Raw genomic sequence first — 115,343 nt, forward strand, 5'->3', positions numbered from 1 at the left:
CGCAACGGGGAAAGCCGAGCGGTCGGACGACAGTAACGATCGGCAACGATCGGCCTCGCCAAGATTTTCAAAGGTGCTCGACCACACCAGGAGGCATTGTGAGTAGCGATCGGGACGAGATCCGCGCGGGCGGAACCACACCCGGCGATGATCGGTCCGACGCGGAGACCGAGCACACGGGCGAATTCACCATTGATTACACCCCGCCTGCCTGGTACACGCAGAACGCTTCCTCGTCGTCGTCGACGGCGGCGGCGGGCGGTACGGCCTACGGCGGCGGTGCGGGCGCCGAGAGCGGTAGAGGCGCGGCAACGCCGCCCGCGCCCCCGACGGGCAGCCCGGTGGCCGCGCCCGGGGTCCCGGAGCCGAACGGCTACGCGCCCGCGTGGCCGGCGGGTGCCCCCTCCGCCGGAGCTCCCGCGGAGGAGGGCGCGCAGGGCGCGGCCCCGCAGGCTGCCGCCCCGCAAGGTACGGCTGCTCAGGCAGAGACCGCGCGCGAGCTTGGTACCGAGCGCCCCGAAGGGTCGGGCACACCGTCAGGTTTGCCGGATTCATCCGACTACACGCTCCAGCCGAGCGTGCCCGCCCCCGTGGCTGACGCCCCGGCAGCTGACGCGGCGTCGCCGCTCGGGGCTGCCGGGGACGGCTCACCTGGGGGCGGCAACCCGGCGGGCCAGGCCCCGGGCACGGCCGACGCCCCCGGGGACCGGGAGCCCGCGGCTCCCCAGGCCGCTGCCGGCGCCGAGGCCCCCGCGGCCGTGGACGCCACCACGGGCGCCGCCGGTCCCGGTGAGGTCCGGGACGACGCGGCACCGCAGGCCGGCGGTTCCGGCTCCGGCGATCTGGGCGCCCACGCCACCATGCGGTTCTCCCCCGCCGCCCTGCACCGTGAGATCGCGGAGCGGGCGGGCGACGGGTCCGGTGCGGCCGGTGGCCCCGGCGGTGTCGGTGCGGCCGGTGGGGCCGAACCGTCCGGCGCCGCTCCCGCCGACGCGCCTCCCACGCCTCCCGCACCCGCCGACGCCGCCCCGCCCGCCGATGCGCCCCAGAGCGGCGATGTGCGCAGCGAGGGCACTCTGCGGTTCTCCACAGCCTCCCTGCGCCGCGACATCGCCGAGCGCAGGGCCAAGAGCGCCGAAGGGGCGGACGCCGTGCCCCCGGAGGGCCCCAGCGCCGAGGCCGGGCCTCAGGACGCGCCGCCCGCCGGGCAGCCGCCGCAGTCCCCCCAACAGCCCGCCGCGTGGGCCCCGCCGGCCGCCCCGCAGGCCGGACTGCCCCCGCTGCCCCCGGACTTCCAGCCCGCCGCGCCGCAGAGCGCGGGCGGCCCTACGGGCACGCCGGGCGCGGCCGAAGCGCCGGGTGGCGGCGCACAGCCCGCGCCGGGCGCGCCGTGGGCGGCCCAGGGCGCCGGTGCCGCGGGTCCGGGCGGACCGCTTCCGCAGCAGCGTACGGACGCCCCGCAGCAGGCGCCCGGCGCGGTCGGTGGGCCCGGTGCGGACGGCTCATTCGCTCAGCAGGCCGCCGCGTGGCCGCCTCCGGCACCGGGCACCGAGGGGCAGCCCGCCCCCGGCACCCCGACCGGCCCCCAGGCCTCCCCGGCGGCCCCCGGCCAGGCCTCGGCGCCGCCGCAGCAGGGCGGTTACGGCTTCCCGGGTCCGGCCGCCGGACCCGGGAACCCGCAACAGCAGCCGCCGCAGGGACAGGGACCGGCCGCACCGGCCGCACCCGGCCCGCAGGGCGGCTACGGCTTCCCGCGCCCCGTTGACAGCACCCCTGTTGACGGCACTCCCATCGCCGGGCAGGCCGCACCTCACCAGGCCATGAACGCGCCTGGCCCGCACGGCGGCTTCCCGCAGGGCGGTCCCGCCCCGGCCGGCCCGGGCGGTCCCGGCGGCCCGGCTGGTCCCGGCGGTCAGGCCGGCCCGGGCGGTCCGGGGCAGCCCGGCCCTGACAACCGTGGTTACGGATATCCGCAGCCCGGAGCCCCCGGTCCGAATCCGGGACAGCCCATGCCCGCCGCCGGCCAGGCCCCGGCGGCCCCGCAGCAGGGCGGCTACGGCTTCCCCGGCCCCGCAGCCGGGCCTGGGCACCCGCAGCAGCCGCAGAGCCAAGCACCGGCCGCACCGGCCGCACCCGGCCCGCAGGGCGGCTACGGCTTCCCACGCCCCGCCGACGCCACCCCCACCGGTGGCACCCCCGCCGCCGCGCAGAGCGGGCAGCCCGGCCCCGCCGCACCCGGCCCACAGGCCGGTTACGGCTACCCGCAGCAGACCCCGCAGGACGGCTACGGCTACCCGCGCCCCGGCGACGGCACGAGCGCGCCGGGCGGCGGCAACGACTCCCCCCTCGACCCGCGCACCGGCGGCTGGCCCGTCATCAGCCCTGAGCAGCGGCAGCGCCCGGCGGGCCAGGGCGCGGGGGCCCCACTCGGCTACACCGCCGCGGTCGAGCTGTCCTCGGACCGTCTGATCCGCGGCAAGCAGAAGCCCAAGAAGAACAACAACAGCGGGCCCTCGCGGTTCAAGATCGGTGGCCGGAAGGAGGAGGCCGAGCGGCAGCGCAAGCTCGAGCTCATCCGTACGCCCGTCCTGTCCTGCTACCGCATCGCGGTGATCAGCCTCAAGGGCGGCGTCGGCAAGACCACCACGACCACCGCCCTCGGCTCCACCCTCGCCAGCGAGCGGCAGGACAAGGTCATCGCGATCGACGCCAACCCGGACGCGGGCACGCTCGGCCGCCGGGTGCGCCGCGAGACGGGGGCGACCATCCGCGATCTGGTGACCGCGATCCCTTATCTCAACAGCTACATGGACATCCGGCGGTTCACCTCGCAGGCGGCCTCCGGCCTGGAGATCCTCGCCAACGACGTGGACCCGGCGGTCTCGACGACCTTCAACGACGAGGACTACCGCCGCGTCATCGACGTGCTGGGCAAGCAGTACCCGATCATCCTCACCGACTCGGGCACCGGCCTGCTCTACAGCGCCATGCGCGGGGTCCTCGACCTCGCCGACCAGCTGATCATCATCTCCACCCCCTCCGTGGACGGCGCCAGCAGCGCCAGCACCACCCTCGACTGGCTCTCCGCCCACGGCTACGCCGATCTGGTCTCGCGCGGCATCACGGTCATCTCCGGGGTCCGGGAGACCGGCAAGACGATCAAGGTCGAGGACATCGTGTCGCACTTCGAGACCCGGTGCCGGGGCGTGATCGTCGTGCCGTTCGACGAGCATCTGGCGGCGGGTGCGGAGGTGGACCTGGACATGATGCGTCCCAAGACCCGGGAGGCGTACTTCAACCTCTCCGCCATGGTCGCCGAGGACTTCACCCGCGCCCAGCAGGCGCAGGGGCTGTGGACGGCGGACGGCGCCCAGCAGCCGCCCCAGATGGCGCCGCCGCTGCCGGGGCAGCAGCACGGCGAGGCGTACGGGCAGCAGCCTCAGCAGCCGCAGCCGTACCCGCAGCAGCAACAGCCCCCGTACCCGGGGCAGCCGGGGTATCCGCAGCCTGGCCAGCCGGGACAGCCGGGGTATCCGCAGCCCGGGCAGCCGGGACAGCCCGGGTATCCGGGTGCGCAGCAGCAGGGATGGCAGCAGCAGCCTCAGCCGCACCAGCAGCCCTATCCGGGCGCGGCACAGCCGGGACAGCAGGGCCAGGCGGGCCAGCAGGGCCAGCCCGGACAGCCTGCTCAGCCGGGACAGCCGGGACAGCCGGGACAGCAGGCGGGCCAGCCCGGACAGCCGTGGCAGGCCTGGCAGCAGCCGGGCGGGTCCCAGGGCTGAGCGCGGCGCCGGGGCTCCGCCCCGGACCAGCGGGCCAGGTACGAAGACGCCGGACGGGCTGGATCCAGCCCGTCCGGCGTCTTCGTCGTTCGGTCGCGGCCTCGGCCGCCGCCGCAGGGGGCGTCAGCGGGTGTCGCCCACCTGGAAGGCGGTCTCGGGGGAACCGGCCGCCTCGACCAGCTCACGGGCCCGCTTCACATCGGCCGCCATGCGCTCCAGCAGGGCCTCGATGGACGAGAACGTCTCCTGGCCGCGCAGATAGGCGAGGAAGTCCACCTCGACGTGCAGGCCGTACAGGTCCAGGCCCACACGGTCGATCGCGTACGCCTCGACCGTGCGCTCGGTGCCGTCGAACTGCGGGTTCGTACCGACCGAGATCGCCGCCGGCATGGCCTCGCCCTGGACGGTCAGCCAGCCCGCGTACACCCCGTCGGCCGGGATCGCGGTGTGCGGCAGGGTCTCCAGGTTGGCCGTCGGGAAGCCCAGCTCGCGGCCGCGCTGGGCGCCGCGCACCACCACGCCCTCGACGCGGTGCGGCCGCCCGAGGACCTCCATGGCGCCCGCGACGTCCCCCTCGGCGACCAGTCTGCGCACCAGGGTGGAGGAGAACGGCTCGCCGCCGCCCGCCGCCCCGCGCTGGTACAGGTCGACGACCTCGACCTCGTAGTCATAGGTGGTGCCGAGCTCCTGAAGGAACGCGACGTTCCCGGCGGCCTTGTGGCCGAAACGGAAGTTCGGGCCCTCCACCACGGCCCGTGCGTGCAACTTGTCGACCAGCACCTTCACCACGAAATCGCCGGGCGACAGCCGGGAGAACTCCGCCGTGAACGGCAGGATCAGCACCGCGTCCACGCCCAGCCCGGCCATCACCTCGGCCCGCCGGTGGTGCGGGGCGAGCAGCGGCGGGTGGCTGCCGGGCCGCACGACCTCGCTGGGGTGCGGGTCGAAGGTCACCGCGACCGCCGGTACGCCCAGCTCACGAGCGAGCGCCACCGTACGGCTGATGATCACCTGGTGACCCCGGTGCACCCCGTCATAGGAGCCGATGGTGACGACGCTGCGTCCCCAGTCCTCGGGGATGTCCTCCAAACCACGCCAGCGCTGCACTGTGCCCGCTCCTCGCCCGAACTCTTGTGTGTCCACTTCGCAGGTCTAAGACTGCCATGTCGTCGGCGTGCGCTTCGCATCGGTCGGCACGACGGGCCGCCCCTACCGGCGTCCCCGCAGGTGGCGGCGGTGCCCACACACCGGAACGCGCCCCCTTCCGCTCCCGCGAACCCTCCTGAGCGCCCACCTGATGGGGTGAATTCGGGCGTGCGGGTGGACAGAGACCCTAGGGGGGTAAAGGGGGCGCGACGCACCGCGGGACGGCGAAGGCCGCCCCGCGGTGCGGAGCGGCCTGATGGGGACCACAGAAGGTCTCAGGGAGGGAGCCTCAGGCGAACACGGCCAGGCTCTTCGCCTTGCCCTTGTGCTCCTCCACCAGGGCCAGGAAGCCCCCCTCCGGGCCGAAGACCGCCACGGGCCCGGTCTCCTCGCGCGCCGACATGTCGATCCGTACGCCGTTGCCCAGCAGTCGGGCCCGGTCCGCGTCGACGTCCCAGCGCGGGAAGGCGGCGGCCGCGGCCTCCGCGATGGGCATGATCTGGAGGGACTCCTCCAGCTGCGGCAGCGTCCTGGCGGCGGACAGCCCGTACGGTCCGACCCTGGTGCGCCGCAGCGCGGTCAGGTGGCCGCCGACACTCAGCCCGGCGCCCAGGTCGCGGGCCAGCGCCCGGATGTAGGTGCCCGAGGAGCACACCACGGTGACGTCCAGGTCGAGGACGGGAGTGCCGTCCTCCGCCTTGGCCTCGCGGTGCGCGTGGAGGGTGAAGGAGGACACGGTCACCGGCCGAGCCGGGATCTCGAAGTCCTCGCCCTCCCGCGCCCGCGCGTAGGAGCGCTTGCCGTCGATCTTGATCGCGCTGACCTTGGAGGGCACCTGCATGATGTCCCCGGTCAGCTCGGCGATTCCGGCCTCGGCGGCGTCGAGGGCCGTCCCGGTGACGCCGGCGGAGGTGGTGACCTCCCCCTCCGCGTCGTCCGTGACGGTCGTCTGGCCGAGCCGGATCGTCGCCTCGTACTCCTTCTCGGTCAGCGCCAGGTGCCCGAGCAGCCGGGTGGCCTTCTCCACGCCGATCACGAGCACGCCCGTGGCCATGGGGTCCAGCGTCCCGGCGTGGCCGACCCGCCGGGTCCCGGCGAAGCGGCGCATCTTGGCCACGATGTCGTGTGAGGTGAAGCCGGCCGGCTTGTCGACGATCACCAGGCCGTCCGGGGCCGTGGAGCCGGCCCGTCCCTTGCGCGTCATGCGTCCGCGGAGCCCTTGCCGTCGCCGCTGTCGCTCCCGGTGGCACCGGGGCCCCCAGCGGCCTCCTCGGCCTCCTCGGCCTCCTCCCCGGGCTTCCGGTACGGGTCGGCGTCACCTGCGTACGTCGCGTCCGAGGACGCCTGGCGCACCTGGGCGTCCGCCGCCTTGGCCTTGGCCAGCAGGTCGTCGATCGTCCGGGCGTTGTCCGGCAGCGCGTCCGGGACGAACGTCAGGGACGGAGTGAAGCGCACCCCGGTCTGCCGGCCGACCTCGGACCGCAGCACGCCCTTGGCGCTCTCCAGGGCCGCCGCGGAGGCCACCCGCTCCTCGTCGTCGCCGAGGACCGTGTAGAAGACGGTCGCCTCCCGCAGGTCACCGGTGACCCGGGTATCGGTGATCGTGACGTAGCCGAGCCGCGGGTCCTTGATCCGCCGCTGCAGGGTCTCCGCGACCACGACCCGGATGCGGTCGGCCAGCTTGCGTGCCCGCGCGGTGTCGGTCATACGTCTATCTTCTCTCTTCTTCGGTTCAACAATCGGTGGTCGGGGACGCTCAGGCTGTCGGGCGGCCCTGCGGTCAGGCAGTCACGCGGTCATGCAGTCACGTCATTCGTCGTGGTCGCCGTGGAACCGGCGCCGCACCGACAGCAGCTCCACCTCAGGACGTGCCGCGACCCAGCGCTCGCACTGGTCGAGTACGTCCGTGAGATGGTTCGCGTCCCCGGAGACCGCCGCGAGGCCGATCTCGGCCCTGCGGTGGAGGTCCTGGTCGCCGACCTCCGCCACGCTCACCGCGTAGCGGCGGTGCAGCTCGGCGACGATCGGGCGGACGACAGAGCGTTTCTCCTTGAGCGACCGTACGTCGCCGAGGAGCAGGTCGAAGGACAGCGTCCCTACATACATGCGGTCCGGGTCAAGCCACCCGTGGGGCCTTAGGTGTGCAAGCTTTTCGAAACCGTACACGCAATGGCCGGGGCCGATCGACGGAATTACTTCCGCCGACCGGCCCCGGATGAGCAGCAGCGCGTCAGCCGCGCGGCTTCTCGCGCATCTCGTAGGTGGCGATGACGTCGTCGATCTTGATGTCGTTGTAGCTGCCGAGGTTGATACCGCCCTCGAAGCCCTCGCGAATCTCGGTGACGTCGTCCTTGAAGCGGCGCAGGCCCTCGATGTTGAGGCTCTCCGCGATGACCTTGCCGTCGCGGATGAGGCGCGCCTTGGTGTTCCGCTTGACCTCGCCGGAGCGGATGAGCACACCCGCGATGTTGCCCAGCTTGGACGAGCGGAAGACCTCGCGGATCTCCGCCGTGCCGAGCTCGACCTCTTCGTACTCCGGCTTCAGCATGCCCTTCAGGGCCGCCTCGATCTCCTCGATCACCTGGTAGATGACCGAGTAGTAGCGGACGTCCACACCCTCGCGCTCGGCCATCTGCGTGGCACGCCCCTCGGCGCGCACGTTGAAGCCGATGACGATGGCGTCGGATCCCGTCGCCAGGTCGATGTCGGTCTCGGTGACCGCACCGACACCGCGGTGCAGCACCCGGAGGTCCACCTCGTCGCCCACGTTGAGCTGGAGCAGCGAGGACTCCAGGGCCTCCACCGAACCGGACGCGTCGCCCTTGATGATGAGGTTGAGCTGCTGCACCTCGCCGGCCTTGAGCACCTTGTCCAGGTCCTCCAGCGACACCCGGCGGGTCCGCTTGGCGAAGGCGGCGTTGCGCTCACGCGCGGCGCGCTTCTCGGCGATCTGGCGGGCGGTGCGGTCCTCGTCGACGACGAGGAAGTTGTCGCCCGCGCCGGGGACGTTGGTGAGACCGAGCACCAGGACCGGGGTCGAGGGGCCCGCCTCGTCCAGCGCGTTGCCGTTGTCGTCGAGCATCGCCCGGACGCGGCCGTACGCGTCGCCGGCCACCATCGTGTCGCCGACCCGCAGGGTGCCGCGCTGGACCAGCACGGTGGCCACGGCGCCGCGGCCACGGTCGAGGTGCGCCTCGATCGCGATGCCCTGCGCGTCCTGGACCGGGTTGGCCCGCAGGTCGAGCGAGGCGTCGGCGGTGAGGACGACGGCCTCGAGAAGGTCGTCGATGTGCAGACCCTGCTTGGCGGAGATGTCGACGAACATGGTGTCGCCGCCGTACTCCTCGGCCACCAGGCCGTACTCGGTCAGCTGACCGCGCACCTTGGTCGGGTCCGCGCCCTCGACGTCGATCTTGTTGACCGCGACCACGATCGGCACATCGGCCGCCTTGGCGTGGTTCAGCGCCTCGACCGTCTGGGGCATCACACCGTCGTTGGCCGCCACCACGAGGATCGCGATGTCGGTCGACTTGGCACCGCGGGCACGCATGGCGGTGAACGCCTCGTGACCCGGGGTGTCAATGAAGGTGATCTTCCGGTCCTCGCCGTTGACCACGGTGGCGGCCTGGTACGCACCGATGTGCTGGGTGATGCCGCCGGCCTCGCCCGCGATGACGTTCGTCTTGCGGATCGCGTCCAGCAGCCGGGTCTTACCGTGGTCGACGTGACCCATGACGGTCACGACCGGCGGACGGGAGACGAGCGCTTCCTCGCCGCCCTCGTTCTCGCCGAACTCGATGTCGAAGGACTCGAGAAGCTCGCGGTCCTCCTCCTCCGGGCTGACGATCTCGATGTTGTAGTTCATCTCGTCGGCCAGGAGCTGCAGCGTCTCGTCGGAGACGGACTGCGTCGCGGTGACCATCTCGCCCAGGTTGAACATCACCTGGACCAGGGACGCCGGGTTGGCGCTGATCTTCTCCGCGAAGTCGGTGAGCGAGGCACCACGCGACAGCCGGACCGTCTGGCCGTTGCCGCGCGGCAGCATCACGCCGCCGATGGACGGGGCCTGCATGGCCTCGTACTCCTGGCGCCGCTGCCGCTTCGACTTACGGCCACGACGCGCCGGACCGCCGGGACGGCCGAAGGCACCCTGCGTGCCACCACGGCCACCGGGACCACCCGGACGGCCGCCGAAGCCGGGACGGCCACCGCCGCCACCGAAGCCGCCGCCACCACCGCCGCCGGGACCACCCGGACGGCCGGCGAAGCCGGGACGGCCGGCGCCGCCGCCACCACCGCCGGGACGGCCGGCGAAGCCGCCGCCGCCGCCCGGACGACCGCCGCCGCCACCGGGGCGACCGGCACCGCCGGGACCGCGACCGCCGCCGCCACCACCGGGACCCGGACGCGGGCCCGCGGCAGGACGCTGCGGCATCATGCCGGGGTTCGGACGGGGACCGCCGGGGCCACCGCCCGGACGGGGGCCGCCACCTTGCGCGCCCTGCGGACGCGGCATCCCACCCGGGGTCGGCCGGGGGCCGCCGCCGGGACCGCCACCGGGACCGCCGGCAGAACGGTGTCCGCCGCCCTGTCCGCCCTGCGGACGCGGGCCGCCGCCGCCCTGGCCACCGGGGCGCGGGGCGCCGCCGGGACGGGGCGCCTGGGGGCGCGCCATGCCGGTGGAGCCACCGGAGGTGAAGGGGTTGTTACCCGGACGCGGACCGGCCGGACGGGGACCGCCCGGACGCGGAGCCCGCTCGCCGCCGGGACGCGGCGCGCCGCCGGGACGGCCGCCCTGACCCTGGTCACGGCCCTGTCCCGGACCACCGGGACGGGCGCCGGGGCGCGGGCCGGGGGCGCCGCCGGGCTTGCCCGGGCCGCCCGGCTTGGCGCCGGTGGGCCGCGGGGCCGCCGACGCCGACGCCGGCGCGGGCGACGGCGGGGCGGTGAACTCGGGCTGGGCCGGAGCCGCGGGCTGGGCCGGAGCCGGCTTGGGGCCGGGGGTCGGCCGTGCGCCAGGGGCGCCGGGGGTGGGCCGCGGGCCCGGGGCGGGCGCCGACGGCATGCTCTTGGGGCCCTCGGCCACGACCGGCTTGGGGCCGGGGGTCGGGGGCTTGGGGGCAGCGGGACGTGCCGCCGACGCCGGGCTGGGCGCGGACGGCTTGACGGGCGCCGCCTTGCGCGGCCCCGAGGGCTTGCCAGCGGCCCGGCCGGAGCCGCCCTGCTGGAAAGCGTCAGTCAACTTGCGAACAACCGGCGCTTCGATCGTCGAAGACGCCGAACGGACGAATTCGCCAAGTTCTTGGAGCTTGGCCATGACGACCTTGCTCTCAACTCCGAACTCCTTGGCGAGTTCGTATACCCGGACCTTAGCCACTTCGCTCCTTCTGGTCCGGGGTGATCGTCCGCCGGACCGTCGCTACTTCATGGGCGTACTCATCGCGTACTCATCGAGTGCTCATCGCAATCTCGACCTACTTCCGACTCGCGAGGTACCTGACCGCACGGTGACCCGTGCCGTTCTTTTCTTTCATTTCTTACTGCGCCGCTGCCTGCTCGGCGTGCTCGACGTAGCGGCGCAGTGCCGTGGTGTCGAGCGGCCCCGGCCCTCTGAAGGCCCGGGGAAAAGCCCGGCGGCGGACCGCCAGGTCGAGGCAGACCCGTGCGGGATGCACATAAGCACCCCGGCCGGGCAGCGTACCGCGCCGATCGGGGACACAAACGCCCTCGGCCGTCACGATCCGCAACAGATCGTCCTTGGCCGCCCGCTCCCGGCACCCCACACAGGTTCTCTCAGGGCAGGCGCGAGCACGCGTGCGGCCAGACACTGCTTAAGTCTACCTCCCTGAGCCGACCTCACCCCTTGGGGGATGCGATCGAGCGGTCAGATGTTCTCGGCTGGATCCCGGAGGGCCGTCCCGCCGAATCAGCCTTGCTCGGCGGGCTGTTCCGTGTCGGGCCTGATGTCGATCCGCCAGCCCGTCAACCGGGCCGCCAGCCGGGCGTTCTGCCCTTCCTTCCCGATCGCGAGGGAGAGCTGGTAGTCCGGCACGGTGACGCGCGCGGAGCGCGCCGCCAGGTCCACCACCTCGACCTTGCTCACCCGGGCCGGCGACAGCGCGTGCGCCACCAGCTCCGCCGGGTCGTCGGACCAGTCCACGATGTCGATCTTCTCGCCGTGCAGCTCGGCCATCACGCTGCGGACCCGGCCGCCCATCGGGCCGATGCACGCGCCCTTGGCGTTCAGACCCGAACGGGTGGAGCGAACGGCGATCTTGGTGCGGTGGCCCGCCTCGCGCGCGATCGCCGCGATCTCCACGGAGCCGTCCGCGATCTCCGGCACCTCGAGCGCGAAGAGCTTCTTCACCAGGTTCGGGTGGGTGCGCGACAGGGTGACGGACGGGCCGCGCACGCCCTTGACCACGCGCACGACATACGAGCGCAGCCGGGTGCCGTGTGCGTAGTCCTCGCCCGGGACCTGCTCCTGCACCGGCAGGATCGCCTCGAGCCTGCCGATGTCCACCAGGACGTTCTTCGGGTCCTTGCCCTGCTGGACGACGCCCGTGACGACATCGCCCTCCCGCCCCGCGTACTCGCCGAAGGTGATCTCCTCCTCGGCGTCCCGCAGCCGCTGAAGGATGACCTGCTTGGCGGTCATCGCGGCGATCCGGCCGAAGCCGGAGGGGGTGTCGTCGAACTCCCTGGGCTCCTCGCCCTCCGCCAGGTCCTCGGCGTCCTCCTTGGCCCACACCGTCACATGGCCGGTGGCCCGGTCCAGCTCCACGCGGGCCCGGCGGCGGCTCCCCTCGGTGCGGTGGTACGCGATGAGGAGGGCCGACTCGATCGCCTCGACCAGCAGGTCGAACGAGATCTCCTTCTCCCGAACCAGACCCCGCAGGGCACTCATGTCGATGTCCACGGCTACGCCTCCTCCTTGCTCTCGTCGCTCGCGCCCACGGCCTTCTCGGCGGGCTCGGCGGGCTTGCGGTTGAACTCGATCTCCACACGCGCCTTGGAGATCTCCTTGAAGGCCAGCCGTCGGGCAGTGGGTCTGCGCCCCTTCACGCCCGGCACCTCCACGTCGAGCCCGTCGTCGTCCACCGCGGTGATCCGCGCGACCAGCTCGCCGCCCTCCGCCAGCCGCGCCTTGATCAGGCGGCCGGCGGCCCGGCGGTAGTGGCGCGGCTCGGTCAGGGGCCGGTCGGCGCCGGGAGAGGTGACTTCCAGGACGTAAGGGTGCTGACCCATCGCGTCGGTGTCGTCGAGCGTCTGCGAGATCGCCCGGCTCAGCTCCGCACACGCGTCCAGCTGCACGCCGTCGTCGGAGTCCACCACGATACGGAGCACGCGCCGCTTCCCGGCCGGTGTCACCTCGACCTCTTCCAGATCCAGGTCCCGCGCGCTGACCAGCGGTTCCAGCAGTCCGCGCAGCCTCTCGCTCTGGGTGGTGCTCATCCGGGTGACTCCTCGGCCGCGTGTGCTGTTGTGGGAAGGTCGCGTGTCAGGTCAAAGCCTATCCGTTCCGGCGGCCGACTGACGATTCGGTGGCTGGTGCCCGGCGGTCGCCCCGCGCGAGGGTACGCTCGCCTGCTGTGATCACCAACGGCGGCCGGGAGCGGTCGCAGCCCGGAAAGAGGAACGTGCCGATCACGACTCCCTCACCGCCCCCGCGCCCACCGTCCCCGGGTCGGCGGAATCTTCTGCTGGCCGGCGGTGCGACGGGGGCCGCCGCGCTGCTGGCCGGCTGTTCCGACGGCTCCGGGGCCCGGCCCGACGCGGCCGGAGCCCGGGCGGGCGAGGAGCGGCTGCGCGCCCGGGGCGCGCGCGACTCCGCCGCGCTCTTGGCGCGCTACGACGCGACCGCCGACGCGCATCCGAGGCTGACGGACCGGCTGCGGCCACTGCGCGAGGAGACGGCCCGCCACCTGGAAGCCTTCCGCACGCCCGACCGTCCCGGTACGTCCTCGGGCTCCCCTTCCGGGTCGTCCCCGGCGTCCGCCTCCGCCGCCTCCCCTTCCGGTTCGCCGTCCGCCTCCGCGGGCGCGGCGCGGGTGCCGGACGTGCCGAAGGACGAGAAGAAGGCCCTGGCCGCCCTCGCCCGCGCCGAGCGCCACACCGCCGACACCCGCACCGCCGCGCTCCGCGACGCCTCACCCGAGCTCGCCCGTCTCCTGGCCTCGATCGCCGCCTGCGGCGCCGCACACGCGTACCTGCTCACGTCGGGGGGCTCATGACCCCGCCGGCCGAGCCCGCGTACCCGGCACCCCCGGGAACGGGCGCCGGGCCGCGCCCGCACGCCGCCGCCACGGTGCGCGTCACCACCGCGGTGGGGCGGCGCGGCGGCCTCCGCGAGGCGCGGCCCGATGCCCGGGCCCGGAAGCGGACCACCCGCGGCGGCGCCCGCGCCGCCGCGGAGGCACATTGCGCCGTGAGCGCGACGGAGGCTCGCGGGCCCAGGCCGCACGACGCGGCGGGCGGGCCCGGGTGGATGGGTTGGCGGTGCCCGCGCCGCCCTGGCGCCGCACGCACACCGCGGGCACAGGCCGCGCGTGGCGGCGGCGTCCGCGCCGCCACCTGCGCGGGCGCCCGGCCTCGGCTCTCGCCGCAACCACGGGCCCGAGCCGCGCGATGCGCGCCGCCAGGGAAACGCGTGCGGGCTGGGCGCCGGGCGGACGCCGGGCACACCGCAGACGCCGCGGCGCCCGGACAGCGCACGGCAACGGTGCCCGCGCCGCCACAGGCACCCGGCCCGCCCCGGTCGCTCGGCGCGCACCGCGGCCACAGGCACGCGCGGGGCAAAGGCACCCCCGGCGCCGGGCGCCCCACGCGTACCGCGAACAGCTCGCCCCGGACAGCGCGGGGCGACGGCGCCCGGGGCGGCCCGGGCAGGCGGCGCGCACCGCGCCGCGGCGCCGCCGCCTGCGCGGGGCCCCGCCCGGGCGCCGCTCCGCACACCACAGGGCCGCGCCGCGTGCCGCGGCGGTGCCCGTGTTCGTACCGGCTACCGATCGGCGGAGCCGACCGCCGCGGAAGGGGACTGACATGACCGCCTCGACGGCCCGCGCGCGCCGCGGGGGGCGCGCCATGGCGCTCAAGGCCACGCAGGCGGCGCTCGCCGCCGAGCATGCCGCCGTCTACGGGTACGGCGTGGTCGGTGGGCGGATCGGTGACGACCGGCTGCGAGAGGCCCGGGACGGGTACGCCGCGCATCGCGCGCGGCGGGACGCGCTCGCGCGTACGGTGCGCGATCTGGGCGGGACGCCGGAGGGCGCGGCGCCCGCTTACGCGCTGCCGTTCGCGGTGCCGGACGCCGCGGCCGCGGTACGGCTTGCCGCGGAGCTGGAGAGCCGGGTGGCCGCCGTCTACGCCGATCTGGTCCGGGCCGCCGACGGTGCCCTGCGCCGTGAGGCGGCCGGGGCGCTGCGCGAGGCGGCGGTCCGGGCGGTGCGCTGGCGAGGCAGCGGCGTAGCCTTCCCTGGGCTCACCGAACGCGCCGCCGCGGCAAGTCCGTCGCCGTCGGCGAGCGCGTCCGCGGGCGAGTTGTGACGGTCGGCCGCGACTGTTGGATCATGGTGTGCCGACGGCCTCGGCTGAGCCCGGGCGGAAGCCGGTGAGCAACAGACGTGACAGCACACGAAGCAGATGAACGACGTTTAAAACGGTAAAGACAACAGAGACAGCAAAAGGGGACAGCTCGGCGATGGCATCGGCACCGCAGCCCGGAGGCCCTGAGACGGCCCCCATCACCCTGCCGCAGCGGCTGCTGGACTCGCTGAGCAACGACCCCGAGAGCCCGGCCCGTGTCTGGCTGGCCAAGCTGCCCGAGCTGGTCGCGCACCAGCTGCGCGCCTGGGAGCTGACGCTCGAGCGGGTGCCGAGCCCGGGCGGCCGGAGCAGCCTGATCGTGCTCGTACGGCAGGCCGACGGCACGCCCGCGACGCTGAAGTTCCCCACGCCGGGCCCGGCCGCGGGGCATGAGCCGGCGGCGCTCGCGCACTGGAACGGCTGGGGCGCGGTGCGCCTGCTGCGCGACGACCCCGAGAGCGGGGCACTGCTGCTGGAGCGGCTGCACAGCGCGGTGTCGCTGCGCTCACTGCCCGAGGCCAAGGCGCTGCTGGAGGCGGCGGGCACGGTGCGCCGGCTGTGGGTGCCGCCTGTTGAGGGGCACTCTTTCCGCTCGGTCGCGGCTCGGACCGGCGAGGGGGTCGAGACGCTGCGGCTGATCGCCGCGGGGCCCTGGGCGGCGGACGCACGGCCGCTCGTCGACGAGGCGCTGGAGCGGCGCGAGGAGCTGTCCGGGCAGGCGCCGGAACACCTCCTGCTGCACGGCGACTTCCGGCAGGGGAAGGTGCTGGCCGGAGAGCGCGCGCCGTGGCTGGCCGTGGGGCCCGCGCCGCTCGTCGGCGAGCGGGCGTACGACCTGGCGCAGCTGGTGCTCGACCGCTGCGAGGACCTGGCCGCCGGGTCGGGACCGGCCGCGGCCGCGCGCCGCCGCGTCGCGAAGCTGGCGGACTCGCTGGAGATCGACCGGGACCGGCTGCGGGGGTGGACGCTGTTCCGGGCGGTCGAGGCCGGGCTGCGGCACGCCGCGGTCGGAGACCGGCGGCGCGGCGAGCTGCTGCTGGAGTTCGCGGGCTGGTTGTAGGCCCCGGCTGGTCCGCACGGCCTGTTGGCCGGTCGCAGGCCACTGGCCGATTGCAGGCCACTGGCCGGTCACAGCCCGCTTCCGGCCGGCCCTGTAGGCCCGGCGTTCGCGGCCACGCCTCGCGCGCACGCCGCGCCCCTCCCAGCGCCCCGGTCGCTCTCCAGGAGCGATCGGGTCACGGAAGGGGCGGCCGGGCCGTCGGGGCCGTCAGGCGGTGAAGCGGGACACGACCTCGTCGACGGGGAGCTCCTCGCGCTCGCCCGTGCGGCGGTCCTTGAGCTCGACCACGCCGTCCTTCGCGCCGCGGCCGACGACCAGGATCGCGGGCACGCCGATCAGCTCGGCGTCGGTGAACTTCACGCCCGGCGAGACGCCGGCGCGGTCGTCGACCATGACGCGGACGCCCGCCGCCGCCAGCTTGTCCGCGAGCTCCAGGGCCAGCTCGGTCTGGAGCGCCTTGCCCGCGGCGACGATGTGGACGTCGGCCGGGGCGACCTCGCGCGGCCAGCACAGCCCGGACTCGTCGTGGGTCTGCTCGGCGAGCGCGGCCACGGCGCGCGAGACGCCGATGCCGTACGAGCCCATGGTGACCCGGACCGGCTTGCCGTTCTGGCCGAGCACATCGAGCTGGAAGGTGTCGGCGTACTTCCGGCCGAGCTGGAAGATGTGGCCGATCTCGATGGCCCGGTCGAGCGCGATGCCGGCGCCGCAGCGGGGGCAGGGGTCGCCGGGCTTGACCACCACGACGTCCAGGTACTGGTCGACCTCGAAGTCCCGCCCGCAGACGACATTGCGCGCGTGCTTGCCGGGCTTGTTGGCGCCGGTCACCCAGGCGGTGCCGGGCGCGACGCGCGGGTCGGCCAGGTAGCGGAAGGACTTCCCGGCCAGGCCCTGCGGGCCGATGTAGCCGCGGACCAGGTCGGGGCGGTCGGCGAAGTCCTCGGCGGTGACGACCTCGACCTCGGCCGGGGCGAGGTGCTCGGCGAGCTTGCCGAGGTCCACCTCGCGGTCACCGGGGACGCCCACCGCGGTGATCTCGCCGTCGACCTTGACCAGGAGGTTCTTCAGGGTGGCGGAGGCCGGGATGCCGAGGTGCTCGGCGAGGGTGTCGATGGTCGGGGTGTCGGGGGTGTCCAGCTCCTCGACCGGGCCGTACTCGGCCCCCTCGACGGGGGTGACGGCGAGGGTGACCGCTTCGGTGTTGGCCGCGTAGTCGCAGTTCGGGCAGTCCACGAAGGTGTCCTCGCCGGCCGCGGCCGGGGCCAGGAACTCCTCGGAGGCGGATCCGCCCATGGCGCCGGAGATCGCGGAGACGATGCGGTAGTCCAGGCCGAGGCGCTCGAAGATCCGCTGGTAGGCCTGGCGGTGCAGCCGGTAGGACTCGGCCAGGCCCTCGTCGGTGGTGTCGAAGGAGTACGAGTCCTTCATCTGGAACTCGCGGCCGCGCAGCACGCCGGAGCGCGGGCGGGCCTCGTCGCGGTACTTGGTCTGGATCTGGTAGAGGATCACGGGCAGGTCCTTGTAGGACGTGCACTGGTCCTTGACCGTCTGGGTGAAGATCTCCTCGTGGGTCGGGCCGAGGAGGTAGTCGGCGCCCTTGCGGTCCTTGATCCGGAACAGCAGGTCGCCGTACTCGTCCCAGCGGCCGCTGGCCTCGTACGGCTCGCGGGGCAGCAGGGCGGGCAGGAGGACCTCCTGGGCGCCGATGGCGTCCATCTCCTCGCGGACGATCCGCGCCACGTTCTCCAGGACCTTTTTGCCGATGGGCAGCCAGGTCCAGATGCCCGCGGAGGTGCGGCGGACATAGCCGGCGCGGACGAGCAGCTTGTGGCTGGCGGTCTCGGCATCGGCCGGGTCCTCGCGCAGCGTCTTCAACATCAACCTGGACATGCGCTGGACGTGGGCCATGGTTCTTCTCCTGCGTGCGAGATGGGATGCCCAGGAGATTAACCGTTGCTGGTCCGCACCGGGAAATGGCCCGGCATACGGAGAATCAGCGGCACAGCGGGAGCGGGGCGCCCATGACCGCGTAGGGGGTCGGCGCGCTCGGGAAGAGCACCGGGCGGGCGAGGTCGCGATAGCCGAGGGCGCGGTAGAGGTGGCGGGCCGGGCTCTCGACATCGATCGCGGAGAGGATGGAGCGTGGCTGGACCGCTCCGTCGGTGATGTTGGTGATCAGTGACCGGCCGATGCCGTGATGCTGGTAGTCGGGGTGGACATGCAGCTCGGTGATGACGAACGAATCGTCCAGCCAGTCCTCGTGGCCGGTGTCGCGCAGATACGGCTCGACGACGGTGGACCACCAGTGCGTACGGTCGTTGGGCATGCCGTAGACGAAGCCGACGAGCCGACCGGTGCGGGTGGTGGCGCCCAGCGCGTGGGCGCCCGGGCTGGTGAGGTGGCGCAGCACGATGTGGCGCCGTACGCCGGCCTCCTCGTCGGTGAGCCCGAAGGCGACCGCCTGCACGGCGAGGGCCTCGTCCACGCGCGCGGCGAGATCGAGCGGCCCCACGACGATGCCCTGCGGGTCCGGTGGCCCTTCGCCAGGTTGTTGCAGCATGGGCGGCACCCTACTGGGCCGTCGATCAGAACAGCACACTCATGAACGCGCCGACCTCCTGGAAGCCGACCCGGCGGTAGGCGGCGCGGGCGGCGGTGTTGAAGTCGTTGACGTAGAGGCTGACGACGGGCGCGACCTCGCTCAGCGCATAGCGCAGGACGGCGGCCATGCCGGTCTCGGACAGCCCGCGGCCGCGGTATTCGGGGGCGACCCAGACGCCCTGGATCTGGCAGGCGTGGCGGGTGGCGGCGCCGATCTCGGCCTTGAAGACCACCCGGCCGTTCTCGATGCGGGCGAAGGACCGCCCGGCGCTGACGAGTTCGGCGACCCGGGCCTGGTAGAGCAGCCCGCCGTCGCCGGCGAGCGGCGAGACCCCGACCTCTTCGGTGAACATGGCCACGCACGCGGGCATGATCACGTCCATTTCGTCCTTGTGGACGCGGCGGACGAGCGGGTCGGGCGCGATACCGGCGGGCATGACGGTGGTGGCCATGAGCGGCTGGTGGGCGCGGACCTCGCGGGCCGGTCCCCAGCTGCGCTCGAGCAGCGACCAGAGCTCGGCGGTGGTGTCGGCGGGGCCGACGATGGAGGAGCAGCGGCGGCCGGACCGGCGGGCGCGCTCGGCGAAGCCGCGTACGGCCTCGGGGGTGGCGCAGATGGGGACGAGGTTGGCTCCGGCGTAGCAGAGCGATTCGAGCCGACCACCGGTGTACCAGCCCCACATCTCGCCGCCGAGCCGCCAGGGGTCCAGGCCGGCGACCTGGACGCGGGCGGCGACGAAGGCGTTGGAGACCGGGTCTCGGTCGAGGACCGCGAGGGCCTCGTCGAGCTCGTGGGGCTCGAGCACCCTGGTGGTGGACGTCGTCAGCACGTGTCGGTATGCCTCACCGGTTGCGGCCGAGGGCCAGAAGATTCGATTCTCCGCACTGTACCTCGGGGGTCGCCTCAGCCACCGCCCGCGTTCACCGACCGGGCCGTGGTCCGGTCGGGCGCGGGCGGTGGGGACGAGCGGTGGGGCCGCGGTGGGGATGGGCAGCGCGGTAGGCGTCAGCCGGCGACGGAGACCTCGGGCTCCCCGGAGGCGACGCCGTCCTTCTCCATCTGCTCGGCGATCTTCATGGCCTCGTCGATCAGGGTCTCCACGATCTTCGACTCGGGCACGGTCTTGATCACCTCACCCTTCACAAAGATCTGCCCCTTCCCATTCCCCGAGGCCACCCCCAGATCCGCCTCACGCGCCTCACCAGGACCATTGACCACACACCCCATCACCGCGACCCGCAACGGGACCTCCATACCCTCCAGACCCGCCGTGACCTCATCCGCCAACTTGTACACATCCACCTGCGCCCGACCACACGACGGACACGACACGATCTCCAACCGCCGCTGCCGCAGATTCAACGACTCCAGAATCTGGATACCGACCTTCACCTCCTCCACCGGAGGCGCCGACAACGACACCCGGATCGTGTCCCCGATCCCCTCACTCAACAGCGCACCGAACGCCACCGCCGACTTGATCGTCCCCTGGAACGCCGGCCCCGCCTCCGTCACCCCCAGGTGCAGCGGATAGTCACACCGCTCCGCCAGCTGCTGATAAGCATTGATCATCACCACCGGATCGTTGTGCTTCACCGAGATCTTGATATCCCGGAACCCGTGCTCCTCGAACAGCGAGCACTCCCACAACGCCGACTCCACCAACGCCTCCGGCGTCGCCTTCCCGTACTTCGCCAGCAGCCGCTTGTCCAACGACCCCGCGTTCACCCCGATCCGGATCGGGGTCCCCGCATCCGACGCGGCCTTCGCGATCTCCTTCACCTTGTCGTCGAACTGCCGGATATTCCCCGGATTCACCCGCACCGCAGCACACCCGGCATCAATCGCCGCGAACACATACTTCGGCTGGAAATGAATATCCGCGATCACCGGAATCTGCGACTTCCTCGCGATCACCGGCAACGCGTCCGCATCATCCTGCGACGGACACGCCACCCGCACGATCTGACACCCCGACGCCGTCAGCTCCGCGATCTGCTGCAGCGTCGCACCCACATCCGCCGTCACCGTCGTCGTCATCGACTGCACCGACACCGGCGCGTCCCCGCCCACCGCCACCGACCCGACCTGGATCTTCCGGCTGACCCTGCGGTCGGCGAGCTTGATCGGAACGGAAGGCATTCCAAGCGAAATCGCTGTCATCTGGCGAGCAACCCCAAGGTCATGAATGAAGGTCCCGAGATCGGCGGGCTCCGGTGTCCGAGGTTACGGCACCGTACGAGGGCCGGGCACGCTGCGATTCCGAAATGCACCCAAAGGTGCACTTCGGGGCATTTCCCATCATCAGGAGATTTTCACCGGATTCACCACGTCAGCCACCAGCACCAGCAGGGTGAAGCAGATGAACACCCCGGCGATCACATAGGCGACCGGCATCATCTTGGCCACATCGAACGGCCCCGGGTCGGGGCGGCGGACCAGCCGGGCCGTGTGGCGCCGCACGCCCTCCCACACCGCGCCCGCGATATGCCCGCCGTCCAGCGGCAGCAGCGGCAGCATGTTGAACAGGAAGAGCGAGAGGTTGAAGCCGGCCACCAGGAAGAGCATGGTGGCGACCCGCTGCGAGGCCGGGATGTCGAGGTTGGCGACCTCTCCGCCGACTCGCGCCGCGCCGACGACGCCCATCGGGGAGTCAGCCTTGCGCTCGCCGTCGCCGAAGGCCGCGTTCCACAGGTCGGGGACCTTCGAGGGGAGGGCGACCAGCGAGTCGATGCCGTCCTGGACCATATTGCCCATCCGGTCCACCGACTGGCCGAAGGACTGCTTGACCACACCACTCGCCGGAGTGAAGCCGAGGAAGCCCGCGGTGACGTACTTCCCCTCCACATAGCCGCCCCGCCCGTCCGACTTGGCGACCTGGTTCTCGATGAGCACCGCGTGCAGATCCTTGCGGGCCCCGTCGCGCTCAACGGTGATCGTCGCGGGGCCGGTGGTGTTGCGGATGTGCTGCTGGAGGCTGCTCCAGTCCGAGGTCGGCTCGCCGTTGAAGGCGACGATCTTGTCGCGGGGCCGCAGCCCCGCCGCGTTGGCCGGGGAGTCCTTGGCGCCCTTGGGGCACTTGTCGGTCGAGGCCGAGGCCGCGACCACGCACTTCTGCACGGTGCCCACGGTGGTGGTCTGGGTGTTGAGACCGAAGGACATCATCACGCCGAGGAAGATCGCCACGGCGAGCACCAGATTCATGAACGGCCCGGCGAACATCACGATCACGCGCTTCCACGGCTTGCGCGTGTAGAACATCCGGGTCTCGTCGCCGGGCTGCAGCTCCTCGTAGGCAGCCGACCGGGCGTCCTCGATCATGCCGCGCCACGGCGAGGTGGAGCGGGCCGCTATTTTCCCGTCGTCCCCCGGCGGGAACATCCCGATCATGCGGATATAGCCGCCGAACGGGACCGCCTTGACGCCGTACTCCGTGTCCCCCTTCTTCCGGGAGAAGATCGTCGGGCCGAAGCCGACCATGTACTGCGGCACCCGGATACCGAAGAGCTTGGCCGTGGAGAGATGGCCGAGCTCGTGCCAGGCGATCGAGAAGAGCAGTCCGACGACGAATACGACTATGCCGAGGACCGTCATCATCAGTGTCGTCATGCGCGAGCCTCCGGAGTCGCGTTCGCCGCGCGGGCGGCCAGTTCACGGGCGCGGGCACGGGCCCAGGCCTCGGCCTGGAGGACGTCCTCGACCGTGAGCCGGGTTCCCGCGGTGGGGGTGCCGTGTTCGGCCACCACATGGGCGACCGTATCGACGATTCCGTTGAACGGCAGCTTCCGGTCCAGGAAGGCGTCCACACACTCCTCGTTCGCCGCGTTGAAGACAGCGGGCACGGTGCCGCCGAGCGCGCCGACGTGGCGGGAGAGGCCGATCGAGGGGAAGGCCTCGTCGTCCAGCGGGAAGAACTCCCAGGTGTGCGCCTTGGTCCAGTCGCAGCCCGGCGCGGCGTCCGGCACCCGGTCCGGCCAGCCGAGACCGAGCGCGATCGGCATCCGCATATCGGGCGGACTCGCCTGCGCCAGGGTGGAGCCGTCAATGAATTCGACCATCGAGTGGATATACGACTGCGGGTGGACCACAACCTCAATCCGGTCGAAGGGAATGTCGTAGAGCAGATGCGCCTCGATGACTTCCAGCCCCTTGTTGACCAAGGTCGCGGAGTTGATCGTGATCACCGGGCCCATGTCCCAGGTGGGGTGGGCCAGCGCCTGCTCGGGCGTGACCTCGGTCAGCTCCTGCTTCGTCCGCCCCCGGAACGGCCCGCCGGACGCGGTGACCACCAGCCTGCGGACCTCCTGCCGGGAGCCGCCGAGCAGCGCCTGGAAGAGGGCGGAGTGCTCGGAGTCCACCGGCACGATCTGCCCGGGCTTGGCCAGGGCCTTGACCAGCGGCCCGCCGACGATCAGCGACTCCTTGTTGGCCAGCGCGAGCACCCGGCCCGCCTCGAGCGCGGCGAGGGTGGGCGCCAGGCCGATGGAGCCGGTGATGCCGTTGAGCACGGTGTCGCACTCGGAGCGGGCCAGCTCGGTGGCCGCGTCCGGGCCCGCGACGATCTCCGGCAGCGGCTCCCCCGCCCCGTACCGCGCGGCCAGCGCCTCGCGGACCTCGGGCACGGCCTCCGGCCGGGCCACCGCGACCACCCGCACCCCGAGCCGGTGAGCCTGCTCGGCGAGCAGCCCGGCCCGTCCGCCGGCGGCGGACAGTCCGGTCACCCGGAAACGGTCGGGGTTGCGCAGCACCACGTCGATGGCCTGGGTGCCGATCGATCCGGTGGAGCCCAGGATCACGATGTCGCGCGGGCCTCCGGTGGCGGCGGTAGCCGCCGGAAAGCGGAGGTGCGGGTCAGCGAGGGAATCCGTCATTGCCCCATTGTTGCCCTTCGCACACCGCTCGGGTGACCGGGTCCGGCAGCGGCACGGTGAACTCGGGGCTCAACCCCGCCCCGAGTTCACCGCAACCATCAATTGAGGAACCCCCGCGGCGCCCAGCCACCTCCGCGAGAGCGGCGCCGGTTCAGGCGCAGAAGGGCGCTCAGGCGCAGGGCCTGATGGGCCTGTGGACGTTTTCCTTCGTGGCCGGGCCGGGCGTGGCGTCGGCGATCCAGGGGCCGTCGCCGCTGGGGTCGATCACGCCCTCCTCCAGCCAGGTGTACGAGCCCGCCAGGACGCCCGAGACGACCTTGCGGTCGAGCTCGTCGGTGTTGGTCCACAGCCTGGCGAAGAGCTCCTCGGCGCGGATCCGCGCCTGTCGGCAGAAGACGTCGGCCAGCTGGTACGCCTCGACGCCGTGGTCGCCCGTGGTGCGCAGCATCTCGGCCCGTACGCAGGCCGCGCTCATGGCGAACAGCTCCGCGCCGATGTCCACGATGCGGCCGAGGAAGCCCTGCTTGGTCTCCATCCGGCCCTGCCAGCGGGACATGGCGTAGAACGTGGTCCGGGCGAGCTTGCGCGCCGAGCGCTCGACGTAGCGCAGATGCGGGGAGAGGTCCCGGTGGCGCGGCGGGTTGAATTCGGCGTACGCGCGGGGGAGTTGGCCGGGGCCGGTGACCAGGCCCGGCAGCCAGCGGGCGTAGAAACCGCCGGCCTTGGCGGCCGCCTTGCCCTTGTCGGCCAGCGACTTGTCCGGGTCGATGAGGTCGCCCGCCACGGACAGATGGGCGTCCACGGCCTCGCGGGCGATCAGCAGGTGCATGATCTCCGTCGAGCCCTCGAAGATGCGGTTGATGCGCAGGTCGCGGAGCATCTGCTCGGCCGGGACGGCCCGCTCGCCGCGGGCTGCGAGCGAGGCGGCGGTCTCGAAGCCGCGGCCGCCGCGGATCTGGACCAGCTCGTCGGCCATCAGCCAGGCCATCTCGCTGCCGTACAGCTTGGCCAGCGCGGCCTCGATGCGGATGTCGTTGCGGTCCTCGTCGGCCATCTGGGAGGCCAGGTCGATCACGGCCTCCAGGGCGAAGGTGGTCGCCGCGATGAAGGAGAGCTTGGCGCCGATGGCCTCGTGCCGGGCGATCGACTTGCCCCACTGCTCGCGGGCCGCGGACCACTCGCGTGCGATCTTCAGGCACCACTTGCCGGAGCCCGCGCACATCGCGGGCAGCGAGAGCCGGCCGGTGTTGAGGGTGGTGAGGGCGATCTTGAGCCCGGCGCCCTCCGGGCCGATGCGGTGGGCGGCGGGGACCCGGACCCGGTGGAGGCGGGTCACTCCGTTCTCCAGGCCGCGCAGGCCCATGAAGGCGTTGCGGTTCTCGACGGTGACGCCCTCGGAGGCCGTCTCGACGATGAAGGCGGTGATGCCGCCCTTGTGGCCCTCGGACGCGGGGACGCGGGCCATGACCACGAGGAGGTCGGCGACCACGCCGTTGGTCGTCCACAGCTTCACTCCGTCGAGGATGTAGTCGTCCCCTTCGGGTACGGCGGTGGTGGCGAGCCGGGCCGGGTCGGAGCCCACGTCCGGCTCGGTGAGCAGAAAGGCCGAGATGTCGGTGCGGGCGCAGCGGGGCAGGAAGGTGTCCTTCTGCTCCTGGGTGCCGAACAGCTTGAGCGGCTGCGGCACGCCGATCGACTGGTGGGCGGAGAGCAGCGCGCCGATGGCCGGGCTCACCGAGCTGACGAGGGCCAGGGCCTTGTTGTAGTAGACCTGGGTGAGGCCGGCTCCGCCGTACTTGGGGTCGATCTTCATGCCGAGCGCGCCGAGCTCCTTGAGGCCCTCGACCGTCTCGTCGGGGATCTTGGCCTCGCGCTCGATGCGGGCGGCGTCGATGCGGGTCTCGCAGAACTCGCGCAGCTTGTCGAGGAACTTCTCACCGCGCCGTACGTCGTCCGGGGCGGGGGCGGGGTGGGGGTGGATCAGATCGAGCCGGAAGCGGCCGAGGAACAGTTCCTTGGCGAAGCTCGGCTTGTGCCATACCTGCTCGCGGGCTGCCTCGGCGACCCGGCGCGCTTCGCGCTCGGACACCGGCCTGACGGATGATGCGGTCATGGGTGCTCCCTTGCCGCGAAATTGGCGATCTCGTGACATTACCGGCACGTACGGTGCCAGTGTGCCTCCGGTCCGGCGGGGCGGCAAAGTGGGTGGCCCCAGGCGGTGGAAAAAGGCCAGTTGAAGCGCTTCGATTATCTGGACAGCGAACCCGGACAGGTTTACTGTCGATCCGCGCAGCCAGCCAGGAAGCACACGATATCCCAGTCGAAGCGCTTCACTGCGGCCCCCGTCGGACGGAGTCCCCCCGCATGGTCACCCTCGCCGAGGTCGCCCGGCACGCCGGCGTCTCCGCCAGCACGGTGAGTTACGTCCTCAGCGGCAAGCGCTCGATCTCGGCGCCCACCCGCGAGCGGGTCGAACAGAGCATCAAGGAGCTCGGCTACCACCCGAACGCCGGCGCCCGCGCCCTCGCCAGCAGCCGCTCCAACATCATCGCGCTGATGGTGCCGCTGCGGACCGATATGTATGTGCCCGTGATGATGGAGGTCGCCATCGCGGTGGCCACCACCGCCCGCACCCACGGCTATGACGTGCTGCTGCTGACCGGCGAGGAGGGCCCGGCGGCCATGCGCCGGGTCACCGGCAGCGGGCTCGCCGACGCCATGATCCTGATGGATGTGGAGCTGGAGGACGAGCGGCTGCCGCTGCTGCGGGACGCCCGCCAGCCCACCGTACTGATCGGGCTGCCCGCCGACACCGTCGGACTGACCTGCGTCGACCTCGACTTCACGGCGACCGGCGCACTGTGCGCCGAGCATCTTGCCGGGCTCGGCCACCGCGAGATCGCCGTGGTCGGCGAGGCGGCGGCGGTGTACGAGCGCCACACCGGCTTCGCCGTACGGACCCTGGAGGGGTTGCGCGGCCGCGCCCGCGAGCTGGGGCTGCGGCTGCTGCACCGCCCGTGCGAGGGCAGCTATGAGTCCATGGCCGGGGCGCTGGCCCGGATCTTCGACGAGCGCCCCGGCACCACCGGCTTCGTGGTGCAGAACGAGGCCGCCATCGACCCGCTGCTGAGCCTGCTGCGCCAGCAGGGCCGCGCGGTCCCCGAGGACGTCTCGGTGGTGGCGGTCTGCCCCGACCAGGTGGCCACCCAGGCCTCGGTGCGGCTGACCTCGGTCGCGATCCCCGCGCACGAGATGGGGCGGCGCGCGGTGGAGCTGGTGGTGGCCAAGCTGGAGGGGCGCGGCTCGGACGAGGTGGCCCTGCTGGCGCCCGAGTTGACCGTACGGGCGAGCTCGGGCCCGGCGCCGACCGCCGCGCCCTGACCCGGCCCCGGCCCCGGCCCGTAACGGCCGTCTGCCGCGCGCCACCGCGCCCTCCCTCTCGCCGAAGCCGCCGCCCGAAGCCCCCGCCCGAAGCCGCCGCCCGAAGTCCTGCCGAAGCCCCCCCCGGCAGTCCCGCTGAAGTCCCGCCCTCGAAGCGCCCTCGAGCCGTACGTCCCCGAAGCGATACGCCCGTAAAGCTCTCCCCGCCCGTACGTTCACCGCCGCACCCCGAGGAGCGTCATCGTGAACCAGTCCCCACCGGTCACCGAATCAGCGTCGCTCGCCCAGTCCTCCATCACCGTCGGCACCTTCAGCGAGCGCGACGGCGCGCTGGAGTGGACCGGGCGGCAGGAGACCGTACGTCTGGAGCCGTGGGGGCCCGACGCGATCCGGGTCCGCGCCCGGCTCGGCGGGCCGCTGCTGGAAGACCTGCCCGGCGCGCTCCTCGACGGCCCGCCGAAGGCGGCCGCCAGCGTGGCGATCGAGACCGGGGAGGCGTCGCTGACCTGCGGCGCGATCACCGCCCGGATCGCCGCGGACGGCATGATCCGGTTCGAGACCACCGAGGGCGGCCGGGAGCTGCTCGCCGAGCAGCGCGCGCACTTCTGGTGGCCGGGGCCGCGGCTGCGCACCGCCACGGGCAACGGCTACCACCGCATCGAGCAGCGCTTCAAGGCGTACGAGGGCGAGCGGCTGTACGGCCTCGGCCAGCACCAGCACGGTCTGCTGGACCAGAAGGGCGCCGTGATCGACCTGGTGCAGCGCAACTCCGAGGTGTCGATCCCGGTCCTCACCTCCAGCCGCGGCTACACCCTGCTGTGGAACAACCCGGCCATCGGGCGGGTCGAGCTGGCCGCGACCGGCACCCGCTGGGTCGCCGACAGCGCACGCCAGATCGACTACTGGATCACGGCCGGGGACCCGGCCGCCGCGCAGCGCCGCTACTCCGCGGTGACCGGCCGCGCGCCGATGCTGCCGGAGTGGGCGGCCGGCTTCTGGCAGTGCAAGCTGCGCTACCGCACCCAGGAGGAGCTGCTGACCGTGGCCCGCGAGCACAAGCGGCGCGGGCTGCCGATCGACGCGATCATCTGCGACTTCTTCCACTGGACGCACCTGGGCGACTGGAAGTTCGACCCGGCGGCCTGGCCCGACCCGGCGGCGATGACGCGGGAGCTGGACGAGCTGGGCATCAAGCTGGTGGTCTCGGTGTGGCCTTCGGTCTCCCCGCTGAGCGAGAACCACTCCACGATGGAGCAGCGGGGCTTCCTGGTCGGCACCGAGTACGGGCCCACGGCGCACGCCGACTGGCCCGATGTGCGCGAGGGCGAGCGGATCCACGTCGCCTTCTACGACGCGACTCATCCGCGGGCCCGGGAGTTCATGTGGTCGCGGGTGCGGGAGAACTACCTGGAGCCGTACGGGATCCGCGCCTTCTGGCTGGACGCCTGCGAACCGGAGCTCAAGCCCGGCTTCCCGGCGAATCTGCGCTACCACGCGGGGCCGGGCCTGGAGGTCGGCAACCTCTACCCGCGCGAGAACGCCCGCGCGATCCACGAGGGCATGCGCGCGGCGGGCGAGGAGGAGGTGGTGACCCTCAACCGCTCGGCGTGGGCGGGCAGCCAGCGCCACGGGGCCGCCCTGTGGTCCGGCGACATCGGCACGGACTTCGCGACGCTGCGCCGGCAGATCGCCGCCGGTCTGAACGTCGCCCTCTCCGGCATCCCGTGGTGGAACACCGACATCGGCGGCTTCCACGGCGGCGACCCGGACGACCCGGCGTACCGCGAGGTGCTGATCCGCTGGTTCCAGTTCGGCGCGCTGTCGCCGATCATGCGGCTGCACGGCTTCCGCGACCCGGGGCTGCCGCTGGGGCCTGGCATGACCGGCGGCCCGAACGAGGTGTGGTCGTACGGCGAGGAAGCCGAGGGCGTCCTCGGCGCGTATCTGCGGCTGCGCGAGCGGCTCAAGCCGTATGTGCTGGCGCAGATGCGCGCCGCCCATGAGGAGGGGCTGCCGCCCATGCGCCCGCTCTTCCTCGAGTTCCCCGGCGACGAGGCGGCCTGGGGCGTCGCGGACGCCTTTCTGCTGGGTCCCGACCTGCTGGTCGCCCCGGTCCTGGAGGCGGGCGCGACCGAGCGTGCGGCCTACCTCCCGGCGGGGGCGCGCTGGACGGACGCCTGGACGGGCGAGAGCTGGGAGGGCGGCACGACGGTGACCGTGCCCGCCCCGCTGGACCGGATCCCGCTGTTCCTGAGGGACGACGCGCGGCTGCCGGTGCGGGAGCCCTGACGGGCGGCCGCCCGCCCGGCGAGCGCCCTTGAGTTCCGCGTGCCGCCGCTTCCTGGGGGGAGCGGCGGCACGCGGTCGGGCCCTCCGGACGCGTCCGGCCGGTCCCGGCTGGCGCCCGTCTCAGCCGTCGGCCGGCCGCTCCAGCGCCACCTTCGGCAGCCGACGGGCGAGGGGGGCGGGCAGCCACCAGGCGTGCCTGCCGAGCAGCCGCATGACGGCCGGCACGATCAGGCAGCGGATCACCACCGCGTCCAGCAGGACAGCCGCCGCGAGTCCCAGGCCGAACTGCTGGAGCATGCGGCTCGGGCTGAGCACGAAGGCGGCGAACACCACGATCATGATGGCGGCGGCCGCCGTGATCACCTTGCCGGTGGCCGCCAGCCCCTCGCGGACCGCGTGGGAGTGGTCCTTGGTCCGCTCCCACTCCTCGTGGATGCGGGAGACCAGGAACACCTCGTAGTCCATGGAGAGGCCGAAGACGATCGCGAAGATCATCACGGGGATGAACGCCTCGATCGGGCCGGGCTGGGCCCCGAACCAGCCCTCCTGGAAGACCAGCGTGATCACACCCAGCGCGGCCGCGATGGACAGCAGGTTGAGCAGCGCGGCCTTCAGCGGGATCAGTACGGACCGGAAGACCACCATCAGGAGCAGCGCGGACAGGCCGACGACGACGGCGACGAACAGCGGCATCCGGTCCGCGACGGAGTCGGCGAAGTCCTGTGCGGCGGCGGTGGGCCCGCCCACCAGGTATTCGGCGCCGGTGCGCTCGCCGAGCCGCGGCAGGACGCGGTCGCGCAGCGTGTGTACGAGGTCGGCGGTGCCCTCGTCCTGCGGAGAGGTGGTGGGGAAGGCGAGGACCGTGGAGACGGCGCCGTCTTCCGAGGGCAGCGGCGGCGTGGTGGCGGCGATGCCGTCGGTGCGCGCGAGCGCGGTCCGCAGCGCCCGGGCGGCCGCCGCATCGCCCTCGCTCACCACGACCAGCGGGCCGTTGAACCCGGGCCCGAAGCCCTCGGCGAGCAGGTCGTAGGCGCGGCGGCTGGTGGACGTCGTGGGGTCGTTGCCCGCGTCGGCGAAGCCCAGGCGCAGGCCCAGCGCGGGGGCGGACAGCGCGAGCAGCGCCACAACGGCGGCCAGCAGCGCGGGCAGCGGGCGCCGCTGCACGGCGAGGGCCAGGGCCCGCCAGCGCCGGCCCTCCTCCTTCCCCTTGGACCGGGCCCGTTCGGCGCGCCGCAGCACCTGGCGCCGGACGCGCCCGCCGAGGACCGCCAGCAGCGCGGGCAGCAGGATCAAGGAGGCCGCCATGGTGACCAGCACGGTCAGCGCGACGGCGAGCGCCACGCCCCGCAGGGCGCCCAGGCCCAGGGCGACCAGGCCGAGCAGCGCGATGATGACGGTGCAGCCGGCGAAGAAGACCGTACGACCGGCGGCGTCCAGCGCGATACGGGTGGCGGCGTGCGGGTCGGCACCGCGGATGAGTTCGTGCCGGTAGCGGTAGAAGATCAGCAGCGCGTAGTCCACGCCCACCCCGAGCCCGACGAGCATCATGACGGGCGGGGTGAAGTCGGCGACCGTGAACACATGCGAGGCCAGGGCGATCAGACCGATCGCGCCACCCACCGCGAACACCGCGGTGACCAGCGGCAGCGCGGCCGCCACCAGCGAGCCGAACAGCAGGATGAGGATGACCAGCGCCGCGAGCATGCCCGCGCCCTCCGCGGCTCCGCCCGCTTCCTCCTCGGCACCGCGCACCGCCTCGCCGCCGAGCGCGACCGTGAAGCCGCCTCCCCCGGCGGCCTCGGCGGTGTCGATGATCCTGGCGATGTCCCCCTTCGCCACCTCCTCCGCCTTGCCGTCGAGGGTGACGGTCGCGTAGCCGACGGTGCCGTCCCGCGAGATCGCGGAGGCGTCCGCGTACGGACTGCGCACCTCGGTGACGGCGGGCAGGCCGCGGACCCGGTCGAGCGTCTTCTCGATGGCGCCGCGCTCCGCGCGCAGCCCGTCCTCGTCCCCGTCCTCGTCCTTGAAGACGATCTGCACGCTGTCTCCCGCCTGCCGGGAGCCGTGCTCGGTCAGCAGGTCGGTGGCGGTCTGCGAGTCGGTGCCGGGCAGGGCGAAGTCGTTGCGGTAGGCGCTGCCGGCCGCCTGCGATCCGGCGGTGATCGCCGCCACCACGAGGACCCACAGGAGCAGGGCGCCCCAGCGGTGGGTCTGGGACCAGGCGGCGAGGCGCCCGAAGGCGCCTGCCGGGTGGGGGGTTCGGCCCGCGGGGGGCTCGGTCGTCGCGGTGGTGTCACTCGTGTCGCTCATGGCCCGCAGCATCCGGGCCCGGATCGCCCCGCGGCGTCCGCCCGGGGCGGACACCTGCCGTACCCCACCGGTTGCCTGGTGCCGGGCCCGGGTACTCCCCCGGTCGTGTAAGGAGCCGCGCTACCCGGCCAGCCAGCCGGGGCTGACCATGCCGGACTCGTAGGCCAGCACCACCAGCTGGGAGCGGTCCCGGACGTCCAGCTTGGTCATGATGCGGCTGACGTGGGTCTTGGCGGTGGCCGGGCTGAGCACCAGCCGCGCGGCTATCTCGCCGTTCGTCAGCCCGGCGGCCACCAGCTCCATCACCTCGCGCTCGCGGTCGGTGAGGGCGCGCAGCCTCGGGCCCGGCTCGGGGGCTCTGACCCGCCCGGCGAACTCCGCGATCAGCCGACGGGTGACGGAGGGGCTGATCAGCGCGTCGCCGCGGTACGCCACCCGCACGGCGTGGATCAGCTCCTCCGGTTCGGTGTCCTTGACCAGAAAGCCGGTGGCTCCGGCGCGCAGCGCGCCGTACACATAGTCGTCCAGATCGAAGGTGGTCAGGATGACGACCTTGACGCCCTCCAGGCGGGGGTCGGCGGTGATCCGGCGGGCCGCCTCCAGGCCGTCGGTCCCGGGCATCCGGATGTCCAGCAGCGCCACGTCGGGGCGCAGCTCGCGGCAGGCCGAGACGGCCTCGTCGCCGTCACCCGCCTCGGCGACCACCGAGATGTCGTCCTCGTCCTCCAGGATCGAGCGGAATCCGGCGCGCACCAGCCGCTGGTCGTCCGCCAGCAAGACCTTGATCATGGTTGCCATGATGCCCCGTTCAGGTGCGGCAGCCGGGCCCGTACGGCGAAGCCACCGTCCGGCCCGGGTTCCCTGGGGCCGGCGGTCAGTTCGCCGCCCAGCGCGCGTGCGCGCTCGCGCATGCCGCTGATGCCGCTGCCAGGGGCGGTCCGGTCCGCGCCGCGCCCGTTGTCCGCGATCTCGATCCGGACCTCGCGGGGTGCGTGGCCCACGTGGACGGTGACGGCCGTGGCCCGGGAGTGACGGACCACATTGGTGAGCGCCTCCTGGACGATGCGGTACGCGGCCAGCTCCACTTCGGTGGGCAGCGACACCGGCTCGCCGCTGGTGTGCGCGCGCACCTCGAACCCGGCCGACCGCGCCGACTCGACGAGTTCGCCGATCCGGGCCAGGCCCGGCGGCGGCGCCGTGGGGGCCTCCTCGTCGACTTGCCGCAGCAGGTCGAGGGTCGTCCGCAGCTCACGCAGCGCCTCGCGGCTGGACTTCTTGATCGCCGCAAGGGCCGTCTCGGCCTGTGCCGGGTCCTTCTTGATGCGGTGCAGGGCGGCCGCGGACTGGACGCTGATGAGGGAGATGTGATGGCCGATGACATCGTGCAGCTCCCGGGCGATGCGCAGCCGCTCCTCGCCGGCCGCGCGCTGCTCCACCTCGCGGACGTAGGTCAGGCGGCTGTGGCGCACCCAGCCGAGCGCGACCACCGCGACCAGCCAACCGGTGAGCATGAAGAGGGCGACCCCGTTGACGTCGTCGTTGCCCGCCAGCGTCCCGACGCCGACGGCGACGACGCTCAGCGCGGCGATGGCAACGGCCGCCCGCAACTGTCCCTCGGCCGCGACCGCGTACAGCGCGACCACGACCGCGACCAGGAGCGGCCCGTCGTAGACGCTGGTGAGGTAGTAGGCAGCGGTGGCGGCCAGCACTCCGAGGGCGACGGCCACAGGACTGCGGCGGCAGAAGCAGAGCGCCCCGCAGGCGGCGACGATCATCGCCCAGCCGAAGACGGTGACCGGCCAGGGTTCCTCGCGCACGCCGATGAGCGGCCTCATGCCGCCCACGGCAGCCAGCACGAAGACCCCGCCGGCCAACGCCACGTCCGCCCACCGGCCGCGTGGCGGCCGCAGACGCGCCAGAGCGCCGTGAGAGACCATGCGCCCACCCTAGGACCGACGCGTGTACGTGTCGTTCCTCCGCGCGGTGGAACGGAGCGGGTCCATGCCGCAACTCGGGGAGTACGCGCGGCGCCGGGGCCGCAACCGGAGGGGTACCGCGGGTGTCGGCCGAGGGCCGATGTCCCATCGCGGGCCGTCCCCCACGATGCGGGTATGGACGCGTCCGACAAGCCGTCGTCGGTCTGAGTGACGCGTTGGGAAAACCGGCGACGCCCGTGCTGACCGGACGGCTGCAGGGTCCCCTCGCCCACCCGATCGCGATCGTCCCGCTCTTCGCCGTCAACGCCCTGTGGGGCGCCCTGTGCGGGGTGTGCGCGGTGGGCCTGCGCCGGATGCGCGGCCGGCGCCCCTGAGCGCCGTGTGCCGCCGCTGCCCGGGGGGGGAGCGGCGGCACACGGTCGGGCAGGCGGGATCAGCTGAAGGACACGCCGAAGCTGTTGGTCTTGAAGTCCAGCCCGCCGGACGAGGAGGTGATCTCGTAGCCGAACTGGACGTCGCCGATGGTGACGTCGCCGAACCAGCCCTTGGTGTTCTTGATCCAGTTCACGATGGCCTTGATGTCCACGGAGCCGGAGGTTGAGTTTGAGGTGCGGATGAAGGAGAAGACCTCGTTGGCGCCGTTGCTGCCCTTGTAGACGGTCCAGCTGTGGCCGCCGAGGGTGAGGCTGCCCTGGGAGGTGCCGAGGGGACCGACCGGGCCGGTCTTGTTCATCCAGAGCATGATCTCGTAGTCGTAGTTGGTGTCCCAGATGTCGTACGAGGTGTTGTACGCGCCCGAGGACGGCACGGTGACGTTGTAGCTGCTGTTCAGGCTGTTGATGGCGCTGACCTTCTTGCCGACGACCCGCTTGGCGTTGGGGTAGGACTTGATGCCGCCGGTGTTGGGGTGGTTGGCCCAGACGCCCCAGTCGCTGGACGAGTTGGCCCAGATGGTCTGCGATCCGGCGCCGGAGCCCCAGATGTTGTTGTAGAGCGTGTAGCCGCCGGTGGACCAGTTGCCCCACTGCTCCGAGGAGGACCAGGTGGCGGCGTGGGCGGGGGCGGCGGCGAAGCCGATGAGCGCGAGGAGCGCGAACAGCGGGGTCAGGAAGAGCTTTCGGGCGGCTCGGTGCACGGTGCTGCTCCCTTCGGGTGGGGGGAATCGAGCGGAGCCAGGACCACGGCCGCATAGCGGTCGAGATGGACCTGTGTGTCGTACACGCGGCCGGTGAGCAGGTCGGTCCGCGCGGACGGGAGGGGGACGGCCGCGGGGGCGCGGCCGTGATTGAGGAGGAAGAGGTGCTCGCCGCGGGACACGGCCTCCACGCCCTCGGGGAGGCCGGGCAGCGGTGGCCGCAGCCCCGCCTCGTCGGCGGCGCGGGCCAGCAGCGCGCGCAGCGCGGCGGGCTCGGGCAGGGTGGAGACGTACCAGGCGGTGCCGGCGCCGTGGCGGTTGCGGGTGATGGCGGGCCCGCCGTCGAGTTCGCCGCCCTTGATCCGGGCGACGGTCTCGGCGGTGGACGGCTCCAGGTCCTCGGACCAGAGGGTGGCGGTGAAGCCGGCCGGCCAGGCGGGGCCCTGGGCGGTGAGGGTCTCGCCCTCGTCCAGCGGCCACCACTCGTGGACCGTGCGGATGCCGAGGAGCTCGCGCAGCCGCTGGTCGACGCCGCCCGGGCGGACCCGGTCGTCCTCGTCGGCGACTCCGGTGAAGAAGCCGCACACGAGGGTGCCGCCGCCGCGTACATAGCCGGCGAGGTTGTCCAGCGCCTCGTCGGTGAGCAGATACAGGTGGGGGACGGCGACCAGGGCGTAGTCGGTGAGGTCGGCGTGCGGGTGGGCGAAGTCGGTGGTGAGGTTCTCCTCCCACAGAGCCTGGTGCCAGGCGCGCACCACCTGGGGGTAGTCGAGCCGGGCGGAGGGGCGGCCGTCCTGGACGGTCGCCCACCAGGCGTGCCAGTCGTGCAGGATCGCGGCGCGCGCGGGGACGCCGCGGCCGACGACGCCGCCGAGCCGGCGCAGCTCGGCGCCGAGCCCGCGGACCTGCTGGAAGGTGCGGCTGTGCTCACCCGCGTGCGGCACCATCCCGGAGTGGAACTTCTCGCTGCCCTGCCGCGACTGCCGCCACTGGAAGAAGCAGACGCCGTCCGCGCCGCGCGCCACGGCCTGTAGCGACCACAGGCGCATCAGCCCGGGCGGCTTGGGGTGGTTGACGCCGCGCCAGTTGACCGGGCCGGCCGCCTGCTCCATGAGGACCCAGGGGCCGCCGGCCTGGGAGCGGGTCAGGTCCTGGATCATCGCCCCGTACGCGGCGGCGTGCGGGTCCTTGGGGTCGGGGTAGACGTCGACGGACACCACGTCCTCCTCGGCCGCCCACGCCCAGCCGTCCTGGCCGATGAACAGCGGCATGAAGTTGGTGGTGACGGGGATGTGCGGGGTACGGGCGGCCAGGACGTCGCGCTCGGCGGTGAAGCACTCCAGCAGGGCGTCGCTGGTGAAGCGGCGGAAGTCCAGCGCCTGGGCGGGGTTGATCAGATACTGGGCGCGGCGCGGCGGAATGATCTCCTCCCACGAGTCGTAGCGCTGGCTCCAGAAGGCGGTGCCCCACGCCTCGTTGAGCGCGTCGAGACCGCCGTACCGGGTGCGCAGCCAGCGGCGGAAGTGGCCGGCGGTGGTGTCGCACCAGCAGTGGGTGCCGTATTCGTTGCCGACGTGCCACATGCGCACCGCCGGGTGGCCGCCGTAGCGGTCCGCCAGGTCTTCGGTGATGCGCAGCGCGTACTCGCGGTAGAGCGGGGAGGAGGCGCAGAACTGGTTGCGCGAGCCGTACCAGACGGTGGTGCCGTTCTCGTCGCGCGGCAGGGTCTCGGGGTGGCGGGCGCCCATCCACGGGGGCGGGGAGGCGGTCGGGGTGGCCAGGCACACCTCGATGCCGCCCTCGTGGAGCAGATCCAGGACCGTATCGAGCCAGCCGAACTCGCGGGCGCCGGGGCGCGGTTCCAGCCGGGCCCAGGAGAAGACCCCGACGGTGGCGGTGGTGACCTGGGCCTCGCGCATCAGCCGTACGTCCTCGCGCCAGACGCTCCGCGGCCACTGCTCGGGGTTGTAGTCGCCGCCGTAGAGGATCCGGCCGCGGGTGACATCGCTCAGCTCGGGCATCGCGCTCTCGCTTCGGGTCCGGGGGTACCGCTGGGCGGCGCCGGCTTGTGGGCTAGCCCTTGATGGCGCCGGTGAGCATGCCCTTGGTGAAGTGCTTCTGGACGAACGGGTAGAGGACCACGACCGGGATCAGGGCGAGCACCATGACGGCCATCTGCACCGCCAGGCCCGGGACCTGGCTGCTGGAGATCATCTGGGACATGCCCTGGGGCGCCTGCTGCTTGATGACCAGCTGGCGCAGGATCATCTGCAGCGGCCACATGTCCTGGTCGTTGAGGTAGAGCATCGCGTTGAACCACTGGCTCCAGTAGCCGACCGCGTAGAAGAGGGAGACGACCGCGATGACCGCCTTGGACAGCGGCATCACGATCTGCAGCAGGATCCGCCACTCCCCCGCGCCGTCGATCCGGGCGCTGTCGATCAGCTCGGGCGCGGTGGTCTGGAAGAAGGAGCGCAGCACCAGGATGTTGAAGACCGAGATGGCGCTGGGCAGGATCATCGACCAGTAGCTGCCCTCCAGCCCGACCCCGGTGACCAGCAGATAGGTCGGGATCAGGCCGGCGTTGAAGAACATGGTCACGAGCAGCACCATCAGGATCGGCCGGTGCAGAAAGGACCCCCGGCGCGACAGGCCGTACGCGCAGAGGATCGAGACCACCGTGCTGATCACCGTGCCCACGGCCGTCAGGGCGAGGCTGACGATCGCCGCGCGGGTGACCGTGCCGCCGCCGAGCAGCTCGGAGTAGGCCCGGAAGGTGATCGTCTTGGGCACGATGACCAGCCCGCCGGCCTCGGTGATGGCCTTCTGGTCGGAGAGGCTGGTGACCACCACCACCCACAGCGGCCCGAGGATCGCCAGGCACACCCCGAGCAGGGTGGCGCCCTTGACCCCCTGGCCGGCCTTGCCCGGCTCCTCCTCCCACACCGGGCGTCTGCTGTCGCGGCGCCGCGGCGCGGCCGGGGCGGGCGACGCGGCCGGCGCGGGCGCGCTCTGCGCGGTCACCGTCATTTCTGGTAAACCCCCTGCTCGCCGAGCATGTGGGCGACTTTGTTGGCGATCAGGACGAGCACCAGGCTGAAGACGCCCTTGATCAGGCCGCCAGCGGCGGCGATCCCGTAGTCGGTGTTGGCGATGCCGACCCACCACACATAGGTGTCGAAGACCTCGGAGGCGCCCGGCCCGACCGCGTCGCGCTGGAGCAGGATCTGCTCGAAGCCGACGGTGAGCGAGTCGCCGATGCGCAGCACCAGCAGCAGGGCGATCACCGGGCGCAGCGCGGGCAGCGTGACATGCCACATCCGCCGCCAGCGGTTCGCCCCGTCCACCGCCGCCGCCTCGTAGAGGTCCTGGCTGACGGCGGAGAGGGCGGCGAGGAAGACGATGACGCCCCAGCCGCCGTCCTTCCACACCAGCTGCGCGGAGACCAGGAACTTGAAGACGCCGGGGTCGGTCATCAGGTCGAAGCCCTCGTGCCCGTGGCGGCGCAGCTGCTGGGCGAGCAGCCCGGCCCCGCCCAGCATCTGCTGGAAGACCGTGATGACCAGCACCCAGGAGAAGAAGTGCGGCAGATACAGGATCGACTGCACCACGCCCCGGATCCGCTCGCTGAGCACGCTGTTGACCAGCAGCGCGAGCGCGATGGTGACGGGGAAGAAGAGCACCAGCTGGATGAAGGTGATGCCGAGGGTGTTGGCGAAGGCGTCCCAGAAGCGGTTGTCCTCGAAGAGGAGGGTGAAGTTGTCGAAGCCCACCCAGGGGCTGGTCCACAGCCCCTGGGTGAACGGGTCGTAGTCCTTGAAGGCGACCGTGGTCCAGATCAGCGGGACGTAGTTGAACAGGGCGAGCAGGCCGACGGCCGGCAACACCATCAGCAGCAGGGTGCGGTCCCGGCGCAGCCGCTGCCACCACCGGATGCCGCCGTCCGGCGCCGCGCGCGGCGGGGCGGGCGCGGCGGGACCGTCCGGGCCGCCGGGGCCGCCGCGCCGCGCGGATCTCGCGCGGCGCCGGGGCCGGCGCGGCCCGCCGGCCCGGCTGCCGGTGTCCGCAGGGGGCGCCTCCCAGCGGTAGCCGGGGGACATCAGGCGCCGCTGCCGTTCTTCTCCAGAATCTTGGCGTACCAGTCGCGGAGCTTGTCGCCGCCGCCGCTGCGCCAGTCGCTGACGGCGCTCTGGGCGTCACGGATGGACTTGCGGCCGCGGACGACGTCCTTGGCCAGGTCCTCGAAGGGGGTGTAGAGCGAGGCGTAGCGGTTGGGCTCCTGGATCTGCATGCCGTAGAAGAGGGGCTTCTTGGCGAACTTGCCCATGCGCTGCATCCAGCCGCAGTAGTCCTTCACCATCTGCGGGAAGTCCGGGTACGCGACGGTGGCCTCGGGCGAGACGATGAAGCGGTAGGTGTCCTGGACCTCGATGACGCCCTTGGAGTTCTTGACCGGGGCGCCGTGCTTCACGGTGTGGTGCACGCCCTCGACGCCGTAGTCGATCAGGCGCTGCTCCTTGGTGCCGTAGGGCGCGGCGATGTAGTCGGCGAGGGCCAGGATCTCCTCGATCTGCTCCTTGGACAGCCTCTTGTTGAGGAAGGACCAGATGTTGGCGGGCGGGCCCAGGAAGAGGGTGGGGTCGCCGCCATCGGCGCCGAAGTAGTCCATCCCCTGGATCTTGAAGTCGGGGTTGGGCTCGGCCTGTTCGAAGGTGGCGCCGTACCACTTGGCGTCGCCGTCGTTCATGATGAGCGACTGGCCCGAGGTGAAGCGGGTGAGTGAGTCGTTGGCCTTGCCCGCGACCGCGTCGGGGTGGACATAGCCGCTCTTGAAGAGCTTGCGGCACCACTCCAGCGCCTCGAGGTAGTTGTCCAGCTCGACCTTGTGGACGAGCTTGCCGTCCTTTTCCACCCAGTAGAACGGCTTCTCCCCCGGGCAGCCGAAGAAGATCTGCGCCGACCACCACATGTCCTCGCACGCCCACACCTTGCTCTTGGGCCGGGTGATCTCCTTGGCGAGGGCCAGGAATTCATCGGGGCTCTTCGGGACCTCGTAGCCCTCCTTCTTGAAGATGTCCTCACGGTAGAAGGGGATCACACCGCTGAGCGGGCGAGCGGGCATGGGCAGTCCGCGGAGCTTGCCGCCGAAGACCGACATCTGCCAGGCGGCGGTGGGGATGGCGGCGAGGTTCGGGTACTTCTTGGCCTTGTCACCGGACAGATACGGGCCGAGGTCGGCGAACTTGGCGCTGATCGCTCCCTGAAGCTTTCCGCCCATCTCCCACTGCGGGATCATCACGATGTCCGCGATGTCCCCGGAGGCCAGGACGGCGCTGAGCTTCTCGCCGTAGGTGTTGCCGTCCTGCGGCTGGAAGGTGATCTTCGTGCCGAGGGCCTCGTTGACGGCCTTGTAGTAGGCGCTGTTCTTGGGCGGCGGGGTGCCCCACAGCGGTTCGAAGACGGTGTAGCTGCCGCCGTGGCCCGGCTTGCCCTTGACGGAGGCGACCAGGTCGGCGGCGGGCTTGGCCTGGGTGAAGCCGGGGCTCGAGCCGTTCACGCTCGGGATGTCCGGCTTCACCACGTGGGAGGCCACATAGGTCGGCAGCAGCTTCTTCAGGTCCTTGCCGGATGTCGTACCGCCCTTGCCGGTGCTCTCCTCGGTGGAGCACGCGGACAGCAGCGGGACCCCTCCCGCGACGGCCACCGCGGCGACGGCCGCGGAGGACAGGACGGTTCTCCGGCTCGGAGTGGAAGTGGAGGCCGAAGCCTGGGAGTTCGGCATTGCGTCAACCCTTCGTGGCGTACCCGCCGTGCGACCGATGGTCGAAGCGCTTCGATATTGCGCTGAGGTTAAGTCGGGGGGTGAGGTCGCGCAAGAGCGGTATCCAAAAGATTCCTTGGGGACCCGTGGGCGGGTAAGGAGGCCTGTGCGGCGGTCTGTGCAGACCTGCTTCATCGGGACATTCCCGCAACATCATGACGTCGTGGGGTTGTTGTCACTTCGAGCCTTGACATCCAGGTGACGCGGGCCCAGCATCGAAGCGCTTCGAATGACGCGAACCACACCTCCGACCTCAATGACACCTCCGACCTCCGTGAGGGGATCCGCACGTGAGCGGCTGCCAGGCCAGCGAGTTGACGAGTCACCCCTTCGGCGACTTCCGCGATCCGCGGCTGCCGGTCGGCAAGCGGGTGGAGGACCTGTTGGCGCGGCTCACCCTCGACGAGCGGATCGCGATGCTGCATCAGTTCGCCCCCGGGGTGGAGCGGCTGGGCCTGGCGCCCTTCCGCACCGGGCAGGAGGCGCTGCACGGCGTGGCCTGGATGGGGCCGGCGACGGTCTACCCGCAGGCGGTGGGGCTCGGCGCGACCTGGCATCCCGAGTTGCTGCGGCGGATCGGCGAGGCGGTGGCCACCGAGGTACGGGCCATGCGCGCCCGCGACGAACGGGTGGGGCTCAATGTGTGGGCGCCGGTGGTGAATCTGCTGCGCGACCCGCGCTGGGGCCGCAACGAGGAGGGCTACGCCGAGGACCCGTACCTCACCTCCGCGCTGGCCGCCGCGTACACACACGGACTGCGCGGCGACGACCCGGCCCGCTGGCGCACCGCGCCCGTCCTCAAACACTGGCTGGCGCACAACAACGAGACCCGCCGGGACACCACCTCCTCCTCGGTGCGGCCGCGTGTGCTGCACGAGTACGACCTGGCGGCCTTCCGCGGGGCGGTGCGGGCGGGCGCGGTGGCGGGCGTGATGCCCGCGTACAACCTGGTCAACGGGCGGCCCAACCACGTCTCCCCGTATCTGCGGGAGCACTTGCGCACCTGGACCGAGCAGGAGCTGGTGGTGTGCTCCGACGCGGGTGCGCCCTCCAACCTGGTGGACTCCGAGCACTACTTCGACACCCACGAGGAGGCGGTGGCCGCGGCCCTGCTGGCCGGGGTGGACAGCTTCACCGACCACGACCAGGACGCGTCGAAGACCATCGAGCGGGTGCGGGGCGCGCTGCGGCGCGAGCTGATCGACGCGTCGGTCGTCGACACGGCGGTGCGGCGGCTGCTGGCCATGCGGTGCGCGCTGGGGGAGTTCGACCCGCCCGCCGACCCGGCGGAGACGGCCGGATTCGACACGCCGGGGCACCGGGCGCTCGCCCTGGAGGCCGCCGAGCAGGCCGTCGTCCTGCTCAAGAACGACGGGCTGCTGCCGCTGTCCGACGCCACGTCGGGCACCGTCGCGGTGGTCGGCCCGCTCGCGGACGAGTGCAAGCTCGACTGGTACAGCGGCAGCCTGATCCGCCGCAGCACGCCGCGCGAGGCGCTGGTGGAGCGGCTCGGCGCGGAGCGCGTGGTGTTCGTGGAGGGGACGGACACCGTGCGGCTGCGCACCGCGGCGGGGTGGGTGCGGGTGCCGGACGCGGCGGTCGAGGAACGAGCGCGGGAGGGCTCGTTCAACCCGGCGCACGCGGCCGGGCGCACCGATCTGCCGCCGGTGACCGTCGGTCCCGCGCCCACCGATCTGGCCCTGACCGACTGGGGCGGCGGCGTACTCACGCTGCGCGCGCCGTCGGGGCGCTGTCTGACCGTGGCCGAGGACGGGTTCGTACGGGCCGCGGCCGAGCAGCCCGGGGGCTGGGTGGTGCAGGAGACCTTCACGCTGGAGCGGCACGGCGACGGACATCTCCTCCGGCACGGGGGAACGGGCGGGTACGTCTGTGTCGCCGCCGAGGGCCTGAAGGTTGCCGTGCCGGACGGGTCGGCGGAAGTGGCGAAGGCGGAAGTGGCGGAAGTGGCCGAGGCGGCGGAGGCGGCGGAGGTCTTCACGCTGGAGGTCGTCGAACGCGGCGAGGACGCGGTCGCGCGGGCGGCCGCGGAAGCCACAACCGTGCTGGTCCTGGCGGGCAACGACCCGCACATCAACGGCCGCGAGACCGAGGACCGCACCACCCTCGCGCTGCCCGCCCAGCAGGACCGGCTGTGGCGCGCCGCCCACGCCGCCAATCCGCGCACCGCCCTGGTGCTGGTCTCCAGCTATCCGTACGCGGTGGGCGAGGCGGCCGACGCGCTGCCCGCGCTCCTGTGGACCGCGCACGGCGGCCAGGCGGCGGGGACCGGGCTCGCCCGGGTGCTGTTCGGCGATGTCTCACCGGCCGGCCGGCTCCCGCAGACCTGGTACGCCGGCGAGGAGGAGCTGCCGGACCTGCTCGACTACGACATCATCGCGTCCCGCGCCACCTATCTGTACTTCGACGGCGCGCCGCTGTTCCCGTTCGGGCACGGCCTGTCCTACACCCGCTTCGAGTACGGGGACCTGTCGGTGCAGCAGACCGCGGGCGAGGGTGAGGGTGCGGGTGAGGGTGCGGGGGCCGTGCTCGCGGTGGAGTGCGAGGTCACCAACGTCGGCCCGCGCGACGGCGACGAGGTGGTGCAGATCTATGTCAGCGCCCCGGGCGCGCGGGTCCCGCGCCCGCACCGCCAGCTCATCGCCCACCGCCGGGTGCCGCTGCGCCAGGGCGAGACGGCGCGGCTGTTCTTCACCGTCCCGGCCGAGGAGGCGCTGGGCTTCTGGGATGTGGCACACGGCCGCTGGACCGTCGACCCGGGCACGTACGAGATCCACGCCGGCGCGTCCAGCGCGGACATCCGGCGCACCGCCTCCGTCACTGTCGACGGCCCGCCGCCCGCCCCGCGCCCGGTGCTGGAGCGCGGCCTTACGGCCGCGGACTTCGACTCGGCCGACGGGGTCAGGCTGGTGGACCTGACCAAGGTGCGCGGCGACGCGGTGGCCAGCGGGGACGACGCGATCGGCCGGCTGCTCTTCCGCGCCTGCGACTTCGGAGCGGGCGCGCGGACGGTCACCGTCGAGGCGGCACGCGCGGAGAGTACGGAGAACGCGAAGAACACAGAGAACACAGAGAACGCAGAGAACGCAGAGAACACGGACGGCACCGGGGTGGGGGCGGGTCGGGCCGGTGCGGCGGCGGTCGAGCTGCACCTGTCCGACGGCACCACACTCGCCACGGTCGCCATTCCGCCGACCGGCGACCCGTACCGCTACACCACCGTGGGCGCCGCCCTGCCCACACCCCCGTCGGGCGTGCACGACCTGCACATCACGCTGCGCGGGGCACTGAGACTGGCCCGTCTCGGCTTCTCCGGTTGAGGGTCCGGAGCCGCCACAGGACGGGCCCGGCCCGATATCACGGGCCCGGCCCGGTATGACGGGCCACGCGCCCACGCGGAGGACCTACGTCACCCTCCGCGTGGGCGCTCTCCATGAGTCAGCCACGCCTCACAGGTCGAGGCCGGTGAGCACGAGGACCCGCTCGTAGGTGTAGTCCTCCATCGCGTAGCGCACGCCCTCGCGGCCCTCGCCGGACTTCTTGGTGCCGCCGTAGGGCATCTGGTCGGCGCGGTACGACGGCACGTCGCCCACGATCACGCCGCCGACCTCCAGCGCGCGGTGGGCGCGGAAGGCGGTCTGCAGATCGCGGGTGAAGACGCCCGCCTGCAGCCCGTACGGGGAGTCGTTGACCGCGGCGAAGGCCTCCTTCTCGCCCGCCGCCGCGCGCACGATGAGCACCGGCCCGAAGACCTCCCCACAGGAGACCGCGGCGCCGGCGGGCACATCGGCGAGCACCGTCGGGGCGTAGGCCGCGCCCTCGCGCTTGCCGCCCGTCAGCACCCGCGCCCCGCCCTGGACGGCCTCCTCCACCCAGGCCTCGACTCGCTTCGCGGCGTCCTCGCTGACCAGCGGGCCGACGTCGGTCGCGTCGTCGGAGGGGTCACCGGTGACCTGGGCATCGACGGCCGCGACGATCTTCGGTACGAGCCGCTCGTAGACGGACGCGTCCGCGATCACCCGCTGCACGGAGATGCAGGACTGCCCGGCCTGGTAGTTGGAAAAGGTCCCGATGCGGCTCGCCGCCCAGTCCAGGTCGGCCTCGGAGGCGTAGTCCCCCAGCACGACCGCCGCGCCGTTGCCGCCGAGTTCCAGCGTGCAGTGCTTCAGCGGCACGGACTCCTTGATGGCGTAGCCGACCTTGTCGGAGCCGGTAAAGGAGATCACCGGCAGCCGCTCGTCCTGGACGAGCGCGGGCATCCGGTCGTTGGGCACCGGCAGCACGCTCCAGGAGCCCGCGGGAAGGTCGGTCTCGGCCAGCAGTTCGCCGAGGACCAGCGCGGACAGCGGCGTCGCCGGGGCCGGCTTGAGGATGATCGGCGCGCCGACGGCCAGCGCCGGGGCGACCTTGTGCGCGCACAGGTTCAGCGGGAAGTTGAACGGTGCGATGCCCAGCACGGCCCCGCGCGGAAAGCGGCGGGTCAGCGCCAGCCGCCCGGTGCCGCCCGGGTCGGTGTCCAGCCGCTGCGCGTCCCCGCCGTTGAACCGGCGGGCCTCCTCTGCGGCGAACCGGAACACGGAGACGGCCCGGCCGACCTCACCGCGCGCCCACTTCATGGGCTTGCCGTTCTCGGCGGAGATGAGCCGCGCGATCTCCTCGCCGCGCTCGGCCAGCCGCCGCGAGACATGGTCCAGGGCGGCGGCCCTTACGTACGCGGGGGTGGCGGCGAACTCGTCCTGAACGGCGGCGGCGGCCGCGACGGCCTCCTCGACCTGGGCCTCGGTGGGAATGCTCACCGCGCCGACGAGGCGCCCGTCCCAGGGGGACGTGACCTCGACGGTGTTCTCGCCCGTGGCCTCGCGGCCGGCGAGCCAGAACGCGTGGGTGACGGCTTCGTTTGTGTCTGGCACAGCGGATCCCGACCCTTCCGGAAGTGGTGGGGTGATGGTGCGGAGGTGTCTCCACCTCCACCGTAGGCGCGGCCGTGCCGGATGCCGTTTGTCCGGCGCGTAGCAGTCGGCCCCCGCCTCGCGCCGCATTGGCGTGGCGGGGGCCTGACGGCGCCGTTGGGTGGTCAGCCGTGCTGCCTCTCAGCCGCGCTGGGCTCCTTATTGGGCTCCTTACGCGGTCGCCTTCAGGGCCAGCCACAGCTCCATGCGCACATCGGGGTCGTCCAGCGACCGCCCCAGGATCTCCTCGACGCGGCGCATCCGGTAACGGAGGGTGTGCCGGTGGACGCCGAGGTCGGCGGCCGCCGCGTCCCACTGGCCGTGCCGGGACAGCCAGGCCCGCAGCGAGGCCACCAGGTCGCCGCGGCCCGTCGCGTCGTGCTCCCGCAGCGCCCGCAGCATGCCGTCGGCGAAGGCCCGTACGGCGTCGTCGGCCAGCAGGGGCAGCACGGAGCCCGCGGCGACCTCCTCGTGCTCGACCAGCACCCGGCCGCGCCGCCTGGCCACCGAGAGCGCCTGCTCCGCCTGGCGGTAGGCGGCCGCGGCGGCCGTCGGCCCCGCCGGGGCGGACAACCCGATCACGAGGTCGTCGAGGTCGTCGCCCGGGAGTACGGCGCTGCGGTCACGCGGGCGGACCGCGGTGCCACGGAGGCTCTCGACCGCCTTGGCGTGCTCGGCGCAGACGGAGACCGCGGCGCCGCCGTCGGGGGCCAGCACGATGAGGCGCTCGCCGTCGGGCACCACGAGTACGGCCTCGCCGGTGCGGGCGGCGGCCGCCTCCATGGCGTCGGCGAGCGAGCCGAGGGGGTCGTCGGCGGGGGCCGCCTCGGCCGTGGCCGCGCCCGCGCCCCTGGTCGCTCCGGTTCCCTTACGGGTACGGGCTGTCGCACCGCCCGGGCCCGAACTGCCCGGGCTCGTACCGCCCGGGACGGCACCACTCGGCCCAGCACCGCCCGGGACGGCGTCTGCCGGGCTCTCCGCCGACGACTCCGCCCCGCCCCCGCCCCCGCCCCCGCCGGCGGCGGCGCCCGGCTGCTGCGGCCCGCCGCCGGGCGCGGCCTCGGCGACGAGCATCCGGAACGGCGCGTCGAGCAGACCGCCGTACAGCTGCCCGGCGACCGCCCGCGCGTGATCGGGCTCGCCCGCCAGCAGCATCCGCAGCACGGCGGCGCCGAGCCGCTGCTCGGCCTCCTGAAGGGCACGGGAACGCTCGGTGGTCAAGGTCAGCAGCGCCACCGCCGAATGCACGGCGTAGCGCTCGGCGGTGCCGAGGGGCGCGCCCGTGCCGACCGCCAGAACGCCACGGGTGCGGCGGCCGGTGCCCAGCGACTGCAGCTCCACCCGGTCCGCGGCCGCCTCATCGGCCGAATCCACACCCTCGGCACCGCCGCTCCCCTCGGCACCGCCGCTCCCCTCACCGTCCCCGTCCCCGGCGCCTTCTCCGCCGACGACAGCACTGGCGGGGGCCGGCCGGGCACGCAGCCGCTCCACGTCGGCGGTGAGCCGGGCGGCCCGGCGGGCCGCCCAGTCGGGGGCGGCGGCGACCACCGCGCCGGAGGCGTCGTACAGCGCCGCCCAGCCGTCGAGATGCGCCGCGAGCCGGGCGAGCAGCGCGGCAGGCCCCTCGGCGCCGATCGCGGCGCGAGTCAGCTCGCGCTGCGCCTCGAACCCGGCGGTCACCGCGCGGTACTGGTCGGCGGCGATGGCCGCGGACACGGCCTTGCTGATGGCGATGAAGGGCGTACGCCGCGGCACTTCCAGCAGCGGCAGGCCCTCCTCCTTCGCCGCGGCGACGAGCGCGGCGGGCACCTCGTCGTGGTTGACCCCGACCGCGAAGCCGAGCCCCACCACCCCGGCACCGGCCAGCCGCCGCACATAACGGCGCATCGCCTCCGGGTCCTCGGCGTCGAGCTTCATCGCGGTGGTCAGCAGCAGCTCACCGCCCTCCATATAGGGCACGGGGTCGGCGAGCTCGCTGACATGCGCCCAGCGCACGGGCGTCTCCAACCGGTCCTCACCCGCGAGCGCGGACAGCTTCAGCGCGGTGTGGTGGACCAGTGAGGCGAGGGTGGGAGGCATGGCACCTTCGGTGGACTTCGGCGCGAGGACTTCGCCGTCCCGTATGAACGGCTGCAATCGATTCTGCCTCAATGGACGAATCCGGGGAATCGAAGCACATCGATTTTCGGCTGCGCGCGGACGTCGGGCGACCGGGGACGGGGCCGAGCAATCGCGGACGTCAGCCGCGCAGATCCACCAGCACCGGCGGCCCGCTCTCGCCCCGGACGGAGGTCACCGACAGCACGGCGTGCCCCGCGGGAACCGCGTGCGCGAGCTCCGAGGCCGACCAGCGCTCGCGCTCGACCTTCCGCACGGTCACCGACTGGGTCGTCACGGCCTTGCCGGTGACCACCTTCCGGATGAAGTGCAACACCTTGGTGAAGGGCTCCTCGGCGATGATCTGGCGGTCGGTGACGTCCCGCGCCTCGACCCACTCCGTGCCCCACACCTCGGCAAACCGCGCCCCGTCCCAGGTCGTCACCCCGGCGTAGGCCATCCGGCAGCCGACCGCGCCGAGCAGCGCGCTGCGCAGCGCGTCGGGCACGTCGTCCAGGGTGCGCAGGGTCAGAACGACGCCCGCGTTGGCCGAGCGCAGCCGCTGGATACCGCGGAGCGCCTCGGGGGTGACGGTGTGCGAGGCGTCGTCGAGCACCAGACAGGCGAAGAGCGACCGGTCGGCGCGGCCCACGGCGCACTCGGTGAACTGCGCGAGGACCAGGCGGGCGAGCATCCGGGACGCCTCGACGTGGCCGCGCTCGGGCAGGTCGATCCGCACCCGCAACGGGTGCTCGAGGGCTCGCAGCGAGAAGGGGCGCCGGTCTCCGCTCGTGTTGAAGAACTCGGCGAACACCGGCCGGTCCAGCAGCGCGATCCGGTCGGCGAGCAGCGCCCCCACGTCGCCGGGCGCGGCGGCCTGCCGCACGCGTGCGTCCAGCTCACGCGCCTGCGCCGACTGCCCGGCGGCGTCCAGCGCCTCGCGGAGCGCACCGACCGCGACCTTCGAGCCGTCCAGCAGCTCGCGCAGCTCGGGCACGGACGGGAAACGGCCGTGGGCGGCGCGGTACGGACCGAGCAGCTGGGCGAGCGCGGTGGCCGCCCGGCGGCTGTCCCCGCCCGGCAGCGACGCGATCATGTCGCCGATCAGGGCCTCGGCGAGAACGCCCGCGGCCTCGTCGGGGTCGTTGGTGCCGCCGTAGAGGTCGAGGTCGTACGCGGAGTCGGGGCGGCCGATCTTCACCACGACGTCGAACGCCTCGTCGGCCCCGAGCCCCGACCCCGCCGCCCCCACGACCACCACGGCCACCTGCCGCGCGAGCGCCTGCAGACACAGCGCCTCCACCACCGGCCGCACCAGCCGCCCGGTCTTCCCCGCCCCCGCCGGCCCGACGGCCAGCAGGGAGGTGCCGAGCACGTCGGGGTCGAGGGCGAGCCCGACGCCGCGGTGCTGGTAGGGGTTGCGGAGGTCGTCGGCGGCGGTGCCGAGGCGGACCTGGCGGGCGACCAGGTCGTGCTCCGCCGTACGGGCGGGCAGATCGCGCGCGCCCGAGGGGTGCCCGTGTGCGGCGGCGCCGTGGCGCAGCACGGTGTCGGTGAAGGCGGCGAGCGAGTCCCGGCCGGCCCGCACGATCTGCCAGGCCCGCTGGATCCGCACGTGATCCACATCATTCATCCGCCCCGCCCGCGCCTCCTCAGCCAACCGATCCGCTGCACTGTGCGCCCCGGCGGCGCGCAGCTCGGGCCACTGGGCGGGGTCGGCCTGGGGGTTGGTCGGGGCGGGGGACGAGCCGGGGTCGTCCCATGCGCGGCGGAAGAGGGGGGCTGCGTATCGGAAGAGGGGGGCAACGTAGCGGCGCCAGACTTCACCCCAGTGGCCGACGGGGCTGAAAATCGCGGCGATGATCAGGAACCAAAGTCTCTGGTACCACCAGATGATCTCTTCGTTTATGTCGAGCCAATCTTGCGACTTGGCCAGGTCCAGCGGCAGTAGCCAGTAACCCCCCAGGTAGCCCCTTTTGTCGGTAAGGAGCGACCACAACAGCCAAGTGCACAGGAGAGCGATCAATGCGCCGGTGAGCAACCTGCGTGTTGGAATCCGATCCGGATCCTCCGGCCGCCGGGGCTTGTGCCCATACGTCCACACCCCCGGCGCCGCCTCAGGCCGCGGCGTACGGAGCCAGTCGGTCAGGGACGGCCGCTCGCCGGAGGGAGCCCCCGGCACGCTTTGCGGGCGCGGCGGCTCCGACGGCTGGGGCGGGGGCGGGGGTGCCTGGTGCGGATATGAGGGCGGTCCCGCGGCGGGCGGAGGGCCGGCGGGTGGGGCGGGGAACGGCGTGGGGAAAGGGGGTGGGGTGGTCGGGTGGGGGGGTGTGTTGCGGTGGGTGCCGCGTGAGTCGAACGTGCCCTCGGTGTCCATCTGCTGCCCCTTGCCCCCTGACCGGCTGTGCTCCGTGCTTCGCGTCACCGCGCTGACGCGCCGACGTCCAATCTAGTGTTCCCGGCCGAGGAGTTCAGCGACCCGGCTGTTCCCACGCCCCGCTCATCCCCTCCGCGCCATGTCCGCCGAGGACAACACAACACGCCCACTGCTCCCGAACGGAACATGCCACACCCGCCGCACCCCGCCTAGCCTGCGAGTAAAACCGCCGTTCTTCCCCCTGGACCCCCTGGAGCGCCCCATGACCGAACTGTCCGGAGGCCCCTCTCTCCCGCAGGAGCGTCGCGTCGTCACCGCGATCCCCGGCCCAAAGTCCCAGGAGCTGCTGGCGCGCAAGACCGCGGCGGTGGCCAATGGCGTGGGGACCGTTCTGCCGGTGTTCGTCGTGCGGGCGGGTGGCGGGGTGATCGAGGATGTGGACGGCAATTCCCTGATCGACTTCGGCTCGGGCATCGCCGTGACCTCCGTCGGCTCCAGCGCCGAGGCCGTGGTCCGCCGCGCCACCGCCCAGCTCGCCGACTTCACCCACACCTGCTTCATGGTCACCCCCTACGAGGGCTACGTACAGGTCTGCGAGGAACTCGCCGCCCTCACCCCCGGCGACCACCCCAAGAAGTCCGCCCTCTTCAACTCCGGCGCCGAAGCCGTCGAGAACGCCGTCAAGATCGCCCGCGCCTACACCAAGCGCCAGGCCGTCGTCGCCTTCGACCACGGTTACCACGGCCGCACCAACCTCACCATGGCGCTGACCGCGAAGAACATGCCGTACAAGCACGGCTTCGGCCCGTTCGCGCCCGAGATCTACCGCGTCCCGGTCGCCTACCCCTACCGCTGGCCCACCGGCCCCGACCACTGCGCCGACGAAGCCGCCGCCCAGGCCATCGACATGATCACCAAGCAGATCGGCCCCGACAACGTCGCCGCCATCATCATCGAACCCGTCCTCGGCGAAGGCGGCTTCATCGAACCCGCCCCCGGCTTCCTCCCCAAGATCGCCGCCTTCGCCAGGGACAACGGCATCGTCTTCGTCGCCGACGAGATCCAGTCCGGCTTCTGCCGCACCGGACAGTGGTTCGCCAGCGAACACGAAAACCTCGTCCCCGACCTCATCACCACCGCCAAAGGCATCGCCGGCGGCCTCCCCCTCGCCGCCGTCACCGGCCGCGCCGACATCATGGACGCCGCCCACACCGGCGGCCTCGGCGGCACCTACGGCGGCAACCCCGTCGCCTGCGCCGCCGCCCTCGGCGCCATCCAGACCATGCGCGACCTCGACCTCAACGCCAAAGCCCAGCGCATCGAACACCTCATGAAAACCCGCCTCACCGCACTCCAGAACAAACACGACATCATCGGCGACCTCCGCGGCCGCGGCGCCATGATCGCCATCGAGCTGGTGAAGTCCGGCACCAAGGATCCGAACCCGGAGGCGACGGCGGCGGTGGCCAAGGCCTGTCACGCCGCGGGCCTGCTGGTCCTGACCTGCGGTACGTACGGGAATGTGCTGCGCTTCCTGCCGCCCCTGGTCATCGGCGAGGAGCTGCTGAACGAGGGGCTGGACGTTCTCGAAGAGGCGTTCAGCCAGCTGTGACTGTGAGTGATCGATGGGCGGCGTGAAGAAGATGTGCGAGGGCGATGACAGCTGGGTGATCGGCCTGTCGGGCGCGGCTTCGCTGCCGTACGGTCGTGGCAGATGAGAGAAACACCCCGCTCGCAGGAGACTGCGAGCGACGCCGAGCCGGTGCTTCCCCAGCCCCGACCCGGCTGTGCCCTCGCGCACACCACTGGAGCCTCCGGCTCCGGATCTCCTCACCGATCGGATGGCCGCCCGCCCCAAACCCCCCGGGGCGCGCGGTACACCGGTCACCACGGCGGCCCCGGAACCACCCCCCCTGTTCCGGGGCCGCCGATCATTCTCACGCCGGTTCTCGCCCTGGTGGGCCTGGTGGCCCTGTTCGCGCTGTGCACCTGGCAGGTGGCCGCCCACGGCCCGCTCCGTTCGCTCGACGAGCGACTCGGGCGGGCGCTCACCGCGTCTTCGGGCCCCGGGCCCACGTTCCTTCCCTCCCCCGCCGCCGAGTTCTTCGCCGACCTCGGCAACATGACCGTGGCCCTGCCCGCACTCGCGGCCGTGCTCGGCTGGGTGGCGTGGCGGGGGCGGCGCGCGGGGGCGGCGCGCTGGTGGCTGCCTCCATTGGCCGCCGCCGCGGCGATGGCGGCGGTCCCGGCCCTCGTCGCCCCGGTCAAGGCCCTGCTCGACCGCCCCGGCCCGCCCGGTCCTCTCGCGGACGGCTCCGGCTTCTATCCCTCGGGCCATGCCGCCACCGCCGCGGTCGCCTACGGTGCGGCCGTCCTGCTGCTGTGCCCCTATCTGCGGCATCTGCCGGCGCGTCGCGCGCTGGTCGGGGCGCTGGGGCTGCTGAACCTCGCCGTGGGCGTGGGGCTCGTACGGCGCGGTTACCACTGGCCGCTGGACGTGGTCGGGAGCTGGTGTCTGTCCGGTTGCCTGCTGTGGGCACTGTGGTGGGGGCAGCGTGCGATGGCGTCCGGCGCGTCAACACGGACGGCCGAGTCAGCCGGGGGTGGACAGGGGTAGCCTCCGCACGTCCGTGAGGGGAAGCAGGGGAATACCTCCGGGCCGCTCCATGGCGTGCCACATCTGCCTGGCGGGCGGGTCGGTCGGGACCACGCCCTCGGTGTCGAGGAAATACCGCTCCACGAAATCCTGTATCGGACCGGGATGGACCTTGGCACCCGACCGCTCACCCAGGTCAGCGCTTCCCGACAGCATCACGAGGAGCATCCCGTAGACCCGGTCCATGCCGCTGCCCAGAGCCGGCTGGAAATACGGCACATCAAGGGCACGGCCACCGCACCGCGCGTAGAAACGCAGTCTCGCCACGGGATCGCCGTACACCTCATCGATCTCATGAGCCAGCGGATGTTCGAGTTCCGCGAGGGTCAGCCGGGGCCGAAGGCGACGTTGCCAACCACCGTTCACCTCCTCCACCAACATGCCGCCCAGTCCGCTGGAGCGGACCTCGGCACGGACGGCGAGGTACGCGAGCAGAAGTACCCCCGACTCGGGTGACCAGTCACCGACGGCGGCGGCCACCGGCTGAGAATCCGCGTTCACGATCGCGGTGACGAGCCTGAGGTCTTTCGCCAGCCCCGACCGCAGTTCGTCATACGGCTCGAGCTCGTTCGACGGGAAACACTCCAGCAGCAGATCCCGGTACACCTGCGTGAGCAGGAAGTCATCGCCATCGTGCACCTCGACCATACGCATCCCGGGCCGCACGCTACGAATCCCTTCTTCCGGCCGCTCGCCAGAACCAGCCGCCCACCAGAACCGCCAGAATCACGATCACCATGATGATCGCCAATGCACCAGAGGCCTGAACGTCATAGCCGGCCTGCAAAATCTGGCCGAGACCGGAGACACCCACGGCGGCGATGACGGCAAGCATGGTGTCAAGCTTGGCCCGCTGCCGCCGCTCGGTCCTGACTTCCTCACGGGATTCACGATCGGCACGCTGCTGCGACAGTTTTTCAATCGTCAGGCCAAGTTGCTCGTGCGCGACCTCCTCGATTTTCAGGACGATCTCCTTGACGCGCGCCTGATATCCGGACCGGTCGAGAAGCAATCCGAGCATGGCGGCGCACACGGGAGAGGAAACGAGTGAAGGTGAACGTATCAGGGCCATCGTTGAGCGGGCCTCGACGGCGAAATTATTGAGTCGCAACCGCTCCTCGTCCAGCTGGCTGGAGAGATCGCCGAGCGCGGCCTCCGGGAGATCGTCCACGGCCCCCGCCTCGGCCACCCGGCGCTGGAATTCCCTTGCCCGCGTGTAGTGGCTGGCCAACTCGTGAGACCACCCTGCGAACAGGCCGTCGAGGGAGGCCACGAACTCGGCGATGCTGCCGCGGGTTCTGGTGACCCATTCAGGCGTACCGGGAGCCACCAGGAGCACGGTGTTGCACGTCCGCACCGTCCAGTCCGTCGTCAGGCCCATCGCATCGACCACCGCGGGGTCATGGAACGGATAGCGGATCCACTCGGCCAGGGATCCCACGTCGGAGGCGACCGGACTGGTGAGGACCTGAGCTCCCACCGCTGAATTGAATTCTTCAACGGTGAGCACTTCACTTCTGTCGCCGTTCCCGGCCGGCCCCGATGCCTTCGAAGCCGCGTTCACCGAGACGACGACCTGAAACATTCCCGGTCTGGCGACGCTGCGGACCGGAATCCTCCCTGCGGAGTCCTGCAGCGCCACGCTCACATCGTCCACGAGCTGCATGGCGAAATCCGACAACCTGGGCCAGACCTGCCCGTCCGGCTCCGTGGCCTGAAATCCCACACGCACCACCCCGTGTTCCGGTGCGGCACGCATCAGCATCGCGTGGGTGTCCATGGGCGACGACTCAACGAGTTCCGCCTGGAATCTCACATAGTGATTTCCAAGGCGAGAGAACCGGATCTGCGCGGTGGCCGCTCCGAGCCGGACTCCGTCGATACCGCATATGTCGACATCGGGCAGTTCGAGAAAGGTGCCGTCATAGCCCCTTCCCAAAGGATCCGAACCGTCCCAGATGTCATCGAGGTCGAGTGCGTCATGCACGTCGACCGGCGTGACTCCGGCCAGCCGCCACCCGGCGGCCTCGCCGCCCGCCGCCACCACCTGCTCGGGAGTGAGTCCGCGGACGGCGAAGGGATACATGAACACCACGCTTCCATGGTCGATGCGCAACCATTCGGTGTTCTTGTTCTGGTTGAGTGCGAGGAGGCTGGCCCGATGGGCCCTCAACTCGCTGCGCAAGCGATGGCTGACCATCGCCCTCTCCGCTTCCGCGACAGCGGAGATCGCGTCGTCGAGCGACGCGCCCGTGTTCAAGAACGCCACAATCGCACGCGCGGCGCGGGCGACCGCTTCATGCAGGAGGCAGTACCGTCCGGCCACCTCCACGAGCCATGAGCTCAGTTCGGGGAGGCCGATGGCTGCCCGCAGGGCCAGATCCGCCGCTTCACGCCCCTTTTCCACTGCCAATTCGGCAGCGTCGGCACAGCCGGCCAGGCGCCCGCACATCAAGGCGTTTTCCGTCAGAATTTGCGCGTCCAGGCTCTCCATCAGCGCCAGAACCGCCCCCGCGGCTGCCTGGTCCCCCTCCGCAAGCCCCGGCAGCTGATCGCGTAACGCGTCCTGCGCGCCGCGCAAGGTGTCCCATAACGGGCGGTAGTGATAGGAGACTTCCCATGCCTCCTCGACTTCCAGGAGGATGTACACCAGCAACAGGGCCGGGCCGCCGGCGACTCGCGCCGCCTGCGGCAATTGGACGGACACTTCCTGCGCCGCGTCGACTCTTCTGCCCGGAGGTCTGCGGCTGGTGGGCACGCCGTCTCTCGGAGCCTCCGCGTCCCAGCGGGGCAACGCTCTCAGCATGCCGGTCCTGACGTCTTGCTGGGAGAGCCAGTCCCGCAAGGGCTCGGTACGTCCAGCCGTCAACGCCGCAAAGAGATCCGGATGCACCCGGTCACCTTACAAGCGCCGGGTCAAATCCCGCGCCGCCTCCCGCTGTTCTCGTCGACAGCTGTATGCGACGCCGTCGGCACACCGCCCCGTCACCGCGCGTCGCCGAGCGGCGGCTTCGGTCATCGGGGCGGCGCCGACGTCACCCGTTCCGGTTCCGTTGGACCGGGCTAGAAGATGGAGTCGAGTGCGGCGTCGAGCGCCATCAGGTAGATCATCGGGACGACCATGCCGATGATTCCGCAGACCAGGCCCGCGGTGGCCGAGCCGCCGTTGTTGGCCTCGCCGCGGCTCACCTTGCCCTTGCCGATCGCGCCGAAGATGATCGCGAGGATGCCCAGGATGATGGCCAGGACCCACAGGAAGTAGGTGATCCCGCACACCAGGCCGATGATGCCGCACACCAGCGCGGCGGTCCCCAGGCCGTTGCTCTGCTGCATGGGCATCCCGGTGGCCCCCGGGTAGACGGGGGGTGCGGCGGGGTAGCCGGGGGGTGCGGCGGGGTAGCCGGCGCCGGGGTACTGCGGGGGCTGGCCGGGCGGTTGGGGCGTGCCGTACTGGTTCGGGTCGTACGGGCCGGGCTGTGGGTTGGTAGCGGACATGGATTGTCTCCCCTCCTGATGAAGTGCCGTGCAATGTTATGGGCTGACCGATCTTCGGGCCCAGCCGTGGTGCCGGCTCACTTCGCGCTGTCAGTGGCGAATGCGAAAATCTGAGCATGGAGACGAACGGGGAGACTGTTTCGGTTTCGGCGGACGGCGGGCCGCGTTCGGTGGCGGAGCTGACCGAGTGGGCGGCGAGCGGCGAGCGCTTCAAGTACCTATGGTTCTGGGGCCACCGCCCGCCGCGCGGCGGGGGCGTGGGCCCAGGGTGCTTCAGCCAGTGGTGGCCCTCGGAGTTCGTCGTCGACGACGTCCGGTACGCGACGGCCGAGCACTGGATGATGGCGGGCAAGGCCCGGCTGTTCGGCGACGCGGACGCCGAGCGGCGGGCGCTGGAGGCGGCCCACCCCAAGCAGGCCAAGGACGCGGGCCGTTCGGTGCGCGGCTTCGACCAGGCGGAGTGGGAGCGGCACCGCTTCGAGCTGGTGGTCCAGGGCAGCGTCCACAAGTTCGGCGCGGATCCGCTGCTGCGCGACTATCTGCTGGGGACCGGGTCGCGGGTGTTGGTGGAGGCCAGTCCGGTGGACCGCATATGGGGCATCGGCCTGGCGGCGGACGACGAGCGGGCCCAGGTCCCGGCCCGCTGGCGCGGGCTGAATCTGCTGGGCTTCGCGCTGATGGAGGCCCGTCAGCGGCTGTCGTCCGGGGAGTGCGCGACGACGGCGGCGACGCTGGTGTAGCCGGGTCCGTGGGCGTACGGGTCGTACGGGTCGTCGTCGTTCTCCTCCGCGATATAGACGAAGATCATCACGACGCTCGCGACCACGGCGATCACCCCGAGGATGAGTCCGGCCAGGGCCTGTCCGCCGTTGTCGGCCTCGCCGCGCTCGGCCTTGGAGCGGCCGAGCACCCCGAAGATGATCGCGAGCACGCCGAGGATGACGCCGAAGACGACGCTGAAGAAGAGGACGGTGCCGACGATGCCCAGCACCAGGGCGGCGGTGCCGTTGCCGTTGTCCGGGGCGAACGCGCTGGGCCCGAAGGCCGGGCCCGGGTAGCCATAGCCCGGATACCCGGGATAGGCGGGCTGCGCTCCGTACGGGGGCTGGCCGTACCCGGACTGGCCGTACCCGGTCTGACCATAGCCGGGCTGACCGTAGCCGGTGGGTGCGTACGGCCCCACCCCGTACGGCCCGGGCGGGGGCTGATAGGCGCTCGGCGTGCCGGGGCCGGTCGGCGCCGGAGGCGGCGGGGGCACTGCGCCCGGCCCCATCAGCGAGCCAGGCCCGGGCACAGGGGGCGGCGGCGGGACGAAGGGCGCGCCCGGTATGGGCGGAGCGCCCATCGCCGGGGCGGCCGCCGGAGGGACAGCCGGCGGAGGAGCGGTCGGCGGCTCGGCCGCCGCGGGCCTCGCGGCCGGCTTGTCCAGCGGCACCCGCTGCTCCGGCGGGGCCCACGGATCGCTCTCGCGCGGCTCGGGCCGCTTCGGCTGGTCGGACTGCTCCGGCTGGTCGGCCATGCTCTCCCCCAGGTGATGTCCGCCCATGCTAAGGCCTGTACCCAACCCCTACTGACGGTCCGTGCCCGGCCCCGTCACAGCCCGTGCCGGCTCCTGCCCCACCCCCGATTACGATGACCGGAGCCCGTCGCAGCCGGCCGCCTCCCGGAGGATCCGTTGACCGATCTCACCACCTTCATCGCCGGCCTCCCCAAGGCGGAGCTGCATGTGCACCATGTCGGCTCGGCGTCCCCGCGCATCGTGGCCGAGCTCGCCGCCCGCCACCCCGACTCCAAGGTCCCCACCGACCCCGAGGCCCTCGCCGACTACTTCGTCTTCCGCGACTTCGCGCACTTCATCGAGGTCTACCTGTCCGTCGTCGACCTGGTCCGCGACGCCGACGACGTGCGGCTGCTCACCTACGAGATAGCCCGCGACATGGCCCGGCAGAACATCCGCTACGCCGAGCTGACCGTCACCCCGTACAGCTCCACGCGGCGCGGCATCCCCGATGTCGCCTTCGTCGAGGCGATCGAGGACGCCCGCAAGGCGGCCGAGGCCGAGCTGGGCACCGTGCTGCGCTGGTGCTTCGACATCCCCGGCGAGGCGGGTCTGGAGGCCGCCGAGGAGACCGCCCGCATCGCCTGTGACCTGGGCCCGGCGGGCCTGGTGAGCTTCGGTCTGGGCGGACCTGAGATCGGCGTGCCGCGCCCCCAGTTCAAGCCGTACTTCGACCGCGCCGTCGCGGCCGGGCTGCACAGCGTCCCGCACGCGGGCGAGACCACCGGCCCCGAGACCATCTGGGACGCGCTCACCGAGCTGCGCGCGGAGCGCATCGGCCACGGCACCAGCGCCACCCGCGACCCGAAGCTGCTCGCGCACCTCGCCGAGCACCGGATCCCGCTCGAGGTCTGCCCCACCTCCAACATCGCCACCCGCGCGGTCGCCACGCTGGACGAGCACCCGCTGAGGGAGATGGTCGAGGCCGGGGTGCTGGTGACCGTCAACAGCGACGACCCGCCGATGTTCGGCACGGACCTCAACACCGAGTACGCGGTGGCGGCCCGGCTGCTGGACCTGGACGCGGCGGGCGTCGCGGCCCTCGCGAAGAACGCGGTCGAGGCGTCCTTCCTGGATCCGGCGGGCAAGGCGCGGCTGGCGGCCGAGATCGACGCCTACTCGGCGGCCGCGGGCCGATGACCGCGCCGGCCATGGCGTGCACGGCGGTCGCCCACCGTGGCGACCCGTATGTGTGCCGCGAGAACACCCTGGCCTCGGTCCGTTCCGCGGTACTCGCGGGGGCCGGTGCCGTGGAGATCGATGTGCGGCTGACGGAGGACGGCGTCCCGATGCTGCTGCACGACGCGACCCTCAAGCGACTGTGGGGACACGACCGGCCCATCGCCGCGCTGACCGCCAACGAGGTGCGGCGGCTGACCGGCGGCGGTGTGCCCTTTCTGCGGGACGCCCTCGCCGCGACCGACTCGACCCGCATGATGATCGACCTCCCCGACGCCTCGGCCGCGCACTGCGCCGTCACCGAGGTCCATGAGTCCGGGGCGGCCGACCGCGCCTACTACAGCGGCGGTCCGGCGGCCATGTACGCCGTGCGCGGCGAGGACCCGGACGCCGAGATCGCCCTGACCTGGACCACGCTCACCCCGCCCCGCCCGACGCTGCTCGCCGACCTGCGCCCCCGCTGGCTCAACTACCGCTTCGGGCTGGTCTCCCCCGAGCTGGTCGCCCGCAACCACGCCGACGGTCTGCTGGTCTCCGCCTGGACCGCCGACACCCGGCGGTCGATGGCGCGGCTGCTGCGCGCCGGGGTCGACTCGATCACGACCAACCGGATCGGCGCGCTGTGCGCGCTGCTGGGGGTCAGTCGCGGGGGAATTTATCGGTCGAGATGACGAGGTCGACGACCGTACCGGTGAGGTCGATCGGTTCGCCGAAGTCGACGGTGCGCTGGCTGCGGTACTCGTCGCCCTTCGGCTCTGTGAAGACGTGACACTGCCGCTGGTAGGGATCAGCGATCAGGTAGACCGGGACGCCCGCCGTGGCATAGGTATCCCGCTTTGGACCGTAGTCGTTCCTGCCCGTCCCCCGGGAGACAACCTCCAGCACGAACTCGACGTCGCGATACGAGAAGTTCCCCTTCTCATCCGGCACCGCTCCCTCGGCAATTTTCGCCAAGTCGGGGCAGAAGCTGTTGAGGTAGCCGGGGAAGTCGATCCGCACATCCGAGGTGATCCGCGCGTCTTCGCCGAAGCGGTTCTCCAGCTGGCGCAGCACCCTGCGAATGATGTCCCAGTGCGTCGTACGCTGCGGCGTCATGCAGATGGCCCCCTCGACGATCTCAACCCTGTAGCCCTCGGGGGCAGGCATCCGCTCCAAGAGCTCGAACATCTCGTCCAAGCTCGGCTCGCTGCTCTCGGCCATCTCGATCCGTTCAATCAACTCGACGGTCATCGTGCCGCTTCTCCCCTGTCGCGCGTATGTACGCGCAGCCGCACAGTTCAACGATACGGACGGCCCCGGCCCACGGGGGGGGTAAGCCCCGGGGCCGTCCGCGGCGTCAGCCCAGCGAGGTCATCACATGCTTGATCCGCGTGTAGTCCTCGAAGCCGTACGCCGACAGGTCCTTGCCGTAGCCGGACTTCTTGAAGCCGCCGTGCGGCATCTCGGCGACCAGCGGGATGTGGGTGTTGATCCAGACGCAGCCGAAGTCCAGCACCTTGGACATCCGCATCGCGCGCGCGTGGTCCTTGGTCCACACCGACGACGCCAGCGCGTACTCCACGCCGTTGGCGTAGGAGACCGCCTGGGTCTCGTCCGTGAAGGACTGGACGGTGATGACCGGGCCGAAGACCTCCTTCTGGATGATCTCGTCCTCCTGCTTGAGCCCCGAGACGACGGTGGGGGCGTAGAAGAAGCCCTTCTCGCCGACGCGGTGGCCGCCCGCCTCGACCTTGGCGTGCGCGGGCAGCCGCTCGATGAAGCCGCTGACCTGCGCCAGCTGGTTGGCGTTGTTGAGCGGGCCGTAGAGCACGTCCTCGTCGTCGGGGGCGCCGGTCCTGGTGTCGGCGGCGGCCTTGGCCAGGGCGGTCACGAACTCGTCGTGGATCGACTCGTGGACCAGCACGCGGGTGGCCGCCGTACAGTCCTGGCCGGCGTTGAAGAAGCCCGCGACCGAGATGTCCTCGACGGCCTTGGCGATGTCGGTGTCCTCGAAGACCACGACCGGCGCCTTGCCGCCGAGCTCCAGGTGGACCCGCTTGATGTCCTTCGACGCGCTCTCGGCGACCTGCATGCCCGCCCGGACCGAGCCGGTGATGGAGGCCATGGCGGGCACGGAGTGCTCGACCATCAGCCGGCCGGTCTCGCGGTCCCCGCAGATGACGTTGAAGACGCCCCGGGGGTGGCCCAGCTCCGTCAGCACCTCGCCGATGATCTCGGCGATCAGCACGGTGGAGGCGGGGGTGGTGTCGGAGGGCTTGAGGACGACGGTGTTGCCCGCCGCCAGCGCCGGGGCGAACTTCCACACGGCCATCATCATCGGGTAGTTCCACGGCGCGACCTGCGCGCACACCCCGATCGGCTCACGCCGGACGATCGAGGTCAGCCCGTCCATGTACTCACCGGCCGAGCGCCCCTCCAGCATCCGGGCCGCGCCCGCGAAGAAGCGGATCTGGTCGATCATGGGCGGGATCTCCTCGCTCGCCGTGAGGGCGAGCGGCTTGCCGGTGTTCTCGGACTCGGTCGCGACCAGTTCCTCGGCCCGCGCCTCGAAAGCGTCGGCGATCTTGAGCAGCGCCTTCTGGCGCTCGCCCGGGACCAGGTCGCGCCAGGCCGGGAAGGCGGCCGCGGCGGCCGCCATGGCGGCGTCCACGTCGGCCGGGCCGGAGAGCGGCGCCGTGGCGTAGGCCTCGCCCGTGGCGGGGTTGACCACCTCCGTGGTCCGCCCGTCCGTGGCGTCCCGGAACTCCCCGTCGATGTAGTTGCGCAAACGACGCAGCTCGGTGGTCACGTGCCACCCCTCCTTGTCAGGTGTCCGATGGGTGAGACACCCACAGTAGTCGCCAGGACGACGCTTTCGACATACCCACCACACCATGACTACGGAATCAGCAGCATCCGGGCCTTGGAGCGACGGTTTTCGTCGATCGAAGCTTGCGGGACGGCTGAGCCTCGTGCACAGTGAGGCCCGTGGCCACAACCGACAAGAACGGCACGCCGTCGATCGACTCCGTATCACTGGCGATCATCGAGCAGCTCCAGGAGGACGGCCGCCGCCCGTACGCCGCGATCGGCAAGGCCGTGGGCCTGTCCGAGGCGGCCGTGCGGCAGCGCGTGCAGAAGCTGCTCGACCAGGGCGTCATGCAGATCGTCGCCGTCACCGACCCGCTCACCGTGGGATTCCGGCGGCAGGCGATGATCGGCGTCAATGTCGAGGGCGACCTCGACCCGGTCGCCGACGCGCTGACCGCCATGGACGAGGTCGAGTACGTGGTCGTCACCGCGGGCTCCTTCGACCTCCTCATCGAGATCGTCTGCGAGGACGACGACCACCTCCTCGAGGTGATCAACAAGCGGATCCGCACACTTCCCGGTGTGCGCTCCACCGAGAGCTTCGTCTACCTGAGGCTGAGGAAGCAGACCTATACGTGGGGAACGAGACAGCCATGAGCGCCGACCTCTCCGCCGCGGCGGACGACAGCAGGGCGGACAACACCACGGCGTACGACAGCAGGGCGTACGACAGCAGGGCGTACGACCATCTGTGGATGCACTTCACCCGCATGTCGTCGTACGAGAACGCCCCCGTACCCACCATTGTGCGCGGTGAGGGCGCCTACATCTACGACGACCGGGGCAAGCGCTACATCGACGGCCTCGCCGGACTCTTCGTCGTCAACGCGGGCCACGGGCGCGTCGAGCTCGCCGAGACCGCGTACCGGCAGGCCCAGGAGCTCGCCTACTTCCCGGTGTGGAGCTACGCCCACCCCAAGGCCGTCGAACTCGCCGAGCGGCTCGCGGGCTACGCCCCCGGCGACCTCAACAAGGTCTTCTTCACCACCGGCGGCGGCGAGGCGGTCGAGACCGCGTGGAAGCTGGCCAAGCAGTACTTCAAGCTCGTCGGCAAGCCCGCCAAGCACAAGGTCGTGTCCCGCGCGGTCGCCTACCACGGCACCCCGCAGGGCGCCCTGTCGATCACCGGACTGCCAGACCTGAAGGCCCCGTTCGAGCCGCTGGTGCCCGGCGCGTACAAGGTGCCCAACACCAACCTCTACCGCGCGCCCGTCCACGGCGACGACCCCGAGGCCTTCGGCCGCTGGTGCGCCGACCAGATCGAGCAGCAGATCCTCTTCGAGGGCCCGGACACGGTGGCCGCGGTCTTCCTGGAGCCCGTACAGAACGCGGGCGGCTGCTTCCCGCCGCCGCCCGGCTACTTCCAGCGGGTGCGCGAGATCTGCGACCGCCATGACGTGCTGCTCGTCTCGGACGAGGTGATCTGCGCCTTCGGGCGGCTGGGCACGATGTTCGGGTGCGACAAGTTCGGCTACGTCCCGGACATGATCACCTGCGCCAAGGGCATGACCTCGGGCTACTCCCCCATCGGCGCCTGCCTCGTCTCCGACCGGCTCGCCGAGCCCTTCTACCGCGGCGCCAACACCTTCCTGCACGGCTACACCTTCGGCGGCCACCCGGTCTCGGCGGCCGTGGCCCTGGCCAACCTCGACATCTTCGAGCGCGAGCGCCTCAACCAGCACGTCCTGGACACCGAGGGCGCCTTCCTCGCCACCCTGCGCAGGCTGCACGACCTGCCGATCGTCGGCGACATCCGCGGAAACGGCTTCTTCTACGGCATCGAGCTGGTGAAGGACAAGGCCACCAAGGAGACCTTCGACGCGGAGGAGACCGAGCGCGTCCTCTATGGCTTCCTTTCCAAAGCCCTGTACGACAACGGGCTGTACTGCCGCGCCGACGACCGCGGCGACCCGGTCGTCCAGCTCGCGCCCCCGCTCATCGCCGACCAGGCGCTCTTCGACGAGATCGAGCAGGTGCTGCGGGCGGTCCTGACCGAGGCGTGGACCAAGCTCTAGCTCCCTCGGCGCCGGTCGGATGGGGGCTGATCGGAGGAACTGGCAGCGTGCCCGCGCCGAGCCTGGGCGCGGGCACGGGGCGGAGTCCTTACCGTGCCAGTGACCCATTGGCTCTGCGCTCGTTCACCCAACCGGGGGAACGCACGGACGACCGCAGCTGAGGCGAGGTGCTTCGTATGGTGGCTCCGCCGGACAACGACGTGCTCTGGGCACGCACCCTGACGTACGCCTACGGCGGGTCGCCCGCCCTCGCCGGCGTCTCCATCGGCGCCCGCGAGGGCGAGATCCTGGCCGTGACCGGTCCGCGCGGCTGCGGGAAGACCACCCTGCTCAAGTGCCTGTCGGGCCTGCTCGTCCCGGACCGCGGGGAGGTGTGGTTCAACAGCGCCCCCGTGCACACCCTCCCCCCGCTCGGCCGCGAACAGCTGCGCCGCGACCGCTTCGCGTGGATCGACACCGAGCCCCAGCTCATCCCCGAGCTCACGGCCTGGGAGAACGCCGCGCTGCCGCTGCTGCTGCGCGGCACCGGGCGACGCGAGGCCAAGAACGCCGGACACGAGTGGCTCGACCGGCTCGACATCGGCGACTGCGCCCGCCGGCGCCCCGCCGCGCTGCTCCAGGCGCAGCGCCAGCGCGTCGCGATCGCCCGCGCGCTGGCCTCCGCGCCCGCCGTGCTGTTCGCGGACGAACCCACCGCCCCGCTGCACCGTGCCGATCGCGCCCAGGTGCTGCGCACCCTGACCACGGCCGCCCGCTCGCACGGCATCACGGTGCTCCTGGCCACCCATGACGAGGAGGTGGCCACCCTCGCGGACCGCACCGTCGCGCTGCTGGACGGGCGCCGCGTGGGACCGGCCCACTCCCCCGAGGCGGAGGGCAGGTCCGCGTGCTCAGTCTCCGCCTAGCCCGCGGCGCCCGGCCCCTGGCGCTGCTGCGGCGGTCGCTGGTCGCCACCGCGGCGGCGGGCACGGGCTTTCTGCTGCTGTGCGCCCTGGGGTACGCGGCCGGGCACCCCGAGCAGACCGACGGAGCGGTCGTACGGCTGCTGTGGTGCGCGGTGCCGCTGGCCGCCACGGCACAGCTCGCGATCGCGGTGGCGCGCGCCGACCCGAGCGTCCCGTTCGGCCCGGTCTTCGCGGCGGCCGGCGGCGGCCCGGCCAGGTCGGCCCTGCTCGCGGCCGCCTCGGCCGCCCTGTCGTGCGCGCTGGGCTGTGCGCTGGCGCTGCTCGCCTTCCTGGAGTTGCGGGGCGATCTGGGCGGCTCGTGGCTGCTGTGGGCCGGCGTGGCGAGCGGCCCGCTCGGCGCCGGGCGTCCGCTGCCCGCCGCCGCCACGGTCACGCTGCTCGCCGTCGTACCGGCGGTGGCGGCCGCGGCCTGCGCGGCCCGTCTGTGGCCTCGGGGAGCGCAGCGGACGCGGGGGGCACGGGGAGCGCGGACTGGCGGCCGGGCGCGGGCGCGGGCGCGGGGCGCCGAGCGGGTCCCGCGCGGCGCCGCGCCACCGGACCTCGCGGCCCGGGGGCTGCCCTGGGGGATCGCGCTGACCGCGGCGGGGATCGCGCTGGAGGCGTATACAAACAACATGGACAACATGGACAGCGGCCCGCCCCCTCCGCCCGACGCGCTGCTGCCGCTCCCCGGCGGGCTCGGGGGCAGCCCGCCCGGCGTGGTGGGTGGCTGGGCGCTGACGGCGGTCGGGCTGGTGCTGGCCGGGCCCGGACTCACGCATCTGTGCGGCAGATTGCTGGCCGCCTGGCGCCCGGGCACGCTGCGGCTGCTGGCCGGGCGGGTGTTGCAGCAGGAAGCGGGGCGCCTGGGTCACTCGGTCGGCGTGCTGTGCGCCGTCGCCACCGGCGCGTACGCCGCGGTCGAGCTGTACGGCACCGGCGCCGGCCCGTCCGGGAACCGCCCCTTCGGCCCGCTCACCGGCCTGGGCGCGGCCCTGATCATGATGTGTGCCACCGCCTCGGCGCTCACGGCGGCGCTCGAAGCGAAGAGCGCGCGGGGCAGGACGACGGACGCCCTGCTGCGCCTGGGCGCGCCCTCGCGTCTGCTGCGGGGCGCCGCGGCCCTGCGCGGGCTGGCGCTGCTGGTCCTGCTGACGCCGCTGACCTGGGCGGTCGCGGAGCTGAGCACGCTTCCGTTCGATCGCTGACCCGGGGGCCGCCTGCGGGCCGCCGTCCGGGCGCCGTCCGGGCGCCGTCCGGGCCGGCCAGCACGCGGGCCGACTGCGGGCCGTACGGGACGCGCGCCGCCCGCCGCGTACGCGCAAGGCCGCCCAACGAGGCCGCCACGACGACGGCACACGGCCGGTCCCTGCCCGGTCCCTGCCCGGCCCCCGCCCACTCCCCCGCGCCCACCTGCGCGACAAGACCGCACGCACCGCCGCCAGTAGCATGTCGCCGTGCTGACCGACGACGCTTCCACCGCCGCCCAAGACCCGTGCCCCGACCGGGAGATCGAGTCCCTGCGGGAGTTCGACGAGGTCGTGGCGCGCGGCACCCTGGCCGGTTACCGCGTCCAGTCCGTCGACCTGACGGACCGTACGCGGGCGCTGCTCGACACGGACACCGCCGAGGCGGTCTTCCTCGGCTGCCCTATGGCGCCGGACGCCGCCGCCAAGGTGCGGGCCGGCGGCGCGCTGGTCTTCCCACCGGTGCCGGGTCTGCCGTTCGACCCTTACCGCGGCACCCTCTACTCGCCGCAGGAACTGTTCGAGGGGCTGGCGGAGCGGGGCTACGCGGGGACGCCGGACGCGCTGGCGTATGCCTGGTTCCAGCGCACCAAGGCCGACGGCGACATCTTCTCCTCGATGCTGCGCTCCATCCACGACGACGCCGTCTCCGACGCCCTCGACGAACTCCTCACCGGGGCCCGGGTGGTGGGCGTGATGGGCGGCCACGCCCTGGAGCGCGGCTCCGAGGGCTACGCGGGCGCGGCCCGGCTCGGGCGGGCGCTGGCGCGGTCCGGGCTCACGGTGGCCACGGGCGGCGGGCCGGGCGCGATGGAGGCGGCCAACCTGGGCGCGTACGCGGCCCCGTTCGCCGACGAGATGCTCGACGAGTCCCTCGAACTGCTCGCCAAGGCCCCCTCCTTCCGGCCGTCCGTCGGCGAGTGGGCCGAGGCGGCCTTCGCGGTGCGCGAGCGGTGGCCGGACGGCGGCGCGTCGGTCGGCATCCCCACCTGGTTCTACGGGCACGAACCGCCCAGCGCGTTCGCCTCGCACATCGCGAAGTACTTCGCCAACGCCACGCGCGAGGACGGCCTGCTGGCGCGGTCGAACGCGGGGGTGGTGTTCCTGCCGGGCGCCGCCGGGACCGTGCAGGAGATCTTCGACAACGCGACGCCGAACTACTACGAGTCGCGCGGCGAGCCGACGCCGATGGTGCTCGTGGACCGCGACCACTGGACGCGCCGCCTGCCGACCTGGCCGCTGCTGGAGGCGCTTGCCGAGGGCAGGCCCATGAAGGCCCGTATCGCGCTCGTGGACTCGGTGGACGAGGCTCCGGGCGCGCTCATGTCCCTGGCGGGGTTCCGGGCGGGGCCCCCGGCAGGCTGAGCGGCCGGGCCGGCGTCCGGTACGAGGCGTCCCAGCCCCACGGCGCGATCAGCCGGCGGCCATGGCGCGGGTGGCACGGCCGTCGACGACACGTCCGGTCGCGCCGTCCCGGACGGCGTACGGCGGCGGCCTCCAGGAAGACGATGCTCAGGGCCTCGACCTCCAGGCCGCCTTTACGGGTGCGGCACGGCATCGCGAAGTAGGGCGGCCGCGCGCGAAGACCACGGCGTCCCTGACACGCTGACGCGGCCCGCCACCGCGGTACGAAGAATCGCGCCATGAGCACCTTCCACGGGCGGCGGCCGCGCGCCCGGGCCGACTCCCCCGCCCACCCCTGGGCCACCGGAGCGGTGCCGACCGGCTGTGCGGCCGCGGCGCCGATGCCTGTCCCGCGGCACTCGTGGATGATCTGCGGCGGCCGCTGGGCGTGTTGCGGACTCCTCCCGGCGACTCCGGCGCGCCGCCCGGCGAGTGGGCGCCCATGTCCCCGCAGCCGACCCTGGACCACCTCGACGGACTGCTCGAGCAGCACCGGGCGGTGGGTGGGGCGCCGACGAACCCCATGGCGACAAGCCCCATGGCCACGACCCCTGTGCGGCGCGGTGACGCCCCCCGCGCGGTTACGAGCCCGCGCCCAGCACCACCACGTCGCCCGCGTCGAACGCGACGCCGACCCGCTCCCCCTCCTTCGGCGCGTCCCGCAGCGCGCACGCCGCCTCCAGGCGCGGCGCTCCCTGGGGCTGCAGGACGAGGGCCACGCGGTCGCCGCGGAAGGTGCGCGCCGTCACCGTGCAGGGCAGGCCCTGTTCGGGAGAGGTGAGCCGCACCCCGGCCGGGCGGACCAGCAGCCGGCACGGCCCCGGCGGGGTGGTGTCGGGCACGGGCAGCTCGCCCCAGCGGGTGTCGGCGCTCCCGCCGCGCACGGTGGCGTCAACCACGTTGTCGAAGCCGAGGAAGCGCGCGACGAACTCGGTGGCGGGCCGCTGCCACACCTCCAGCGGGGTGCCGGTCTGTGCGATGCGCCCGCCGTCCATCACCACCACCCGGTCCGCGAGCGCGAAGGCCTCCCCCTGGTCGTGGGTGACCGCGAGGACCGTGGTGCCCAGCTCGCCGAAGAGCTGGCGCAGTTCGACCACCAGCCGCTCCCGCAGCCCGCGGTCGAGCTGGCCCAGCGGCTCGTCCAGCATCAGCAGCTTGGGCCGTGGGGCCAGGGCGCGGGCCAGCGCGACCCGCTGCTGCTCGCCGCCGGACAGCGAGGCGACCGCGCGCCGCTGCGCGCCGGGCAGGCCGACCAGCTCCAGCAGCTCGGCGACCCGGCGCTCCGCCTCGGCGCGCGCCACCTTGCGCATCCGCAGCCCGAAGGCGACGTTCCCGCCCACGTCCCGCTGCGGGAAGAGCTGGTGGTCCTGGAACATCAGGCCCACGCCGCGCCGGTGGGTGGGCACCCCCGCCTGGTCCCGCCCGGCCAGCCACACGCGGCCGGTGTGGGCCCGCTCCAGGCCCGCCACCACGCGCAGCAGCGTCGACTTGCCGCCGCCGCTCGGCCCCAGCACCGACACCGTCTCGTGCTCGGCGACCTCGAGGTCCACGGTGTCCAGGGCCGCGCGCTCGCCGTAGCGGACGGTGACCTCGTCCAGTCGCAGCAGCGTCATCAGAACTCCCCCGAACGGTCGGTGCGGATGCGCTCCAGTACCAGCAGGGAGCCCGCGCACACCAGCATCAGAATCGTGCTCAGGGCCATGGCCTGGCCGTAGTTGAGCTGCCCGGCCCGGCCGAGGAAGCGGGCGACGGCCACCGGGAGGGTCGGGTGATCGGGCCGGGCGATGAAGACCGTCGCCCCGAACTCGCCGAGCGAGACGGCGAAGGCGAAGCCCGCCGCGACCCCGAGGGCCCGTGCGACCAGCGGCAGGTCCACCTCCCGCCAGGCCCGCAGCGGGGACGCGCCGAGCACGGCCGCCGCCTCCCGCAGCCGGTGGTCCACCGCGCGCAGCACGGGCAGCATGGTCCGTACGACGAAGGGCACGCCCACCAGGGCCTGCGCGAGCGGTACGAGGATCCATGAGGCGCGCAGGTCCAGCGGCGGCTCGTCCAGGGCGATGAGAAAACCGAAGCCGACGGTGACGGCGGAGGTGCCCAGCGGCAGCATCAGCAGCGCGTCGAACCCCCGCACCAGTCTGCCCGCTTTTCTGGTCAGCGCCGCGGCCGCCAGGCCGCCCACGACGACCGCGAAGGCGGTCGCCACGGCGGCGTAGCGCAGGGAGTTCCAGAGGGCGTCCATAGGGGCGACGAAAAACGTGCCGCCGCTGTCCGCCGCCGACTGCAAGGCGCGGTAGTAGCCGAGTCCGTAGCCGCCGGGGGCGTCCAGGGACCGCTCGACCAGGACTCCGAGCGGCAGCAGGATCAGCAGCGCCACCACGGCGAGCACGCCCCACAGCAGCGCCCACTGGGCCGCGCCCCGGGGGCGGCGCGCGGTCTGTTCGGGGGCGACCAGCTTCAGGGCGCCCTCGCGGCGCCGTACGGTCCACGCGTGCAGGGCCAGGACCGCGGCCACCGCCGCGAACTGGACCAGGGTCAGCACGGCGGCGGTCGGCAGGTCGAGGAGCTGGGCGGTCTCCCGGTAGATCGCGACCTCCAGGGTGGCGTACCGGGGGCCGCCGAGGATCTGGACGACGCCGAAGGAGGTGAAGGTGAACAGGAAGACCATCAGGGCGGCGGCGGCCACGGCGGGCGCCAGCGCCGGCAGCGTCACCCGCCGCCACGCGGCCAGGCGGCTCGCGCCGAGCACTCGCGCGGCCTCCTCCTGCCGCGGGTCGAGCTGGGCCCACAGCCCGCCGACGGTCCGTACCACCACCGCGTAGTTGAAGAAGACATGCGCGAGGAGGATCGCCCAGACGGTGGTGTCGAGCCGCACCCCCCACAGGCTGTCCAGCAGCCCGCCGCGGCCGAGCAGGGCCAGGAACGCCGAGCCCGCGACGACGGTCGGCAGGACGAAGGGGACGGTCACCACGGCGCGCAGCAGCCGCTTGCCGGGGAAGGCGAAGCGGGCGAAGACATACGCGCCGGGCAGCGCGACCGCCAGGGTCAGGGCGGTGGAGGCGACCGCCTGCCAGCCGGTGAACCACAGGATGTCCAGGACCGCCGGGTCGGTGAGCACCTCGCCGATGCGGCCCAGCCGCCACTGGCCGCGGTCGCGCAGTCCGCGGGCGACGATGGCGGCCACCGGGTAGACGAAGAACAGCGCGAAGAAGGCGGCGGGCACGGCCATCAGGGCCAGCCGCAGCGCCGCCCCGCGACGCGGATGCGCGCGCCGCCGCCCGGGGCGCTCCTCGGCCGGCCCGCCCGCCGTCTTCGCGGAGGGCTCGCGGCGCTTTACAGGACGAGCGAGGACCATGCCTTGACCCACTGGTCACGGTTCTTGGCGATCTTCCGGGGGTCCAGGGTGGCCGAGTCGGCGACCTTCACGCCGTACTTCGTGAACAGCTCGGGCAGCTTCGCATCCGCGCGGGCCGGGTTGACGTACATGTTGAGCGGCACGTCCTCCTGGAACCGCTTCGTCAGCAGAAAGTCCAGCAGCGCCTTGCCGCCCTTGGTGTTCGACGCGCCCTTCAGGAGTCCGGCGAATTCCACCTGCCGGAAACAGGTTCCCGTCGCGACCCCTGTAGGGGCCTGCGCGGGCCGCGGCTTGGCATCGACGACCTCGGCGGGCGGGCTGGAGGCGTACGAGACGACCAGCGGCCGGTCGCCCTTGGCGCCGCCCGCCGAGCCGGAGAAGCGGTCGTAGTACGCCTGCTCCCAGCCGTCGACGACCTCGACGCCGTTGGCCCTGAGCTTCTTCCAGTAGCCCTGCCAGCCGTCGTCGCCGTACCGGGCGGCCGTGCCCAGGAGGAACGCCAGGCCGGGAGAGGAGGTGGCCGCGTTCTCGGTGACCAGAAGGTTCTTGTAGGCGGGCTTGGTCAGGTCGTCGAAGGTCTTCGGCGGGGCCAGCTTCTTGTCGGCGAAGTACTCGCGGTCGTAGTTGACGCAGATGTCGCCGAAGTCGACCGGGGTCACGCGGTGCTCGGCCGCGTCGAGCTGGAGGGCCGCCGGGACCTTGTCCAGGCCCTTGGCCCGGTAGGGGGTGAACAGGTCGTTGTCGAGCGCGCGGGAGAGCAGGGTGTTGTCGACGCCGAAGAAGACGTCGCCCTGGGGGTGCGACTTGGAGAGTATCGCCTGGTTGACGGCCGCCCCGGCGTCGCCGCCGGCCACCACCTGCACCTTGTAACCGGTCTGCCGGGTGAACTCGTTCAGCACGGCCTTCGACGCGGCGAACGAGTCGTGCGAGACCAGCTTCACGGTCTTGGAGCCGGAGCCGCCGGAGGAGCCGGAGGAGTCCTCGCCGCAGGCGACGAGCGTGGTGAGGCCGAGCGAGCCGAAGAGGGCGGCGACGACGGCATGCCGAAGACGGCTGTTCATATGAGGCTGACTCCCTACGCCGGTATGACCCGGATCAGGTCCGAGGGTCTGCGGCCGGGCCGCACTCTCAGCGCTGTTCGCGCTCCCCTGTCGGAATGTTCACTTGTACGAGATGTTCATGTGTGTACGAGGTGGTGCCAGGGCACCGTATCAGCCGGCCCTCAGCGCTCGGCCGCCGCCAGCTGCCCGCACGCCCCGTCGATCTCCTGCCCCCGGGTGTCCCGGACGGTCACGGGCACGCCGTGTGCCTCCAGGGCGGCCACGAACGCCTTCTCGTCCTCGGGCCTGGACGCGGTCCACTTGGAGCCGGGCGTCGGGTTGAGCGGGATCAGGTTGACGTGCACCCGGCGGCCCTTCAGCAGCCGGCCCAGCAGGTCGGCCCGCCACGCCTGGTCGTTGATGTCCCTGATCAGGGCGTACTCGATGGAGACGCGACGGCCCGACTTCTCCGCGTACTCCCACGCCGCGTCCAGAACCTCGCGGACCTTCCAGCGGGTGTTGACCGGGACGAGCGTGTCGCGCAGCTCGTCGTCGGGCGCGTGCAGCGACACCGCGAGACGGCACTTGAAGCCCTCGTCGGCGAAGCGCAGCATCGCCGGGACCAGCCCGACGGTCGAGACGGTGATGCCGCGCTGGGACAGGCCGAGGCCGTCCGGCTCCGGGTCCGTCAGCCTGCGGATGGCGCCGACGACCCGGTTGTAGTTGGCGAGCGGCTCGCCCATGCCCATGAAGACGATGTTGGACAGCCGCGCCGGACCGCCCGGGATCTCTCCATCCCGCAGCGCCCGCATCCCGTCGACGATCTGGTGCACGATCTCGGCGGTGGACAGATTGCGGTCCAGGCCCGCCTGGCCGGTGGCGCAGAACGGGCAGTTCATGCCGCAGCCCGCCTGGGAGCTAATGCACATGGTGACCCGGTCCGGGTAGCGCATCAGCACGGACTCCACGAGCGTGCCGTCGAAGAGCCGCCACAGGGTCTTACGGGTGGTGTCGTCGTCACAGCTGATGTGGCGCACCACGCTCATCAGGTCCGGCAGCAGCCCGGCCGCCAGCTTCTCGCGCGCGGCGGCCGGGATGTCGGTCCACTGAGCCGGGTCGTGGCTGTAGCGGGCGAAGTAGTGGCGCGATACCTGGCCGGCGCGGAAGGGCTTCTCGCCGAGGGCGGCGACGGCCTCGCGGCGCTCGGCGGGCGAGAGGTCGGCGAGATGCCGCGGGGGCTTCTTGGCTCCGCGCGGCGCGACGAATGTGAGTTCTCCGGGCTTGGGCATGGTTCAACCAGTGTCGCAGACGTGCGTACGGCCTCGTGCCACGCGTGGCACGAGGCCGTACGGCCGGGGCGACGGGGCCGGTCAGCCACCGCCCACGAAGATCACCATCAGCAGCCAGACCACGGGCGCGGTGGGCAGCAGGGAGTCCAGCCGGTCCATGATCCCGCCGTGGCCGGGCAGCAGCTTGCCCATGTCCTTGATGCCCAGGTCGCGCTTGATCATGGACTCGCCGAGGTCACCGAGGGTCGCGCTGACCGCGACGGCGAGCCCGAGCAGCAGCCCCTGCCACCACGCGCCGCCCTTGATCAGATACTGCATGCACAGCGCGCCCGCGACCATCGCGAAGACAATCGCGCCCAGCAGCCCCTCCCTGGTCTTGCCGGGGCTGATGCGCGGCGCGAGCCTGTGGCGGCCGAAGCGCCAGCCGACCGCGTACGCGCCGGTGTCGCTGACCACGGTCAGCAGCAGAAAGACGAGCACCCGCCGCGGCCCGTCGTCGGCCGCGAGCATGAGCGCGACGAAGCTGGCCAGGAACGGCACGTAGAAGGCCGCGAAGACGCCGGCCGTGACATCCCTGAGGTAGTCCTCGGGCGGCTCGGTCATCCGCCAGACGAGCACCGCCAGGGCGGTCAGCGACACCGCCACCCACGCGCCCTCCGCACCGCGCACGTAACCGGCGACCACCATGGCGACGCCGCCCACGGCGAGCGGCACCAGCGGGACGCGGATGTCCTTGCGCTCGGCCAGCCGCGAGGTCAGCTCCCACAGGCCGACGACCACCGCGACCGCTATGACGCCGATGAACACCGGCTTGTAGATGAACAGCGAGGCGACGATGATCACGCCGAGACCGACGCCCACGCCTATCGCGGCGGGCAGATTACGGCCCGCGCTCTTCTTCTTGGCGCCGCCCGTCTCGTCGGCCCTCTCCTTCTGGTCGGCGCTGTCCGTCCCGCCGGGCTGAGCGGCGCTGTCGGAGGGCGTGGCGCCGGGGTGGTCCGGGGGCGTCGGCGGGTGCGCGGCGGGCTGCCGCGGCCCGCGCTCCGGCTCCCGGTCGTCGCGGAACAGGGGACCGCTCGGCCGAGCGGCCCCCCGATCACGGTCGGCGGCATCCCAAGGGTCTCCGCCTGCGTGGGGCACGGTGGGCATGGGCCGAGTCTGCGCCGCCTCGCCCACGTCGTGCGCGGGACCCGCCGAGGGCGAGGGCACCTTGCCGCGAAGCGAGGGAGAGGGCCCTTGTTGGGCCGGTGGCCCCTGCTGGGCCGGTCCCCAGAGGCGGGCGCTCGGCGGAGCCCCCCAGGATGAGTCGTTCATCAGACCTCGAGCAGCTCGGCTTCCTTGTGCTTGAGCAGCTCATCCACCTGCGCGACATACTTCGCGGTGGTGTCGTCGAGCTCCTTCTCGGCACGGCGGCCCTCGTCCTCCCCGACCTCGCCGTCCTTGATCAGCTTGTCGATGGACTCCTTGGCCTTGCGGCGGACGCTGCGGATCGAGATCTTCGCGTCCTCGCCCTTGCTCTTGGCGACCTTGATGAACTCCTTGCGGCGCTGTTCGGTGAGCTCGGGGAACACCACTCGGATGATGTTGCCGTCATTGCTCGGGTTGACGCCCAGATCGGAGTCGCGGATCGCCTGCTCGATGTTGCGCAGCGCGGTCTTGTCGAACGGGGTCACCACGGCCATGCGCGGTTCCGGCACCGAGAACGACGCCAGCTGGTTGATCGGCGTCATCGCTCCGTAGTAGTCCGCCACGATCTTGTTGAACATCGCCGGGTGCGCACGCCCGGTGCGGATCGCGGCGAAGTCCTCCTTGGCGACCACAACGGCCTTCTCCATCTTCTCCTCGGCCTCGAGGAGGATCTCTTCGATCACCACTTGCTCCTGGTGTTATCAGTAAGCAGAGCCTCGCCCCTGCGTGCGTCTTCTCCTGCACGGTGTCCGACCGGCAGGCCGTTGTCCATCCCCCGTATGAGCCCTCAGACCCGGGAGCCCTGGTCGCTCACGAGCGTGCCGATCTTCTCACCCTTCACCGCGCGCGCGATGTTCCCTTCGGCGAGAAGCTCGAACACGAGGATCGGCAGTTTGTTGTCCCGGCACAGCGTGACGGCGGTGGCGTCGGCCACCTTGAGGTCGCGGGTGATCACCTCGCCGTACTCCAGGGCGTCGAACTTCACCGCGTCCGGGTTCCGGGCGGGGTCGGAGTCGTACACCCCGTCCACCCCGTTCTTACCCATGAGCAGGGCCTCGGCATGGATCTCCAGGGCGCGCTGGGCCGCGGTGGTGTCGGTGGAGAAGTACGGCATGCCCATGCCCGCGCCGAAGATGACCACGCGCCCCTTTTCCAGATGGCGTACCGCGCGCAGCGGAATGTAGGGCTCCGCGACCTGGCCCATGGTGATGGCGGTCTGGACGCGGGAGTCGATGCCCTCCTTCTCCAGGAAGTCCTGGAGGGCGAGGCAGTTCATGACCGTGCCGAGCATGCCCATGTAGTCCGAGCGGGCCCGGTCCATGCCGCGCTGCTGCAGTTCGGCGCCGCGGAAGAAGTTGCCGCCACCGATGACGATGGCGATCTCGGCGCCGTCCCGGACGACCGCGGCGACCTCACGGGCGATGGCGTGCACGACGTCGGGGTCGACCCCGAGTCCGCCGCCTCCGGCGAAAGCCTCGCCGGAGAGCTTCAGCAGGAACCGACGGCGTTTGACCCTGCCCTGAGCGTTCTTCTCGTCGGCGGCCTGTCCGGCGCCCGCGCCCTGATTCATTGGAGATCTCCTCGTGCACATACGAAGAAGGCCACTGCCGGACGGGTCCTTGATCGACCTCTGCGGCAATGGCCTCCTCGTCACATCTGCGGCCGACCGGTTGACGGTTGGCTGCTTACGACCCTATCGGGGTCGCCGGTCATTCGCTGCTCGGCTCGGATGCCGACGCTCAGACGCCGACGCGGAAGCGCGCGAAGCGCTTGAGCGTGACACCGGCCTCGTCCAGGATCTTCTGGACGGACTTCTTGTTGTCCTTGGCGAACGGCTGGTCCACCAGGACATTCTCCTTGAAGAAGCCGGTGACGCGACCCTCGACGATCTTCGGCAGGGCGCCCTCGGGCTTGCCCTCCTCGCGAGCGGTGGCCTCGGCCACGCGGCGCTCGTTCTCGACCGTCTCGGCCGAGATCTCGTCACGGGTCAGGAACTTCGGCGCGAACGCGGCGATGTGCTGCGCGACGTCCTTGGCGACCGTGGCGTCTTCCTTGTCCAGCTCGACCAGCACACCGACCTGCGGCGGCAGGTCCGGGCTGGTGCGGTGCATGTACGCGGCGACGTAGCCGCCGGAGAACTGCGCGAAGCGGTCCAGGACGATCTTCTCGCCGAGGGTCGCGTTGGCCTCGTCGACATACGCCTGGACGGTCTTGCCGGCCTCGATCTCAGAGGCGAGCAGGGCCTCCAGGTCGGCCGGGGAGGTCTTGGCGACGTGGGCGGCGATGGCCTCGGCGACGGCCACGAACTTGTCGCCCTTGGCGACGAAGTCGGTCTCGCACTTCAGCTCGACCAGCACGCCGGAGGACTTGTCGTCCGAGATGATGGAGACGACGGCGCCGTTCTCGGCGCTGCGGCCCTCGCGCTTGGCCACACCCTTCTGGCCCTTGACGCGCAGGACCTCGACGGCCTTGTCGACCTGGCCCTCGGCCTCGTCCAGCGCCTTCTTGCAGTCCATCATGCCGGCGCCGGTGAGCTCACGGAGCTTCTTGACGTCAGCGGCGGTGAAGTTCGCCATGATCTGTGAATCTCTTCTCGAAAGTCGAAAGCTCTACGGGGGAACGGCGGGGGTGGCGCCCCAGGCACCATCCCCCGCCGTCACGCGTGGTCCGAGCGGTCAGGCCTGCTCGGCGTCCGCGGCCGGGGCCTCGGCCGACTGCTCGACCTCGGCCGACTGCTCGGCCTCAGCCGGCTGCTCAACCTCGGCCGGCTGCTCGACCTCGGCGGGCTGCTCGACCTCGGCCGGCTTGGCCGCCTCGGGCTCGTCGGCCTTCTTCTCACCCTCCAGCAGGTCGCGCTCCCACTCGGCGAGCGGCTCACCGGCGGCCTTGTCGGCCTTCTCGTCACCGGTGGCGACACCGGAGCGGGCGATGAGGCCCTCGGCGACCGCGTCGGCGATCACGCGGGTGAGCAGGGTGACCGAGCGGATCGCGTCGTCGTTGCCCGGGATCTTGTAGTCGACCTCGTCCGGGTCGCAGTTGGTGTCGAGGATCGCGACGACCGGGATGCGGAGCTTGCGCGCCTCACCGACGGCGATGTGCTCCTTCTTGGTGTCGACGATCCAGACGGCGCTCGGCACCTTCTGCATCTCGCGGATACCGCCGAGGGTCTTCTCCAGCTTGGCCTTCTCGCGCGAGAGGACCAGCAGCTCCTTCTTGGTGAGGCCGGAGGCGGCCACGTCCTCGAAGTCGATCTGCTCGAGCTCCTTGAGGCGCTGGAGGCGCTTGTACACGGTCGAGAAGTTGGTGAGCATGCCGCCCAGCCAGCGCTGGTTGACATACGGCATGCCGACGCGGGTCGCCTGCTCGGCGATCGCCTCCTGCGCCTGCTTCTTCGTGCCGACGAACATGATGGAACCGCCGTGGGCGACGGTCTCCTTGACGAACTCGTAGGCGCGGTCGATGTACGACAGCGACTGGAGCAGGTCGATGATGTAGATGCCGTTGCGCTCGGTGAAGATGAAACGCTTCATCTTCGGGTTCCAGCGGCGGGTCTGGTGCCCGAAGTGGACACCGCTCTCCAGCAGCTCCCGAATCGTGACGACGGCCATGGCCGTACTCCTTGAAGTGCTCGGTTCCACGGCGGCCGGGCGGCCGCCGCGCCTGACGCCCCGGCGCGTCTGCCACGGGCGGAGCCCTTGCGGAGGGCTCGTCCGAGGACCGAGGGACGCGGCCGCCGTACTGTCCGAGTGGATCGATGGGCGAATCGATGCCGATCGGGGTTCCGGCGGCGGGGCGTGCGAAGTCGATCCGGTGACCCGGATCGCCACAAGAAGTGTACGGGACCCGTGCGGTGCCGGGTGACGGCGATATCCACAACCCGTGAGTAGTCCCCAGATCGTGGCCATGATCCACGCGAATCGGGCGAGTCGCGTCACCGTGTTCCCATGCGACCGCACACCACCGCCCCGACCCCTGGCCCGACGGCCCCCGGCCCGCCTCCGCTGACCTTTCCGACGTTACTGACCTCGCTGACCTTGCCGTTCGTGGTCTTACTCGGCCTGATCCCGCTGCTGTCAGCCTGGCCGGCCACGGCGTCGGCCGGGGTGTCGAGCCCGGCCGGGGTGTCGAGCCCGGCCCCGGGGGCCTCGGCCCGTGACGGGCGGGCCTGGCCGGTGGGGTCCGAGGCGGGTGCGGGCAGACCGACGGTGCTGCGGGGCTTTGAGCCTCCACCCACCCCTTGGGCGGCGGGCCACCGCGGCGTGGATCTGGCGGCCCGCACCGGCCGGCCGGTGCGGGCGGCGGCCGCGGGCCGGGTGTCTTTCGCGGGCCCGGTCGCGGGCCGCGGGGTGCTCACCATCGAGCTCCCGGGCACCGGCCGCCCGCCGCTGCGCACGACATACGAGCCGGTGCGGGCCGTGGTGGCCAAGGGCGAGCGGGTGCGGGCCGGACAGGTGCTGGGCGTCCTGGGCACGGGCCCCTTCCACTGCCCGTCCGGCTGTCTGCACTGGGGGCTGCGCCGCGGGGCCCGCTATCTGGACCCGCTGTCGCTGCTCGCCCCGTCGATGCTGGGCCGCGGCCCTTCCCGACTGCTGCCGGTCTTCGGCGTCCCGGAGGGGCCGGGCACCCAGGAGCGAGCAGGTGTCCCCGAAGGGGCGGGCTTCCCGGAAGCGGGCGCCCTGGCGGGAGTAGACATCCCGGAGGAAGCGGGCGCCCCGAAGCGAGAAGGCGCCCCGGAGAGTGCAGGCGCCCCGAAGCGAGCGGGCGTCGCGGCGGCCGCGGGCGTCCCGGCCGCGCCGTATACGGCCGACGGCCGTGCGCCTTACGCCCTGGCGTCGCGCACCGCGGACCCCTCCGGTCCGGCGGGCCTGGCCCCGCCCGCCGTGCTGACCGTCGCGGCGGCCTGGGCCGGTGTGCGCCTGCGGCGCTCGCGGGCGATGGGCGCCGGCCGGGTGGCCGTCAGAGGCGTACCCCGTGCAGGGCCATGACGACGGCCGCTTCCGTGACGCCCCCGGGGTCCTCGGCGCCGAGCTCGATCCGGCGGACCGCGGCGTCCACGACGCCCTGCAACAGCACCGCGGTCAGCCGCGGCTGCTCATGGCCGAGCTCGCCGAGGGCCTGAACGACCATGGCGATCAGCCCACCGTGCGCGGCGCGGATCTTCTCGCGGGCGCCCGCGTCCAGCTCCCCGGCCGAGATCGCCACGACCGCCCGGTGGCGGCGGTCGCCGACCAGCGTCAGCTGCTGCCGCACATAGGCCTCGATCTTCGTCTCGGCGAGTCGGCCCGCTCCATGGCCGCCTCGACCTCGGCGGCCCAGACCGGGAAGTCCACCGCGCACAGCTCCTCGACCACGGCCGCGCGAGAGCGGAAGTACTCATAGACGGAGGACCGCGCGAGGCCCGTGCGCTCGGCGAGGGCGGGGAAGGTCAAGGCCTCCGTACCACCCTCGGACAGCAGGGAGCGGGCGGCGTCCAGCAGGGCGCCGCGCTGCATCGTCCGGTGCTCGGCCACTGAGGCCGCTCGAATCCTGGGCACGCCACCACTTTACGAAAGGCCCCGTGGTGGGAGCGATACCGGCGGGACGATTCAGCGTCCGACATCGGCGAGCTTGGCCCGCAGCTGGAGCACGGATTTGGTGTGGATCTGGCTGACCCGGCTCTCGGTGACCCCGAGGACCTGGCCGATCTCGGCCAGCGTGAGTCCCTCGTAGTAATAGAGGGTGACCACGGTCTTCTCCCGCTCGGGGAGCGTGTTGATGGCGCGGGCGAGCAGCCTGCGCAGCTCGCGGTCCTCGGCCACCTCCACGGGGTTGTCGGCGGCGGTGTCCTCCAGGGTGTCCATGAGACTGAGCCGCTCGCCGCCCTCCCCACCGACGTGCAGCAGGTCTTCGAGGGCAACCACATTGGCCAGCGACAACTGGCTGAAAACCCCGTGCAGTTCATCGAGGCCGATGTTCATCTCGGCGGCCACCTCGGCCTCCGAGGGGGTACGGCGCAGGGCCGCCTCCAGCGTGGCGTACGCCCGCTCGACCGCCCTGGCCTTCTGGCGGACCGAGCGCGGGATCCAGTCCAGCGCCCGCAGCTCGTCGATCATCGCGCCACGGATCCGGGTGATCGCGTAGGTCTCGAACTTGATGGCCCGCTCGGGGTCGAACTTCTCGATGGCGTCGATGAGTCCGAAGACGCCCGAGGAGACGAAGTCGGCCTGCTCGACATTGGGCGGCAGCCCGACGCTGACCCGACCCGCCACATACTTCACCAGCGGCGAGTAGTGGAGGATCAGCTGCTCCCGGAGCCGACCGTCGCCCGTGGACTTGTAGGACCGCCACAGCTCGTCGAGCGATGACGGGGCGGCGGGACGCACCGCGCCGCGGGCAGGGGTCGGCGCCGCGCGGTCAGACCCGGAGATGTGCTGGGGCATTCGTCGCCTTGTGCCGTTCTGCCATGACGTGGGTGAGGACGTGCGCTTCCGCCGGAAACCTAGTGAGCGTAGCGTGACTGAGCCGTCGCGGTATGCGAAGAGGGTCGGCTCGGCGGTGTGCGGATACGGTCATCGCCTCAACCCTTTCACCCGATTGCCCCAAATCTGGGGATCGCCTCGCCGTGTGACGTCGTTCCGCCGGGCCGTGGGAGCCAACTCCCAACGGTCGCCACGACGTTCGACAAAACCCAGGGCGAGCAGCTCATACAGCCGGCTCAACGCTTCCTCGCAGCTCGTCCCGGAGTCCCGGGCGACCTCGCGTCCATCGCTGCCGCCCTGTGCCGACAACGCTTCCAGAACGCGTGCCGTCACGGGATCGAGCAGGTCCCGCTCCACCAGCGGCCCCTGCCGGGCGGGCGCGAGCTCCCCGATGCCGCCGACCAACTCGGCCACTTCATCGGCGTCGGTGACCAGAACCGCCTCCCCGCGCAGCAGTTCATGGACCCCCGCGGAGAGCCCGCTGGTGACCGGGCCCGGCACTCCCATGGTGTACCGGCCGAGCTTCAGCGCCCGGCGCGCGGTGACCAGGGACCCGCTGCGGTACTGGGCCTCGACGACGACCGTGCCACGGGTGAGCGCGGCGATGACCCGGTTGCGCAGCACAAAGCGGCTGCGGGTCGGATGCGCGCCGGGCGGCAACTCCCCGAGCACCAGGCCCTGTTCCGCGATGCGCTCGATCAACTCGGCGTGGCCCCGGGGATAGGGGATGTCCACGCCGGAGGCGAGCACGGCGACGGTCGCCCCGGCAGCCGCCAGAGCCCCGCGGTGCGCGGCGCCGTCCACGCCGTGGGCCGCACCGGAGACCACCACCCAGCCCCGCTCGGCGAGCCCGGCACCCAGGGTCGCCGCGACATGCGCGCCGTAGTCACTGCAGGCCCGGGCGCCCACGACGGCGACGGAGCGCAGCGCCCACATCCGCAGCGAGGGCCGGCCGCGCACCCACAGCCCGAGCGGGCGGGAGTCGCCCAGGTCGTCGAGCTGACCGGGCCACTCCAGGTCACCGGGGCACACGAACCGTCCGCCGCGGGCGGCGGCGACGGCCAGGTCCCCGGCGGGGTCCAGCCGCTCGGCCCGCAGCCGGCACCCCGCGATGCGCTCCTCGCTCGCCCCGGGCGGCGGCTTTCCGGCCCCGCACAGCGCCCGCCGCAGCGCCACCGGGCCCAGCTCGCGCAGCCAGCGCCCCACCGTCTCGTCCCCGGGCTCCACCAGCCGGGTGAGCGCGGCCCGCGCCATGCGCTCCTCCTCCGCCACACCCCCGGTCCCGGCCTCACCGCGGCCGGGGCCCGACATGGGCCCGCCGCCCTCCGACGCACCGGCCATCAGAACCCCACCGCCCCGGCCGGGACGCCACGGCTGACGCCGGTGCGCAACTGCAGCGCCTGCGCCACGTCCTCGGCCTCCGGCCGGTCGTGGCCCGCCAGATCCGCCAGCGTCCAGGCGACCCGTAGCACGCGGTCGAGGCCACGGGCGGTGAGCAGCCCGCGCTCCATGTCGCGCTCGGCCTCGCGCAGCGCCCCGGGGCGCGCGTACCAGCGGGTGCGCAGCTCATGGCCCGGCACCTCACTGTTGGTGCGCCAGGGCGTGTCGGCGTAACGCGCGGCGGCGCGCTCCCGCGCCTCGCACACCCGGGCCGCGACGGCCGCGGTGCTCTCCCCGGCGCCCGGCGCGCCGGTCAGCTCGGCCCGGCTGACCGCCTCGACCCGGACCCGCAGGTCCACCCGGTCCAGCAGCGGCCCGGAGAGCCGCGCCTGGTAGCGGCGGACCATCGCGGGAGAGCAGTCGCAGCCGTCCCCGATGTACGAGTGGCGCCCGCAGGGGCACGGGTTGGCGGCCAGCAGGAGCAGAAAGCGCGCGGGCATGCGCACCATGCCGGCCGAGCGGGCCACCACCACATGGCCGGACTCCAGGGGCTGCCGCAGCGCGTCGAGCACCTGGGCGCTGAATTCGGGCGCCTCGTCCAAAAAGAGCACGCCCCGGTGCGCGAGCGAGACGGCGCCCGGCCTCGGCAGCCCGTTTCCCCCACCGACCAGGGCGGCCATGGTGGCCGAGTGGTGCGGTGCGCAATACGGCGGCGCGGCCACCAGTGGCTGGCCGGGCGGGAGAATCCCGGCCACCGAGTGGACGGCGGTCACCTCCAGGGACTCCCGCCGGGTGAGCGGGGGCAGCAGGCCGGGGAGCCGCTCGGCGAGCATGGTCTTGCCCGCGCCTGGCGGGCCGGCCAGGAAGAGATGGTGGCTCCCGGCCGCGGCGACCTCCAGGGCCTTGCGGGCGGCCCGCTGCCCGGCGACCTCGGCCAGGTCGGGGCGGCGGTCGGCGGCCGCCCCCGCACCGGCCGCCACGCCGACGCCCATGCCCGTGCCCGCCAGGCTCAGCCCGGCGAGCATCGGGTCGGGGCGGCCCTCCTCGGGCAGCTCCTCCTCTTCGGGCACCGGTGCGTCCGTCAACACGGCGATCAGCTGGCGCAGGGTCCGCACGCCGAGCACCGAGACATCCGGCACCAGGGACGCCTCGGCCGCCGTCTGCTCCGGGACGACCACCTGCCGGTATCCGGCCTCGGCGGCCGCGAGGACCGCGGGCAGCACCCCGCGCACCGGGCGGACCCGCCCGTCCAGTCCGAGCTCGCCGATCATCATCAGGTCGGCGATGGCCCGCGGGTCGACGCGCTCGGCGGCTCCGAGCACCGCGCAGGCCACGGCCAGGTCAAAGCCGCTGCCGCCCTTGGGGACGGACGCCGGGCTGAGCCCCACCGTGAGTTTTTTCTGCGGCCAGTCGGCGCCGGAGTTCACGACGGCCGCGCGGACCCGGTCCCGGCTCTCCACCAGGCTCTTGTCGGGCAGCCCGACCAGTGTGAAGGTGGCGACGCCCGGCTCCAGGTCGGCCTGGACCTCCACCACCACGCCCTCGACTCCGACCAGCGCGACCGAGCAGGTGCGGGCGAACCCCATCAGGCCACCCCCCGCACATGCTCGACCACCGGCGCGCCGCGCTCGGGCAGCACCACGCCGACCAGGTCGATCCGCACCCCGCCGGGCGGCGGGCCGCCATGCCGCTCCAGCCAGCGCTCGGCCAGCCGCCGCAGCCGGTCGGCCTTTCCGGGGGTGACGGCCGCCATCGGGTGTTCGTAACCGCCGACGCGGCGCGTCTTGACCTCGCACACCACCAGCGCCCCGGCGTCCAGGGCGACAATGTCGATCTCTCCGTCCCGGCACCGCCAGTTCCGCTCCAGGACGGTCATCCCGGCCTCCGACAGCCGGCGCACCGCCAGATCCTCGCCGTAGCGTCCGAGCGCTCCTCGGGCGTTCATTCGGCACCACCTCCGGCACCGACTGTGACGTCTCGGCGCCGGACTATTGGATCTTTGTGGACAACCGGCCGGTTGTGGACAACTCAGCCACTCGGGAGGTCGAGGTCGCTCTTGTTCAGCTCCTCGATGTTCACGTCCTTGAACGTCAGAACGCGCACCTGCTTCACGAAGCGGGCCGGTCGATACATGTCCCAGACCCAGGCGTCGGCCATGGAGACCTCGAAGAACACCTCACCCTGCACCGAGTGGACCTGCATCTCGTAGTCATTGGTGAGATAGAAACGCCGCTCAGTCTCGATCACGTATTTGAACAGACCGACGACATCGCGGTACTCCCGGTAGAGCTTCAGCTCCATCTCGGTCTCGTACTTCTCGAGGTCCTCGGCGCTCATGGCATGTTCCCCTTCAGCCGTGCGTCCCCCCATTGTGCGTCAGACGCGTTCAGTCTCCAGGATCACCGGCTCAGTCGGGGGTCCCTCGTCGAGCAGCCTACGCAACAGCTCCACGAGCCGTGACGGGTACACCGGCTCCCGCACCTCCGCCAGCTCCTCGACCGTCCACCACCGCAACCCCGTGACGCTGCGCCGCTCCAGCTCCGTCTGGCCGCCGGTCCACGTCGCGGTCCGCCGCGTACGCCCCAGGTAGTACCACTCGTCCTGGTCCCAGCGCCGCCCGTCGAACGGGAAGGAGCACACCCGCCGCCACAGCACGGGCCCCAGCTCCACCTCCGTGATCCCCGTCTCCTCCGCCAGCTCCCGGCGCGCCGCCTGCTCCCGGCTCTCGCCGTCCTCCAGCCCGCCGCCGGGGGTGAACCACCAGGCCGTCGACGGACTCTCGGGCTCGAAGCCGTGCAACAACAGAATCCGGTCCTGCGGGTCGAGCAGGACCACCCGCGCGACCTTCCGCAGGCCCTCGCCCCGGCCCTCCGCGCCGGTCCGCTCAGACACCGGTCGCCACCTCCGCTTTCTTCCCGCGCCGCTCCTCGCCCCGCTTGCCGCCGCGCCCCATCCGGCGCGCCAGCGGCCCGTACGCCGCACCGCCCAGGATGAGCACCGCGCCGACCACGGCGGAGATCAGGATGAGCCGCAGCGGCCCCGGCTGCGAGACGCCGCCCGGCAGCGCCTTGAAGGCTTCCGGCCGCCCCAGCATCGCCAGGTCCGGCGGCCAGGCCGTGGCGTCCACCCGGCCGCTCACCGCGCCGCGCCGGACGGCCCCGTCCGCGCCGTCGGACAGATGCACACGGGAGTCCAGGGAGTCGCTGCGGTGGTCGCCCAACAGGAACAGCTTCCCCTTGGGGACCGTCGCCGAGAACACGGTGGGCGAGGCCGGTCCCTTGGTGTGCAGATACGGTTCGTCGAGGGGCTTGCCGTTCAGCGTCAGTTTGCCCTGCTTGTCGCAGCACGCGACCGTGTCGCCGCCGACCCCGACGACCCGCTTCACCATCGGCAGATCGCCCCAGACCGAGTCCTTGAAGACGACCACGTCGCCACGGCGCACCTCGTCGCCGTCTATTCGCTGCGCCAGCACGCGGTCACCCCGGCCGATGGTCGGCGCCATCGAGTCGGTCGGGACCGTATACGGCTTGTAGAGGAGCGCCGCCCAGACGAACGACCCCAGGAACAGCACACAGCCGACGGCGACCGCCACCCCGGACAGGACGCTCCCAAGCCCCCTGCCGCCCCCTCCGACCTGCCGGGCTCCGCTCATTCCAGTGCTCCTGCCTCACGTAGCAGACATAGATCAGGTCCCGCGCGCCTTGCGGACGAGCCGCCGGCGGCGCCACAGCACGATCGGTACCGCGCCCGCGAACCCGAGCGCCGAGGGGGCCATCGAGGCCGCCGCGCTCAGCCCCGACTGATCGAAGGTGCCGGGGACGGAGAGGGTCGACCAGCGGTCGATCGGCCAGGCGACCACGATGGCCCGCCCGACGACCTTGTCCACCGAGACCGTGCCGTTGTCCAGATTCTGGTGGAAGCGGGAGTCCAGTGAGTCCTGACGGTGGTCGCCCATCACCCAGATCCGGCCCTTGGGCACCTTGATCGGGCCGAACGGCTTGTCGTCGCAGGGCGTGTTCCCGGGGAAGATGTACTTCTTCTCGTCCAGCGCCTTGCCGTTGACCTTGACCGGCCCGCCCTTCTGGCACTCGACCGTGTCCCCGCCCACCGCGATGACCCGCTTGATCAGGTCCTTCTCCTCCGCGGACGGCATCAGACCGATAAAGCTGAGCACCCGCTGGACGCCCTTGGCGAGCGGACCCGAGTCGGACTGCTGGGTCTCGCCGCCGAGCCAGCCGCCCGGGTCGTGGAAGACGACGACCTCACCGCGCTCCGGCTCGGCGCCGAACCACGGGGTCAGCTTGTCCACCAGCACCCGGTCGCCACGCTGCAGCGTGTTCTGCATCGAATCGGAGGGGATGGAGAACGCCTGGACCAGGAAGGTCTTGATCAGCAGGGCGAGCAGCAGCGCGATGCCGACGAGGATCGGCAGCTCTCTCCAGAACGAACGCGGCTTCTTGGCGCTGTCCCTGTCCTTGCCGTCCTTGCCGTCCTCGCTGCCCTTGTCCTCGCCGGGTTTGTCACCCGCCCGGCCCTCTGCGCCCGAGGGGTCTTCGGTGCCGGAGGAGTCCTCGGCGCCAGGGGGGTCCGAGGAATCCGGGGACCCCGAGGAGCCCGGCTTTCCGAGGGAGACGGGAGAGCCAGGGGAGCCGGGAGCGTCCGTGGCACCGGAGCCCCCCGGCGCCTCGGACGTCTCGGGGGCCCCGCCCGTAGGCGCACCGGCCGCGCGCGCCCCGTCCACGGGTGGCTCTTCGCTCCCCCCCGGCTGCCTTTCGGGCTCTTCGTGACCGGATCGAGCGCCGACCGCCAAATCCCCCACATTCACTCCTCACGCCGCGCTGCCGCCCACGCCACGAACGGCGCAGGCCCACCACTCCCATAACGAGCGGGAGTTCCGCAGGGGTCGGGAGCTGGACCAACCCTTGCTGATCCGAGGACAGCCTATGCGGCGAGCCGCGCGCCTGCGTCGCCCCGCCCGGCGCGTCCTTCACTGAGGCATATGTCTCAGGTTCTTCCAGGCCCCGCCAGTGGCCGAAGGGCCACGCGATCACCACGGCCCGGCCGACGACCAGGTCGGCCGAGACGGTTCCCTGATCGGGCTCGTCCAGATGGACCCGGGAGTCCGCCGAATTGGCCCGGTGGTCACCCATCACAAAGAGCCGCCCCTGAGGGACCGTCACCTTGAACCGGCGCTCCGAGGGCACATTACCCGGGTGCAGATACGGCTCGTCCAGCGGCGTGCCGTTGACCGTCACCCGGCCGTTCTGGTCACAGCAGGCCACCGTGTCGCCGCCGACCCCGACCACCCGCTTGATCAGATCCTGTTCGTTCGAGGACGGCAGCAGTCCGATCCAGGTCAGGAACTGCTTGGCCTGCTTGATGACGACCGGGTCCGCCTTCGGAGGCTTCCGCTCGTCCTCGAGCCAGCCTCCGGGGTCCTTGAACACCACCACATCGCCGCGCGACGGCTTCGAGCCGAACCACGGTGTGAGTTTGTCCACCAGAACCCGGTCGCCGATCCTGATCGTCTGCTCCATCGAGCCCGATGGGATCACAAACGCCTGGACCAGAAAGGTCTTGAGCACCAGGGCGATCACCAGCGCCACGCCGATCAGGATCGGGATCTCCTTCATGGCCGAACGGCGCCGTCTGCGCTTGATACGGCGCTGGACCTTGCGCCGCTCCGCGCGCCCGCCCAGACGCGGCCCCGTACGCGGCGCGTCCTCGCTGTGCACGGGGCCCGAGCCGGGGATGTAGCCAGGACGGCCGGGGCCGGAGCCGGGGCGGCCGGAGCCCAGGCGGCTGGAGCCGGGGCGGGTCCCGTGCCGGGACCGTCCGCGGTTACCCATGTGCGCCGCCCGGGACCGGGTCCGGTACGCGCCCGAAGGCCGCCGGGCGGTGCACTCCGCTCCAGCGGCCGACCGGCCAGCCGATCCAGTCGGCGCGCCCGATCACCTTGTCGACCGGGACCGTACCTCCGCCCGGTTCGCCGAGGTGGTCCCGTGAATCCCTGGAATCACCGCGGTGGTCTCCCATGACCCACAGCTTTCCCTCCGGCACCACGATGTCGAACGGGACCTGTGACGGGGCATCCCCCGGAAACAGGTAGTCCTCGTCCACCGGCCTCCCGTTCACCTCGATCCTCCCCCGCTTGTCGCAGCACCTGACCCGGTCACCACCCACACCCACGACACGCTTGATGTAGTCGGTCTCGGCCGGTTCGGCCAGCCCGACCGCCGCGGCCGCGCCCCGCAGCAGCGCCGCCACCGGATTCTGGGACGGCTCCTTCTGGACGAAGGACCCGGTCCCGTCGAACACGATGACGTCACCGCGGCGCGGCGTATCACCGAAACGGTACGCCAGCTTGTTCACCAGGACCCGGTCTCCGGGCCGAAACGTGTTCTCCATAGATCCGCTGGGGATCAGGAAAGGCTGCACGACGAAGGCGCTCAGCAGGAGGACGAAGACGACGCAGGCCGCCGCGAGGACGCCGGCCCGCCGCCAGGGCCCGCCCCCGGTCAGCCAACCGAGCCCCCGCCGCCTACGCGAAGAGCGCGACCGCTCCTCCGGTCCCTCGAGGGAGCGGGAGGAGCGATCGCGCTCCGAGAGCTGTGCGTCGGTCTCCATCGGGCCAGAGCCTATCCGGCCCGCCTGTGCCGTCCGGCAGTAGCTCAGTTGTCGCGCAAAACTCAGTTGTCGCGCTTTTCCTTGATCTTCGCGGCCTTGCCGCGGAGCTCACGCAGGTAGTACAGCTTGGCGCGGCGGACGTCACCGCGGGTGACAACCTCGATCTTCTCGACGATCGGGGTGTGCACCGGGAAGGTGCGCTCGACGCCGACGCTGAAGCTCACCTTGCGGACGGTGAAGCTCTCGCGCACGCCAGAGCCCTGGCGGCGGATGACGACGCCCTTGAACTGCTGGACACGAGAGCGGTTGCCCTCGATGACGCGGACGTGGACGTTGACCGTGTCGCCGGGGCGGAAGGTCGGGATGTCGCTGCGCAGCGACGCGGCGTCGACAGTGTCGAGCAGGTGAGACATGATCGTCTGCTTTCCTCGCTGATGCCACAGGTCATCAGCGGCATATCGGTGATGATTGGGAGTGCTGTCTGGTCGGGCGGGCGTCGATCCCCCTGTGGCAGGGGCGCACGCCGGACGTACAGCAGCGACCTATTCTTCCACGGCCGGACCCGGCCGCCCAAATCGGCCCCCCGGAAGCTCTTCCCAGCCCAGTTCCGCCAGGAGCTTCCGGTCGTACTTGTCCAGCGCCGCCGGATCACAGCGCTCTACGAGATCCGGCCGATTGCTGCTGGTACGGCGGAACGCCTCGTCCCTGCGCCAGCGCGCGATCTTGCCGTGGTGGCCGCTGAGCAGCACTTCCGGGATGCCACGGCCGCGCCACTGCGGCGGCTTGGTGTAGACGGGCCCCTCCAGCAGATCGGCCATCGTGCCGGGGGCGAAGGAGTCGTCGCGGTGCGACTCGGCGTTCCCCAGCACGCCGGGCAGCAGCCGGGCCACGGCCTCCGTGATCACCAGGACCGCGGCCTCCCCGCCGGCCAGCACATAGTCGCCGATGGAGATCTCGTACACATCCAGGCGCTCGGCGTACTCGTCGATCACCCGGCGGTCGATGCCCTCGTAACGTGCGGGGGTGAAGACCAGCCAGGGGCGCTCGGCGAGCTCGACGGCGAGGGCCTGGGTGAACGGGCGGCCGCTCGGGGTCGGCACGACCAGCGCGGGTAGCTTCGCCGCCCCGTCCCCGCCGTCCACCGACACGCCGTCCACCGGCTCGTCGGTCCCCGGCTCGTCGGTCCCCGGCTGGCCGATCGTCCCCGTACTCCCGGCCCCCGACTCGATGATCTCGTCCAGCGCCTCGCCCCACGGGTCGGGCTTCATGACCATGCCGGGACCGCCGCCGTACGGGGTGTCGTCGACGGTGTTGTGCCGGTCGTGCGTCCAGGTCCGCAGATCGTGGACGCGTACGTCCAGCTGTCCGCGGGCGCGCGCCTTGCCGACCAGCGAGACGTTGAGCGGCTCCAGATACTCCGGGAAGATCGTGACGACGTCGAGCCGCATCACGCGCCCCCGTGCTCCGCGCCGCCCTCGCCGCGGGCGACCTCTGCCTCGGTCTCGTCGAGCAGGCCGGGCGGCGGGTCGATGACGGCGCGCTGCGCCTCGAGGTCGATCTCCGGCACCACCTCGGAGACGAAGGGGACCATCGCCTCGCTGCCATCGGGCCGCCGGACGATCAGCAGGTCCTGGTACGGCAAATGGGAGATCTCCGCGATCCGGCCGATCTCCGTGCCGTCGACCGTGACCACGTCCAGGTCGATCAGCTGATGGTCGTAGTACTCATCGGGGTCCTCGGGGGTCTCCTCGGGGTCGACCTCCGCGATGAGCAGGGTGCCGCGCAGCGTCTCGGCGGCCGTACGGTCCGCGAACCCCGCGAAGCGCAGCAGCAGCCGGCCGCTGTGCACCCGGCCGGTCTCGATGGTCAGCGGCCCGGCCGAGGCGGGCTCGGTGTCCAGGACGGCACCCGGGGCGAGCCGCAGCTCCGGCTCGTCGGTGCGCACCTCGACGGTGACCTCGCCCTTGATGCCGTGGGCGCGGCCGATCCGCGCCACAACCAACTGCACTGTTCCCTGTTCCCTTCACACAGACGGGCCGGGGACGGCCCAAAGCCCTCCCCGGCCCGTGCCGGTGCTCTTCTTGACGCTGCTCAGTGAACCTGGTCCACGTCGACGAGGTCGACGCGGATGCCACGGCCGCCGATGGCGCCCACGACGGTGCGCAGGGCGCGGGCGGTGCGGCCGTTACGACCGATCACCTTGCCGAGGTCGTCGGGGTGCACCCGCACCTCGAGCACGCGCCCGCGCCGCAGGTTGCGCGAGGCGACCTGCACGTCGTCGGGGTTGTCGACGATGCCCTTCACCAGGTGCTCGAGGGCCTCCTCGAGCATCCTCAGGCCTCGGTCGACTCGGCCGCCGCGTCAGCGGCCGCCTCGTCCGACTTCTTCTCGGACTTCTTCGCCTTCGGGGTGATGGCCTCACCCTTCGGCTCGCCACCGGTGTCCTTGGCGGCCGCCTCGAACAGGGCGCGCTTGTCGGCCTTCGGCTCGGCGACGAGCATCGGGGCCGGGGCGGGCAGGCCCTTGAACTTCTGCCAGTCGCCGGTGACCTTGAGGATGGCGAGAACCGGCTCGGTCGGCTGCGCGCCGACGCTCAGCCAGTACTGCGCACGCTCCGAGTCGACCTCGATGCGCGAGGGGTTCTGCACCGGGTGGTACAGACCGATCTCCTCGATGGCCCGGCCGTCACGGCGGGTGCGGGAGTCGGCGACGACGATGCGGTAGTGAGGCGCACGGATCTTGCCCAGACGCTTCAGCTTGATCTTGACTGCCACGGGAGTGGTGTCTCCTGGTCTTGACGTGGTTGAGCAGCGCGAAGTGCCGCGTGGGGTTGCGGTACCCGAGTGCCCGATGGACGCGTCAGCCGGAGGAGAGAGGGGTCCTGGTCGGCTGTCGAGTACAGCTGACCATTCTGCCACACCGTGACAGGTCAGCCGACCGCGGCCACCGCCTCCGGGATGCGGAACGGCTTCCCGCACCCCCCGCACATGATCGGCGCCTGCGCCAGCACCGACGGGACGACGCGAACATTGCGCCCGCAGTCGCACACCGCCTTCACCCGGACCCCACCGCCCGACGAACCGTGCCGGGCGGCCGGCCCGCGGAAGGTGCGGGCGGTGTCGGCGGCGGTCGCGACGGTGTGCGCCTTGAGGGCGCGCTGGAGCCGGTCGATGGTGGTCCGATAGCGCCTTCTCGCCTCGGGGCTGAGCGTGACCAGCGAGAAGCCGCTGCTCGGGTGCGGCTCATCGGAGTGGTCCAGGCCCAGCTCCTCGGCGATGGCCAGGAAGCGGCGGTTGTGGTAGCGGCCGGCGCGCGAGGTGTCACGGACACCTCGCGCCGCGGCGATGCCATGGACTGCCTCGTGCAGCAGCCGTTCGAAGGAGAGCTCGGCGCCACATGCGGACGACGACTCTCCGATTAGCGATTCGGGCGCGGCGAGATCCGGCAGCTCGGGGTGGTGCCGTTGAATGTCGGCCCACGCCTGCGCCAGCTCTGCGGCGAGTACAGGTGGTGTCGTGCTCACGTCGTAATAACGAGCGGGGAGCGCCCGGTGTTCCGATTCCGGGGCATCACAAATAATTTGCACGTACCAGTCAGTTCAGCGCTGATGCGCCCCGAGGAGGGCGGGTGCGCAAATGTGTGGATGAGCCACCCACCGTGCACCAAGGCGGTACGTAACGCCCGCCCCACGCCGCTCCCCGGAACCGCTCGGCCCGCGAGCCGAAGCCTGTAGCCGCCTCAGTAGGCGCGCGCGACAAAGGCGACGTTACCGGGCGCGTCATCGTCGTCCGGCACCGACCCGTCCTCGGCCACCAGACAGCGCACGGACACGGCCTGCTCGGCGAGCGCCGCCTCACCCTCCGGGCCGAGGTCCGCCCACCGGATCCGCGCCCAGCCGCCCGCCACCGCGGCCTCGGCCGCCTCCTCGATGGTCCGCACATCCGAGGTACGGGCCTCGCGCCGCTCCCGCGCCTGGCGCAGCAGCAGCGCCTGGTCCTCCTCCAGCACCTTCGGCAGCAGGTCGGGCAGCAGGTCCAGCCGCACCGGCTCCTTGCCTCCCGGGATCCGCCGCGCCACCATCGCGGTGCCGCCCTCCAGATCGCGCGGGCCGACCTCGACCCGCACCGGAACGCCCTTGAGCTCCCAGTCCACGGCGCGGCGGCCGAAGGGGGTGTCGGTCCGGTCGTCGACCTGGACCCGCACCCCGGCCGCCGCCAGCCGGTCGCCGATCTCGCGGACCTTGGCCAGCACCGCCTCGTCGCCCTTGATGGCCAGTACCACGACCTGTACGGGAGCCAGCCGCGGCGGAACGCGCAGCCCGCTGTCGTCGCCGTGCATCATCACGAGCGCGCCCACCATGCGGGTGGTGCTGCCCCAGGAGGTCTGCCAGACCAGCTCCTGCTTGCCCTCCTTGGACAGGAACTGGGTGTTGAAGGCCCGGGCGAAGTTCTGGCCCAGCTCATGGCTGGTGCCCAGCTGCAACGCCTTGCCGTCGCCCATCATCCCCTCCAGCGTGAGGGTGTTGATGGCGCCCGCGAAGCGCTCCTTGGCGGTCTTGCGGCCCAGGACGACGTCCATGGCCAGCACGTTCTCCATGAAGTCGGCATACACGTGCCGGTGGATGCGGGAGGCGAAGTCGCGGGCGTCCTCGTATGTGGCGTGGGCGGTGTGGCCCTCCTGCCAGAGGAACTCGGAAGTGCGCAGGAACAGCCGCGGCCGCAGCTCCCAACGCACCACGTTGGCCCATTGGTTGATCAGCAGCGGCAGATCCCGGTAGCTCTGCACCCACTTCGAGAAGTACTCGTTGATGATCGTCTCGGAGGTGGGCCGGACGACCACGGGCTCCTCGAGCTTCTTGCCGCCGCCGTGGGTGACGATGGCGAGCTCGGGGGCGAACCCCTCGACGTGCTCCGCCTCCTTCGTCAGATACGACTGCGGGATGAAGAGCGGGAAGTACGCGTTCTGGACACCCTCGGCCTTGATGCGGGCGTCCATGTCCTGCTGGATCCGCTCCCAGAGCCCGTAGCCGTACGGTCGGATGACCATGGTGCCGCGCACCGGGCCGTTGTCGGCCAGTTCGGCCTTGTTGATCAGATCCTGGTACCAGCGCGGAAAATCCTCCGCCTGGGGAGTGAGAACGGGAGCCTTCGCCATGGCGCCGATCGTACGGCGACGGCGTGCCGAACCGTGAATCCGCTTGGAGAGGGCATCAAGGGGACCACGAGGCGAACCGAGCCCGCGAAAAAAAGGGGGGCGCACAACGGGGGCACGCAAGCATGGCCGCGAAAGCTCTGGACGCGCGGACGGATGCGCAGTTCCCTGGCCTACGGGGGTGGATCGCGCGGCGCACAACGGTGGCAACAGGCTCTTGGGCTCACGGCACTGCTCTCGTCGGATTGGGGCGCTTTCGATGACTTCTACGCTCATACGGCGGCACCTTCCCCCGTACTCCTCTCCCCCGTCCGCGTCGGGCGCGCCGCTACCCCGCGCCCGCGCCCGCGACTGGGCGGAGATCCAGGAACGGATGCTGGTGCCGCTGTACGAGGCCGTGTACGAGCGGCTGGAGGTCGGCGCCGGGACCCGGCTGCTGGGCCTGGGCTGCGGCTCGGGCCTGGCCCTTCTCATGGCGGTGGCGCGCGGCGCCGCCGTCTGCGGGGTGGACCCGGACGAGGAGCGCCTGGAGCTCGCCTGCGATCGGCTGCTCGCGGGCCCCGGGGCGCGGCCGGGCGGCGCGCGCCCGGGCGCGCCGGGGGGCGCCGCGCGCCTCGCCCGTCTGCGGGGCGGCTTGGGCAGCGCCCTGACGGCGGCGGGGGCCGGGACAGGTGCGGGGGCGGGCTTCACCGTGGTCACCGCGTTCGAGCCGCTGTCGGCTCTCGGGTTCGGCGGCCCGTCCGGCCCTGGTGGGGCCCTGTCCGAGCAGCTCGCGGCGGCCGCCGCCCTCGCCGAGCCCGGCAGCCCGGTCGTCCTGGCCGGCTGGGGCCCGCCCGAGCGGTGCGCCACCTCCACGGTGCTGCGCGTGGGCGCGCGCCTGGCCGACCCGACGTGCTCCGCCGGCTGCCACGGGGAGGTCCCCCCGCCCGCGCGCTGGCAGCCGTGCGGCAGGGACGACCTGGAGCACCTCGCCCAGCGGGCCGGGCTGCGGCTCGACGGCTCGGGCCGGGTGGCCTGCCCCTTCGGGTACGCCGACATGGACAGCGCGGTGCGCGGGCTGCTGTCGACCGGGCTGTTCGACGCGGCGGAGCGGGCCACCGACCCCACGCAGGTGCGCAAGGAGATCACGGAGGCCCTCCATCCGTACCGGCGCCAGGACGGCACGGTGTGGATGGAGAACGTGCTGCGCTATCTCATCGCGCGGGTGTGAGGGCGCGCGGGCCCCTCGGCCCGCCCGGCCCTCGCGCCCCGCTCAGCCCATGAACTTCTTGAACTCGTCGGGCAGTTCGAAGTCCTGTCCGCCCTGACCGGCGGGCAGGCCGAACGCGCCACCCGGCTGGCCCGCCTGCTCGCGACGGGCCGCGGCGGCCTGCTCCTCGGCCTTGCGCTTCATCGGGTTGCCGCTGCGCTGCTTGCCCTTGACCTTCTTCTGCTGCTTGCCCTTGCGCTTGGCGGCGCCGCCCATGCCCGGCATCCCCGGCATGCCGGGCATCCCGCCCTGGGCCATCTTCGACATCATCTTGCGCGCCTCGAAGAACCGCTCCACCAGGTTCTTGACGGCGCTGACCTCGACGCCGGAGCCGCGCGCGATACGGGCGCGGCGCGAGCCGTTGATGATGGTCGGGTCCTGGCGCTCGCCGGGCGTCATCGACTTGATGATCGCGGCGGTGCGGTCCACGTCCCGCTCGTCGAGGTTGTTGATCTGGTCCTTGATCTGACCCATGCCCGGCAGCATGCCGAGCAGCTTGGAGATGGAGCCCATCTTGCGGACCTGCTCCATCTGGGCCAGGAAGTCGTCGAGCGTGAACTCCTTGGGGCCCTTCGCCAGCTTGGCCGCCATCTTCTCGGCCTCTTGCTGGCTGAAGGTCTGCTCGGCCTTCTCGATCAGGCTGAGCATGTCGCCCATGCCCAGGATGCGGGACGCCATGCGGTCCGGGTGGAACGCGTCGAAGTCGTCCAGCTTCTCGCCGTTGGAGGCGAACATGATCTGGCGGCCGGTGACATGCGCGATGGACAGCGCGGCACCGCCGCGCGCGTCGCCGTCGAGCTTGGAGAGCACCACGCCGTCGAAGCCGACGCCGTCGCGGAACGCCTCGGCGGTGTTCACCGCGTCCTGGCCGATCATCGCGTCGACGACGAAGAGGACCTCGTCCGGGCGGACCGCGTCGCGGATGTCCGCGGCCTGCTGCATCAGCTCCTGGTCGATGCCGAGGCGGCCGGCGGTGTCGACGATCACCACGTCGTGCTGCTTGGTCTTGGCGAACTCGATCGAGTCCTGGGCGACCTTCACCGGGTCGCCCACGCCGTTGCCCGGCTCCGGGGCGTAGACCGCGACACCGGCCCGCTCGGCGACCACCGAGAGCTGGTTGACGGCGTTGGGGCGCTGGAGGTCACACGCGACCAGCAGCGGCGCGTGGCCCTGCCCCTTCAGCCAGCGGCCGAGCTTTCCGGCGAGCGTCGTCTTACCGGCACCCTGCAGACCCGCGAGCATGATCACGGTCGGCGGCTGCTTGGCGAAGCGGAGGCGGCGGGTCTCGCCGCCGAGGATGCCGACCAGCTCCTCGTTGACGATCTTGATGACCTGCTGGGCGGGGTTCAGCGCCTGGGAGACCTCCGCGCCGGTCGCTCGCTCCTTGATCTGCTTGATGAAGGACCGGACGACGGGCAGCGCGACGTCCGCTTCCAGCAGGGCGATCCGGATTTCGCGCGCCGTGGCGTCGATATCCGCCTCGGAGAGGCGGCCCTTGCCCCGGAGGTTCTTGAAAGTCGCTGCGAGGCGGTCGGAGAGGGTATCGAACACGGTGGTCGCGAATCCTTCGGTCGGATGTCGGGTCGGCGGTCGGCCTCCAAGGGTATCCGCCCGCCGCCCGAACGGTCTGCCCCCGGTGCCGCGTCCCGCGGAGCCTGGGCGCCGCGGGACGTGGCACCCGGGGCGCTACGCGCTCAGCGCCCGCTCGACCTCCTTGGCCACCTCCGCCGCGCGCATGGGCTGGAGCGGGGCGCCTGAGGCGTCCGTGACGTAGAAGGCGTCCACCGCGTTGGCGCCGAGCGTGCTGACGTGGGCGCTGCGCACCGTCACCCCCGCGTCCTCCAGCGCGCGGCCGATGCGGTGCAGCAGCCCGGGGGCGTCCTGGGCGCGCACCTCGATCACCGTCGCGAGCTGGGAGCTGCCGGGCGCGACGGCGACCCGCGGGGGCGGGGCGTGCACGCCGCGGCGGCGGGGGTACTTGCGGTACGCGGCCTCGCGCTCCGCGAGCCGGGCGACGATGTCGAGCGACCCGTCCAGGGCCCGCAGCAGGTCCTTGCGCAGCCGCGCGGCCTGCGGCAGCGAGCCGTACTCGGCGGCCACCCGCCAGCTCAGCAGCAGTACGCCGGGCCCCGGCTCGGAAGCCGGCCGACGGGAGTCCGGCGCACCCGCCCCGGTCTGTTCACCGGTCGGTTCCCCGGTCAGTTCCCCCGGCAGCTCGACGGCGCGCAGGTCCGCCGCCCGTACGGTCAGCCGGTGCAGCGCCAGCACACCGGCCGCCGCCGGCAGCACACCGGACTGGTCGGGGACCGCGATCAGCAGCTCGACGCCGATGGACTCCGTGCCAGGCTCCGCGCCGGACTCAGCGCCCGGCCCCTCGCCCGCGGCGGCGTCCGGAGCGCCGGAGGCCGCGCCGCCCGGACGGATCCCCGCCGCCTCGCCCGGCGGCAGCGCCTCCGAGCGCGCGTGCAGGGCCAGCACAGGGCCGCCGGTGCGCCAGGCCTCGATGGCCAGCCGTTCCTGTTCGGCGGTGGTCAGCTGGGGCGCGGAGGAGTCCGCCGCCGGCTCGCCGGCCAGGACCGCCGTGACCCGCTTGACCAGGTCGGCGACGAGCGAGCCGCGCCAGGCGCTCCAGGCCGCGGGGCCGGTGGCGAGGGCGTCGGCCTCGGTGAGGGCGTGCAGCAGCTCCAGGGTGGCCGTGGAGCCGACGGCCTCGGCGACCGAGCGCACGGTGGCGGGGTCGTCGAGATCACGGCGGGTGGCGGTCTCGACGAGCAGCAGGTGGTGACGGACCAGCGTGGCCAGGACGGCGACGTCGGCGCGGTCGAAGCCGATCCTGGACGCCACGTCCCGGGCGATGGTCTCGCCCGCCACCGAGTGGTCGCCGGGCCAGCCCTTGCCGATGTCGTGCAGCAGCGCGGCGACCAGCAGCAGGTCGGGGCGGCCGACACGGCGGCTGAGCGCGCTGGCCCGGACGGCGGTCTCGACGAGGTGGCGGTCGACGGTCCAGCGGTGCACGGGGTTGCGCTGGGGGCGGCAGCGCACCCGCTCCCAGTCCGGCAGCAGCCGGGTGATCAGCCCCTCGGCCTCCAGGGCCTCCCAGACCCCGACGGTGGACTCGCCCGCGCCGAGCAGCGTGACCAGCTGTTCCCTGGCCTCGGGCGGCCACGGTACGGGCAGGGGCTCTGCGGCGGCGGCCAGGCGCCGTACGGCGTGCAGCGACAGCGGCAGCCCGGCCTGGGCGGCGGCCGCCGCGGCCCGCAGCGACAGGACCGGGTCGCGCTCGGGGCGCGCGGCGCGCGCCAGCACCACCTCGCCGTCCTGCTCGACGACGCCCTCGGCGAGCGGGCTGCGCTCCCCCGCCGCGTCCGCGCCGCCGGAACCGGAGCCGCCGCGCCCGCGGCCGCCGAGCAGCCCGCGCAGCCGCGGCCGGGTCGACCGGGCGCGCAGCACCCGCTCGACCTCGCGCCAGGTCACATCGCTCGCGTACGAGATGGTCCGGGCCGACTCGTACACCTGGCGGAGCAGGGTGTCGGCGTCCAGCAGGCCGAGCTCGGCCGCGACCTGGTCCTGCTCCTGCAGCGCCAGCCGGTCGGTGGCCCGCCCGGTGGTCAGGTGCAGCGCGTCCCGCACGTCCAGCAGCCGCCGGCGCGCCTCGGCCAGGCCCTCGCGCGGCGCGTCGGCGAGCCAGGAGGCGGCGATGGCCCGCAGCGCCGTCGCGTCGCGCAGCCCGCCGCGCGCCTCCTTGAGGTCCGGTTCCAGCAGGAACTGCAGCTCGCCGTGGCGCCGGGCGCGGTCCTGGCCCAGCTCGCCCAGCTCGGGCAGGCGCTTCGGGGCCTGGGCCCGCCAGTCGGCGAGCACCGCGGTGCGCAGCCCCGCGCTGAGCGCTGCGTCGCCCGCGATGTGCCGCGCGTCCAGCAGGCCGAGGTGTGCCTTCAGGTCCTCGCCCGCGGTCTTGCGGGCCTGGTCGGGGGTGCGTACGGAGTGGTCGAGGGCCAGCCCCATGTCCCACACCGGGTACCAGACGTGGTCGGCGAGGGTGGCGATGGCCGAGGCGTCCGCCGAGCCGTCGTGGAGCAGCAGCACGTCCAGGTCGCTGCGTGGGGACAGCTCGCCGCGCCCGTATCCGCCGACCGCCACGAGGGCGACGCCCTGGGTGACACCGGCTGCCTCCGCCCCGCCGGCCAGCAGCGCGGCCAGCCACTGGTCGGTGAGCTCGGCGAGGGCGGCACGGCGCGGCGGCCCGGACTGCGACTCCTCCTGGAGGAGTCGCAGCCGGGCCGCCGCGTAGCCACCGGGCACCGAGTCGGCCGTCTCCGTCTTCGCCTCGACGCTTTCCGTCAACTCGGCTCCTTGATCACAGGGAAGGGCGTCCGTGCGGTGGGGTTCCTCAGAGCGCGTCCGGGCCGCGCTCGCCGGTCCGTACCCGCACCGCGGTCTCGACGGGGACGCTCCACACCTTGCCGTCCCCGATCTTGCCGGTGCGGGCCGCCTTGACCACGACCTCGATGAGGTCGTCGGCGTCGTCGTCCTCGGCCAGCACCTCGATGCGGACCTTCGGCACCAGGTCGACGGTGTACTCGGCGCCCCGGTAGACCTCGGTGTGGCCGCGCTGGCGGCCGTAGCCGCTGGCCTCGGTGACGGTCAGGCCGTGGACCCCGAAGGCCTGCAGGGCCTCCTTGATCTCGTCCAGCCGGTGCGGCTTGACGACCGCGGTGATGAGCTTCACGCGTCCACCTTCTTGTTCTGCGGCGCGCCTGCGCCGGTCTCGTCCTGGATGGAGGACACCGTAGAACGCCCCACGTGCGCGCCTCCGACGGCGCTGAAGTCGTAGGCCGTCTCGGCGTGGTAGGCCTGGTCGAGGCCGCCGACCTCTTCGTCCTCGGTGGCCCGGAAGCCGATGGTGACGTCGATCGCCTTGGCGAGGATCCAGGAGACGACGAACGAGTAGGCGAGGACGGTGAAGGCGCCGAGCGCCTGCTTGCCCAGCTGGTCCAGGCCGCCGACGCCGTCGGTGGCGAGGAGGCCGACCAGGAGGGTGCCCAGGATGCCGCCGACCAGGTGCACGCCGACCACGTCGAGCGAGTCGTCGTAGCCCAGCTTGTACTTCAGGCTGACCGCCCAGGAGCAGACGACGCCCGCGACGAGGCCGATGATGATCGCGCCCCAGGCGTTGACGGCCGCGCCGGAGGGGGTGATGGCGACGAGGCCCGCGACGGCGCCGGAGGCCGCGCCCAGCGTGGTGAAGGCGCCGTGCCGGATGCGCTCGTAGGCGAGCCAGCCGAGCATCGCGACGCCGGTGGCGATCTGGGTGTTGAACGCCATGTTGGCGGCGGTGCCGTTGGCGGCGAGCGCGGAACCGGCGTTGAAGCCGAACCAGCCGAACCACAGCAGGCCGGAGCCCAGCATCACCAGGGGGAGGTTGTGCGGCCGCATCGGGTCCTTCTTGAAGCCGATGCGCTTGCCGAGGACGAGGGCACAGGCGAGACCGGCCGCGCCCGCGTTGATGTGGACCGCCGTGCCGCCCGCGAAGTCGATCACTTCCTTCTTGAACAGCCAGCCGTCGGCCTGCCAGACCCAGTGCGCGACCGGGAAGTAGACGATGGTGACCCACAAGGTGATGAACACCGTCCAGCCGGCGAACTTGACCCGGTCGGCGACCGCACCGCTGATCAGCGCGGGGGTGATGACCGCGAACATCAGCTGGAAGAAGGCGAAGGCGAGTACCGGGATCCCGTCGGGCTTGGTGCCCCACAGCGAGTCGGGGTTGATGCCCTTGAAGCCGATGTGGTCCAGGTTGCCCAGCAGCCCGCCGCCGACGTCGTCACCGAAGGTGAGGGAGTAGCCGAACAGCACCCACAGGAGGCTGACGATGCCGAGCGCGATGAAGGACATCATCAGCATGTTCAGGGCGCTCTTCACCCGGACCATGCCGCCGTAGAAGAAGGCCAGGCCGGGGGTCATCAGCATCACGAGCGCGGCGCTGATCAATACGAACGCGGTATTTGCGCCATTCAATGTGGACGTCTCCTCGAAATGACGGCCCGTGCGGGCAGAACTCAGGTGGGCCGGTTTTCGCCACGAGGTTGGCGCAGCGCCGTTTCAGTCGATGCCGCTCGATGTTTCACGGCAGTGACGAACGGCGCGGGAGTGTTACGCGCTGATGAACTGGTGCTGGACGGCCGGAAGGCCTTGTTACCGTCTCGCGACCCGTCTCAAGCATGGACGGGGGGGCTCAGACGGCCCGGGCGGACTCCGCCGTGTCCGAGGAGTCGGGCAGATGGTCGGCGAGCCGCTCGCCCAGCCGGCCCACCTCCGGGACGCTCCCGTAGTCGCGGATCGCGGTGTCCACGGTCTTGCGCAGCCGGTTGCTGACCCGCTCGGAGCGCACCCGACGGGCGAGCGGCAGGGCCTTCTCGGTGACCGCCGCGCACTGCTCGGGCTCCTTCTGCAGGAGGTGGACGGTGGCCAGGCCGATCAGGTTCAGCGCATACGAACGCTGGTGTCCGCCCTGCCCGCCCTCCTCGGCCGTCTCCTGGCCGAAGAGCTCGACGGCGCGGTGCATCACGGGGTCGGCCAGCTTGGCGTAGGTGGGGCTGCGGCCCGCGACATAGGCGAGGTCACGGTACGAGTGCGCGTTCTCCGCGTTGAGCTCGGCCTCGGAGAAGAAGCCGATCCAGTCCGGGTCCCCGTCGCCCGCGGCGCTGTCGGCGAAGGTGTCCTCCGCCATCTTCACGGCGCGGTGGCACTTGCTGGGCTGGCCGATATTGGCGTACGCCCGGGCCTCCATCGCATACAGCATGGCCTGGGTCCGCGGCGTCGCGCTCTCCCGGCTGCCGTACTGGGCGAGATGGACCAGCTCCAGCGCGTCCTCGGGCCGCCCCACATGGATCATCTGGCGGCTCATGCTGGAGAGGATGTACGAGCCCAGCGGCCGGTCCCCGGACTCCTTGGCCGCGTGCAGGGCGAGGACGAAGTACTTCTGCGCGGTCGGCTGCAGCCCGATGTCGTAGCTCATCCACCCGGCGAGCTCGGCCAGCTCGCCCGCGACCTTGAACAGCCGCTTGGAGACCCGCTCGGGGTGCGGCTCCTGCAGCAGGTCCGTCACCTCGTGGAGCTGGCCGACCACCGCCTTGCGGCGCAGTCCGCCGCCGCACTGGGCGTCCCACTTCCGGAACATCACGATGGTGGACTCCAGCAGCTCCAGCTCCGGCTCGGAGAGCCGGGAGATCCGCCGGGAGCGGCCCGCGTCCGGCTGGGTCCGGCCGTCGGGCCGGCCGGAGGGCGAGGGCACCAGCCAGCGCTGCATCGGCTCGATGAGGGCCGGGCCCGCCGACAGCGCGAGAGAGGTGCCGAGGAAGCCCCGCCGGGCGAGCATCAGGTCGCTGCGCGAGAATTCGCCGATCAGCGCGACCGTCTCCGGACCGGCCCAGGGCAGGTCCACCCCGGACACGGACGGTGATCGATGGGCCGTGCGCAGCCCGAGGTCCTCGATTCCGACCACACAGCCGAAGCGGTCGGAGAACAGCTCGGAGAGAATCTGCGGAATCGGCTCGCGCGGCTGCTCGCCGTCGAGCCAGCGGCGGACCCGCGAGGTGTCGGTGCTGATGTGGTGGGCACCCAACTGACGTGCTCTGCGGTTCACTTGGCGCGCGAGCTCGCCCTTGGACCAGCCGCTGCGCACGAACCACGAACCCAACTGCGCATTGGGACGCTTGTCAGCACTGCCGCCGCTGTCGCCCACTGGAACGCCCCCATCCCACGATTCCGCTCGCACCGCGACCAGAATGCCGTCTGTCACGGTCAGTTGTCCCCGCGATCCGCCGCATCAATCGCGGGAGACGGGGGGTCATGCACTGAAAGTAATCTTACGATCACGCCCCCGGCGAGGAAGTTCGCGAAAACGCCACCATTCGCCACCCCTTCGAATGAACGCCACTGGCGGTTCACACGATTCACTTGACACGGGACGACCAGAAACAGCCGAAACAGGTGGAGGGGTGCGCACCGGGGCGCGCGGTCAGCGTCTCACCACCCTCTGCGCCACGCCGCACCGCCGCTCCGCAGCCGCCGCACACATCCGGCTACGGAGCACCAGGGCGCCGTGCCACTGCGTCATTCGGCTCGTAACCATCGGCAGGGCGACCCGTTGGAGGGGGCATGGGCTTCACTATCGGCGGCATCCGGGACATGCGGCCAGGCTCGCGGCGGCGCGGCCGTACATCCGAGTGCACGACGGTGGCGGAGTACACCGGCCTGTGGGGGTGGGACGTGGTGCCGGGCGCCCGGGCCGCCCGCGGCGCGGGCCGCAGCAGAAACGAATGTTCATGTGGCGCGGCCGACTGCGCCGCCCCCGGCGCCCACCCCCTCGCCTTAGCCTCCGCCGTCCCCGCGGGCGCCACCCTCGACGACGCGACGGCGGCCTGGGAGGAGGTCCCGGGGGCCGCGGTGCTGCTGCCCGTGGGCAAGTCCTTCGACGCCCTGGAGGTCGCCGAGCAGGCGGGCCGGCTCGCCCTGGTCCGGCTGGAGCGCATGGGGCTGCCGCTCGGCCCGGTGACCGCCACGCCACACGGCCGCGCCCAGTTCTTCGTCGCCCCGGGCGCCGCCGAACAGCTGCCGCAGCTGCTCTACCGCATGGGCTGGGACGACGCCGACCTGGACCTGCGCTGTCTGGGGCTCGGCGACCACATCACCGCCCCGCCCAGCGACCTCGGCGGACTCGGCCCGGTCCGCTGGCTGCGCCCGCCCGTACTCGACACGGCGGGCCACCCGCCGCATGCGCGGCTGCTGCTGGGCACGCTGGCGTACGCGGCCCACCGCGCGGGCGGCTGAGGCACCGGCCGGAAACTCGCGGCCCGAAACACACGGCCGGGACCACGCCGGCCAGAAACGCTTCGGGCGCCCGAGATGTCCCGGGCGCCCGGAGTGGAGGGGGCGGATGGATCAGGGGTCGGGCGGTCAGTCGCCGATCAGCGCGTCGACGAAGGCCTCCGGCTCGAACGGCGCGAGGTCGTCCGCGCCCTCGCCCAGGCCCACCAGCTTGACCGGCACGCCCAGCTCGCGCTGGACCGCGACCACGATGCCGCCCTTGGCGGTGCCGTCCAGCTTGGTGAGCACGATGCCGGTGATGTCGACGACCTCCGCGAAGACCCGCGCCTGCACCAGGCCGTTCTGCCCGGTGGTGGCGTCGAGCACCAGCAGCACCTCGTCCACCGCGCCGTGCTTCTCCACGACCCGCTTGACCTTGCCCAGCTCGTCCATCAGGCCGGTCTTGGTGTGCAGCCGTCCCGCGGTGTCGACGAGCACGACGTCCGCGCCCTCGGCGATGCCCTCCTTCACGGCGTCGAAGGCCACCGACGCGGGGTCGCCGCCCTCGGGACCCCGGACGGTGCGGGCACCGACCCGCTCGCCCCACGTCTGCAGCTGCTCGGCGGCCGCCGCGCGGAAGGTGTCGGCAGCGCCGAGCACCACCGACTTGCCGTCGGCGACCAGCACTCGCGCGAGCTTGCCGGTGGTCGTGGTCTTGCCGGTGCCGTTGACCCCGACGACCATGACGACGCCCGGCTTCTCCTCGCCGTTCGCGCCCACGCCACTCTCGGTGTGCACGGCGCGGTCGGCCTCGGTGCCGATCAGCTGGAGCAGTTCCTCGCGCAGCAGGCCGCGCAGCTCGTCGGGGGTACGGGTGCCCAGCACCCTGACCCGCTCGCGCAGCCGCTCCACCAGCTCCTGCGTCGGCGCGACGCCGACGTCGGCGGTCAGCAGGGTGTCCTCGATCTCCTCCCAGGTGTCGTCGTCGAGGTGCTCCCGGGACAGCAGGGTGAGCAGCCCCTTGCCCAGCGTGGTCTGGGAGCGGGAGAGCCGGGCCCGCAGCCGCACCAGCCGGCCGGCGGTCGGCTCGGGCACCTCGATCGCGGGCGCCTCCGGCTGCGCGGGCACAGCCGGACCAGGTGGCGCAGTCGGCGCCTCGGTGACCGGCAGATCCACCTCTTGGATGGTTCTGCGCGGTTCCTCGAGCGTGGTTTCCGCCTCCTCGCCGACCTGCGGCTCGGCGGGCGGCGCGGTGACGGACGGGCTGCTCGGCGGGGCCGGGGGCAGTCGCTTCTTCTTACGGCTGCCGATCACGAGCCCGCTGACCGCGGCGAGCGCGATCACAGCGATGACTACAGCAAGGATGACTTGTTCCATAACGCACCCAGTATTAGCCAACGGGGTGCGGGGAGTCATTCGCCTCCCAGCCCGGCTTCACGGGCCCGGACGATCGCCTGGGCCCGGTCGCGGACCTGTAGCTTGGCGAAAATGGACCCCACATGGTTACGCACGGTCTTGTCCGTGACCACCAGCCGCTGGGCGATCTGGCGGTAGCCGAGCCCGCCCGCGAGCAGTTCCAGGACCTCGCGCTCGCGGGCGGTGAGGGTGGGGAACGCCTCCTTGGCCGAGGCGGTGCCGAAGGAACCGAGCAGGGTGCCGAGCCGCTCGGCCATGCGGGGGCTGAAGACCGCGCCGCCGCGCGCCACGGTGTGCAGGGCGCGCAGGATCTCGTCCCGGCCCGCGCCCTTGAGGAGGTAGCCGCGGGCGCCGGCGCGCATGGCCGCCAGCAGGCTGTCGTCGTCCTCGGACATGGTCATGACGACCACACGGGCGTCGGGGTGGGCGCACAGGATCCGCCGGGTGGCCTCCGTACCGGACCGGCCGGGCAGCCCGAGGTCCATCACCACCAGGTCGGGCTCGGTGCGCCCGGCCTCGGCGACCGCCTCCTCCGCGGACGCGGCCTGGCCGACCACGGTGAACGCGTCGTCCAGGTTGACCGCGGCCGCCAGTCCCTCACGGAAGAGCGGATGGTCGTCCACGAGCAGTACGCGCCACCGCGGTCCTCCCGCGGCTGCTGTCACCGGCCCGGCCCCTCTTGCGCGTGGTCTCCACCGTGGTCTCCCCCGTGGTCACGGCCGTGTTCCCGGGCGTGGTCCCGGTCTCCTTCGAGGCGGTGCTCTTCGGGCTCGACGGGTACGGCCGCTTCGTGGACGGCGTGCACAGCGTCGCCCTCGGGGTGCTCGGCCTCCCCCGGCCCGGCGAGCGGCAGGATCGCGTGCACCACAGTGCCCGTCGCGGATCCCGTCACCGAGCAGCAGCCGCCGATCTCCTCGGCGCGCTCCGCCACGGAGGCCAGCCCGACCCCGGGCACGGCACCGCGCCGCAGCCCGCTCCCGTCGTCGATGACCTTGACCTCGAGCGTGTCGGGGCCCGCGGTGAGCTCGATCCGGACCTGCCGGGCCCGCGCGTGCCGTACCGCGTTGGTCAGCGACTCCGCGGAGATCCGGTACGCGGCCGTCTCCACGCCGGGCGACAGCGGCGGCAGCGCTGTGGGGTGGATGGCCACGGTCACCCGGGGCCCGGCACCGCCCAGCCGCCGCCCCAGGTCCCGTACCGCCTTGGCCAGGCCGCGCTCGGCCAGGGCGGCGGGGGCGAGGCCCGAGGTGATCCGCCGCACCTCGACCAGGGCCTCGGCGAGGGTTTCGGCGGCCTCGCGCAGCTGGTGGCGGGCCGGGTCCCCGGGCGGGCAGGTGGTCTGCGCGATGTCCAGGCGCAGCCGTACGGCGGCGAGCTGGGGGCCGAGGCCGTCGTGGATCTCGCGCCGCAGCCGGCGGCGTTCCTGCTCGCGGGCGAGCACCAGCCGCTCGCGGGCGGCCTGGGCCTCCTCGGCGAGGCGCAGGGCGGCGAGCGCCGGGGCCGCCTGGTCGGCGAGCAGGGAGAGCAGGCCGCTGTCGCGCTCGGCGGGGGTGCCGAAGCCGTCCCGGGCGACTTCGAGGCGGCCGACCGTACGGCCGTGGTGGCGCAGTACGAAGGCCTGGACCGGCCCGGTGAGAGGCGCCCCGGCCGCGGCCAGCCGCCGGGGTCCGGAGCGGGTGTCGACGCTGACGGCGGCGCCCGAGACGCCGAGGTCCTCGACCGCGCTGCGGCAGATCTGCTGGGGCACCTCGCCGGGGTGCGGCGCCTGCTGGAGGCGTACGGCCAGGGCGCTGGCCGCCTCGTGGGGGCGGGCGCGCGGCCCGTAGAAGGCGCGCTCGACGCGCAGGGTCAGCCAGCGCGCGGTCGGCCGCAGGGCCCAGCCGAGCAGCAGGGCGCAGCCGACGGCGGTGCTGATCGCCCCGCCGCGCAGGGAGGGCAGTCCGGCCTGGACGGCGACGACCGCGCAGACGACGACGGCCGCGAGGGAGGTGAGGACGAAGGCGCGGGCGAGGCGATGGCTGGTGACACGGTCCAGGCGCCATATGCCGGTGCGGGCGACGCCCAGGCAGATCGCGGCCGCCCATACGGCGCTGCCGACGGTGCGCGCCACGATGGTGGGCATGCCCTCGGCCCACTCGGACAGCAGCAGGAAGACGCAGGCCGGGTAGGCGGCGGCGAGCAGGGCCCAGTTGCGCCGCTCGGCGCCGCGGGCGACAGCGGCGCGGCAGCACAGCGCGCCCGTCACCACGGCGGCCACGGCGCGCAGCACCCACTCCTCCGCCGCGGCGTAGTGCTCGAGGTGGCCGAAGGCCCACTGGCCGCAGCCGGTGGTGAAGAACGGGTTGGGCGCCGAGCCGACCATCGGCTCGCTGACCAGCCAGAGGGCGGCGTAGCCCAGCCAGTACGCGGAGGCGCCGGCGCTCATCGCCCACCACTGCCACCGCCGCTGCGAGCCGCGCGGGAACAGCCACAGCGGCAGCAGCAGGACGGTCAGCGGGCGGCAGGCGATCCCGGCGGCCGAGATCAACAGCTGGACCACCGCGCCCGCCGACCCCAGGTCGGCCAAGCCCAGCAGGTCGGCGGCTGCCGAGGGCAGCAGCCACAGCGCCCCGGCGACCAGCAGGACGCTGCCGTAGCGGCGGGCGGAGCGCTCGGCCAGCAGGAGCACCCCGACGCCGAGGACCGGGATGCCCACGGCGACGCGGGTCAGCACGGCGGTGCCGCGCGGCTGGGGGTAGGACAGGGCCAGCCATTGGTCGTTCACCCGCAGCAGTCCGGCCAGCCAGCCGGCGAGGACCACCACGAACAGGGCGGAGACTCCGCCGGCGGCCTGCACGGCGCGGTCCTTGGGCTGGACCGCGCGCCTCATCCCATCCCGGAGCCCTGGGTCGGGGCAGGGGCCGAGGCCGGGCTCACGGCCGGAGCCGGGGCCGGGGCCGGGCCGGCGGTATGGCTCCTGCTCCGGCCCTTGACCCACAGCGTGATGTAGTTGTCGCTGTGGCCCGGCCGGCATTTGTACTCACTCCACTTGTGGGCTTCCACCCCGTTCTGGCCCGCCTTGCGGCAGGCGCCGGTGGTGTCGAAGTGCCCGGCCTCCCGCCATGCCGCCCCCTGGGCCGCGGCGGCGGGCGCTGCCGGGGCTGTGCCCACGACGGCGCCGGTGAGCAGGGCGAGCGTGGTCATCGTGTGGGTCCGGCGGGCCCGGGATGGGGTCATCTGACAGCCTCCTTGTTCTCCGGTCCGAGCACTACCCGCGGTGGGGCGGGTGAAGTGTGCGCGGGCCCGGGCCCACCCGAACCGGTGACTGATCCGCACCCCCGTTCCGGCCCTTGCGCGAGCCCTTGCGTCAGCCTTTGCATCCTTTTTCCCAAGGGGTTCACCGGATCACCACACCAGCAGCAGGATGGCGACGGCGATGGACTCGGCCTCGATGTAGGGCACGCCGAACCGCATCAGGGTGAGCATGATCGGCTTGGCCGACCAGATCTCGAGGCTCTCCAGGAAGTAGCCGAGCCGGTGGGCGTAGCGGCGGACCATGGCAGTCTCGCGCGGCCCGAGCCGGGTGAGCAGTTTGGCCAGCAGGTCGCCGCCGTGGTGCAGGGCGACGGTCAGCAGCCGCTGCCGGATGAGCTGCGCCTCGGCCGGGGCGGCGCCGGCCGTGCCGAAGAGCGCGGCCTTGGCCGCTCGGAGTTCCGCGGTGTCGCCGGCGGCGCGCCGCACCCGGATGACCAGGTCGTCGATGTCGGATCCAGTGATGACCGGTTCCCCCGTAGTGATCGTCACGCGCCCCTCCTCTTTACGTCCGCGCGGCGGCGGGAAGTCGACGCCCGGGGCACCGGGCCTGCCCCTACCGTCAGCCGCCCTGTGTCCCAGGCGCATGAGTCATCCGCCCCGCCCTTGCCCGCGGCGTCGATATGCGGCTCCGCCGCTGGAGTCCCTGTTTATTTGACGGTCCGTCAGTTAACGTGCCCCTCTCGCCCGCCCACCGCCCAGGGGACAGCACCGCCCCGGGGGACAGAAGGGGGACATCCGCCATGCCCGTCACGGTCGTACGGCTCAATCTGGTCGATCCCCACGCCACACCCGAGTCCCTGTCCCGGCGCTACCGGGCGGCCGTCGAGATGGCCGCCTTCGCCGACGAGCAGGGCATCGACACCGTTCAGACCGAGGAGCACCACGGCGCCGCGAACGGCTGGCTGCCGTCCCCGCTGACCTTCGCGGGCGCGGTGCTGGGCGCCACCCGGCGGATCGCGGTCACCGTCTCCGCGCTGATCGTCCCGCTCTACGATCCGCTGCGGCTGGCCGAGGACATCGCCGTGCTCGACCTGGTGAGCGGCGGCCGCCTGGTCACGGTGGCGGGCATCGGCTATCGGCCCGAGGAGTACGCGGGGCTCGGCAGGGAGTGGAAGCGGCGCGGCGCGCTCCAGGACGAGGCGCTGGAGACGCTGCTCGCGGCCTGGACCGGCGAGCCCTTCGAGTACCGGGGCCGCACGGTGCGAGTCACCCCGCGCCCGTACTCCAAGCCGCACCCGACGCTGCTGGTCGGCGGCAGCTCCAAGGCCGCCGCGCGCCGCGCCGCCCGGCTGGGGCTGCCGTTCTTCCCCAGCGCCCACCTGCCGGAGCTGGAGGCGTACTACCACGCCCGGCGGGCGGAGTACGGGACGCAGGGCTGGTGCGTGATGCCCGCCGCGCGGACGTCCCTGCTGCATGTGGCCGAGGATCCGGAGCGGGCCTGGGCCGCGTTCGGCTCGCATCTGCTGCACGAGGCGCGGATGTACGACTCCTGGCAGTCGGACGGGGGCGTGCACTCCGCCGTCCGCTCCCGCGCCGAGGACGTGGCGGCGCTGCGCGGCGAGGGCGTGTACCGCATCGTCACGCCCGACGAGTGCGTGGCGCTGGCCAAGGAAGGCGGCGAGGCGGCGAGCCTGGTGCTGCATCCGCTGTGCGGCGGGATGCCCGTGGAGGAGGGCTGGCGCTCGCTGCGGCTGTTCGCGGAACGCGTTCTGCCCCGCCTCAAGGAGTGAGGCGGGGCAGAACCCTTGAAAGGTGAGGAGGGGGCTGGCGGGGGGGTTAGCCCATCTCCTCCAACGCCTTGCCCTTGGTCTCCGGCACCCACTTGAGGATGAAGGGGATCGAGAGCGCGGCGAAGACGGTGTACATGATGTACGTCGCCGACAGGTTCCAGTCGGACAGGCTCGGGAAGCTCGCGGTGATGGCCCAGTTGGCGATCCACTGCGCGGAGGCGGCGACGCCCAGCGCGGCGGCGCGGATCTTGTTCGGGAACATCTCGCCGAGCAGCACCCAGACCACCACGCCCCAGGAGAGGGCGAAGAAGAGGACGAAGCCGTGGGCCGCGATCAGGGCCAGGACGCCCTGGGCGTGCGGGAGCTTGCCGTCGACGAGGTGCGCCGAGAACGCCCAGGCCACCAGCCCCAGGGAGACCGCCATGCCCGCCGAGCCGATCAGCGCGAGCGGCTTGCGGCCGATCTTGTCGACGAAGAGCATCGCGATGACGGTGCCGATGATGTTGATGATCGACGTGGTGAAGGAGTAGAAGAACGAGCCGCTCGGGTCGACGCCGACGGACTGCCACAGCGTCGAGGAGTAGTAGAACGCCACGTTGATGCCGACGAGCTGCTGGAAGACCGACAGGCCGATGCCGATCCAGACCACCGGCAGCAGCCCGGACCGGCCGCCGAGCAGGTCCCTGAAGGTGGACCTGTGCTCGCTGCGCATGGCCTGCTCGATCTCGGCGACGCGCGCGTCGAGGTGGCTGCCCTCGCCCTCGACCTGGGCCAGGATCCGCTTGGCGCGGTCGGCCTTGCCGATGGAGATCAGGAAGCGGGGCGACTCGGGGATGGCGAAGGACAGCAGGCCGTACACCACGGCCGGGACCACCATCACGCCGAGCATCCACTGCCAGGCCTCGATGCCGCCGATCTTGCCGCGCTGGTCGCCGTCCGCGAGGTGGAGGATGCCCCAGTTGACGAGCTGGGACAGGGCGATGCCGATGACGATCGCGGCCTGCTGGAAGGAGGCCAGCCGGCCACGATACGCGGGCGGGGCGACCTCGGCGATGTAGGCCGGGCCGATCACGGAGGCCATGCCGATGCCGATGCCGCCGAGCACCCGCCATACGGCCAGGTCCCACAGGGCGAAGGGAAGGGCCGAGCCGACGGCGCTGATGGTGAACAGGGCGGCGGCGATCTGCATGACGCGGATCCGGCCGATGCGGTCGGCTATCCGGCCGGCCACGGCGGCGCCGATGGCCGAGCCGATCAGGGCGATGGCCACGACCTGGGCGAGCGCGGCAGAACCGATGTCGTAGCGGCCGCGGATGGCCTCGACCGCTCCGTTGATCACCGAGCTGTCGTAGCCGAAGAGAAAGCCGCCCATCGCGGCGGCGGCGGTGATGAAGATGACACGGCCAAGGGGGGCCGGCTGGGCCTGACGGCCCGCGGACCCCGTTGCCTGCACGGTGGTGGTCAACGTGAACTCCTGTGGCCATCCGGCAACGCTGCCGGACGTGGGGGGCCTTCCAGCGGTGCCCAGCCGAGAGGGTCGGCCACCACTTGAAGGTAAAAGTGACGTTGCAGAGACTATGCCTTCAAGTTTCGAAGTCAATAGGATGTGACGAAGCAGTCGTCACAGGTGGATTGGGATCCGCTGAGCGCTCTTGATCGAATGAATTCAAGTATTGAAGCCCTTAGCGCAGCCTCTGGCTGATGACCTTCGAGACCCCGTCGCCCTGCATGGAGACCCCGTACAGCGCGTCGGCGACCTCCATCGTCCGCTTCTGGTGAGTGATCACGATCAGCTGGGAGCTCTCCTGCAGCTCTTCCATGATCCGGATCAGCCGCTGCAGATTGGTGTCGTCCAGCGCCGCCTCGACCTCGTCCATGACATAGAACGGGCTCGGCCGCGCCTTGAAGATCGACACCAGCAGCGCCACGGCGGTCAGCGACCGCTCCCCGCCGGACAGCAGCGACAGCCGCTTGACCTTCTTGCCCGGCGGCCTGGCCTCCACATCCACGCCCGTGGTCAGCATGTTCTCCGGATCGGTGAGCACCAGTCGGCCCTCGCCGCCCGGGAACAGCCGCGAGAAGACGCCCTCGAACTGGCGCGCCGTGTCCCGGTAGGCCTCCGTGAACACCTGCTCGACGCGCTCGTCCACCTCCTTGACCACCTGGAGCAGATCGGCCCGCGTCTTCTTCAGGTCCTCCAGCTGCTCGCTCAGGAACTGGTGCCGCTCCTCCAGCGCCGCGAACTCCTCGAGCGCCAGCGGATTGACCTTGCCCAGCTGCTGGTACGCGCGCTCGGCGGCCCTCAGCCGCTTCTCCTGCTGCGCCCTGACGTAGGGCACCGGCTGGTTGCGCGGATGCTCGGGGTCCTCCGGCAGCACCTCGCCCTCGGCGGGCAGGGACGGCGGCACCAGCTGGTCCGGGCCGTACTCGGCGACCAGTCCGGCCGGCTCGACGCCCAGCTCCTCCAGCGCCTTCGTCTCCAGCTGCTCGATCCGCAGCCGCTTCTCGGCGCCCAGCACCTCGCCCCGGTGCACCGAGTCGGTCAGCTTGTCCAGCTCGCTCTTGAGCTCGCGACCACGGTTGCGCTCGGCGACCAGCTCACGCTCCCGCTCGGCCTTGGCCCGCTCGGCCGCGTCCCGCTCCCGCTCGGCCCGCACCAGCGAGACCTCGACATGCGCCAGCAGCTGCCGGGCGGCCGAGGCCACCGCCGAGGCCACGGCCGCCTCGTGGCGCAGCCGCGCCCGGCGCTGCTCCGCACGCGCCCGCGCCTCGCGCTCGGCGCGCGCGCCCCGGTCGAGCGCGTCCGCCCGCCCCGCGAGCCCCTTGACCCGCTCCTCGTGCGTACGGACCTGTAGCCGCGCCTCCATCTCGGTCTGCCGGGCGTTCGCCCCGTCGGCCGCCAGCCGATCCCGTACGGAGGTGTCCGGCTCCTCAGCCCCTCCTTCACCGAAGGTGGCTTCCTCCTCGGCGACGATCAGCCGCTCGGCCAGCTCCTCGGCCTCCTCGGTGGCCCTGGCCAGCGCCTCCTCCGCCTTGGCCGCGGCCGCGGTCATCCGTTCGGCCTCGCCCGCCGCGGCCCGCGCCTGCCCGGCCAGCCGCCCCAGCGACTGGGCGACCTGCGACTTCTCCCGGTCGGCCACGCTGCGCCGGGCCGCCAGCTCCTCGACCCGCGCCGCGCGCTCGGCCCGCCGCTCCGCCGCCGCCCGCTGCGCGTGGGTCAGCTCCGCACACCGCACGGCGAGCTCCTCCAGCTCCGCCGCCGCCTCGTCGACGGAGGCCTGCACCTCCAGCAGGCTGGGCGCCCCGGCGGACCCGCCCTGGGCGAAGTGCGCCCCCAGAAGATCGCCCTCGGCGGTCACCGCCGTCAACTCCGGCCGCCGCTCGACCAGTTCCTCGGCGTCCTCAAGCGTCATGACCACCACCACGTCCCGCAGCAGCCACCGCACGGCCGACAACAGCCCCGCGGGCCCGCTCACGAGCTCCGCCGCGCGCGGCGCCCCGGCGCCGCCGGCCGCCCCGGCCTCGGCCACCGACACCGCCCGGCCCTCGTCGGGGGCGACCGCGCCCCCGACAGCTTCCGCGGAGGGTCCGTGCGCCGTCCCTTCCCCTGGCTCCCCGGGTCTGGCGCCCGGAACGGTGATGCCCGCGTCGGCGGAAACCCCTCCGCCCGCCGGGGGCTCGGCCGCCCGGACGGCCGCCCCTTCCGGGGCCCCCGGGCCGACGAGCGGGTCACCGCCGACCGCCGTGGCGGCGTCCCCGCGCACCCGCTGGCCGTCCGCGCCGCCTTCGGCGGGGTGCGGGACGCGTACGGAGCCGATCTGACCGGCCGTCGGGCCGCCGGGCGCGTCCGGCCCCGCGGTCCCGGGCGCGGGCGAGGCGCCCGGGACACCCCGGCCGCCCGGGGAGTGGGCCCCGGCGGCCGCGCCGTCCGACGGCTGCTCGCCGGGGCCGCCGTGGCCCGCTCCCGAGCTGTTCGCCTCGACGGGTCCGCCGGCTGCCGGCACCGCGGCCCGCCCGTCCAGGGGCGGCCCGGACGGGTCGGGCCCGACCGGTGCGTCCACCGCCGTGGCGGAGTCGGCGCGCGCGACCGCCGGGGCGCCGAGCAGGAGCGCCGCGCGGCCCGCGTCCTGTTTGCGCAGGAGGCGGATGGCCTCCGCCGCGGTCCGGGGGTCCGCGACGGCGATCGCGTCGGCCGCGGCGCCCAGGGCCGCCGCCACGGGGACCTCGAAGCCGGGGGCGACCGTGAGGAGTTCGGCGGCCGGGCCGAGGAGGCCGGTCAGCCGGTCGGCGGAGCCGAGGAGGGCGCCCGTGCCGTCTTTTCTGCGCAGGCCAAGGGCCAGCGCGTCATGGCGGGCGGCGGTCGCGGCGCGCTCGCGCTCGGCGGCGGTCAGGGCCTCGCGGGCCGCCCGGTGCGCGGTCTCGGCCTCGGACAGCTCCCGCTTGGCGGCCTCATGGCGCTCCGCCAATTCCGCGTCGCCCGCGTCCAGTCCGTCGACCTCGGCCTGGAGCTGTTCGTACTCCTCCTGCGCGGCGACCGCCCGCTGCCGGGCCTCGTCGCGGGCGGCGGCCAGCCGGTCGATCTCGGCCCGGGCCGAACCCGCCCGGCCCCGGGCGGCGTTCACCTGGCCCTGCAGCCGGGCCAGCCCCTCGCGGCGGTCGGCGATGGCGCGGGCCGCGTCCTTCAGCCGACGCTCCTCATGCGCCAGCTCGCGCTCCAGTTCCGCCCGGTGCTCGACGGTGTCGTCCAGCGCCCGGCTCGCCGCCTCCAGCGCGGCCTCCAGCTCCGCCTCCTGCTCGCGGATCCGGGCCGCCTCGCGCTCCATGTCCTCCGGGTCGCGGCCGCGCCGCTCCTCGCCCGGGGCTGCGGTGGCGCTCTTGACCCGGGCGTCGGCCAGGCTGATCGTGCCGCGCACCCGCTCGGCGAGCTGCGAGAGTTCGTACCAGGTCTGCTGGGCGTCCCGCAGCCGCGGCGCCAGCTGCCGGACCTGCTCCTCCAGGGCCGCCTCCCGCTGCTGCGCGGTGCGCAGCTCGGCCTCGGCCGCCTCCTTGCGCTGCTTGAGGGCGGCCTCGTCGGCGATCTCGGTGCGCAGCGCCTCGCGCATGGCCACCAGGTCGTCGGCGAGCAGCCGCAGCCGGGCGTCGCGCAGGTCGGCCTGGATGACGGCGGCCCGCCGGGCGACCGCGGCCTGCCGTCCGAGCGGCTTGAGCTGGCGCCGCAGCTCGTCGGTGAGGTCCTGGACGCGGGCGAGGTTGGCCTGCATGGCGTCGAGCTTCCGCAGCGCCTTCTCTTTGCGCTTGCGGTGCTTGAGCACGCCCGCGGCCTCCTCGATGAAGGCGCGGCGCCCGGTCGGGTCGGCGTGCAGGACGGAGTCGAGCTGGCCCTGGCCGACGATGACGTGCATCTCGCGGCCGATGCCGGAGTCGGAGAGCAGTTCCTGGATGTCCAGGAGGCGGCAGGTGTCCCCGTTGATCTGGTACTCGCTGCCGCCGTTGCGGAACATGATCCGCGTAATGGTGACTTCGGCGTATTCGATGGGCAGGGCGCCGTCGGAGTTGTCGATGGTGAGGGAGACCTCGGCGCGGCCGAGCGGGGGGCGCCCGGTCGTCCCGGCGAAGATGACGTCCTCCATCTTTCCGCCGCGCAGCGACTTGGCGC

General features: G+C 72.4%; 92 protein-coding genes, 3 pseudogenes and 1 riboswitch (2 of these 96 cut by a window edge). Of the genes and pseudogenes, 23 read left to right on the forward strand and 72 right to left on the reverse strand.

Going from position 1 to position 115,343, the window contains the following annotated elements:
- Both ACWY4P_RS15730 and ACWY4P_RS15735 read left to right on the forward strand, forming a co-directional pair.
- Positions 1-176 (forward strand): annotated as a pseudogene (locus tag ACWY4P_RS15730) (hypothetical protein) (its annotated part extends 55 nt beyond the left edge of the window); the annotation flags it as partial.
- A 366-nt stretch (positions 177-542) separates the two neighbouring features.
- Positions 543-3,782 (forward strand): nucleotide-binding protein, encoded by a 3,240-nt coding sequence (locus ACWY4P_RS15735; RefSeq protein WP_456212936.1) that lies wholly within the window; start codon positions 543-545, stop codon positions 3,780-3,782.
- A 123-nt stretch (positions 3,783-3,905) separates the two neighbouring features.
- Here ACWY4P_RS15735 and ACWY4P_RS15740 read toward each other — a convergent pair whose 3' ends face one another.
- The 8 genes from ACWY4P_RS15740 to rimP form a co-directional block, all read right to left on the reverse strand.
- On the reverse strand, positions 3,906-4,889 hold the full coding sequence (locus tag ACWY4P_RS15740; RefSeq protein WP_456211177.1) for a bifunctional riboflavin kinase/FAD synthetase: 984 nt from the start codon (positions 4,887-4,889) through the stop codon (positions 3,906-3,908).
- Between the two features lie 328 nt (positions 4,890-5,217).
- Positions 5,218-6,132, reverse strand: a complete 915-nt coding sequence (gene truB, locus ACWY4P_RS15745; protein ID WP_456211178.1) for a tRNA pseudouridine(55) synthase TruB — start codon at positions 6,130-6,132, stop codon at positions 5,218-5,220.
- A complete protein-coding gene (rbfA, locus tag ACWY4P_RS15750; RefSeq protein WP_456211179.1) occupies positions 6,129-6,635 on the reverse strand; it encodes a 30S ribosome-binding factor RbfA in 507 nt (168 codons plus the stop codon). Before rbfA ends, truB begins: the two co-directional genes overlap by 4 nt.
- Positions 6,636-6,737: 102 nt before the next feature.
- Entirely contained in the window at positions 6,738-7,034 is a 297-nt protein-coding gene (locus ACWY4P_RS15755; RefSeq protein ID WP_456211180.1) for a DUF503 domain-containing protein, read from the reverse strand.
- A 124-nt stretch (positions 7,035-7,158) separates the two neighbouring features.
- Positions 7,159-10,305 (reverse strand): translation initiation factor IF-2, encoded by a 3,147-nt coding sequence (infB, locus tag ACWY4P_RS15760; RefSeq protein WP_456211181.1) that lies wholly within the window; start codon positions 10,303-10,305, stop codon positions 7,159-7,161.
- Positions 10,306-10,465: 160 nt separating this feature from the next.
- Positions 10,466-10,756 (reverse strand): YlxR family protein, encoded by a 291-nt coding sequence (locus ACWY4P_RS15765; protein WP_456211182.1) that lies wholly within the window; start codon positions 10,754-10,756, stop codon positions 10,466-10,468.
- Positions 10,757-10,854: 98 nt separating this feature from the next.
- A complete protein-coding gene (gene nusA / locus ACWY4P_RS15770) occupies positions 10,855-11,847 on the reverse strand; it encodes a transcription termination factor NusA (RefSeq protein ID WP_456211183.1) in 993 nt (330 codons plus the stop codon).
- Between the two features lie 2 nt (positions 11,848-11,849).
- Positions 11,850-12,383 (reverse strand): ribosome maturation factor RimP, encoded by a 534-nt coding sequence (gene rimP / locus ACWY4P_RS15775; protein WP_456211184.1) that lies wholly within the window; start codon positions 12,381-12,383, stop codon positions 11,850-11,852.
- Between the two features lie 137 nt (positions 12,384-12,520).
- Here rimP and ACWY4P_RS15780 point away from each other — a divergent pair, with 137 nt between their 5' ends.
- The 3 genes from ACWY4P_RS15780 (at position 12,521) to ACWY4P_RS15790 (ending at position 15,573) form a co-directional block, all read left to right on the forward strand.
- Positions 12,521-13,162: a hypothetical protein gene (locus ACWY4P_RS15780; RefSeq protein WP_456211185.1), complete on the forward strand. Its 642-nt coding sequence runs from the start codon at positions 12,521-12,523 to the stop codon at positions 13,160-13,162.
- A gap of 808 nt (positions 13,163-13,970) precedes the next feature.
- The gene (locus ACWY4P_RS15785; protein ID WP_456211186.1) at positions 13,971-14,474 is read left to right on the forward strand and encodes a ferritin-like domain-containing protein; all 504 of its coding nucleotides are present in this window, start codon (positions 13,971-13,973) and stop codon (positions 14,472-14,474) included.
- 154 nt (positions 14,475-14,628) lie between these two features.
- Positions 14,629-15,573: an aminoglycoside phosphotransferase family protein gene (locus ACWY4P_RS15790; RefSeq protein WP_456211187.1), complete on the forward strand. Its 945-nt coding sequence runs from the start codon at positions 14,629-14,631 to the stop codon at positions 15,571-15,573.
- A gap of 207 nt (positions 15,574-15,780) precedes the next feature.
- Here ACWY4P_RS15790 and ACWY4P_RS15795 read toward each other — a convergent pair whose 3' ends face one another.
- From ACWY4P_RS15795 to ACWY4P_RS15825, 7 genes are all read right to left on the reverse strand, one after another.
- The gene (locus ACWY4P_RS15795; RefSeq protein WP_456211188.1) at positions 15,781-17,481 is read right to left on the reverse strand and encodes a proline--tRNA ligase; all 1,701 of its coding nucleotides are present in this window, start codon (positions 17,479-17,481) and stop codon (positions 15,781-15,783) included.
- Positions 17,482-17,566: 85 nt separating this feature from the next.
- Positions 17,567-18,133, reverse strand: a complete 567-nt coding sequence (locus tag ACWY4P_RS15800; RefSeq protein ID WP_456211189.1) for a GNAT family N-acetyltransferase — start codon at positions 18,131-18,133, stop codon at positions 17,567-17,569.
- A gap of 25 nt (positions 18,134-18,158) precedes the next feature.
- On the reverse strand, positions 18,159-19,004 hold the full coding sequence (locus ACWY4P_RS15805; RefSeq protein ID WP_456211190.1) for a GNAT family N-acetyltransferase: 846 nt from the start codon (positions 19,002-19,004) through the stop codon (positions 18,159-18,161).
- Between the two features lie 176 nt (positions 19,005-19,180).
- A complete protein-coding gene (gene ispG / locus ACWY4P_RS15810) occupies positions 19,181-20,338 on the reverse strand; it encodes a flavodoxin-dependent (E)-4-hydroxy-3-methylbut-2-enyl-diphosphate synthase (protein WP_456211191.1) in 1,158 nt (385 codons plus the stop codon).
- A gap of 141 nt (positions 20,339-20,479) precedes the next feature.
- Entirely contained in the window at positions 20,480-21,784 is a 1,305-nt protein-coding gene (locus tag ACWY4P_RS15815; protein WP_456211192.1) for a M50 family metallopeptidase, read from the reverse strand.
- Positions 21,781-23,046, reverse strand: a complete 1,266-nt coding sequence (gene dxr / locus ACWY4P_RS15820; protein ID WP_456211193.1) for a 1-deoxy-D-xylulose-5-phosphate reductoisomerase — start codon at positions 23,044-23,046, stop codon at positions 21,781-21,783. Before dxr ends, ACWY4P_RS15815 begins: the two co-directional genes overlap by 4 nt.
- 169 nt (positions 23,047-23,215) lie before the next feature.
- Complete coding sequence (locus ACWY4P_RS15825; RefSeq protein ID WP_456211194.1) at positions 23,216-25,159, reverse strand: acyl-CoA dehydrogenase family protein; 1,944 nt, start codon at positions 25,157-25,159, stop codon at positions 23,216-23,218.
- A 251-nt stretch (positions 25,160-25,410) separates the two neighbouring features.
- Between ACWY4P_RS15825 and ACWY4P_RS15830 the strand changes: the two genes are divergently transcribed.
- Positions 25,411-26,427, forward strand: coding sequence for a LacI family DNA-binding transcriptional regulator (locus tag ACWY4P_RS15830; protein WP_456211195.1), 1,017 nt, complete (start codon positions 25,411-25,413; stop codon positions 26,425-26,427).
- Between the two features lie 243 nt (positions 26,428-26,670).
- Positions 26,671-28,716 carry a glycoside hydrolase family 31 protein gene (locus ACWY4P_RS15835; protein ID WP_456211196.1) on the forward strand — a complete coding sequence of 682 codons (2,046 nt, stop codon included), beginning with the start codon at positions 26,671-26,673 and terminating at the stop codon, positions 28,714-28,716.
- 120 nt (positions 28,717-28,836) lie between these two features.
- On the opposite strand, the gene ACWY4P_RS15840 is transcribed toward ACWY4P_RS15835, so the two are convergent.
- The 3 genes from ACWY4P_RS15840 to ACWY4P_RS15850 all read right to left on the reverse strand — a co-directional run bounded on the left by ACWY4P_RS15840 (position 28,837) and on the right by ACWY4P_RS15850 (position 32,963).
- Entirely contained in the window at positions 28,837-31,026 is a 2,190-nt protein-coding gene (locus tag ACWY4P_RS15840; protein ID WP_456211197.1) for an MMPL family transporter, read from the reverse strand.
- 120 nt (positions 31,027-31,146) lie between these two features.
- Positions 31,147-31,815, reverse strand: coding sequence for a response regulator (locus ACWY4P_RS15845; protein WP_456211198.1), 669 nt, complete (start codon positions 31,813-31,815; stop codon positions 31,147-31,149).
- Entirely contained in the window at positions 31,812-32,963 is a 1,152-nt protein-coding gene (locus ACWY4P_RS15850; protein ID WP_456211199.1) for a sensor histidine kinase, read from the reverse strand. The genes ACWY4P_RS15845 and ACWY4P_RS15850 overlap by 4 nt, the downstream gene beginning before the upstream one ends.
- Before the next feature lie 215 nt (positions 32,964-33,178).
- Between ACWY4P_RS15850 and ACWY4P_RS15855 the strand changes: the two genes are divergently transcribed.
- Complete coding sequence (locus tag ACWY4P_RS15855) at positions 33,179-33,337, forward strand: hypothetical protein (protein ID WP_456211200.1); 159 nt, start codon at positions 33,179-33,181, stop codon at positions 33,335-33,337.
- Between the two features lie 59 nt (positions 33,338-33,396).
- On the opposite strand, the gene ACWY4P_RS15860 is transcribed toward ACWY4P_RS15855, so the two are convergent.
- Genes ACWY4P_RS15860 through ACWY4P_RS15880 form a run of 5 tightly spaced genes read right to left on the reverse strand, consistent with a single transcriptional unit; the run spans position 33,397 to position 39,880 of the window.
- On the reverse strand, positions 33,397-34,098 hold the full coding sequence (locus ACWY4P_RS15860; RefSeq protein ID WP_456211201.1) for a glycoside hydrolase family 12 protein: 702 nt from the start codon (positions 34,096-34,098) through the stop codon (positions 33,397-33,399).
- Positions 34,068-36,119, reverse strand: a complete 2,052-nt coding sequence (locus ACWY4P_RS15865) for a beta-galactosidase (protein ID WP_456211202.1) — start codon at positions 36,117-36,119, stop codon at positions 34,068-34,070. Before ACWY4P_RS15865 ends, ACWY4P_RS15860 begins: the two co-directional genes overlap by 31 nt.
- A gap of 52 nt (positions 36,120-36,171) precedes the next feature.
- Positions 36,172-37,128 (reverse strand): carbohydrate ABC transporter permease, encoded by a 957-nt coding sequence (locus tag ACWY4P_RS15870; RefSeq protein ID WP_456211203.1) that lies wholly within the window; start codon positions 37,126-37,128, stop codon positions 36,172-36,174.
- Entirely contained in the window at positions 37,125-38,198 is a 1,074-nt protein-coding gene (locus tag ACWY4P_RS15875) for an ABC transporter permease (RefSeq protein ID WP_456211204.1), read from the reverse strand. The genes ACWY4P_RS15870 and ACWY4P_RS15875 overlap by 4 nt, the downstream gene beginning before the upstream one ends.
- Positions 38,198-39,880 (reverse strand): extracellular solute-binding protein, encoded by a 1,683-nt coding sequence (locus ACWY4P_RS15880; protein ID WP_456211205.1) that lies wholly within the window; start codon positions 39,878-39,880, stop codon positions 38,198-38,200. Before ACWY4P_RS15880 ends, ACWY4P_RS15875 begins: the two co-directional genes overlap by 1 nt.
- Before the next feature lie 329 nt (positions 39,881-40,209).
- On the opposite strand from ACWY4P_RS15880, the gene ACWY4P_RS15885 reads away from it, so the two are divergent.
- Positions 40,210-43,257 carry a glycoside hydrolase family 3 C-terminal domain-containing protein gene (locus ACWY4P_RS15885; RefSeq protein ID WP_456211206.1) on the forward strand — a complete coding sequence of 1,016 codons (3,048 nt, stop codon included), beginning with the start codon at positions 40,210-40,212 and terminating at the stop codon, positions 43,255-43,257.
- A 129-nt stretch (positions 43,258-43,386) separates the two neighbouring features.
- On the opposite strand, the gene ACWY4P_RS15890 is transcribed toward ACWY4P_RS15885, so the two are convergent.
- The 3 genes from ACWY4P_RS15890 to ACWY4P_RS15900 form a co-directional block, all read right to left on the reverse strand.
- Entirely contained in the window at positions 43,387-44,847 is a 1,461-nt protein-coding gene (locus tag ACWY4P_RS15890; RefSeq protein WP_456211207.1) for an aldehyde dehydrogenase family protein, read from the reverse strand.
- A 210-nt stretch (positions 44,848-45,057) separates the two neighbouring features.
- Entirely contained in the window at positions 45,058-46,965 is a 1,908-nt protein-coding gene (locus tag ACWY4P_RS15895; RefSeq protein WP_456211208.1) for a PucR family transcriptional regulator, read from the reverse strand.
- Positions 46,966-47,125: 160 nt separating this feature from the next.
- Positions 47,126-49,360: an ATP-binding protein gene (locus tag ACWY4P_RS15900; protein ID WP_456211209.1), complete on the reverse strand. Its 2,235-nt coding sequence runs from the start codon at positions 49,358-49,360 to the stop codon at positions 47,126-47,128.
- Positions 49,361-49,622: 262 nt separating this feature from the next.
- Between ACWY4P_RS15900 and gabT the strand changes: the two genes are divergently transcribed.
- Together gabT and ACWY4P_RS15910 are read left to right on the forward strand one after the other, a co-directional pair.
- The gene (gene gabT, locus ACWY4P_RS15905; RefSeq protein WP_456211210.1) at positions 49,623-50,972 is read left to right on the forward strand and encodes a 4-aminobutyrate--2-oxoglutarate transaminase; all 1,350 of its coding nucleotides are present in this window, start codon (positions 49,623-49,625) and stop codon (positions 50,970-50,972) included.
- A gap of 354 nt (positions 50,973-51,326) precedes the next feature.
- Complete coding sequence (locus ACWY4P_RS15910; RefSeq protein WP_456211211.1) at positions 51,327-51,977, forward strand: phosphatase PAP2 family protein; 651 nt, start codon at positions 51,327-51,329, stop codon at positions 51,975-51,977.
- Here the strand turns inward: ACWY4P_RS15910 and ACWY4P_RS15915 are convergent.
- The 3 genes from ACWY4P_RS15915 to ACWY4P_RS15925 form a co-directional block, all read right to left on the reverse strand.
- The gene (locus tag ACWY4P_RS15915) at positions 51,954-52,670 is read right to left on the reverse strand and encodes a GNAT family N-acetyltransferase (RefSeq protein WP_456211212.1); all 717 of its coding nucleotides are present in this window, start codon (positions 52,668-52,670) and stop codon (positions 51,954-51,956) included. The two genes, ACWY4P_RS15910 and ACWY4P_RS15915, sit on opposite strands and share 24 nt — an antisense overlap.
- 13 nt (positions 52,671-52,683) lie before the next feature.
- Complete coding sequence (locus ACWY4P_RS15920; protein ID WP_456211213.1) at positions 52,684-54,909, reverse strand: hypothetical protein; 2,226 nt, start codon at positions 54,907-54,909, stop codon at positions 52,684-52,686.
- A 170-nt stretch (positions 54,910-55,079) separates the two neighbouring features.
- Entirely contained in the window at positions 55,080-55,511 is a 432-nt protein-coding gene (locus ACWY4P_RS15925) for a DUF4190 domain-containing protein (RefSeq protein WP_456211214.1), read from the reverse strand.
- Positions 55,512-55,627: 116 nt separating this feature from the next.
- Between ACWY4P_RS15925 and ACWY4P_RS15930 the strand changes: the two genes are divergently transcribed.
- A complete protein-coding gene (locus tag ACWY4P_RS15930) occupies positions 55,628-56,251 on the forward strand; it encodes an NADAR family protein (RefSeq protein WP_456211215.1) in 624 nt (207 codons plus the stop codon).
- Here the strand turns inward: ACWY4P_RS15930 and ACWY4P_RS15935 are convergent.
- Positions 56,200-57,057 (reverse strand): DUF4190 domain-containing protein, encoded by an 858-nt coding sequence (locus ACWY4P_RS15935; protein WP_456211216.1) that lies wholly within the window; start codon positions 57,055-57,057, stop codon positions 56,200-56,202. The genes ACWY4P_RS15930 and ACWY4P_RS15935 overlap by 52 nt on opposite strands.
- Before the next feature lie 129 nt (positions 57,058-57,186).
- On the opposite strand from ACWY4P_RS15935, the gene ACWY4P_RS15940 reads away from it, so the two are divergent.
- A complete protein-coding gene (locus ACWY4P_RS15940; protein ID WP_456211217.1) occupies positions 57,187-58,209 on the forward strand; it encodes an adenosine deaminase in 1,023 nt (340 codons plus the stop codon).
- Positions 58,206-58,919 carry a glycerophosphodiester phosphodiesterase gene (locus ACWY4P_RS15945; RefSeq protein ID WP_456211218.1) on the forward strand — a complete coding sequence of 238 codons (714 nt, stop codon included), beginning with the start codon at positions 58,206-58,208 and terminating at the stop codon, positions 58,917-58,919. Before ACWY4P_RS15940 ends, ACWY4P_RS15945 begins: the two co-directional genes overlap by 4 nt.
- Here the strand turns inward: ACWY4P_RS15945 and ACWY4P_RS15950 are convergent.
- Positions 58,888-59,478: a Uma2 family endonuclease gene (locus tag ACWY4P_RS15950; protein WP_456211219.1), complete on the reverse strand. Its 591-nt coding sequence runs from the start codon at positions 59,476-59,478 to the stop codon at positions 58,888-58,890. The two genes, ACWY4P_RS15945 and ACWY4P_RS15950, sit on opposite strands and share 32 nt — an antisense overlap.
- A gap of 106 nt (positions 59,479-59,584) precedes the next feature.
- Positions 59,585-61,036 (reverse strand): gamma-aminobutyraldehyde dehydrogenase, encoded by a 1,452-nt coding sequence (locus ACWY4P_RS15955; protein WP_456211220.1) that lies wholly within the window; start codon positions 61,034-61,036, stop codon positions 59,585-59,587.
- Positions 61,037-61,215: 179 nt separating this feature from the next.
- Between ACWY4P_RS15955 and ACWY4P_RS15960 the strand changes: the two genes are divergently transcribed.
- The 5 genes from ACWY4P_RS15960 (at position 61,216) to ACWY4P_RS15980 (ending at position 66,669) form a co-directional block, all read left to right on the forward strand.
- Positions 61,216-61,695 (forward strand): Lrp/AsnC family transcriptional regulator, encoded by a 480-nt coding sequence (locus tag ACWY4P_RS15960; protein ID WP_456211221.1) that lies wholly within the window; start codon positions 61,216-61,218, stop codon positions 61,693-61,695.
- Positions 61,674-63,113, forward strand: a complete 1,440-nt coding sequence (locus ACWY4P_RS15965) for an aspartate aminotransferase family protein (protein ID WP_456211222.1) — start codon at positions 61,674-61,676, stop codon at positions 63,111-63,113. The genes ACWY4P_RS15960 and ACWY4P_RS15965 overlap by 22 nt, the downstream gene beginning before the upstream one ends.
- Positions 63,114-63,289: 176 nt before the next feature.
- Positions 63,290-64,018 carry an ABC transporter ATP-binding protein gene (locus ACWY4P_RS15970; RefSeq protein ID WP_456211223.1) on the forward strand — a complete coding sequence of 243 codons (729 nt, stop codon included), beginning with the start codon at positions 63,290-63,292 and terminating at the stop codon, positions 64,016-64,018.
- Positions 64,000-65,265 carry a hypothetical protein gene (locus ACWY4P_RS15975; protein ID WP_456211224.1) on the forward strand — a complete coding sequence of 422 codons (1,266 nt, stop codon included), beginning with the start codon at positions 64,000-64,002 and terminating at the stop codon, positions 65,263-65,265. Before ACWY4P_RS15970 ends, ACWY4P_RS15975 begins: the two co-directional genes overlap by 19 nt.
- Positions 65,266-65,514: 249 nt before the next feature.
- Complete coding sequence (locus ACWY4P_RS15980; protein ID WP_456211225.1) at positions 65,515-66,669, forward strand: LOG family protein; 1,155 nt, start codon at positions 65,515-65,517, stop codon at positions 66,667-66,669.
- Here the strand turns inward: ACWY4P_RS15980 and ACWY4P_RS15985 are convergent.
- The 10 genes from ACWY4P_RS15985 to rpsB form a co-directional block, all read right to left on the reverse strand.
- Positions 66,626-67,201, reverse strand: a complete 576-nt coding sequence (locus tag ACWY4P_RS15985) for a hypothetical protein (RefSeq protein ID WP_456211226.1) — start codon at positions 67,199-67,201, stop codon at positions 66,626-66,628. The genes ACWY4P_RS15980 and ACWY4P_RS15985 overlap by 44 nt on opposite strands.
- An 88-nt stretch (positions 67,202-67,289) precedes the next feature.
- Complete coding sequence (locus tag ACWY4P_RS15990; RefSeq protein WP_456211227.1) at positions 67,290-68,321, reverse strand: ABC transporter ATP-binding protein; 1,032 nt, start codon at positions 68,319-68,321, stop codon at positions 67,290-67,292.
- On the reverse strand, positions 68,321-69,934 hold the full coding sequence (locus ACWY4P_RS15995) for an ABC transporter permease (RefSeq protein ID WP_456212937.1): 1,614 nt from the start codon (positions 69,932-69,934) through the stop codon (positions 68,321-68,323). Before ACWY4P_RS15995 ends, ACWY4P_RS15990 begins: the two co-directional genes overlap by 1 nt.
- 104 nt (positions 69,935-70,038) lie before the next feature.
- On the reverse strand, positions 70,039-71,121 hold the full coding sequence (locus ACWY4P_RS16000; protein ID WP_456211228.1) for a thiamine ABC transporter substrate-binding protein: 1,083 nt from the start codon (positions 71,119-71,121) through the stop codon (positions 70,039-70,041).
- Positions 71,116-71,220: riboswitch (TPP riboswitch) on the reverse strand. Its footprint overlaps the gene before it by 6 nt.
- 62 nt (positions 71,221-71,282) lie before the next feature.
- Entirely contained in the window at positions 71,283-72,389 is a 1,107-nt protein-coding gene (gene rlmN / locus ACWY4P_RS16005) for a 23S rRNA (adenine(2503)-C(2))-methyltransferase RlmN (protein WP_353595324.1), read from the reverse strand.
- An 81-nt stretch (positions 72,390-72,470) separates the two neighbouring features.
- The gene (locus ACWY4P_RS16010) at positions 72,471-73,703 is read right to left on the reverse strand and encodes a phosphatidate cytidylyltransferase (protein WP_456211229.1); all 1,233 of its coding nucleotides are present in this window, start codon (positions 73,701-73,703) and stop codon (positions 72,471-72,473) included.
- A complete protein-coding gene (frr, locus tag ACWY4P_RS16015; protein ID WP_456211230.1) occupies positions 73,703-74,260 on the reverse strand; it encodes a ribosome recycling factor in 558 nt (185 codons plus the stop codon). The genes ACWY4P_RS16010 and frr overlap by 1 nt, the downstream gene beginning before the upstream one ends.
- 104 nt (positions 74,261-74,364) lie before the next feature.
- Positions 74,365-75,147 carry a UMP kinase gene (gene pyrH / locus ACWY4P_RS16020; RefSeq protein WP_456211231.1) on the reverse strand — a complete coding sequence of 261 codons (783 nt, stop codon included), beginning with the start codon at positions 75,145-75,147 and terminating at the stop codon, positions 74,365-74,367.
- Between the two features lie 169 nt (positions 75,148-75,316).
- The gene (tsf, locus tag ACWY4P_RS16025; protein WP_456211232.1) at positions 75,317-76,153 is read right to left on the reverse strand and encodes a translation elongation factor Ts; all 837 of its coding nucleotides are present in this window, start codon (positions 76,151-76,153) and stop codon (positions 75,317-75,319) included.
- 99 nt (positions 76,154-76,252) lie between these two features.
- Complete coding sequence (rpsB, locus tag ACWY4P_RS16030; RefSeq protein WP_456211233.1) at positions 76,253-77,185, reverse strand: 30S ribosomal protein S2; 933 nt, start codon at positions 77,183-77,185, stop codon at positions 76,253-76,255.
- A 336-nt stretch (positions 77,186-77,521) separates the two neighbouring features.
- On the opposite strand from rpsB, the gene ACWY4P_RS16035 reads away from it, so the two are divergent.
- The gene (locus tag ACWY4P_RS16035; protein WP_456211234.1) at positions 77,522-78,562 is read left to right on the forward strand and encodes a murein hydrolase activator EnvC family protein; all 1,041 of its coding nucleotides are present in this window, start codon (positions 77,522-77,524) and stop codon (positions 78,560-78,562) included.
- Here the strand turns inward: ACWY4P_RS16035 and ACWY4P_RS16040 are convergent.
- The 18 genes and pseudogenes from ACWY4P_RS16040 to proS all read right to left on the reverse strand — a co-directional run bounded on the left by ACWY4P_RS16040 (position 78,534) and on the right by proS (position 93,196).
- Positions 78,534-79,087 (reverse strand): annotated as a pseudogene (locus tag ACWY4P_RS16040) (TetR/AcrR family transcriptional regulator). The gene ACWY4P_RS16035 and the pseudogene ACWY4P_RS16040 overlap by 29 nt on opposite strands.
- Positions 79,088-79,162: 75 nt before the next feature.
- Positions 79,163-79,996: an RNA polymerase sigma factor WhiG gene (gene whiG, locus ACWY4P_RS16045; protein ID WP_319693640.1), complete on the reverse strand. Its 834-nt coding sequence runs from the start codon at positions 79,994-79,996 to the stop codon at positions 79,163-79,165.
- Positions 79,997-80,125: 129 nt separating this feature from the next.
- Positions 80,126-81,376: a DNA-processing protein DprA gene (dprA, locus tag ACWY4P_RS16050; RefSeq protein ID WP_456211235.1), complete on the reverse strand. Its 1,251-nt coding sequence runs from the start codon at positions 81,374-81,376 to the stop codon at positions 80,126-80,128.
- Positions 81,376-83,001, reverse strand: a complete 1,626-nt coding sequence (locus ACWY4P_RS16055) for a YifB family Mg chelatase-like AAA ATPase (RefSeq protein WP_456211236.1) — start codon at positions 82,999-83,001, stop codon at positions 81,376-81,378. The genes dprA and ACWY4P_RS16055 overlap by 1 nt, the downstream gene beginning before the upstream one ends.
- Positions 83,001-83,360, reverse strand: coding sequence for a YraN family protein (locus tag ACWY4P_RS16060; protein WP_456211237.1), 360 nt, complete (start codon positions 83,358-83,360; stop codon positions 83,001-83,003). Before ACWY4P_RS16060 ends, ACWY4P_RS16055 begins: the two co-directional genes overlap by 1 nt.
- 83 nt (positions 83,361-83,443) lie before the next feature.
- Positions 83,444-83,752, reverse strand: a complete 309-nt coding sequence (locus ACWY4P_RS16065; RefSeq protein ID WP_004944840.1) for a DUF2469 domain-containing protein — start codon at positions 83,750-83,752, stop codon at positions 83,444-83,446.
- Positions 83,753-83,791: 39 nt separating this feature from the next.
- The gene (locus ACWY4P_RS16070; RefSeq protein ID WP_456211238.1) at positions 83,792-84,307 is read right to left on the reverse strand and encodes an NUDIX hydrolase; all 516 of its coding nucleotides are present in this window, start codon (positions 84,305-84,307) and stop codon (positions 83,792-83,794) included.
- Positions 84,300-85,067, reverse strand: a complete 768-nt coding sequence (gene lepB, locus ACWY4P_RS16075) for a signal peptidase I (RefSeq protein WP_456211239.1) — start codon at positions 85,065-85,067, stop codon at positions 84,300-84,302. Before lepB (ACWY4P_RS16075) ends, ACWY4P_RS16070 begins: the two co-directional genes overlap by 8 nt.
- Positions 85,068-85,100: 33 nt before the next feature.
- Positions 85,101-86,234, reverse strand: a complete 1,134-nt coding sequence (gene lepB, locus ACWY4P_RS16080; protein WP_456211240.1) for a signal peptidase I — start codon at positions 86,232-86,234, stop codon at positions 85,101-85,103.
- A pseudogene (gene lepB / locus ACWY4P_RS16085) lies at positions 86,155-87,264 on the reverse strand (signal peptidase I); the annotation flags it as partial. The pseudogene lepB (ACWY4P_RS16085) and the gene lepB (ACWY4P_RS16080), both read right to left, overlap by 80 nt.
- Positions 87,257-88,042 carry a signal peptidase I gene (gene lepB / locus ACWY4P_RS16090; protein ID WP_456211241.1) on the reverse strand — a complete coding sequence of 262 codons (786 nt, stop codon included), beginning with the start codon at positions 88,040-88,042 and terminating at the stop codon, positions 87,257-87,259. The pseudogene lepB (ACWY4P_RS16085) and the gene lepB (ACWY4P_RS16090), both read right to left, overlap by 8 nt.
- 62 nt (positions 88,043-88,104) lie before the next feature.
- Complete coding sequence (rplS, locus tag ACWY4P_RS16095; protein ID WP_362200933.1) at positions 88,105-88,455, reverse strand: 50S ribosomal protein L19; 351 nt, start codon at positions 88,453-88,455, stop codon at positions 88,105-88,107.
- Between the two features lie 129 nt (positions 88,456-88,584).
- The gene (gene trmD / locus ACWY4P_RS16100; RefSeq protein ID WP_456211242.1) at positions 88,585-89,490 is read right to left on the reverse strand and encodes a tRNA (guanosine(37)-N1)-methyltransferase TrmD; all 906 of its coding nucleotides are present in this window, start codon (positions 89,488-89,490) and stop codon (positions 88,585-88,587) included.
- The gene (rimM, locus tag ACWY4P_RS16105) at positions 89,490-90,050 is read right to left on the reverse strand and encodes a ribosome maturation factor RimM (protein ID WP_456211243.1); all 561 of its coding nucleotides are present in this window, start codon (positions 90,048-90,050) and stop codon (positions 89,490-89,492) included. Before rimM ends, trmD begins: the two co-directional genes overlap by 1 nt.
- An 83-nt stretch (positions 90,051-90,133) precedes the next feature.
- Positions 90,134-90,373, reverse strand: a complete 240-nt coding sequence (locus ACWY4P_RS16110) for an RNA-binding protein (RefSeq protein ID WP_018850017.1) — start codon at positions 90,371-90,373, stop codon at positions 90,134-90,136.
- A 2-nt stretch (positions 90,374-90,375) separates the two neighbouring features.
- Positions 90,376-90,816, reverse strand: coding sequence for a 30S ribosomal protein S16 (gene rpsP, locus ACWY4P_RS16115; RefSeq protein ID WP_456211244.1), 441 nt, complete (start codon positions 90,814-90,816; stop codon positions 90,376-90,378).
- 155 nt (positions 90,817-90,971) lie between these two features.
- Positions 90,972-91,565, reverse strand: coding sequence for a hypothetical protein (locus tag ACWY4P_RS16120; RefSeq protein ID WP_456211245.1), 594 nt, complete (start codon positions 91,563-91,565; stop codon positions 90,972-90,974).
- Positions 91,566-91,780: 215 nt separating this feature from the next.
- Positions 91,781-93,196, reverse strand: a complete 1,416-nt coding sequence (gene proS / locus ACWY4P_RS16125; protein WP_456211246.1) for a proline--tRNA ligase — start codon at positions 93,194-93,196, stop codon at positions 91,781-91,783.
- Positions 93,197-93,452: 256 nt separating this feature from the next.
- Between proS and ACWY4P_RS16130 the strand changes: the two genes are divergently transcribed.
- Positions 93,453-94,403, forward strand: coding sequence for an SAM-dependent methyltransferase (locus ACWY4P_RS16130; RefSeq protein WP_456211247.1), 951 nt, complete (start codon positions 93,453-93,455; stop codon positions 94,401-94,403).
- A 42-nt stretch (positions 94,404-94,445) separates the two neighbouring features.
- On the opposite strand, the gene ffh is transcribed toward ACWY4P_RS16130, so the two are convergent.
- The 5 genes from ffh to nsdA all read right to left on the reverse strand — a co-directional run bounded on the left by ffh (position 94,446) and on the right by nsdA (position 102,183).
- On the reverse strand, positions 94,446-95,993 hold the full coding sequence (ffh, locus tag ACWY4P_RS16135; protein ID WP_456211248.1) for a signal recognition particle protein: 1,548 nt from the start codon (positions 95,991-95,993) through the stop codon (positions 94,446-94,448).
- A gap of 135 nt (positions 95,994-96,128) precedes the next feature.
- The gene (locus ACWY4P_RS16140; protein ID WP_456211249.1) at positions 96,129-98,783 is read right to left on the reverse strand and encodes a [protein-PII] uridylyltransferase; all 2,655 of its coding nucleotides are present in this window, start codon (positions 98,781-98,783) and stop codon (positions 96,129-96,131) included.
- Positions 98,784-98,829: 46 nt separating this feature from the next.
- Positions 98,830-99,168: a P-II family nitrogen regulator gene (locus tag ACWY4P_RS16145; RefSeq protein WP_456211250.1), complete on the reverse strand. Its 339-nt coding sequence runs from the start codon at positions 99,166-99,168 to the stop codon at positions 98,830-98,832.
- The gene (locus tag ACWY4P_RS16150) at positions 99,165-100,457 is read right to left on the reverse strand and encodes an ammonium transporter (protein WP_456211251.1); all 1,293 of its coding nucleotides are present in this window, start codon (positions 100,455-100,457) and stop codon (positions 99,165-99,167) included. The genes ACWY4P_RS16145 and ACWY4P_RS16150 overlap by 4 nt, the downstream gene beginning before the upstream one ends.
- A gap of 217 nt (positions 100,458-100,674) precedes the next feature.
- Positions 100,675-102,183, reverse strand: a complete 1,509-nt coding sequence (gene nsdA / locus ACWY4P_RS16155; protein WP_456212938.1) for a transcriptional repressor NsdA — start codon at positions 102,181-102,183, stop codon at positions 100,675-100,677.
- A gap of 416 nt (positions 102,184-102,599) precedes the next feature.
- Here nsdA and ACWY4P_RS16160 point away from each other — a divergent pair, with 416 nt between their 5' ends.
- A complete protein-coding gene (locus ACWY4P_RS16160; RefSeq protein ID WP_456211252.1) occupies positions 102,600-103,271 on the forward strand; it encodes a bifunctional DNA primase/polymerase in 672 nt (223 codons plus the stop codon).
- 126 nt (positions 103,272-103,397) lie between these two features.
- Here the strand turns inward: ACWY4P_RS16160 and ftsY are convergent, their stop codons facing one another.
- From ftsY to ACWY4P_RS16185, 5 genes are all read right to left on the reverse strand, one after another.
- Positions 103,398-104,624 (reverse strand): signal recognition particle-docking protein FtsY, encoded by a 1,227-nt coding sequence (ftsY, locus tag ACWY4P_RS16165; protein WP_456211253.1) that lies wholly within the window; start codon positions 104,622-104,624, stop codon positions 103,398-103,400.
- A gap of 35 nt (positions 104,625-104,659) precedes the next feature.
- Complete coding sequence (locus tag ACWY4P_RS16170) at positions 104,660-105,328, reverse strand: response regulator (RefSeq protein WP_456211254.1); 669 nt, start codon at positions 105,326-105,328, stop codon at positions 104,660-104,662.
- Positions 105,325-107,532 (reverse strand): histidine kinase, encoded by a 2,208-nt coding sequence (locus ACWY4P_RS16175; RefSeq protein WP_456211255.1) that lies wholly within the window; start codon positions 107,530-107,532, stop codon positions 105,325-105,327. Before ACWY4P_RS16175 ends, ACWY4P_RS16170 begins: the two co-directional genes overlap by 4 nt.
- On the reverse strand, positions 107,529-107,879 hold the full coding sequence (locus ACWY4P_RS16180) for a hypothetical protein (RefSeq protein ID WP_456211256.1): 351 nt from the start codon (positions 107,877-107,879) through the stop codon (positions 107,529-107,531). The genes ACWY4P_RS16175 and ACWY4P_RS16180 overlap by 4 nt, the downstream gene beginning before the upstream one ends.
- Positions 107,880-108,047: 168 nt before the next feature.
- Positions 108,048-108,446, reverse strand: a complete 399-nt coding sequence (locus tag ACWY4P_RS16185; RefSeq protein ID WP_456211257.1) for a hypothetical protein — start codon at positions 108,444-108,446, stop codon at positions 108,048-108,050.
- A 251-nt stretch (positions 108,447-108,697) separates the two neighbouring features.
- Here ACWY4P_RS16185 and ACWY4P_RS16190 point away from each other — a divergent pair, with 251 nt between their 5' ends.
- Entirely contained in the window at positions 108,698-109,687 is a 990-nt protein-coding gene (locus tag ACWY4P_RS16190) for an LLM class flavin-dependent oxidoreductase (RefSeq protein ID WP_456211258.1), read from the forward strand.
- A gap of 46 nt (positions 109,688-109,733) precedes the next feature.
- Here the strand turns inward: ACWY4P_RS16190 and ACWY4P_RS16195 are convergent, their stop codons facing one another.
- The gene (locus ACWY4P_RS16195; protein ID WP_456211259.1) at positions 109,734-111,152 is read right to left on the reverse strand and encodes a sugar porter family MFS transporter; all 1,419 of its coding nucleotides are present in this window, start codon (positions 111,150-111,152) and stop codon (positions 109,734-109,736) included.
- A gap of 217 nt (positions 111,153-111,369) precedes the next feature.
- On the reverse strand, positions 111,370-115,343 hold the 3' portion of the coding sequence (locus ACWY4P_RS16200; protein ID WP_456211260.1) for an AAA family ATPase. 154 nt of this gene lie beyond the right edge of the window; the window shows 3,974 of its 4,128 coding nt (coding positions 155-4,128); the start codon falls outside the window, past its right edge; the stop codon is at positions 111,370-111,372.

This window comes from Streptomyces sp. LZ34 (assembly GCF_053890475.1).

What these genes read in the sequence shown, in the direction of transcription:
- truB (WP_456211178.1), bottom strand. Translation starts at nt 6,132, where the DNA reads ATGACGCGCAAGGGACGGGCCGGCTCCACGGCCCCGGACGGCCTGGTG.
- rbfA (WP_456211179.1), bottom strand. Translation starts at nt 6,635, where the DNA reads ATGACCGACACCGCGCGGGCACGCAAGCTGGCCGACCGCATCCGGGTC.
- ACWY4P_RS15755 (WP_456211180.1), bottom strand. Translation starts at nt 7,034, where the DNA reads ATGTATGTAGGGACGCTGTCCTTCGACCTGCTCCTCGGCGACGTACGG.
- rimP (WP_456211184.1), bottom strand. Translation starts at nt 12,383, where the DNA reads ATGAGCACCACCCAGAGCGAGAGGCTGCGCGGACTGCTGGAACCGCTG.
- ACWY4P_RS15785 (WP_456211186.1), top strand. Translation starts at nt 13,971, where the DNA reads ATGACCGCCTCGACGGCCCGCGCGCGCCGCGGGGGGCGCGCCATGGCG.
- ACWY4P_RS15790 (WP_456211187.1), top strand. Translation starts at nt 14,629, where the DNA reads ATGGCATCGGCACCGCAGCCCGGAGGCCCTGAGACGGCCCCCATCACC.
- ACWY4P_RS15795 (WP_456211188.1), bottom strand. Translation starts at nt 17,481, where the DNA reads ATGGCCCACGTCCAGCGCATGTCCAGGTTGATGTTGAAGACGCTGCGC.
- ACWY4P_RS15800 (WP_456211189.1), bottom strand. Translation starts at nt 18,133, where the DNA reads ATGCTGCAACAACCTGGCGAAGGGCCACCGGACCCGCAGGGCATCGTC.
- ispG (WP_456211191.1), bottom strand. Translation starts at nt 20,338, where the DNA reads ATGACAGCGATTTCGCTTGGAATGCCTTCCGTTCCGATCAAGCTCGCC.
- ACWY4P_RS15815 (WP_456211192.1), bottom strand. Translation starts at nt 21,784, where the DNA reads ATGACGACACTGATGATGACGGTCCTCGGCATAGTCGTATTCGTCGTC.
- dxr (WP_456211193.1), bottom strand. Translation starts at nt 23,046, where the DNA reads ATGACGGATTCCCTCGCTGACCCGCACCTCCGCTTTCCGGCGGCTACC.
- ACWY4P_RS15825 (WP_456211194.1), bottom strand. Translation starts at nt 25,159, where the DNA reads ATGACCGCATCATCCGTCAGGCCGGTGTCCGAGCGCGAAGCGCGCCGG.
- ACWY4P_RS15830 (WP_456211195.1), top strand. Translation starts at nt 25,411, where the DNA reads ATGGTCACCCTCGCCGAGGTCGCCCGGCACGCCGGCGTCTCCGCCAGC.
- ACWY4P_RS15840 (WP_456211197.1), bottom strand. Translation starts at nt 31,026, where the DNA reads ATGAGCGACACGAGTGACACCACCGCGACGACCGAGCCCCCCGCGGGC.
- ACWY4P_RS15845 (WP_456211198.1), bottom strand. Translation starts at nt 31,815, where the DNA reads ATGATCAAGGTCTTGCTGGCGGACGACCAGCGGCTGGTGCGCGCCGGA.
- ACWY4P_RS15850 (WP_456211199.1), bottom strand. Translation starts at nt 32,963, where the DNA reads ATGGTCTCTCACGGCGCTCTGGCGCGTCTGCGGCCGCCACGCGGCCGG.
- ACWY4P_RS15865 (WP_456211202.1), bottom strand. Translation starts at nt 36,119, where the DNA reads ATGCCCGAGCTGAGCGATGTCACCCGCGGCCGGATCCTCTACGGCGGC.
- ACWY4P_RS15870 (WP_456211203.1), bottom strand. Translation starts at nt 37,128, where the DNA reads ATGACGGTGACCGCGCAGAGCGCGCCCGCGCCGGCCGCGTCGCCCGCC.
- ACWY4P_RS15875 (WP_456211204.1), bottom strand. Translation starts at nt 38,198, where the DNA reads ATGTCCCCCGGCTACCGCTGGGAGGCGCCCCCTGCGGACACCGGCAGC.
- ACWY4P_RS15880 (WP_456211205.1), bottom strand. Translation starts at nt 39,880, where the DNA reads ATGCCGAACTCCCAGGCTTCGGCCTCCACTTCCACTCCGAGCCGGAGA.
- ACWY4P_RS15895 (WP_456211208.1), bottom strand. Translation starts at nt 46,965, where the DNA reads ATGCCTCCCACCCTCGCCTCACTGGTCCACCACACCGCGCTGAAGCTG.
- ACWY4P_RS15900 (WP_456211209.1), bottom strand. Translation starts at nt 49,360, where the DNA reads ATGGACACCGAGGGCACGTTCGACTCACGCGGCACCCACCGCAACACA.
- gabT (WP_456211210.1), top strand. Translation starts at nt 49,623, where the DNA reads ATGACCGAACTGTCCGGAGGCCCCTCTCTCCCGCAGGAGCGTCGCGTC.
- ACWY4P_RS15915 (WP_456211212.1), bottom strand. Translation starts at nt 52,670, where the DNA reads ATGCGTATGGTCGAGGTGCACGATGGCGATGACTTCCTGCTCACGCAG.
- ACWY4P_RS15925 (WP_456211214.1), bottom strand. Translation starts at nt 55,511, where the DNA reads ATGTCCGCTACCAACCCACAGCCCGGCCCGTACGACCCGAACCAGTAC.
- ACWY4P_RS15930 (WP_456211215.1), top strand. Translation starts at nt 55,628, where the DNA reads ATGGAGACGAACGGGGAGACTGTTTCGGTTTCGGCGGACGGCGGGCCG.
- ACWY4P_RS15935 (WP_456211216.1), bottom strand. Translation starts at nt 57,057, where the DNA reads ATGGGCGGACATCACCTGGGGGAGAGCATGGCCGACCAGCCGGAGCAG.
- ACWY4P_RS15945 (WP_456211218.1), top strand. Translation starts at nt 58,206, where the DNA reads ATGACCGCGCCGGCCATGGCGTGCACGGCGGTCGCCCACCGTGGCGAC.
- ACWY4P_RS15950 (WP_456211219.1), bottom strand. Translation starts at nt 59,478, where the DNA reads ATGACCGTCGAGTTGATTGAACGGATCGAGATGGCCGAGAGCAGCGAG.
- ACWY4P_RS15970 (WP_456211223.1), top strand. Translation starts at nt 63,290, where the DNA reads ATGGTGGCTCCGCCGGACAACGACGTGCTCTGGGCACGCACCCTGACG.
- ACWY4P_RS15990 (WP_456211227.1), bottom strand. Translation starts at nt 68,321, where the DNA reads ATGACGCTGCTGCGACTGGACGAGGTCACCGTCCGCTACGGCGAGCGC.
- ACWY4P_RS15995 (WP_456212937.1), bottom strand. Translation starts at nt 69,934, where the DNA reads ATGGCCGTGCCCGCCGCCTTCTTCGCGCTGTTCTTCGTCTACCCGGTG.
- ACWY4P_RS16000 (WP_456211228.1), bottom strand. Translation starts at nt 71,121, where the DNA reads ATGAACAGCCGTCTTCGGCATGCCGTCGTCGCCGCCCTCTTCGGCTCG.
- rlmN (WP_353595324.1), bottom strand. Translation starts at nt 72,389, where the DNA reads ATGCCCAAGCCCGGAGAACTCACATTCGTCGCGCCGCGCGGAGCCAAG.
- ACWY4P_RS16010 (WP_456211229.1), bottom strand. Translation starts at nt 73,703, where the DNA reads ATGAACGACTCATCCTGGGGGGCTCCGCCGAGCGCCCGCCTCTGGGGA.
- pyrH (WP_456211231.1), bottom strand. Translation starts at nt 75,147, where the DNA reads ATGAATCAGGGCGCGGGCGCCGGACAGGCCGCCGACGAGAAGAACGCT.
- tsf (WP_456211232.1), bottom strand. Translation starts at nt 76,153, where the DNA reads ATGGCGAACTTCACCGCCGCTGACGTCAAGAAGCTCCGTGAGCTCACC.
- rpsB (WP_456211233.1), bottom strand. Translation starts at nt 77,185, where the DNA reads ATGGCCGTCGTCACGATTCGGGAGCTGCTGGAGAGCGGTGTCCACTTC.
- ACWY4P_RS16035 (WP_456211234.1), top strand. Translation starts at nt 77,522, where the DNA reads ATGCGACCGCACACCACCGCCCCGACCCCTGGCCCGACGGCCCCCGGC.
- whiG (WP_319693640.1), bottom strand. Translation starts at nt 79,996, where the DNA reads ATGCCCCAGCACATCTCCGGGTCTGACCGCGCGGCGCCGACCCCTGCC.
- dprA (WP_456211235.1), bottom strand. Translation starts at nt 81,376, where the DNA reads ATGGCCGGTGCGTCGGAGGGCGGCGGGCCCATGTCGGGCCCCGGCCGC.
- ACWY4P_RS16055 (WP_456211236.1), bottom strand. Translation starts at nt 83,001, where the DNA reads ATGGGGTTCGCCCGCACCTGCTCGGTCGCGCTGGTCGGAGTCGAGGGC.
- ACWY4P_RS16060 (WP_456211237.1), bottom strand. Translation starts at nt 83,360, where the DNA reads ATGAACGCCCGAGGAGCGCTCGGACGCTACGGCGAGGATCTGGCGGTG.
- ACWY4P_RS16065 (WP_004944840.1), bottom strand. Translation starts at nt 83,752, where the DNA reads ATGAGCGCCGAGGACCTCGAGAAGTACGAGACCGAGATGGAGCTGAAG.
- lepB (WP_456211239.1), bottom strand. Translation starts at nt 85,067, where the DNA reads ATGAGCGGAGCCCGGCAGGTCGGAGGGGGCGGCAGGGGGCTTGGGAGC.
- lepB (WP_456211241.1), bottom strand. Translation starts at nt 88,042, where the DNA reads ATGGAGACCGACGCACAGCTCTCGGAGCGCGATCGCTCCTCCCGCTCC.
- rplS (WP_362200933.1), bottom strand. Translation starts at nt 88,455, where the DNA reads ATGTCTCACCTGCTCGACACTGTCGACGCCGCGTCGCTGCGCAGCGAC.
- trmD (WP_456211242.1), bottom strand. Translation starts at nt 89,490, where the DNA reads ATGCGGCTCGACGTCGTCACGATCTTCCCGGAGTATCTGGAGCCGCTC.
- ACWY4P_RS16110 (WP_018850017.1), bottom strand. Translation starts at nt 90,373, where the DNA reads ATGCTCGAGGAGGCCCTCGAGCACCTGGTGAAGGGCATCGTCGACAAC.
- proS (WP_456211246.1), bottom strand. Translation starts at nt 93,196, where the DNA reads ATGGCGAAGGCTCCCGTTCTCACTCCCCAGGCGGAGGATTTTCCGCGC.
- ACWY4P_RS16130 (WP_456211247.1), top strand. Translation starts at nt 93,453, where the DNA reads ATGACTTCTACGCTCATACGGCGGCACCTTCCCCCGTACTCCTCTCCC.
- ACWY4P_RS16160 (WP_456211252.1), top strand. Translation starts at nt 102,600, where the DNA reads ATGGGCTTCACTATCGGCGGCATCCGGGACATGCGGCCAGGCTCGCGG.
- ftsY (WP_456211253.1), bottom strand. Translation starts at nt 104,624, where the DNA reads ATGGAACAAGTCATCCTTGCTGTAGTCATCGCTGTGATCGCGCTCGCC.
- ACWY4P_RS16175 (WP_456211255.1), bottom strand. Translation starts at nt 107,532, where the DNA reads ATGAGGCGCGCGGTCCAGCCCAAGGACCGCGCCGTGCAGGCCGCCGGC.
- ACWY4P_RS16180 (WP_456211256.1), bottom strand. Translation starts at nt 107,879, where the DNA reads ATGACCCCATCCCGGGCCCGCCGGACCCACACGATGACCACGCTCGCC.
- ACWY4P_RS16190 (WP_456211258.1), top strand. Translation starts at nt 108,698, where the DNA reads ATGCCCGTCACGGTCGTACGGCTCAATCTGGTCGATCCCCACGCCACA.